This is a genomic window from Microbacterium sp. EST19A (assembly GCF_019969685.1).
Lineage (GTDB): Bacteria > Actinomycetota > Actinomycetes > Actinomycetales > Microbacteriaceae > Microbacterium.
Genome location: NZ_JAHXYZ010000003.1, coordinates 114,444 through 227,718 on the forward strand (window position 1 = coordinate 114,444; position 113,275 = coordinate 227,718).

108 protein-coding genes and 3 tRNA genes (2 of these 111 only partly in view) are annotated in these 113,275 nt (G+C 68.5%); 85 read left to right on the plus strand and 26 right to left on the minus strand.

All coding sequences use genetic code 11. From position 1 onward, the window contains the following. The 5 genes in view from LC452_RS18245 to LC452_RS18265 are tightly spaced (at most 32 nt apart) and all read left to right on the plus strand, a layout consistent with a single transcriptional unit that may run on beyond the window. Positions 1-287: the final stretch of an O-acetylhomoserine aminocarboxypropyltransferase/cysteine synthase family protein gene (locus LC452_RS18245; RefSeq protein ID WP_223627921.1), read on the plus strand. The gene continues 1,018 nt to the left of window position 1, outside the view; 287 of the gene's 1,305 nt are visible here — the last part of the coding sequence; the start codon falls outside the window, past its left edge; the stop codon is at positions 285-287. Next, a complete protein-coding gene (locus tag LC452_RS18250) occupies positions 284-865 on the plus strand; it encodes a CoA-binding protein (protein WP_223627922.1) in 582 nt (193 codons plus the stop codon). Before LC452_RS18245 ends, LC452_RS18250 begins: the two co-directional genes overlap by 4 nt. A 32-nt stretch (positions 866-897) precedes the next feature. Further along, positions 898-1,497: a dephospho-CoA kinase gene (gene coaE, locus LC452_RS18255; protein ID WP_223627924.1), complete on the plus strand. Its 600-nt coding sequence runs from the start codon at positions 898-900 to the stop codon at positions 1,495-1,497. After that, entirely contained in the window at positions 1,494-2,705 is a 1,212-nt protein-coding gene (locus LC452_RS18260; protein ID WP_223627926.1) for an MFS transporter, read from the plus strand. Before coaE ends, LC452_RS18260 begins: the two co-directional genes overlap by 4 nt. Positions 2,706-2,729: 24 nt before the next feature. Further along, positions 2,730-3,518: a GNAT family N-acetyltransferase gene (locus LC452_RS18265; protein WP_223627928.1), complete on the plus strand. Its 789-nt coding sequence runs from the start codon at positions 2,730-2,732 to the stop codon at positions 3,516-3,518. Here LC452_RS18265 and LC452_RS18270 read toward each other — a convergent pair. Then, complete coding sequence (locus LC452_RS18270) at positions 3,491-4,111, minus strand: DUF4126 domain-containing protein (RefSeq protein WP_223627930.1); 621 nt, start codon at positions 4,109-4,111, stop codon at positions 3,491-3,493. The genes LC452_RS18265 and LC452_RS18270 overlap by 28 nt on opposite strands. A 207-nt stretch (positions 4,112-4,318) precedes the next feature. On the opposite strand from LC452_RS18270, the gene LC452_RS18275 reads away from it, so the two are divergent. Genes LC452_RS18275 through LC452_RS18285 form a run of 3 tightly spaced genes read left to right on the plus strand, consistent with a single transcriptional unit; the run spans position 4,319 to position 7,213 of the window. Next, positions 4,319-4,750, plus strand: coding sequence for a hypothetical protein (locus tag LC452_RS18275; RefSeq protein WP_223627932.1), 432 nt, complete (start codon positions 4,319-4,321; stop codon positions 4,748-4,750). Positions 4,751-4,787: 37 nt separating this feature from the next. Beyond that, positions 4,788-6,860, plus strand: a complete 2,073-nt coding sequence (gene uvrB / locus LC452_RS18280; RefSeq protein WP_223627934.1) for an excinuclease ABC subunit UvrB — start codon at positions 4,788-4,790, stop codon at positions 6,858-6,860. A 14-nt stretch (positions 6,861-6,874) separates the two neighbouring features. Continuing rightward, positions 6,875-7,213 (plus strand): TfoX/Sxy family protein, encoded by a 339-nt coding sequence (locus LC452_RS18285; protein ID WP_223627935.1) that lies wholly within the window; start codon positions 6,875-6,877, stop codon positions 7,211-7,213. 20 nt (positions 7,214-7,233) lie between these two features. Here the strand turns inward: LC452_RS18285 and LC452_RS18290 are convergent, their stop codons facing one another. Next, a complete protein-coding gene (locus tag LC452_RS18290; protein ID WP_223627937.1) occupies positions 7,234-7,476 on the minus strand; it encodes a hypothetical protein in 243 nt (80 codons plus the stop codon). 29 nt (positions 7,477-7,505) lie between these two features. Between LC452_RS18290 and LC452_RS18295 the strand changes: the two genes are divergently transcribed. The 16 genes from LC452_RS18295 (at position 7,506) to LC452_RS18370 (ending at position 23,490) form a co-directional block, all read left to right on the plus strand. Continuing rightward, positions 7,506-7,964, plus strand: coding sequence for a MarR family transcriptional regulator (locus LC452_RS18295; RefSeq protein WP_263294305.1), 459 nt, complete (start codon positions 7,506-7,508; stop codon positions 7,962-7,964). 63 nt (positions 7,965-8,027) lie between these two features. Further along, entirely contained in the window at positions 8,028-8,783 is a 756-nt protein-coding gene (locus LC452_RS18300; RefSeq protein WP_223627941.1) for a DUF4129 domain-containing protein, read from the plus strand. Continuing rightward, positions 8,780-9,253 (plus strand): hypothetical protein, encoded by a 474-nt coding sequence (locus tag LC452_RS18305; protein WP_223627943.1) that lies wholly within the window; start codon positions 8,780-8,782, stop codon positions 9,251-9,253. Before LC452_RS18300 ends, LC452_RS18305 begins: the two co-directional genes overlap by 4 nt. Beyond that, positions 9,250-10,221, plus strand: a complete 972-nt coding sequence (locus LC452_RS18310; RefSeq protein WP_223627945.1) for a MoxR family ATPase — start codon at positions 9,250-9,252, stop codon at positions 10,219-10,221. The genes LC452_RS18305 and LC452_RS18310 overlap by 4 nt, the downstream gene beginning before the upstream one ends. Beyond that, positions 10,218-11,531, plus strand: a complete 1,314-nt coding sequence (locus LC452_RS18315; protein ID WP_223627947.1) for a DUF58 domain-containing protein — start codon at positions 10,218-10,220, stop codon at positions 11,529-11,531. Before LC452_RS18310 ends, LC452_RS18315 begins: the two co-directional genes overlap by 4 nt. Beyond that, a complete protein-coding gene (locus LC452_RS18320) occupies positions 11,528-12,124 on the plus strand; it encodes a hypothetical protein (RefSeq protein ID WP_223627949.1) in 597 nt (198 codons plus the stop codon). Before LC452_RS18315 ends, LC452_RS18320 begins: the two co-directional genes overlap by 4 nt. Positions 12,125-12,133: 9 nt before the next feature. Then, entirely contained in the window at positions 12,134-15,022 is a 2,889-nt protein-coding gene (gene uvrA / locus LC452_RS18325) for an excinuclease ABC subunit UvrA (protein WP_223627951.1), read from the plus strand. Further along, positions 15,022-16,926, plus strand: a complete 1,905-nt coding sequence (gene uvrC, locus LC452_RS18330; protein ID WP_223627953.1) for an excinuclease ABC subunit UvrC — start codon at positions 15,022-15,024, stop codon at positions 16,924-16,926. The genes uvrA and uvrC overlap by 1 nt, the downstream gene beginning before the upstream one ends. 34 nt (positions 16,927-16,960) lie before the next feature. Next, positions 16,961-17,830: an RNase adapter RapZ gene (gene rapZ, locus LC452_RS18335; RefSeq protein ID WP_223627955.1), complete on the plus strand. Its 870-nt coding sequence runs from the start codon at positions 16,961-16,963 to the stop codon at positions 17,828-17,830. A gap of 67 nt (positions 17,831-17,897) precedes the next feature. Continuing rightward, complete coding sequence (whiA, locus tag LC452_RS18340; RefSeq protein ID WP_223627957.1) at positions 17,898-18,875, plus strand: DNA-binding protein WhiA; 978 nt, start codon at positions 17,898-17,900, stop codon at positions 18,873-18,875. Between the two features lie 184 nt (positions 18,876-19,059). Then, positions 19,060-19,686 (plus strand): superoxide dismutase, encoded by a 627-nt coding sequence (locus LC452_RS18345; RefSeq protein ID WP_223627959.1) that lies wholly within the window; start codon positions 19,060-19,062, stop codon positions 19,684-19,686. 103 nt (positions 19,687-19,789) lie between these two features. After that, positions 19,790-20,800, plus strand: coding sequence for a type I glyceraldehyde-3-phosphate dehydrogenase (gene gap, locus LC452_RS18350; protein ID WP_223627961.1), 1,011 nt, complete (start codon positions 19,790-19,792; stop codon positions 20,798-20,800). A 10-nt stretch (positions 20,801-20,810) separates the two neighbouring features. Then, positions 20,811-22,025, plus strand: a complete 1,215-nt coding sequence (gene pgk / locus LC452_RS18355; RefSeq protein ID WP_223627963.1) for a phosphoglycerate kinase — start codon at positions 20,811-20,813, stop codon at positions 22,023-22,025. Continuing rightward, entirely contained in the window at positions 22,016-22,807 is a 792-nt protein-coding gene (gene tpiA, locus LC452_RS18360; protein WP_223627965.1) for a triose-phosphate isomerase, read from the plus strand. The genes pgk and tpiA overlap by 10 nt, the downstream gene beginning before the upstream one ends. Positions 22,808-22,888: 81 nt before the next feature. After that, positions 22,889-23,137, plus strand: coding sequence for a preprotein translocase subunit SecG (secG, locus tag LC452_RS18365; RefSeq protein WP_029261623.1), 249 nt, complete (start codon positions 22,889-22,891; stop codon positions 23,135-23,137). Continuing rightward, positions 23,137-23,490, plus strand: coding sequence for an RNA polymerase-binding protein RbpA (locus tag LC452_RS18370; RefSeq protein WP_116636738.1), 354 nt, complete (start codon positions 23,137-23,139; stop codon positions 23,488-23,490). Before secG ends, LC452_RS18370 begins: the two co-directional genes overlap by 1 nt. A 70-nt stretch (positions 23,491-23,560) precedes the next feature. Here the strand turns inward: LC452_RS18370 and LC452_RS18375 are convergent, their stop codons facing one another. Continuing rightward, entirely contained in the window at positions 23,561-24,793 is a 1,233-nt protein-coding gene (locus LC452_RS18375) for a hypothetical protein (protein WP_223627967.1), read from the minus strand. A gap of 101 nt (positions 24,794-24,894) precedes the next feature. Beyond that, positions 24,895-24,965: transfer RNA gene (locus LC452_RS18380), tRNA-Gly, on the minus strand. Between the two features lie 140 nt (positions 24,966-25,105). Between LC452_RS18380 and LC452_RS18385 the strand changes: the two genes are divergently transcribed. From LC452_RS18385 to clpX, 10 genes are all read left to right on the plus strand, one after another. Then, positions 25,106-25,179 (plus strand) — tRNA-Pro (locus LC452_RS18385). 62 nt (positions 25,180-25,241) lie between these two features. Continuing rightward, positions 25,242-26,711: a trigger factor gene (tig, locus tag LC452_RS18390; protein WP_223627969.1), complete on the plus strand. Its 1,470-nt coding sequence runs from the start codon at positions 25,242-25,244 to the stop codon at positions 26,709-26,711. A 65-nt stretch (positions 26,712-26,776) separates the two neighbouring features. Next, positions 26,777-27,277 carry a tetratricopeptide repeat protein gene (locus LC452_RS18395; RefSeq protein ID WP_223627971.1) on the plus strand — a complete coding sequence of 167 codons (501 nt, stop codon included), beginning with the start codon at positions 26,777-26,779 and terminating at the stop codon, positions 27,275-27,277. Positions 27,278-27,356: 79 nt separating this feature from the next. Then, the gene (locus tag LC452_RS18400) at positions 27,357-27,953 is read left to right on the plus strand and encodes an ATP-dependent Clp protease proteolytic subunit (RefSeq protein WP_223627973.1); all 597 of its coding nucleotides are present in this window, start codon (positions 27,357-27,359) and stop codon (positions 27,951-27,953) included. Between the two features lie 20 nt (positions 27,954-27,973). After that, positions 27,974-28,615 carry an ATP-dependent Clp protease proteolytic subunit gene (locus LC452_RS18405; RefSeq protein ID WP_223627974.1) on the plus strand — a complete coding sequence of 214 codons (642 nt, stop codon included), beginning with the start codon at positions 27,974-27,976 and terminating at the stop codon, positions 28,613-28,615. A 150-nt stretch (positions 28,616-28,765) separates the two neighbouring features. Continuing rightward, entirely contained in the window at positions 28,766-29,701 is a 936-nt protein-coding gene (locus LC452_RS18410; protein ID WP_223627976.1) for a sugar-binding transcriptional regulator, read from the plus strand. After that, positions 29,698-30,699: a deoxyribose-phosphate aldolase gene (gene deoC, locus LC452_RS18415; protein ID WP_223627978.1), complete on the plus strand. Its 1,002-nt coding sequence runs from the start codon at positions 29,698-29,700 to the stop codon at positions 30,697-30,699. Before LC452_RS18410 ends, deoC begins: the two co-directional genes overlap by 4 nt. A gap of 12 nt (positions 30,700-30,711) precedes the next feature. Further along, a complete protein-coding gene (locus LC452_RS18420) occupies positions 30,712-32,154 on the plus strand; it encodes an aldehyde dehydrogenase family protein (RefSeq protein WP_223627980.1) in 1,443 nt (480 codons plus the stop codon). Continuing rightward, the gene (locus LC452_RS18425) at positions 32,151-33,002 is read left to right on the plus strand and encodes an aldehyde dehydrogenase family protein (protein ID WP_223627982.1); all 852 of its coding nucleotides are present in this window, start codon (positions 32,151-32,153) and stop codon (positions 33,000-33,002) included. The genes LC452_RS18420 and LC452_RS18425 overlap by 4 nt, the downstream gene beginning before the upstream one ends. Before the next feature lie 157 nt (positions 33,003-33,159). Next, positions 33,160-34,428, plus strand: coding sequence for an ATP-dependent Clp protease ATP-binding subunit ClpX (gene clpX, locus LC452_RS18430; RefSeq protein WP_223627985.1), 1,269 nt, complete (start codon positions 33,160-33,162; stop codon positions 34,426-34,428). 40 nt (positions 34,429-34,468) lie between these two features. Here clpX and LC452_RS18435 read toward each other — a convergent pair whose 3' ends face one another. The 3 genes from LC452_RS18435 to LC452_RS18445 are packed head-to-tail and all read right to left on the minus strand — an operon-like array spanning position 34,469 to position 38,108. After that, positions 34,469-35,101, minus strand: a complete 633-nt coding sequence (locus LC452_RS18435) for a class I SAM-dependent methyltransferase (protein ID WP_223627987.1) — start codon at positions 35,099-35,101, stop codon at positions 34,469-34,471. A 5-nt stretch (positions 35,102-35,106) separates the two neighbouring features. After that, the gene (locus LC452_RS18440; protein WP_223627989.1) at positions 35,107-37,158 is read right to left on the minus strand and encodes a M3 family metallopeptidase; all 2,052 of its coding nucleotides are present in this window, start codon (positions 37,156-37,158) and stop codon (positions 35,107-35,109) included. 32 nt (positions 37,159-37,190) lie between these two features. Then, positions 37,191-38,108, minus strand: coding sequence for a LysR family transcriptional regulator (locus LC452_RS18445; RefSeq protein WP_223627991.1), 918 nt, complete (start codon positions 38,106-38,108; stop codon positions 37,191-37,193). An 82-nt stretch (positions 38,109-38,190) separates the two neighbouring features. On the opposite strand from LC452_RS18445, the gene tdh reads away from it, so the two are divergent. From tdh to LC452_RS18465, 4 genes are all read left to right on the plus strand, one after another. Further along, the gene (gene tdh, locus LC452_RS18450) at positions 38,191-39,234 is read left to right on the plus strand and encodes an L-threonine 3-dehydrogenase (RefSeq protein WP_223627992.1); all 1,044 of its coding nucleotides are present in this window, start codon (positions 38,191-38,193) and stop codon (positions 39,232-39,234) included. Further along, the gene (locus tag LC452_RS18455; RefSeq protein WP_223627994.1) at positions 39,234-40,412 is read left to right on the plus strand and encodes a glycine C-acetyltransferase; all 1,179 of its coding nucleotides are present in this window, start codon (positions 39,234-39,236) and stop codon (positions 40,410-40,412) included. The genes tdh and LC452_RS18455 overlap by 1 nt, the downstream gene beginning before the upstream one ends. Positions 40,413-40,497: 85 nt before the next feature. Beyond that, positions 40,498-41,109, plus strand: a complete 612-nt coding sequence (locus LC452_RS18460; RefSeq protein ID WP_223627996.1) for a transcriptional regulator — start codon at positions 40,498-40,500, stop codon at positions 41,107-41,109. Beyond that, positions 41,106-41,324, plus strand: a complete 219-nt coding sequence (locus LC452_RS18465) for a hypothetical protein (protein ID WP_223627998.1) — start codon at positions 41,106-41,108, stop codon at positions 41,322-41,324. The genes LC452_RS18460 and LC452_RS18465 overlap by 4 nt, the downstream gene beginning before the upstream one ends. Positions 41,325-41,338: 14 nt before the next feature. Here the strand turns inward: LC452_RS18465 and LC452_RS18470 are convergent, their stop codons facing one another. Together LC452_RS18470 and valS are read right to left on the minus strand one after the other, a co-directional pair. Beyond that, the gene (locus LC452_RS18470; RefSeq protein ID WP_223627999.1) at positions 41,339-41,554 is read right to left on the minus strand and encodes a hypothetical protein; all 216 of its coding nucleotides are present in this window, start codon (positions 41,552-41,554) and stop codon (positions 41,339-41,341) included. Further along, positions 41,554-44,145 carry a valine--tRNA ligase gene (gene valS / locus LC452_RS18475; RefSeq protein ID WP_223628001.1) on the minus strand — a complete coding sequence of 864 codons (2,592 nt, stop codon included), beginning with the start codon at positions 44,143-44,145 and terminating at the stop codon, positions 41,554-41,556. The genes LC452_RS18470 and valS overlap by 1 nt, the downstream gene beginning before the upstream one ends. Positions 44,146-44,315: 170 nt before the next feature. Here valS and LC452_RS18480 point away from each other — a divergent pair, with 170 nt between their 5' ends. From LC452_RS18480 to LC452_RS18495, 4 genes are read left to right on the plus strand one after another with little or no spacing between them, the layout of a single operon-like run. Next, positions 44,316-45,929: an ABC transporter substrate-binding protein gene (locus LC452_RS18480; protein ID WP_223628003.1), complete on the plus strand. Its 1,614-nt coding sequence runs from the start codon at positions 44,316-44,318 to the stop codon at positions 45,927-45,929. A 16-nt stretch (positions 45,930-45,945) separates the two neighbouring features. Next, positions 45,946-46,890: an ABC transporter permease gene (locus tag LC452_RS18485; RefSeq protein ID WP_223628005.1), complete on the plus strand. Its 945-nt coding sequence runs from the start codon at positions 45,946-45,948 to the stop codon at positions 46,888-46,890. Then, complete coding sequence (locus LC452_RS18490) at positions 46,887-47,699, plus strand: ABC transporter permease (protein ID WP_223628007.1); 813 nt, start codon at positions 46,887-46,889, stop codon at positions 47,697-47,699. The genes LC452_RS18485 and LC452_RS18490 overlap by 4 nt, the downstream gene beginning before the upstream one ends. Further along, complete coding sequence (locus tag LC452_RS18495; RefSeq protein ID WP_223628008.1) at positions 47,696-49,204, plus strand: ABC transporter ATP-binding protein; 1,509 nt, start codon at positions 47,696-47,698, stop codon at positions 49,202-49,204. Before LC452_RS18490 ends, LC452_RS18495 begins: the two co-directional genes overlap by 4 nt. Here LC452_RS18495 and LC452_RS18500 read toward each other — a convergent pair. Further along, positions 49,194-49,844, minus strand: coding sequence for a pentapeptide repeat-containing protein (locus LC452_RS18500; RefSeq protein ID WP_223628011.1), 651 nt, complete (start codon positions 49,842-49,844; stop codon positions 49,194-49,196). The two genes, LC452_RS18495 and LC452_RS18500, sit on opposite strands and share 11 nt — an antisense overlap. Before the next feature lie 251 nt (positions 49,845-50,095). On the opposite strand from LC452_RS18500, the gene LC452_RS18505 reads away from it, so the two are divergent. The 5 genes from LC452_RS18505 (at position 50,096) to ndk (ending at position 56,841) form a co-directional block, all read left to right on the plus strand. Beyond that, positions 50,096-50,935, plus strand: a complete 840-nt coding sequence (locus LC452_RS18505; RefSeq protein ID WP_223628013.1) for an endonuclease domain-containing protein — start codon at positions 50,096-50,098, stop codon at positions 50,933-50,935. Between the two features lie 330 nt (positions 50,936-51,265). After that, a complete protein-coding gene (gene ileS / locus LC452_RS18510; RefSeq protein ID WP_223628015.1) occupies positions 51,266-54,646 on the plus strand; it encodes an isoleucine--tRNA ligase in 3,381 nt (1,126 codons plus the stop codon). Then, positions 54,643-55,995, plus strand: a complete 1,353-nt coding sequence (locus tag LC452_RS18515) for a folylpolyglutamate synthase/dihydrofolate synthase family protein (protein ID WP_223628017.1) — start codon at positions 54,643-54,645, stop codon at positions 55,993-55,995. The genes ileS and LC452_RS18515 overlap by 4 nt, the downstream gene beginning before the upstream one ends. Continuing rightward, positions 55,983-56,423 (plus strand): DUF4233 domain-containing protein, encoded by a 441-nt coding sequence (locus LC452_RS18520; protein WP_223628019.1) that lies wholly within the window; start codon positions 55,983-55,985, stop codon positions 56,421-56,423. Before LC452_RS18515 ends, LC452_RS18520 begins: the two co-directional genes overlap by 13 nt. Before the next feature lies 1 nt (position 56,424). Then, positions 56,425-56,841, plus strand: coding sequence for a nucleoside-diphosphate kinase (gene ndk, locus LC452_RS18525; RefSeq protein ID WP_223628021.1), 417 nt, complete (start codon positions 56,425-56,427; stop codon positions 56,839-56,841). Positions 56,842-56,905: 64 nt separating this feature from the next. On the opposite strand, the gene LC452_RS18530 is transcribed toward ndk, so the two are convergent. Continuing rightward, entirely contained in the window at positions 56,906-57,523 is a 618-nt protein-coding gene (locus tag LC452_RS18530) for a vitamin K epoxide reductase family protein (RefSeq protein ID WP_223628023.1), read from the minus strand. 557 nt (positions 57,524-58,080) lie between these two features. Between LC452_RS18530 and LC452_RS18535 the strand changes: the two genes are divergently transcribed. Next, positions 58,081-60,471 carry an Rne/Rng family ribonuclease gene (locus LC452_RS18535; RefSeq protein WP_374197787.1) on the plus strand — a complete coding sequence of 797 codons (2,391 nt, stop codon included), beginning with the start codon at positions 58,081-58,083 and terminating at the stop codon, positions 60,469-60,471. Here LC452_RS18535 and LC452_RS18540 read toward each other — a convergent pair. After that, complete coding sequence (locus tag LC452_RS18540; RefSeq protein ID WP_223628027.1) at positions 60,433-60,702, minus strand: DUF4031 domain-containing protein; 270 nt, start codon at positions 60,700-60,702, stop codon at positions 60,433-60,435. The genes LC452_RS18535 and LC452_RS18540 overlap by 39 nt on opposite strands. Positions 60,703-60,916: 214 nt before the next feature. Here LC452_RS18540 and rplU point away from each other — a divergent pair, with 214 nt between their 5' ends. The 10 genes from rplU to LC452_RS18590 all read left to right on the plus strand — a co-directional run bounded on the left by rplU (position 60,917) and on the right by LC452_RS18590 (position 68,399). After that, complete coding sequence (gene rplU, locus LC452_RS18545) at positions 60,917-61,225, plus strand: 50S ribosomal protein L21 (protein ID WP_046012653.1); 309 nt, start codon at positions 60,917-60,919, stop codon at positions 61,223-61,225. 18 nt (positions 61,226-61,243) lie between these two features. Next, positions 61,244-61,501, plus strand: a complete 258-nt coding sequence (gene rpmA, locus LC452_RS18550; protein WP_028501603.1) for a 50S ribosomal protein L27 — start codon at positions 61,244-61,246, stop codon at positions 61,499-61,501. A 114-nt stretch (positions 61,502-61,615) separates the two neighbouring features. Further along, on the plus strand, positions 61,616-63,115 hold the full coding sequence (gene obgE, locus LC452_RS18555; protein ID WP_223628029.1) for a GTPase ObgE: 1,500 nt from the start codon (positions 61,616-61,618) through the stop codon (positions 63,113-63,115). Next, on the plus strand, positions 63,112-63,897 hold the full coding sequence (gene proB, locus LC452_RS18560; RefSeq protein WP_223628031.1) for a glutamate 5-kinase: 786 nt from the start codon (positions 63,112-63,114) through the stop codon (positions 63,895-63,897). Before obgE ends, proB begins: the two co-directional genes overlap by 4 nt. A 9-nt stretch (positions 63,898-63,906) precedes the next feature. Further along, entirely contained in the window at positions 63,907-65,160 is a 1,254-nt protein-coding gene (locus tag LC452_RS18565) for a glutamate-5-semialdehyde dehydrogenase (protein ID WP_223628033.1), read from the plus strand. A gap of 65 nt (positions 65,161-65,225) precedes the next feature. Then, on the plus strand, positions 65,226-65,450 hold the full coding sequence (locus LC452_RS18570; protein WP_136056449.1) for a hypothetical protein: 225 nt from the start codon (positions 65,226-65,228) through the stop codon (positions 65,448-65,450). 7 nt (positions 65,451-65,457) lie between these two features. Next, positions 65,458-66,063, plus strand: a complete 606-nt coding sequence (gene nadD, locus LC452_RS18575; RefSeq protein ID WP_223628035.1) for a nicotinate-nucleotide adenylyltransferase — start codon at positions 65,458-65,460, stop codon at positions 66,061-66,063. Next, on the plus strand, positions 66,060-67,322 hold the full coding sequence (locus LC452_RS18580) for a hypothetical protein (RefSeq protein ID WP_223628037.1): 1,263 nt from the start codon (positions 66,060-66,062) through the stop codon (positions 67,320-67,322). Before nadD ends, LC452_RS18580 begins: the two co-directional genes overlap by 4 nt. Then, positions 67,322-67,708, plus strand: a complete 387-nt coding sequence (gene rsfS, locus LC452_RS18585) for a ribosome silencing factor (RefSeq protein ID WP_223628039.1) — start codon at positions 67,322-67,324, stop codon at positions 67,706-67,708. The genes LC452_RS18580 and rsfS overlap by 1 nt, the downstream gene beginning before the upstream one ends. A gap of 1 nt (position 67,709) precedes the next feature. Next, positions 67,710-68,399, plus strand: a complete 690-nt coding sequence (locus LC452_RS18590; protein WP_223628041.1) for an SDR family oxidoreductase — start codon at positions 67,710-67,712, stop codon at positions 68,397-68,399. An 8-nt stretch (positions 68,400-68,407) separates the two neighbouring features. Here LC452_RS18590 and LC452_RS18595 read toward each other — a convergent pair whose 3' ends face one another. Continuing rightward, a complete protein-coding gene (locus LC452_RS18595) occupies positions 68,408-70,075 on the minus strand; it encodes an ABC transporter ATP-binding protein (protein WP_223628043.1) in 1,668 nt (555 codons plus the stop codon). 158 nt (positions 70,076-70,233) lie between these two features. Between LC452_RS18595 and LC452_RS18600 the strand changes: the two genes are divergently transcribed. From LC452_RS18600 to LC452_RS18635, 8 genes are all read left to right on the plus strand, one after another. Further along, positions 70,234-71,442 carry a dipeptidase gene (locus LC452_RS18600; RefSeq protein ID WP_223628046.1) on the plus strand — a complete coding sequence of 403 codons (1,209 nt, stop codon included), beginning with the start codon at positions 70,234-70,236 and terminating at the stop codon, positions 71,440-71,442. Continuing rightward, positions 71,442-73,061, plus strand: a complete 1,620-nt coding sequence (locus LC452_RS18605; protein ID WP_223628048.1) for an ABC transporter substrate-binding protein — start codon at positions 71,442-71,444, stop codon at positions 73,059-73,061. The genes LC452_RS18600 and LC452_RS18605 overlap by 1 nt, the downstream gene beginning before the upstream one ends. Positions 73,062-73,092: 31 nt before the next feature. Then, complete coding sequence (locus LC452_RS18610) at positions 73,093-74,055, plus strand: ABC transporter permease (RefSeq protein WP_223628049.1); 963 nt, start codon at positions 73,093-73,095, stop codon at positions 74,053-74,055. Beyond that, positions 74,052-74,951, plus strand: coding sequence for an ABC transporter permease (locus tag LC452_RS18615; RefSeq protein WP_223628051.1), 900 nt, complete (start codon positions 74,052-74,054; stop codon positions 74,949-74,951). Before LC452_RS18610 ends, LC452_RS18615 begins: the two co-directional genes overlap by 4 nt. A gap of 9 nt (positions 74,952-74,960) precedes the next feature. After that, a complete protein-coding gene (locus tag LC452_RS18620) occupies positions 74,961-76,139 on the plus strand; it encodes a Xaa-Pro peptidase family protein (protein WP_223628053.1) in 1,179 nt (392 codons plus the stop codon). Positions 76,140-76,167: 28 nt separating this feature from the next. Further along, positions 76,168-77,070 carry an alpha/beta fold hydrolase gene (locus tag LC452_RS18625; RefSeq protein ID WP_223628054.1) on the plus strand — a complete coding sequence of 301 codons (903 nt, stop codon included), beginning with the start codon at positions 76,168-76,170 and terminating at the stop codon, positions 77,068-77,070. Next, positions 77,067-78,101 (plus strand): Lrp/AsnC family transcriptional regulator, encoded by a 1,035-nt coding sequence (locus LC452_RS18630; protein ID WP_223628056.1) that lies wholly within the window; start codon positions 77,067-77,069, stop codon positions 78,099-78,101. The genes LC452_RS18625 and LC452_RS18630 overlap by 4 nt, the downstream gene beginning before the upstream one ends. 101 nt (positions 78,102-78,202) lie before the next feature. Beyond that, positions 78,203-78,487, plus strand: coding sequence for a hypothetical protein (locus LC452_RS18635; RefSeq protein WP_223628058.1), 285 nt, complete (start codon positions 78,203-78,205; stop codon positions 78,485-78,487). 77 nt (positions 78,488-78,564) lie between these two features. On the opposite strand, the gene LC452_RS18640 is transcribed toward LC452_RS18635, so the two are convergent. Next, the gene (locus LC452_RS18640) at positions 78,565-78,741 is read right to left on the minus strand and encodes a hypothetical protein (RefSeq protein WP_223628060.1); all 177 of its coding nucleotides are present in this window, start codon (positions 78,739-78,741) and stop codon (positions 78,565-78,567) included. Positions 78,742-78,873: 132 nt separating this feature from the next. Next, positions 78,874-78,949, minus strand: a tRNA-Ala gene (locus LC452_RS18645). A gap of 136 nt (positions 78,950-79,085) precedes the next feature. Between LC452_RS18645 and LC452_RS18650 the strand changes: the two genes are divergently transcribed. The 5 genes from LC452_RS18650 (at position 79,086) to LC452_RS18670 (ending at position 83,443) form a co-directional block, all read left to right on the plus strand. After that, positions 79,086-80,156 carry an NAD(P)-binding domain-containing protein gene (locus tag LC452_RS18650; protein ID WP_223628062.1) on the plus strand — a complete coding sequence of 357 codons (1,071 nt, stop codon included), beginning with the start codon at positions 79,086-79,088 and terminating at the stop codon, positions 80,154-80,156. Between the two features lie 63 nt (positions 80,157-80,219). Next, positions 80,220-81,011: a hypothetical protein gene (locus tag LC452_RS18655; protein WP_223628064.1), complete on the plus strand. Its 792-nt coding sequence runs from the start codon at positions 80,220-80,222 to the stop codon at positions 81,009-81,011. Further along, the gene (locus LC452_RS18660) at positions 81,008-81,535 is read left to right on the plus strand and encodes a hypothetical protein (RefSeq protein WP_223628066.1); all 528 of its coding nucleotides are present in this window, start codon (positions 81,008-81,010) and stop codon (positions 81,533-81,535) included. Before LC452_RS18655 ends, LC452_RS18660 begins: the two co-directional genes overlap by 4 nt. A gap of 28 nt (positions 81,536-81,563) precedes the next feature. Continuing rightward, complete coding sequence (locus tag LC452_RS18665) at positions 81,564-82,220, plus strand: SDR family oxidoreductase (protein ID WP_223628068.1); 657 nt, start codon at positions 81,564-81,566, stop codon at positions 82,218-82,220. A 38-nt stretch (positions 82,221-82,258) separates the two neighbouring features. Continuing rightward, positions 82,259-83,443: a glycoside hydrolase family 3 N-terminal domain-containing protein gene (locus LC452_RS18670; RefSeq protein ID WP_223628070.1), complete on the plus strand. Its 1,185-nt coding sequence runs from the start codon at positions 82,259-82,261 to the stop codon at positions 83,441-83,443. A gap of 20 nt (positions 83,444-83,463) precedes the next feature. Here the strand turns inward: LC452_RS18670 and LC452_RS18675 are convergent, their stop codons facing one another. The 3 genes from LC452_RS18675 to LC452_RS18685 are packed head-to-tail and all read right to left on the minus strand — an operon-like array spanning position 83,464 to position 86,030. Next, entirely contained in the window at positions 83,464-84,327 is an 864-nt protein-coding gene (locus LC452_RS18675; protein WP_223628072.1) for a 3-methyladenine DNA glycosylase, read from the minus strand. Position 84,328: 1 nt separating this feature from the next. Beyond that, complete coding sequence (locus LC452_RS18680; protein WP_223628074.1) at positions 84,329-85,354, minus strand: App1 family protein; 1,026 nt, start codon at positions 85,352-85,354, stop codon at positions 84,329-84,331. Between the two features lie 4 nt (positions 85,355-85,358). Continuing rightward, complete coding sequence (locus LC452_RS18685; RefSeq protein ID WP_223628076.1) at positions 85,359-86,030, minus strand: DedA family protein; 672 nt, start codon at positions 86,028-86,030, stop codon at positions 85,359-85,361. A 41-nt stretch (positions 86,031-86,071) separates the two neighbouring features. On the opposite strand from LC452_RS18685, the gene LC452_RS18690 reads away from it, so the two are divergent. The 3 genes from LC452_RS18690 (at position 86,072) to LC452_RS18700 (ending at position 90,714) form a co-directional block, all read left to right on the plus strand. After that, positions 86,072-87,391, plus strand: a complete 1,320-nt coding sequence (locus tag LC452_RS18690; RefSeq protein WP_223628078.1) for an anthranilate synthase component I family protein — start codon at positions 86,072-86,074, stop codon at positions 87,389-87,391. A gap of 34 nt (positions 87,392-87,425) precedes the next feature. Next, positions 87,426-90,002 carry a leucine--tRNA ligase gene (leuS, locus tag LC452_RS18695; RefSeq protein WP_223628195.1) on the plus strand — a complete coding sequence of 859 codons (2,577 nt, stop codon included), beginning with the start codon at positions 87,426-87,428 and terminating at the stop codon, positions 90,000-90,002. 112 nt (positions 90,003-90,114) lie between these two features. Continuing rightward, entirely contained in the window at positions 90,115-90,714 is a 600-nt protein-coding gene (locus tag LC452_RS18700; protein WP_223628080.1) for a ComEA family DNA-binding protein, read from the plus strand. Between the two features lie 7 nt (positions 90,715-90,721). Here LC452_RS18700 and LC452_RS18705 read toward each other — a convergent pair whose 3' ends face one another. Beyond that, entirely contained in the window at positions 90,722-91,468 is a 747-nt protein-coding gene (locus tag LC452_RS18705; protein WP_223628082.1) for a phosphotransferase family protein, read from the minus strand. A gap of 145 nt (positions 91,469-91,613) precedes the next feature. Here LC452_RS18705 and LC452_RS18710 point away from each other — a divergent pair, with 145 nt between their 5' ends. Both LC452_RS18710 and holA read left to right on the plus strand, forming a co-directional pair. Continuing rightward, complete coding sequence (locus tag LC452_RS18710; RefSeq protein ID WP_223628084.1) at positions 91,614-93,974, plus strand: ComEC/Rec2 family competence protein; 2,361 nt, start codon at positions 91,614-91,616, stop codon at positions 93,972-93,974. 37 nt (positions 93,975-94,011) lie between these two features. Continuing rightward, entirely contained in the window at positions 94,012-95,049 is a 1,038-nt protein-coding gene (holA, locus tag LC452_RS18715) for a DNA polymerase III subunit delta (protein ID WP_136056424.1), read from the plus strand. A gap of 93 nt (positions 95,050-95,142) precedes the next feature. Here holA and rpsT read toward each other — a convergent pair whose 3' ends face one another. Next, complete coding sequence (gene rpsT / locus LC452_RS18720) at positions 95,143-95,403, minus strand: 30S ribosomal protein S20 (RefSeq protein WP_223628086.1); 261 nt, start codon at positions 95,401-95,403, stop codon at positions 95,143-95,145. A 221-nt stretch (positions 95,404-95,624) separates the two neighbouring features. Between rpsT and LC452_RS18725 the strand changes: the two genes are divergently transcribed. Beyond that, entirely contained in the window at positions 95,625-96,998 is a 1,374-nt protein-coding gene (locus LC452_RS18725) for a GH1 family beta-glucosidase (protein WP_223628088.1), read from the plus strand. Then, a complete protein-coding gene (locus LC452_RS18730; protein WP_223628090.1) occupies positions 96,995-98,215 on the plus strand; it encodes an MFS transporter in 1,221 nt (406 codons plus the stop codon). Before LC452_RS18725 ends, LC452_RS18730 begins: the two co-directional genes overlap by 4 nt. On the opposite strand, the gene LC452_RS18735 is transcribed toward LC452_RS18730, so the two are convergent. From LC452_RS18735 to LC452_RS18755, 5 genes are all read right to left on the minus strand, one after another. Continuing rightward, positions 98,210-98,938, minus strand: coding sequence for an alpha/beta fold hydrolase (locus LC452_RS18735; protein WP_223628092.1), 729 nt, complete (start codon positions 98,936-98,938; stop codon positions 98,210-98,212). The genes LC452_RS18730 and LC452_RS18735 overlap by 6 nt on opposite strands. A gap of 71 nt (positions 98,939-99,009) precedes the next feature. Continuing rightward, the gene (locus LC452_RS18740) at positions 99,010-100,728 is read right to left on the minus strand and encodes an ABC transporter family substrate-binding protein (protein WP_223628094.1); all 1,719 of its coding nucleotides are present in this window, start codon (positions 100,726-100,728) and stop codon (positions 99,010-99,012) included. A 140-nt stretch (positions 100,729-100,868) separates the two neighbouring features. Next, complete coding sequence (locus LC452_RS18745) at positions 100,869-102,797, minus strand: ABC transporter ATP-binding protein (protein ID WP_223628096.1); 1,929 nt, start codon at positions 102,795-102,797, stop codon at positions 100,869-100,871. Further along, a complete protein-coding gene (locus tag LC452_RS18750) occupies positions 102,794-103,732 on the minus strand; it encodes an ABC transporter permease (RefSeq protein ID WP_223628099.1) in 939 nt (312 codons plus the stop codon). Before LC452_RS18750 ends, LC452_RS18745 begins: the two co-directional genes overlap by 4 nt. A 1-nt stretch (position 103,733) precedes the next feature. Continuing rightward, the gene (locus LC452_RS18755) at positions 103,734-104,717 is read right to left on the minus strand and encodes an ABC transporter permease (RefSeq protein ID WP_223628101.1); all 984 of its coding nucleotides are present in this window, start codon (positions 104,715-104,717) and stop codon (positions 103,734-103,736) included. A 239-nt stretch (positions 104,718-104,956) separates the two neighbouring features. On the opposite strand from LC452_RS18755, the gene lepA reads away from it, so the two are divergent. From lepA to hemW, 4 genes are all read left to right on the plus strand, one after another. Then, a complete protein-coding gene (gene lepA, locus LC452_RS18760) occupies positions 104,957-106,810 on the plus strand; it encodes a translation elongation factor 4 (protein WP_223628103.1) in 1,854 nt (617 codons plus the stop codon). Between the two features lie 2 nt (positions 106,811-106,812). Then, positions 106,813-107,298: a DUF1990 family protein gene (locus LC452_RS18765; protein WP_223628105.1), complete on the plus strand. Its 486-nt coding sequence runs from the start codon at positions 106,813-106,815 to the stop codon at positions 107,296-107,298. A gap of 178 nt (positions 107,299-107,476) precedes the next feature. Then, positions 107,477-108,130: a DUF1990 family protein gene (locus LC452_RS18770; RefSeq protein ID WP_223628107.1), complete on the plus strand. Its 654-nt coding sequence runs from the start codon at positions 107,477-107,479 to the stop codon at positions 108,128-108,130. A gap of 16 nt (positions 108,131-108,146) precedes the next feature. Further along, positions 108,147-109,382: a radical SAM family heme chaperone HemW gene (gene hemW / locus LC452_RS18775; protein ID WP_223628109.1), complete on the plus strand. Its 1,236-nt coding sequence runs from the start codon at positions 108,147-108,149 to the stop codon at positions 109,380-109,382. Positions 109,383-109,399: 17 nt separating this feature from the next. On the opposite strand, the gene LC452_RS18780 is transcribed toward hemW, so the two are convergent. Beyond that, entirely contained in the window at positions 109,400-110,818 is a 1,419-nt protein-coding gene (locus LC452_RS18780; protein ID WP_223628110.1) for a carboxylesterase/lipase family protein, read from the minus strand. A 115-nt stretch (positions 110,819-110,933) separates the two neighbouring features. On the opposite strand from LC452_RS18780, the gene hrcA reads away from it, so the two are divergent. The 3 genes in view from hrcA to LC452_RS18795 are tightly spaced (at most 37 nt apart) and all read left to right on the plus strand, a layout consistent with a single transcriptional unit that may run on beyond the window. After that, entirely contained in the window at positions 110,934-111,965 is a 1,032-nt protein-coding gene (gene hrcA / locus LC452_RS18785) for a heat-inducible transcriptional repressor HrcA (protein ID WP_223628112.1), read from the plus strand. A gap of 37 nt (positions 111,966-112,002) precedes the next feature. Beyond that, positions 112,003-113,118, plus strand: a complete 1,116-nt coding sequence (gene dnaJ, locus LC452_RS18790; RefSeq protein ID WP_223628114.1) for a molecular chaperone DnaJ — start codon at positions 112,003-112,005, stop codon at positions 113,116-113,118. A 2-nt stretch (positions 113,119-113,120) separates the two neighbouring features. Beyond that, a protein-coding gene (locus LC452_RS18795; RefSeq protein WP_223628116.1) for a 16S rRNA (uracil(1498)-N(3))-methyltransferase crosses the window boundary here: on the plus strand, positions 113,121-113,275 show its start. Its footprint extends 574 nt past the window's final position; 155 of the gene's 729 nt are visible here — the first part of the coding sequence; its start codon is at positions 113,121-113,123; its stop codon lies off the right edge, out of view.

The following is a 113,275-nucleotide window of genomic DNA, read 5'->3' on the forward strand; positions in this document are numbered from 1 at the left end:
CCGGTTCCGTGTTCGCCTTCGGTGTCGCGGCCGACGACGGACGCGCAGCGGGGGAGACGCTGATCGAGAACCTGCAGCTCGCCTCGCACCTCGCGAACATCGGCGATGCCCGCACGCTCGTCATCCATCCCGCATCGACGACGCACCGTCAGCTCACCGAGGCACAGCTCGTCGCGGCCGGCGTGCGGCCGGACCTCATCCGCATCTCGGTGGGTCTCGAAGACGCCGACGACATCATCTGGGACCTCGACCAGGCCCTCACCATCGCGACAGGAGCGAACCGATGAGCGCGACGAATCTTCCGGCGGATGCGTGCGAGATCCCCGCGGTGACGGATGCCGCTGCCTGCGCACTGCCCGGCGGCGCCCCCGTCGTCCCCGGACGCACGTGGGTCGGCCCGAACCAGCAGGAGCGCTTCGGTCTGCTCCGCCGTGCCAAGTCGGTGGCGATCGTCGGCGCGTCGAACAACCCGGCGCGTGCCTCGTTCTTCGTGGCGACGTACCTGCTCTCCAGCACGGCCTATGACGTGTACCTCGTCAATCCACGCGAGAAGGAGATCCTCGGACGGCCGGTGTACGCCTCGCTGGCCGACCTTCCCGTGGTGCCGGATGTCGTCGACGTGTTCCGCCGGCACGAAGATCTTCCCGGTGTGGCGCAGGAGGCGATCGACATCGGCGCCCAGGCGCTGTGGCTGCAGCTCGGCTCCTGGAACGAGGATGCCGCGGCTCTCGCAGAGGACGCGGGGCTGTCCGTCGTCATGGACCGGTGCATCAAGATCGAGCATGCGCGTTTCCACGGCGGCCTCCACCTCGCCGGGTTCGACACCGGTGTGATCAGCTCCCGTCGTCAGCTGCTGTCGCGGTGAGCGCCTCGGTCCGCGAACTCTAGACTGGCCGCATGCCTCTCATCGCACTCACCGGCGGCATCGCGTCGGGGAAGTCGACCATCGCCCGGCGTCTGGCGGAGCACGGCGCCATCATCGTCGATGCCGATCAGATCGTGCGTGATGTGCAGGCGCCCGGCTCGCCGGTGCTGGACAGGATCGCGGAGACCTTCGGCGCCGATGTGATCGCGCCGGACGGTGCGCTCGACCGGGCGGCGCTCGGCGCCAAGGTGTTCGGAGATGCCGAGCTCCTGAAGCAGCTGAACGCCATCGTGCACCCTGCCGTGCGGCTCGAGTCGCAGCGGCGTTTCGAGCAGGCTGTCGCCGACGATCCGCAGGCCGTGGTGGTCTACGACGTGCCGCTGCTGGTCGAGGCCAGGGTCGACGACCCCTGGGACGCGATCGTCGTGGCGCACGCCCCGGCATCCGAGCGTCTCCGTCGCCTGGTCGAGCTGCGCGGGATGGACGAGCGCGCCGCGCAGGAGCGGATCGACGCGCAGGTCTCCGATGACGAGCGGCTGGCGATCGCGGATGTCGTGATCGACACCGCGGGCGAGCTCGCCGAGACGCATCGCCAGACGGATGCGCTCTGGGAGCGGATCCGCACGCAGTGAGCTTCTCCGGCCATGCGCCAGGATCACGGGAGTACAGGCGTCTGATCATCGGCCTGTTCTTCGCCGGGATCGCGACGTTCGCGCAGCTGTATTCGGCGCAGGCCGTGCTGCCGCAGATATCGGCCGATCTGTCGGTCGCACCGGCGACCGCGGCCCTCAGCGTGTCGGCTGCGACGCTCGGCCTCGCCCTCGCCGTCATCCCGTGGTCGGTCGTCGCGGATCGCATCGGACGCGTGCCGGCGATGGCCACCGGTGTCCTCACCGCCACGGTGGTCGGTCTCGTCGCTCCGCTGAGCGGCGAGATCGCCGTGCTCCTGGCCCTGAGGTTCGCCGAAGGCGTGGCGCTGGGGGCGGTGCCGGCAGTCGCTCTCGCTTATCTCAGCGAGGAGGTCGAGGGGCGGTACGCGGCCACGGCTGCGGGGAGCTACATCGCCGGCACCACGGTCGGCGGCCTGCTCGGGCGCATAGTGTCGGGGATCGTCGGAGAGGTCGGCGGGTGGCAGTCCGGAATCCTGTCGGTCGCGGCATTCTGCGCAGCCGCCGCTGTGCTGTTCCTGTGGCTCACCCCGCGGGCGAGGGGCTTCGTGCCGGGGCGTCTGCGCGCCGATCGCGGTCCCGGCATCCTGGAGAGACTGCGGGCGCCGCTGCGATCGCCGTTGCAATGGGCGCTCTACGCACAGGGGTTCCTGCTGATGGGGGCGTTCGTCGCCGTCTACAACTATCTGGGTTTCCACCTCTCCGCGGAGCCGTTCGATCTGCCGTCATGGCTGGTGACCCTGTTGTTCCTGGCGTATCTCGCCGGCACGGTGTCGTCGCCCTGGGCGGGCGGTCTCGCTTCCCGGATCGGTCGTTTCCCGGTGCTGCTCGGATCGATCGGCGTCATGGTGCTCGGCGCCGCGCTGCTGCTGGTGCCGATCGCCGCCGTGGTGCTCGTCGGACTGCTGCTCTTCACTGCCGGATTCTTCGGGGCGCACGCCGTCGCTTCGGGCTGGACCCCGGTCGCCGCCGGGCCCGCCAGCAGGGCGCAGGCGTCGTCGCTGTACTACTTCGCCTACTACGCGGGTTCGAGCCTCTTCGGGTGGGCGCTCGGTCTCGTGTTCGGCGGTGCCAGCTGGGGGTGGTTCGTGGCGGCCGTCGTGGCGATGTGCGCCGCGGCCGCTCTCGCCGCCTGGTCGGCCCTGCGGGGGACCGCGACCGCTCAGGGCTGACACGCGTTCTGGGAGGATCGACGCATGAACCACGAGTACCTCGAGGCCTACGACCGTCAGCTGCGCACCGGCGCGGAGATCGCCAACGCCGTCAGCGTGGTGCGGCACGGCCCCCTGCACCTCGCGGTCCTGGCGGGCGGAGGCGGATTCATCACCTACGCGGACCTGGGGGAAGCGGATGCCGCCGGCATCGCCGACCTGATCGACGCGGCCGTCGACCACTTCCGCGACCTCGGCGTGGGCTCGGTGGAGTGGAAGTCGCGCGGTCATGATCGGGCCCCCGGGCTGCATGAGAGCCTCCTCGCGCGCGGATTCGTTCCGGAGGATCCGGAGTCGATCATGATCGGCGAGGCGGCCGCGCTCGCTCCGCAGGTCGAGCTCCCCGCTGATGTGGAGATCCGGCGTGCGCGGACGGACGAGGACGTGCTCGCTGCGGGCGAGATGCAGGGGCGGGTGTTCGCCGATGCCGAGTGGCGTCCCCGGGCGGAGGCGCTCATCGACCGGCTGCGGGCCGCTGAGGCGGTGGAGCTGTGGATCGCGGTCGCCGACGGCGCGGTCGTGAGTGCCGGACGGCTCGAGCCGGTCGCGGGCACGGCCTTCGCGGGACTGTGGGGCGGTGCCACGCTGCCGGAATGGAGGGGCCGCGGAATCTATCGGGCGCTCACCGCGGAGAGGGCTCGTTCCGCCCTGGCCGGCGGCTTCCGCTACCTGCAGTCGGACTCGACGGAGTTCTCGCGTCCGATCCTCGAGCGATCGGGTCTCGTGAAGGTGTCGACGACCACGCCCTACGTCTGGACGCCGGTCTCTGGCTGACGAGCCTTCTTCGCCCGACGACGCCGCACGGTCCGACGCACCACCAGGACCGCCACCACGATCAAGCCGACGAGCAGGATGCCGGCGACCACCGGCACGATGATCGCCGCGGTCGCGAGAGCGAAGGATGCGCCGTCCTCGACGGTGCTCAGCACGGGCGCGGCGAGACCGCCGGTGGAAGCGTTCGCGGCGAGGCGTGCGGTCGCCTTGACCACATGCACGACCAGCGCGATCGCGACGCCCACGGCGACCGGCACCCAGGTGTCGCCGGTGAAGAACGACCCGGGGTCATCGACGGCGATCGTCTGCGAACCAGCTCCCGCGCCGAAGGCGATGCCGCCGGCTGCGGGACGGATGATGCTCTGGATGACGTCGTTCACCGAGTCGAGCGCCGGAACCTTGTCGGCCACGATCTCGAGCACGAGGAGCGCACCGATGATCCAGAGTGCGAGGTCGCTCGAGAGCCAGGACCAGCCGGACGGAAGCTCGAACGCCGGGAGCAGGCGGTCGGCGAGTCCGAGCAGGAACAACGGCATCCACGCGTTCAGCCCCGCCGCGGCGGCGAGGCTGGAGCCGATGATGAACTCGATCACGGGCCCACTCTAGGCGTCGGAGGGCTGCTGATATTCTGAGGCCAGGCGTGGGGACGCCCAGGGGAGCGTCTGCTGGACCGTTTCGCGTCAGAGAGCAGCACATGGATGAGAACAAGCCAGGTATCTCTCGTCGCACCATCGTCAAGGGTGCGGCCTGGTCGGTCCCGGTGATCGCCATCGCGACAGCTGTGCCCCTCGCCGCCGCCAGTGGGGGGGGCGGAGAACGACACCGCGAACTATTACTGGGACGCGGAGGCAGAGGGTCAGTTCACGACTCTGGTCGCGGCGCAGGATGGTCTGCTCGCCACCTTCAGCACGCAGGTCAGCTACCGCGCCATCCCGTGGGTGGCGCCGCCGGCAGGTGCGTCCCTCGTCATCGTCGTCGTCTTCGACTCGCCGGTGACGCTCTCCGCCGCCTCGGTCATCACCGGCTGGAGTGTCACGCCGTTCCTCGGCAGCACCGCGTCCTCGTTCACGTTCGTCGCCACCCCGTCCGGTTTCGGCGGCGGCCTCACCTTCAACGTCGTCGGCTCGGTGGCGGGTCCGCTCACGTCCACCGCGACGATGACGCTCGTCAATGGGGGAACGACCACCTGGGCGCAGGAATCATCGGCCGAGACGGCCACTCTCACCGCCTGACGGCCTCGATGTCGGAGGGGCGGCATACGCTGGAGTCATGCAGACCACGCGCAGCGTTCGCCCTTTCGAGGTCATCAGCGAGTACGCGCCCGCCGGTGACCAGCCGCAGGCGATCGCCGACCTCGCCGGCCGCATCAACGCGGGCGAGACAGACGTGGTGCTGCTCGGCGCCACCGGTACCGGAAAGTCCGCGACGACGGCCTGGCTGGTCGAGCAGGTGCAGCGTCCGACGCTCGTCCTCGCGCACAACAAGACGCTCGCCGCTCAGCTGGCGAACGAGTTCCGCGAGCTCATGCCGAACAACGCCGTCGAGTACTTCGTCTCCTACTACGACTACTACCAGCCCGAGGCCTACGTTCCGCAGACCGATACCTTCATCGAGAAGGACTCCTCGATCAACGCCGAGGTCGAGCGGCTGCGGCATTCGACGACGCAGTCTCTGCTCAGCAGGCGAGACGTCATCGTGGTGTCGACCGTGTCGTGCATTTACGGCCTCGGTGCGCCGGAGGAGTATCTTCGCGCGATGGTCGCCCTGCAGGTGGGGGAGCGGTACGACCGGGATGCGCTCATCCGTCAGTTCATCGCGATGCAGTACAACCGCAACGACGTGGACTTCTCCCGTGGCAACTTCCGCGTGCGCGGCGACACGATCGAGATCATCCCGGTCTACGAGGAGCACGCGATTCGCATCGAGCTCTTCGGCGATGAGATCGAAGGCCTCTATTCTCTCCACCCGCTCACCGGCGAAGTGATCGAGAAGCTCGACTCCGTTCCGATCTTCCCCGCCTCTCACTACGTCGCGGGCACCGATGTGATCCAGCGCTCCATCGGCACCATCGAGCACGAGCTCGAGCAGCGCCTGGCCGAGTTCGAGCGACAGGGCAAGCTGCTCGAAGCCCAGCGGCTGCGGATGCGCACTTCGTTCGACCTCGAGATGATGCAGCAGCTCGGTTTCTGCTCGGGCATCGAGAACTACTCGCGCCACATGGACGGCCGGATGCCGGGCGAGCCGCCGCACACGCTGCTCGACTTCTTCCCCGACGACTTCCTTCTGGTGATCGACGAGTCCCACGTGACGGTGCCCCAGATCGGGGCGATGTACGAGGGCGACGCCTCGCGCAAGCGCACGCTCGTCGACCACGGGTTCCGCCTGCCGAGCGCGATGGACAACCGTCCGCTGCGGTGGGACGAATTCAAGAACCGTGTCGGTCAGACCGTCTACCTGTCGGCGACGCCGGGCAAGTACGAGATGGGCATCGCCGACGGCGTCGTCGAGCAGATCATCCGCCCGACCGGGCTGGTCGATCCGCACATCGTGGTGAAGCCGTCGAAGGGGCAGATCGACGACCTGCTCGAAGAGATCCGCCTGCGGGTCGAGCGTGACGAACGCGTGCTCGTCACGACGCTGACCAAGAAGATGTCCGAAGAGCTCACCGACTTCCTCGGCGAGCATGGCGTCCGCGTGCGGTACCTGCACTCCGATGTCGACACGCTGCGGCGCGTCGAGCTGTTGACCGAACTCCGTGCCGGCGTGTACGACGTGCTCGTCGGCATCAACCTGCTGCGAGAGGGTCTCGACCTTCCCGAGGTCTCGCTGGTCGCGATCCTCGACGCCGACAAGGAAGGGTTCCTGCGATCGGGAACCTCGCTGATCCAGACGATCGGTCGCGCCGCACGAAACGTCTCCGGCGAAGTGCACATGTATGCAGATAAGATCACCGATTCGATGGCCAAGGCCATCGAAGAGACCGACCGTCGCCGTGAGAAGCAGGTGGCGTACAACCTCGAGCACGGCATCGACCCGACACCTTTGCGCAAGCGCATCGCCGATATCACCGAGGTGCTCGCGCGCGAAGGCGCCGATACGGCTGACATGCTGTCCGGGCGTGGTCGTCAGTCCGGCAAGGGCAAGTCTCCGACCCCGAACCTGCGTCGCACGGGCATCGCGGCCGAAGGGGCGCAGCAACTCGAGGCGACGATCCAGGACCTGTCGAATCAGATGCTCGCTGCGGCAGGAGAGCTCAAGTTCGAGCTGGCCGGGCGTCTGCGCGATGAGGTGCAAGACCTCAAGAAAGAGCTCCGCGCGATGGAACGCGCCGGACACGCGTGAGTCGAGGCTGACCGATGGATGCCGCCGGAGAAGAGCTCGCTGATCGTGTCAGGGCATTGCTCCACGTCGGGGGCGATGTCGAGGAGAAGCGCATGTTCGGCACTCGGGCTTTTCTGCTCGACGGGCGAATCCTGGTGGGTGCGCGCAAGAACGGTGTGCTCCTCGTGCGCGTCGACGAGGAGAGCGGAGCCGCACTGCTGACCCAGCCGGGTGCCACGGTGGCCGTGATGGGCGCGAAGACAATGGGCAACAGCTGGCTCGATGTGTCACCGGGTGTGCTGGCCGACGACGATGCCCTGATGTTCTGGATCGATGCGGCACGCGAGGCGAACGAGGCATCCCGAAACGAGTGATCCCGTCGCTGCTCGCGGCCTTACGGGCAGTGCACGAGGGTCCGCGGACCGCTGCGGTCGATCTCGTGCTCGGTCATCGGGGCGCCGCACAGCGGACAGGCGCGCTCGGCGCGTTCCGCCGCGCTGGGCGGGGGAGTCTTCTCGTAGGGACCGACCGACGCCGGTCCCGCGAACCGGATGAGATTCGTGTTCACCCACGAATACAGCCCACCGGCTTCGCGGATTCGGGTGCGAAGGGGGGCGCGGTCGCGGTCGTGTGCCATGTTCGTTAGTGTACTAACTATTAGTGTCGATGTATAGTCGCGGTGTGACGGCATCCGACGAACTGCTCCGGCTGGAGAACCAGCTCTGCTTCGCGCTGGTGACCGCAGCGCGCAACGTCGTCGCGATCTACCGCCCGATCCTCGAGCCGCTCGGGCTCACCCACCCGCAGTACCTGGTGATGCTCGCGCTCTGGGAGCGCGCACCGCGCACCCTCAACGACCTCGCCGTCGACCTCGCACTCGAGCCGGCGACAGCGTCTCCACTCGTGAAGCGGCTGGAGGTCGAGGGTCTCGTCGTTCGTCAGCGCAGCAGCGAGGATGAGCGGCGGCTCGAGATCACGCTGACCGAGGCGGGGGCCGCTCTGCGGGACAGAGCAGTGGATGTACCGCGGCAGGTCATGGCGGCCGTCGGGATGGATGTGTCCGAGATCTCCGCGTTGCGCGACGGACTCGGCCCGTTCTCCGGGCGTCGTCCCGAGTTCGGCTGAGGCCACGGCGTCGTCCGTCGACAGGTTCCCGGTGCGGGGCGACGCTCGTCATAGGGTGGGGTCATGTCGCGCCCCGAGCCTCCGGTCACGGAGCAGGAGCGCGTCCGCAGCCGTTCTGTGCTGCGCCTGACGCTCGCGCTGCTCGCCGTCGCGGCCCTGTTCGTCGTCGTCATGCTCGCCGCCTCGCTGCAGGGCCTCCCGCAGTTCGGCCCGCAGCCGTTCCGCGAATCGGAGCCGGAGCGCGATCCGGTCATCCCGCCGACGCAATCGCCGGGACCGACCGCGCCGATGGACCCGCCGGAGGACTCGCTGCTCCTCGCCATCATCGCGATCATCGTGGCCGCTCTGCTGGGAGCGGTGATCCTCGTCGTCGTCTTCTTCGTGCTGCGGAAGCGCCTGCGATTCCTGATCGGGCTGTGGCACGACCGGCCGCTCGCCCGGCGCGAGGCCGCTGCGGTCGATGCGGTGTCCGCCCCCGAGGCGGGTGTCGCCGGCGAACCGGACACCGCCGTCATCCGGCGCGGCATCGCAGAGGCGCTGCGGACGATCGACGAGCGACCGGATCCCGGCGACAGCATCATCGCAGCCTGGGTGGGGCTCGAGGAGACCGCGACGGATGCCGGGGCGGGACGCGGCATCAACGAGACCCCTTCCGAGTTCACCGTGCGCATCGTGGGGCGCAAGTCCGACATCTCCGAGGACGTCTCGATGCTGCTCGGTCTGTACGAGCGCGTCCGCTTCGGAGGGCACCAGGCGGACGAGGCGGACCGAGTGGCGGCATCCGCGTGTCTCCGCGGCATCCAGCGGGGGTGGAGATGAGAGGCCGCGTGGTGCTCGCCGGCATCGGCGTGATCGTCGCTCTCGGAGTGCTCCTGCTGCTGGCGCAGTTCGGCGTACCGTTCGCCTTCGCGCTCTCCTGGTTGATCATCCTGCTGACGATCGCGGTGGCGACGCGTCAGGGCTTCCTCGACGAGACGGGGGCCTGGCCCCCGCCGGAGCGCGAGCGCGAGGTCCGGAGCTCTCAGGTGTCCCGCCTCGCCTGGTCGATCAACATCCGCACAGGTGTGGCGGGTCATGTCGTCGTACGACGCGTGCAGAACGTGCTGCGGCGCAGGCTCGCTCACCTCGGACTCGACGTCGATGACCCGCTGCAGCACGCGACGATCGACGCAGTGCTGGGCGCAGGTCTGCGGGAGTCCCTCCACCGACGCGAAGTGCAGCGTGCCGACATCGAACGCGTCCTCGACGCGATGGACCGACTTTCCCACGAACGCGAGGAGAACCCATGACCGCTGACGAGACCGCACGCATCGCCGAGGTCGGCCGCCGTGTGCGCGAGAGCGTGGGCACCGCCGTCGTCGGGATGGAGGAGTCGCTGACGATCGCACTGGCCGCCATCCTCGCCGGTGGCCACGTGCTGTTCGAAGACGTGCCGGGCCTGGGCAAGACGCTCGCAGCGCGCAGTCTCGCGGCAGCGCTCGGCCTCGACTTCCGGCGATTGCAGTGCACGCCGGACATGCTCCCCGGTGACGTCACCGGCTCCTACGTCTACGCGCCGGGCACCGGCGACTTCCAGTTCCGCCCGGGCCCGATCTTCACCGGCCTCCTGCTGGCCGACGAGGTGAACCGCACCACTCCCAAGACCCAGTCCGCGATGCTCGAGGCGATGGCGGAGGGACAGGTCACCGTCGAAGGCAACAGATTCCCGCTGCCGCGTCCGTTCCACGTCATCGCGACGTCGAACCCGATCGAGTACGAGGGCACCTATGCGCTTCCGGAGGCTCAGCTCGACCGCTTCATGGTGCGACTCGCCGTCGGGTATCCCGCCGCGGAGGACGAGGCGCGCATCATCCTCGAGCGGGTGAGAAGGCAGACGCCCGACGTGTCGGTGGAACCCGTCGTCGACGGCGACGGCCTCCTCGCCATCCAGGCGGCCGTGGAACGGATCCATGTGGACGCCGACGTCGCCCGCTACTGCGTCGAGCTGACGAGGTCGACACGAGAGGCGACGAACGTCGCGGTCGGCGCGTCTCCCCGGGGATCGCAGTCGCTGGTGCTGCTGGGCCGCGCCCTCGCCGCACTCGACGGCAGAGCGTATGTCCGGCCCGATGACATCAAGCGGATCGCCGGACCGGTGCTCGCGCACCGCCTCACCCTCACCCCGCAGGCCTGGGCGCAGGGAGTCGACCCCGCCTCGATCGTGGCCGCGGCCGTCGCCCAGACGCCGGTGCCGCCGACCGTGGCCGCGACGCGGTGAGCGATGTCGTCCGCACGTCCACGCGCACAGGTCTGACCTGGCGGCGGACTCCGGTGATCGCGACGGGACTCGCCGGGGCGGCGCTGCTGGCCGCGGTGGGGTTGGCCTTCTCCCGTCCCGACGTCATCGCGATCGGTCTGCCGCTGGCGCTGACGACGACGTGGATGCTTCTCGGACGCCCGCGGGACGCGGACATGATCGTCGAGCTGCGGGCGAGATCCGACGTCGGGGCCGAGAGCCCCGCCGTGCTGGCCGACGTCGACGTCCGCGGCGTGGCCGACTGGGTGCAGGTCGCGATCGATCAGGACGAGCGCCGAACGGGCACCGCCGACGTTCGTCCCGGTGCGTCCGTGATCACGGCGAGGACGCTGCTCCAGCATTCGGGTCCCGAGGAGCTGCTCGCGGTGATCGCCCGAGGCGTCGCGTTCGACGGAGCGTGGACTTCGGATATCGGGCCGCGCAGCACCGTCGTCTGGAATGCGGCCCCGCGCGCCCGACGACTCGAGCGTCTTCCGGTCGCGCCGCGACTCACCGGTCTCACCGGCGCGCACGCCGGGTCGCGTCCCGGTCAGGGCGGGGACTTCCGCGACATCCATCCGTTCGCCCCGGGGGACGAGCTGCGCCGGGTCGACTGGCGGGCCACGGCCCGATCGGCACGTCAGCCCGGTGACCTGCTGGTGCGTCGCACCGACAACCTCAGCGACTCCGCCGTCGTGATCGCCGTGGACACGTCGGAGGACCTGGGCGCGGTCGTCGCCAGCTGGGGAGCCGACGATCCCGATCGGTCGGGGATCACCTCGCTGGACCTCGCCCGTGAGGCCGCCCTCTCGATCGCCACCGCGGCCGTCGAGAGCGGCGATCCGGTCGCCTATCACGCGCTGGCACCGGACGGCAGGAGTGTCGCCTCCGGTGGTGGTGCGCGGCATCTCGCCCGGCTGCGCGGCGTCATCGCGGCGACGGGGCCGGGAGGGAGTGACTCCCGTTATCGCCGCACGCCCGCCGTGCCGTCCGGATCGATCGTGTTCGTGCTGTCCACGTTCTTCGACGGCGCGGCCGCCGACCTCGCGACGCGCTGGCGTGCGGCGGGGCACGCGGTGGTCGCCGTGGACGTGCTTCCCGAGCCGGACGCGAGCCGGCTCACCCGAGAGCAGCAGGTGGCGCTGCGCATGCTGCTGGCCGAGCGCTCCGACATCCTCGTCGAGCTGCGTCGCGCCGGACTGGAAGTCATCTCCTGGGCGGACGGCGACGTCGACGCGGCGATGCTCCTCGCGGTACGGCGCCAGCAGCGCGCGCGGCCGGTGCGGCGATGACCCGCCGCATCCGGTCCTTCCGCGTCCGCTGGGCGGTGCGCGGGATCGTCCTGCGGATCCTGCTCGTGGCCGTCGTCGCCTACGGGGCGGTCGTCCTCGTGCCGTTCGCGCTCTGGCAGGGCGTGGCGGTGATCGCCGCACTCATCTCGACGGTGATCCCCCGATCGATGACGGCGTGGCTGGCCGCGGCATGCCTCGTGTTCGGCGTGATCCTGGTGCCGCCGTCGCCGGATCGCACGGCGCTCGCGGTCCTGCTCGTCCCCGCGGTCCATCTCCTCGGCTCGCTCGCCCTCACGATCCCGTCGGCCTCGCGCGTCTCGTTGCCGGCGCTGCTGCCGAGCGCCTGGCGGTTCGTCGTCGTGCAGCTGCTGGCTCAGACGGCGGTCTTCGTGGCGGGACTGCTCGCCCCGGCGCCGGTCGACCGCGGCATCGCCTGGCTCGCGCCGGCCACGGCCGCGGTGCTCCTCGTGGCGCTGACCTTCGCGCTGCAGGCGGCGAGGAGGGCGGATGCCGTGCCCGTCGCGGCCTTGGAGAACGGTGTGAGATCCGCGCCTGAGAGCCTGCGCGGAGCCGATGTCCGTGGCCCCTCGTAGACTTGTCCGGTGCCCATTGTCCCCGTTGCCACCCCAGGAAAACTCAGCGTTCGCGGTGCCCGCGTCCACAATCTCAAGAACGTCGACATCGACATCCCCCGCGACTCGCTGGTCGTGTTCACCGGCCTGTCCGGGTCGGGGAAGTCCAGCCTCGCGTTCGACACGATCTTCGCCGAGGGCCAGCGTCGCTACGTCGAGTCGCTGAGCGCCTACGCGCGCCAGTTCCTCGGTCAGGTCGATCGTCCCGACGTCGACTTCATCGAGGGCCTGAGCCCTGCCGTCTCGATCGACCAGAAGTCCACGAACCGCAACCCGCGGTCGACCGTCGGCACGATCACCGAGATCTACGACTACATGCGTCTGCTCTGGGCGCGCATCGGCATCCCGCACTGCCCCGAGTGCGGTGAGAAGATCCAGCGCCAGACCGTGCAGCAGATCGCCGACCAGCTCATGGAGCTGCCCGAGCGCACGCGGTACCAGATCGTCGCCCCGATCGTCTCGCAGAAGAAGGGCGAGTTCGTCGACCTCTTCCGCGAGCTCGGCGCCAAGGGCTATTCGCGCGCCATCGTCGACGGCGACCTCATCCAGCTCGCCGAGCCGCCGACGCTCAAGAAGAGCTACAAGCACGACATCGCCGTGGTGGTCGACCGTCTCGTCGCCTCCGACGACATCCTGAGCCGCGTGACCGACTCGGTCGAGACGGCCCTGGGCCTCGCGGGCGGGGTCGTGCAGGTCAACTTCGTCGACGGCGAGGGCGACGACGCATGGCAGACCTTCTCCGAGAAGCTGGCCTGCCCGAACGGGCACGCCCTGACGCTCACCGAGATCGAGCCGCGCACGTTCTCGTTCAACGCGCCGTTCGGCGCCTGCCCGGCCTGCTCCGGGCTCGGCACGCGCATGTCGGTCGACAGCGACCTGATGCTCGGCGACACCGACCTCTCGATCCGCGAGGGTGTCATCATCCCGTGGACCACACAGGGCAAGGGACTGTTCCAGTACTACGAGCGACTGCTCGAAGGGCTCTCCCGCGATCTCGACTTCTCGCTCGACACCCCGTGGCACAAGCTCCACTCCGATGTGCAGGATGCGGTGCTCCGCGGCGAGAACTACAAGGTGACCGTCAAATGGAAGAACCGGTACGGGCGCGAGATGCGCTACGCCTCCGGCTTCGAGGGCGTCGTGCCCTACATCGAGCGTCAGTACCTGCAGGCCGAGTCCGACACCCAGCGCAGTCGGTGGGGCGAGTACCTCCGCGAGGTGCCGTGCCCCGTCTGCGACGGCAACCGCCTCAAGCCCGAGGTCCTCGCCGTGAAGGTGCACGGGCACTCGATCGCCGAGGTCTCGCATCTCAGCCTCTCCGACGCCCGCTCGTTCATGGAGACCCTGACGCTGACCGATCGTGAGGCGCAGATCGCCGCGCAGGTCCTCCGCGAGATCCGGCTCCGCCTCGATTTCCTGCTCCAGGTCGGGCTCTCGTATCTCAACCTCAGCCGTTCGGCAGGGTCCCTGTCGGGTGGTGAGGCCCAGCGCATCCGTCTCGCGACGCAGATCGGCTCCGGGCTCACCGGCGTCCTGTACGTGCTCGACGAGCCGTCGATCGGTCTCCACCAGCGCGATAACCGCCGCCTCATCAACACGCTCATCAAGCTGCGCGACCTCGGCAACACGCTGATCGTCGTGGAGCACGACGAGGAGACCATCGAGGCGGCCGACTGGGTCGTCGACATCGGTCCCGGTGCCGGCGTCAACGGTGGTGCCGTCGTGCACTCCGGACCGTACTCCGCGCTCCTGGGCGACAGCGAGTCGATGACCGGGCAGTACCTGTCCGGACGTCGCGAGATCCCGATGCCGACGAAGCGGCGCAAGATCGACAAGAAGCGCATGCTGAGCGTCGTCGGCGCGCGGGCCAACAACCTGCGAAACGTCACGGCCGACTTCCCGCTGGGCGTCCTGACCGCCGTCACCGGTGTGAGCGGTTCGGGCAAGTCGTCGCTCGTGAACGACATCCTGTACCAGGTGCTCGCCTCCAAGCTGAACGGTGCTCGCACGGTTCCGGGCAAGCACACACGTGTGACCGGGCTCGACAATCTCGACAAGGTCGTGCACGTCGACCAGGCTCCGATCGGACGCACGCCGCGCTCGAACCCCGCGACGTACACGGGTGTGTTCGACCGCATCCGCACGCTCTTCAGCGAGACGCCCGAGGCGAAGGTCCGCGGCTATCTGCCCGGTCGTTTCAGCTTCAACGTCAAGGGAGGGCGCTGCGAGGCGTGCTCCGGTGACGGCACGATCAAGATCGAGATGAACTTCCTGCCCGACGTGTACGTCGATTGCGAGGTGTGCCACGGCAAGCGGTACAACCGCGACACCCTCGCCGTGCACTACAAGGGCAAGAACATCGCCGAGGTGCTCGAGATGCCGATCGAAGAGGCCGCCGACTTCTTCGAGCCGATCCAGGCGATCCACCGCTACATGAAGACGCTCGTCGACGTGGGGCTCGGCTATGTCCGTCTCGGGCAGTCGGCGACGACTCTCTCGGGCGGTGAGGCACAGCGCGTGAAGCTCGCCACCGAGCTCCAGCGCCGCAGCAACGGCCGCAGCATCTACGTGCTCGACGAGCCGACCACCGGCCTGCACTTCGAAGACGTCCGCAAGCTCCTCGAGGTGCTGAACGGTCTCGTCGACAAGGGCAACACGGTGATCGTCATCGAGCACAACCTCGACGTGATCAAGTCGGCCGACTGGGTCATCGACCTCGGACCCGAGGGCGGCTCCGGCGGCGGTCAGATCATCGCCACCGGCACCCCCGAGCAGATCGCACGCGTCGAGGCGAGCCACACCGGCCTGTTCCTCGGCGAGATCCTGGGTGAGGGGCGCGCAGCGCGGAAGGCCAGCTGATGGCCGACGTCCTGCCGTACAAGCCGCGGACGGGGGAGATCCCCACCGACCCGGGCGTGTACCGGTTCCGTGACGCCGACGGTCGTGTGCTGTACGTCGGCAAGGCGAAGAACCTGCGTCAGCGGCTGTCGAACTACTTCGCTCCGTTGCGCACGCTGCACGAGCGCACGCGGCGCATGGTCACGACGGCGGCGTCGGTCGAATGGACCGTCGTGCCGACCGACGTGGACTCGCTGCAGCTCGAATACATGTGGATCAAGGAGTTCGATCCGCCCTTCAACGTGCGCTACAAGGACGACAAGTCCTATCCGTTCATGGCCGTGACCCTCGCCGATGAGGCGCCGCGAGTGATCGTCACCCGCAACCGCAAGATCCCCGGGGCGCGCTACTTCGGCCCGTTCCCGAAGGTCTGGGCGGTGCACGAGACGATCGATCTGATGATCAAGGCGTTCCCGATCCGCACGTGCAGCGACGCCAGCTACAAGCGCGCCATGCAGACCGGGAGGCCGTGCTTCCCCGGTCAGATCGGCAAGTGCGGCGGACCGTGCTCGATGACCGTGACGATCGAGGAGCACCGTGCCATGGTCGACGATTTCGTCGCCTTCATGGCCGGGGGAGACGAGCGGTTCACGAAAGAGCTCACCACCCGGATGCTGGCGGCGTCCGCAGCCATGGACTACGAGGCGGCCGCGAAGTACCGCGACAAGCTCAGCGCGATCGAGGCCGTGCTCGGCAAGAGCGCGCTGGTGCTCCAGCCCGACGAGGATGCCGACCTGTTCGGCATCGCCGAGGACGAGCTCGCGGCGGCCGTGCAGCATTTCGTGATCCGCGGCGGCCGAGTGCGCGGTGTGCGCGCGATGACGATCGAGAAGGAGATCGACATCACGACCGGCGAACTCGTCGACCAGGTCCTGCAGCGCGCATACGGCGACGCGCAGGACGTTCCGCGACGCATCCTGGTGCCGACCCTTCCCGACGACGCCGCTGAACTCGAGGTGTGGCTGCGCGAACGTCGGGGCAAGAAGACCGAGATCGCCGTGGCGCAGCGCGGTCAGCGCGCCGATCTCATGCGCACCGCCACCCTGAACGCCCAGCAGGCGCTCATCCGGCACAAGACGCGGCGCACGAGCGATTACGTCGCACGCACCCAGGCGCTGACCGATCTGCAGAACGCCCTCGGCATGAGCGAAGCGCCGCTGCGCATCGAGTGCTTCGACATCTCGCACCTCGGCGGCACGAACGTGGTCGCGTCCATGGTCGTGTTCGAAGACGGGCTGCCCCGCAAGGACCAGTACCGCTCGTTCAACATCCCCGAGACGACCGACGACACCGACTCCATGTACCAGGTGCTGCGCCGGCGGCTGGCCTACCTCGACCGTCCGGAAGAGCCGGAGACCATCGATCCGACGACCGACGACGTCGTGGGCGAAGACGTGGGAGAGGCGACGGTGCGACGGAAGCCGCGGTTCGCGTACCCGCCGCAGCTGCTGCTCGTCGACGGCGGTCAGCCGCAGGTCGAGGCTGCGGCCCGCGCCCTCCGCGACGCCGGACACACCGAGATCGCCGTGTGCGGCATCGCCAAGCGGCTGGAGGAGGTGTGGCTCCCCGGCGACGACTTCCCGGTGATCCTGCCGCGCACCAGCGAAGCGCTCTACCTGCTGCAGCGCCTGCGCGATGAGGCGCACCGGTTCGCGATCACCCACCAGCGCAAGAAGCGCCGCGGTGACATCACCACGGTGCTCGCCGAGGTCCCCGGACTCGGCGCCTCGCGCATCAAGGTGCTGCTCAAGCACTTCGGCTCCGTCACCGCCCTGCGCGCCGCGCAACCCGACGAGATCCTCGAGGTCCAGGGAATCGGGCCGGTGCTCGCGCAGAATATCCACACGCACCTCTCCACTCGCTAGGCTGGAAGGCACGGGGGAGAGGGAGCGCGGAGCAATGACTGGGGACAAGGGCGAGTTTCTCATCGTCACGGGGATGTCGGGCGCCGGCCGCACGACGGTGGCGAACGCCCTCGAAGATCTCGGCTGGTACGTGGTCGACAACCTGCCTCCGCAGATCCTGCGACCGCTCCTCGATCTCACCGACATGGGCGGCAATGCGCTGCCGAAGGTCGCGGCCGTGGTCGACGTCCGTGGACGCAATCTCTTCGACGACTTCCCCGGAGTGGCCCGTGCCCTCCGTTCGCGTGGATCCGTGCGCGTGCTCTTCCTCGACGCGTCCGACGACGTGCTCGTGCGGCGGTTCGAGTCCGTGCGGCGACCGCATCCGCTGCAGGGCGACGGCACGCTGCTCGACGGCATCCGCATCGAGCGCACCAGACTCGCGCCGATCCGCGAAGCCGCCGACCTGGTGATCGACACATCGACGCTGAACATCCACCAGCTGGCGACGCAGGTGTCCGACATCTTCTCCGAAGAGGGCGAGGCTCGGCACCGCGTGACGCTGCTCAGCTTCGGCTTCAAGTACGGTCTGCCCACCGACGTCGACATCGTCGCCGACATGCGGTTCCTGCCGAATCCGTTCTGGAACGAAGAGCTGCGCGGCCTCACGGGTCAAGACGAGACGGTACGCGAGTACGTCCTCTCCCGCGAGGGTGCGGCGGAGTTCCTCGAGTCCTACTCCGCAGCGCTGGTTCCCGTCCTGGAGGGGTATCAACGCGAGAACAAGAGCCACTCCACCATCGCGATCGGCTGCACGGGCGGCAAGCACCGCTCGGTCGCGATGTCGGAGGAGCTCGCGCGGAGGCTCGCGGCCATTCCCGGCGTGGCCGTGAATGTGCGTCATCGAGACCTCGGCAGAGAGTAGCGGGTCGCCCGGCCGAGTAGGCTGGACGTTTGCGTCGCGATCCGGCGCGTGAACGTGAAGGAGTGTCGTGGCACTAACCACCGACGTCAAGGCTGAGCTGGTCAGCATCCGCAACGCACCCCCGACGGTGCGCGTCTCGGAGGTGACCGCGATCCTCCGGTTCGCCGGTGGCCTGCATTCGATCGCCGGCCGGGTGGCTGTGGAAGCCGAAGTGGATGCCGAGACCCTCGCTCGCCGCGTCGCCCGAGACCTCGCGGAGATCTACGGGGTGCGCCCCGAGATCGCCCAGGTGCAGTCGAGCACCGCGAACGACGGCGCACGGTGGGCCGTCCGCGTGATCTCGCAGGGGGAGACCCTCGCTCGCCAGACCGGGCTCCTCGACCAGCGCCGGCGTCCTGTTCGCGGACTGCCGAACCGCTTGACGACCGGATCCCGCGCCGAGGTGGCCGGGCTCTGGCGTGGCGCCTTCCTCGCCGCCGGAACCCTCAGCGAGCCCGGACGATCCGCGATGCTCGAGGTCGTGTGCCCCTCGTCCGAGGCGGCGATGGCCCTCGTCGGCGCCGCACACCGTCTCGGCGTCGCCGCGAAGGCCCGCGAAGTGCGCGGCATGCCTCGCGTCGTCGTCCGCGAGGGCGAGGCGATCCGCACGATCCTCAACGAGATGGGCGCGAAGAAGACCGCCGTCACGTGGGAGGAGCTCCGTCAGCGACGTGAGGTGCGCGCCGGGGTCAACCGCCTGGTCAACTTCGACGACGCGAACCTGCGGCGTTCCGCGCAGGCGGCCGTCGCCGCGTGCGCGCGCGTCGAGCGGGCCCTCGAGATCCTCGCGGACGAGGTCCCCGATCACCTGCGCGTCGCCGGCGAACTCCGTCTCGCGCACCGCGACGCGAGCCTCGACGAGCTCGGGCACCACGCCGATCCGCCGCTGACGAAGGATGCCGTCGCCGGTCGTATCCGCCGCCTGCTGGCGATGGCCGACAAGCGCGCGCAGCAGGAGGGCATCCCCGGCACCGAGGCGGCTGTGCCGGTCGGACTCGACGTCTGACCCTGACTTTCGAAAGACCCGTCGCCGGTGCTCCCGGAGGCGGGTCTTTCGTCATATGGCGGAAGGTTCTGGTCCGGGCTCGCGTTGTCGTCAGTAGGATGAGTTACGTCCGCTCTACGCCGCACATCGGTGGCGCGGAGGATCGGCAAGCGCCGCGGCGCGGCGCGGATTGGATGAAAGCGATATGGCGATTTACACGCTCCCCGACCTTCCCTACGACTTCGCAGCCCTGGAGCCGCACATCAGTGGCAAGATCATGGAACTCCACCATGACAAGCACCACGCGACCTACGTCGCCGGCGCGAACACGGCGCTCGAGCAGCTGGCCGAGGCACGCGAGAGCGGCAACCTCGCCAACGTCAACAAGCTCGAGAAGGACCTCGCCTTCAACCTCGGCGGTCACGTCAACCACTCGATCTTCTGGACCAACCTCTCGCCCAACGGCGGCGGGCAGCCCGAGGGCGAGCTGAAGGCCGCGATCGATGAGTACTTCGGCTCGTTCGACAAGTTCCAGGCGCACTTCACCGCTGCCGCCACCGGCATCCAGGGCTCCGGCTGGGCCGTCCTCAGCTGGGACTCGATCGGCTCGCGCCTGATCATCCAGCAGCTGTTCGACCAGCAGTCGAACACGGCGCAGGGCACGATCCCGCTGTTCCAGCTCGACATGTGGGAGCACGCCTTCTACCTCGACTACCTCAACGTCAAGGCCGACTATGTCAAGGCGGCGTGGAACATCGCCAACTGGGAGAACGTCGCCCAGCGCCTCGAGGTCGCCCGCAAGCAGACGAACGGCCTGCTGGTACTGTCGTAATCAAGACGGGTGTCCCGACGGACATCTCGCCCGTCGGGACGCCGTTGTCCATGCTTCTCTAGTTGAAACCGCGCGTATGCGCACGAGAAATCAGGAGACCTTAGTGTCTGTCAAGATCGGTATCAACGGCTTCGGCCGCATCGGACGCAACTACTTCCGCGCGGCTCTCGCGCAGGGAGCAGACCTCGAGATCGTCGCGGTCAACGACCTCACCGACAACAAGACCCTGGCCCACCTGCTGAAGTACGACTCGGTCGGCGGCGTCCTCGACGCCGAGATCAGCTACGACGACGACAGCATCACGGTCAACGGCAAGCAGATCAAGGCGTTCGCCGAGCGCGACCCCGCCAACCTCCCGTGGGGTGAGCTGGGCGTCGACATCGTCATCGAGTCGACCGGCTTCTTCACCAAGGCCGAGGCTGCCAAGAAGCACATCGATGCAGGTGCGAAGAAGGTCCTCATCTCGGCTCCGGGCACCGGCGTCGACGGCACGTTCGTCATGGGCGTGAACGAGGACACGTACAACCCGGAGACGGATCACATCATCTCCAACGCGTCGTGCACGACCAACTGCCTCGCGCCGCTCGCTCAGGTCTTCAACGACGCATTCGGCATCGACCGCGGCTTCATGATGACCGCGCACGCCTACACGGCCGACCAGAACCTGCAGGACGGCCCGCACAGCGATCTCCGTCGTGCTCGTGCCGCCGCGATCAACATCACTCCGGCCTCGACCGGTGCGGCCAAGGCCATCGGCGAGGTGCTCCCGGAGCTGCAGGGCAAGCTCAGCGGCTCCTCGTACCGCGTTCCGGTTCCCACCGGCTCGATCGTCGACCTGACGCTCATCACCGACCGCCAGGACCTGACGGTCGACGAGGTCAACGCCGCGTACAAGGCAGCTGCGGCAGACGGTCGCCTGGCCGGCTTCCTGCAGTACAACGAAGACCAGATCGTGTCGAGCGACATCGTGCACAACCCGCACTCGTCGATCTTCGACTCGACCCTGACCAACGTCAGCGGCAACCTGGTGAAGGTCTCGAGCTGGTACGACAACGAGTGGGGCTACTCCAACCGTCTCGTCGACCTGACCGAGTACGTCGCCGAGCGTCTCTGAGCTCTGACACATGACTCTGCGCACCCTGGACTCACTGGGTTCGCTCGAGGGCAAGCGCGTCATCGTCCGTTGTGATCTCAACGTCCCCCTCCGGGACGGGGTCATAACGGACGATGGCCGTGTTCGCGCCTCGCTGCCGACTCTCAACGCACTGATCAACGCGGGTGCCCGCGTCGTCGTGTGCTCCCACCTCGGTCGCCCCGACGGCGCGCCCGACCCCCAGTACAGCCTCGAGCCGGTCGCTCAGCGGCTCTCCGAACTGCTCGGCGCGCCGGTCGCGTTCGCTCGCGACACCGTCGGCGAATCCGCGCAGGATGCCGTGGCTTCTCTCGAAGACGGCGGCGTCGTCGTCATCGAGAACCTCCGGTTCAACGCGGGGGAGACCGCGAAGGACGACGCCACGCGCGCCGCCTTCGCCGCAGAGCTCGCGACGCTCGGTGACGTGCTCGTGTCGGACGGCTTCGGTGTCGTGCACCGCAAGCAGGCCAGCGTGTACGAGCTCGCCGAACTGCTCCCGTCTGCGGCCGGCCTCCTGATCGAGACCGAACTCGACGTGCTCGACCGGCTGACCGAGAAGCCCGAGCGCCCGTACGCGGTGGTGCTCGGCGGTTCCAAGGTCAGCGACAAGCTCGGTGTCATCTCGCACCTGCTGCCGCGTGTCGACCGCATCCTGGTCGGCGGCGGCATGCTGTTCACGTTCCTCAAGGCGCAGGGTCACGACGTGGCCTCCAGCCTTCTGGAAGAGGACCAGCTCGAGACGGTCCGCGGTTACATCGCGGAGGCTGCGGAGCGGGGCGTGGAGTTCGTGCTCCCGACCGACGTCGTGGTCGCTGCATCGTTCAGCGCGGATGCCGCGCACGAGACCGTCTCCGCAGACGCGATCGAGTCGACGGCATTCGGCGCTTCCGGGATCGGTCTCGACATCGGTCCGGAGACGGCCGCACGCTTCGCCGAGGTCATCCGCGGGTCGAAGACCGTGTTCTGGAACGGCCCGATGGGCGTGTTCGAGTTCCCGGCGTTCGCGGCCGGAACCAAGACCGTCGCGCAGGCGCTCACCGAGGTCGACGGCCTCAGCGTCGTCGGCGGCGGCGACTCGGCAGCAGCGGTGCGTCAGCTCGGCTTCACCGACGACCAGTTCGGTCATATCTCGACCGGTGGCGGCGCAAGCCTCGAGTTCCTCGAGGGCAAGAAACTACCCGGCCTGGAGGTGCTCGGATGGGCATGACGACCCGTACCCCGCTGATCGCGGGCAACTGGAAGATGAACCTGGACCACCTGCAGGCGGTGGCGTTCGTGCAGAAGCTGCACTGGACGCTCAAGGACGCGAAGCACGAGGACGGTTCCGTCGAGGTGGCGGTCTTCCCGCCGTTCACCGACATCCGCAGCGTGCAGACGCTCATCGACGCCGACAAGATCCCGTTCGCCCTCGGCGCGCAGGACATCTCCGCGCACGATTCGGGTGCGTACACCGGTGAGGTCTCCGGTGTGTTCCTGGCGAAGCTCGACGCGAAGTACGTCATCATCGGCCACTCCGAGCGTCGTGAGTACCACGCCGAGTCCGATGAGGTCGTCGCCGCCAAGGTGCAGGCTTCGCTGAAGCACGGCCTCGTTCCCGTGATCTGCGTCGGCGAGACGGCGGAAGACCTGGAGAAGTTCGGCGCCAGCGCTGTTCCGGCCGGTCAGCTCGAGGCGGCGCTCCAGGGCGTCTCCCCGAAGGCCGACATCGTCGTCGCGTACGAGCCCGTCTGGGCCATCGGCTCCGGCCAGGCCGCGACGCCGCAGCAGGCGCAGGACGTCTGTGCCGCTCTGCGCACCGTGATCGCGAACGTCCTCGGTGACGACGCGGCCGCGCGCACCCGCATCCTCTACGGAGGTTCGGTGAAGTCGGCGAACATCGCCAGCTTCATGCGCGAGCCCGATGTGGACGGCGCTCTGGTCGGCGGCGCGAGCCTCGTCGTCGACGAGTTCGCTGCGATCATCCGCTTCGAGAAGCACGTCGGCGTGTGAGTGCGGCGGGGCTCCGGCCCCGCTGCACCGTATACTTGACCGTTACGGGGGCGCACCTGCCCCAGCGAAAGGCTCTTTCTCGTGGCAATTCTCGAGTTCGTTCTGCAGGTCGTGCTGGGTATCACCAGCGTCCTGCTGACCCTCCTCATCCTCTTGCACAAGGGTCGCGGTGGCGGCCTCTCCGACATGTTCGGCGGAGGAATGACCTCTGCGGTCGGATCCTCCGGTCTTGCGGAGCGGAACCTGAACCGCTTCACCGTCGTCCTCGCGCTGACCTGGTTCGTCGCCATCGTCGCGCTCGGACTCATCACGAAGTTCGAGGTGATCTGATGGCTACCGGTGGTAACGCCATTCGCGGAACCCGTGTCGGTTCCGGCCCCATGGGCGAGCAGGACCACGGCTACCATGCCGACCGCATCGCGGTGTCGTACTGGGACGGTCTCGGCAACGAGACGGTCCGCTACTTCGCCGCCGGTCTCCCCGAAGAGGAGATCCCCGAGACGATCGACCACCCCCAGTCGGGTCTGCCGGCCGGTCGCGACAAGGAGAACCCTCCTGCCCTCGCGAAGGCCGAGCCGTACAAGACGCACCTCGCCTACGTGAAGGAGCGCCGCACCGACGAGGAAGCCGTCCAGCTCCTCGAGGATGCGCTCACGCAGCTTCGCGAGCGACGGGGCCAGTGACCTCCTGAACTGATGTCGAAGAAGCCGCCGCGAGAGATCGCGGCGGCTTCTTCCGTTCAGAGGCGACGACTCAGCGGCATCCGGCTGCGGCGTCGATGTAGCCCTGCGGCGGGTAGCCGTAGGCCCAGACGCCGTTCGCGTCGTCGGTGTAGCCCATGCTGATGGCCCAGGCGGTCGCCCACTTCTCGATGCTGTCCTGCGTCGACGAGTCGTACATGTCCTCGCACTTGACGCTGATCGCGTGTCCGACCTCGTGGGCCACGAGCGCCTTGCTCCGGTCGGCCGGCCACTGCTCGGCGACCGAGTTCGACAGCTGGATCACCGAGCGGCCGGGATCATCCCACCACCATGTCGTGTACCCGCCCATGCTGCCGTTGTACCCGGCGCCGTTGACGACCGGGGCCCAGTCGAACTCCAGCAGCACGCCGGGGGCGAGCGCTCGAGCGAAGGCCTCGATCTCCAGACGGGCGTTCATCAGCGGTCCCGACTTCTCAGCGAACTCCTCCGCCTCGGTCGACACGACGAGCGCGGCGGCGCTCTGCAGAGTGCTGTAGGTCGTGACCGCGACGTCGTCGATGGTCGTCGTGGCGATCGCGGCGGCGGCAGCATCGCGGAGAGCGATGACGGCATCGTTGCGCGCGGAGATGTGCGCGGCCTCGAAGGCGGTCGCGGCCTCGCCGGCCGAGGCCAGGAGCGAGACGCCGCTCTCGGTGACCGTGTCCGACGCCGTCGCGACGTCGGATGCCTCGGCGAGCAGGTCGTCGGCGAGCGCCCGAGCCTCGTCGCTGCCCTTCTCGAGCTCCGCACTCGCGCCGAAGAGCTCCCAGAACCAGGTCGGCTTCTCGCCCGTGGCGGGTACGTCGGTGGCGATCAGCTCTTCGGCCTCCGACGTGGCGGTCTCGGCATCGGCGACCGCGCTCGTGAGCGCTTCCTCCGTCTCCGGTGGGGCGACGATGGCCTCGTTCTCGCTGGCGAGGATCAGCCCGGCCGAATCGACCAGGGTCTGCAGGTCGGTGTTCTCGGTGCGGAGCTGCGTCTTCTCGCTGTTCGCCGCGGCCACGGCATCCGCATGGTTCTCGGCGGCGGTGTCGTAGCCGAGGCTGGCGGAGACCTGCGTGATGGCCAATGCCGCGATCACGGCGGCTCCGCCGACCAGGCCGAGGATGAGCCCGGTGCGCTTCCGCCGCGGCGTGCGCGGGAGAGCGGCGGATGCTTCGCCGCCCGAGAAACGGGCGGACAGCTCGTGTCCGCCCAGAGGCACGGATGCCGGAGCCTCGGGTCCTGGTGGGGGGAGAGCGGTCACGTCGTCCTCATTCGGTCGGCCTCACGGTCGGTGCTGCATCATGCGCACTGCCAGAGTATGCGAGAAGGCCCCCACCATGCGGTGGGGGCCTTCTGAGGCGGAGGGGCTGACGGGAATCGAACCCGCATCATTAGTTTGGAAGACTAAGGCTTTACCACTAAGCTACAGCCCCGAATCCTGGTTCACTTCGACAGGCTCAGTGACCCAGGGATCGGCCCGGAGTCGTAACTCCGGCGTCATCGATCATACCGGACCGTGAGGGGTGCTCCTGTCCGTTAGACTCGATGGGGCTGAATCTGCGCGCGGATTCCCCGGGGCGTAGCTCAGCTTGGTAGAGCGCCCGCTTTGGGAGCGGGAGGTCGCAGGTTCAACTCCTGTCGCCCCGACACGGCATCTTCAGCCTGACAGCCGCGTTCACTCGCGGAGACAACAAGGAGAACACACCAGCATGGCGAACAGCACCGTCGAGAAGCTGACCCCGACCCGGGTCAAGCTCAGCATCACGGTCACCCCTGACGACCTCAAGCCGAGCATCGCTCACGCGTATGAGCACATCGCTCAGGACGTCCAGATCCCCGGCTTCCGCAAGGGCAAGGTCCCGGCCCCGATCATCGATCAGCGCATCGGTCGCGGCGCGGTCATCGAGCACGCCGTCAACGAGGGCCTCGACAAGTTCTTCCGCGAGGCGAGCGCCGAGCACAAGCTGCGCGTGGTCGGTCGCCCTGCGGCTGACATCACGCAGTGGCCGAACGAGAAGGACTTCTCCGGCGACCTGCTCGTCGACGTCGAGGTCGACGTGCGTCCCGACATCGAGATCCCCTCGTACGAGGGCATCACGGTGACGGTCGACGCCGTCGAGGCCGATGAGGCCGCACTCGACGCCGAACTCGAGAACATGCGCGCGCGCTTCGGCACGCTCGTCCCGGTCGACCGTCCGGCCGCGAAGGGCGACTTCGTCGACCTCGACCTCGTCGCCACGATCGACGGCGCCGAGATCGACCGCGCCGAGGGCGTCTCCTACGAGATCGGCTCCGGCGAGCTGCTCGAGGGCATCGACGACGCGATCGAGTCGCTCACGGCGGGGGAGGACACCACGTTCCGCTCCGCTCTCGTCGGCGGCGACCACGCCGGTTCCGAGGCCGAGGTCTCCGTGACGGTCAAGGCCGTCAAGGAGCGCGAGCTCCCCGAGGCCGACGACGACTTCGCGCAGATCGCGAGCGAGTTCGACACGATCGCCGAGCTCCGCGCGAGCCTCGCCGAGCGCGTCGCGCAGCAGGGCGTCTTCACGCAGGGCTCCGCCGCACGCGACAAGCTCGTCGAGACGCTGCTCGAGCAGATCGACATCCCCGTGCCGCCGCAGCTCATCGAGGACGAGGTGCACAACCACCTCGAGGGCGAGAACCGCCTCGAGGACGACGTGCACCGCGCCGAGGTCACCGAGGCGAGCGAGAAGCAGTTCCGCACGCAGGTGCTGCTCGACACGATCGCCGAGCAGGCCGACGTGCAGGTCTCGCAGGAGGAGCTGAGCCAGTACCTCATCCAGTCCGCGTCGCAGTACGGCATGGCGCCGCAGGAGTTCGTCGAGGCGCTGCAGTCGTCGAACCAGCTGCCGGCACTCGTCGGCGAGGTCGCCCGCAACAAGGCGCTCGCGATCGCGCTCGGCAAGGTGAAGGTCGTCGACACCAACGGCAAGACCGTGGACCTCTCCGACTTCATCGTCACCGACGACGAGGCCGAGGCGGCAGACGAGGCTTCGGCCGAGGAGAAGCCCGCCAAGAAGCCGGCCGCGAAGAAGCCCGCTGCCAAGAAGGCTCCGGCCAAGAAGGCCGACGACGCGGAGGCGGCTGAGAAGCCGGCCGCGAAGAAGCCCGCCGCCAAGAAGGCTCCGGCCAAGAAGGCGGCCGACAAGGCCGAGTGATCGGACACGATCCAGTGAAGAGGGCGGATGCTGCGGCATCCGCCCTCTTTCGCATCGAGGGAGAGATGAGCATGAAGAGCTGGGACGAGCGGATCGACGACGCGTGGGCGGATGCCGCCGGCGACGAGGTGGGCGACGACACGATCGCGCGCATCGACGCCCTCGCGGCCGAGCGCGGAGCGGACGACGCCCGGGCCGAGTTCGAGCGGGCGGGTGCCCGGGATTCGGCGGGACGACCGGCCGAGGCCGTGGTCCTGTATCGGCGGGCACTGTCTCTCGGTCTGGACGACGAGCATCGTCCGCAGTGCGTGATCCAGCTGGCGAGCTCGCTGCGGAACCTCGGCGAGTACGACGAGGCGCTCGACGTGATCCGTGCCGAGGCGGAGCTCTCCGCGGACGGCCCGTACCGCGACGCGGTCGCGACCGTGCACGCCCTCATCCTCGCCAGCGCCGGTCGACCCGCGCAGGGACTCTCGGTGGCTCTTCTCGCCCTCGTGCCGCACCTCCCGCGCTACCACCGGTCGATGACCGCCTACGCGCTCGAGATCGCCGACTCCGACACCTGATATGCCGACGGCGAACACGGCCTGGGCGCCGCGTCTGCGCCGGTAGATTCGAAGCACGAACACGGAAACAGGAGCTGAAATGGCTGCAGAACCCCTTGTCGCGACGAGCGTCTTCGACAGGCTGCTGAAGGATCGCATCATCTGGCTTGGTTCAGAGGTGCGTGACCAGAACGCCAACGAGATCTGCGCGAAGATCCTTCTTCTCGCCGCGGAAGACTCAGAGAAAGACATCTACCTCTACATCAACTCGCCCGGTGGCTCGATCACCGCGGGCATGGCGATCTACGACACCATGCAGTTCGTGCCGAACGACATCGTCACCGTCGGCATCGGCATGGCCGCGTCGATGGGCCAGCTGCTGCTCACGAGCGGCACGAAGGGCAAGCGTTACATCACCCCGAACGCCCGCGTCCTCCTGCACCAGCCCCACGGCGGGTTCGGCGGCACGTCGAGCGACATCCAGACGCAGGCGCAGCTCATCCTCTCGATGAAGAAGCGCCTCGCCGAGATCACGGCGGGTCAGACCGGCAAGTCGGTCGAGACGATCAACGCCGACGGTGACCGCGACCGCTGGTTCACCGCCGAGGAGGCCCTCGAGTACGGCTTCGTCGACCACATCCGCGAGCATGCCAGCGATGTGACCGGCGGCGGCGGCACCGCGGACGACGCAGAGTAATCCGGATTCGAGAGGACATCATGTACACCCCCACTTTCCAATCCGCAGGAACCCTGCCGTCCAGCCGCTACGTGCTCCCGCAGTTCGAGGAGCGCACCGCTTACGGCTTCAAGCGCCAGGACCCGTACAACAAGCTCTTCGAAGACCGTGTGATCTTCCTGGGCGTGCAGGTCGACGACGCTTCCGCCGACGACGTGATGGCGCAGCTGCTCGTCCTGGAGAGCCAGGACGCCGAGCGCGACATCACGATGTACATCAACTCGCCCGGTGGCTCGTTCACCGCCATGACGGCGATCTACGACACGATGCAGTACGTCGCGCCGCAGATCCAGACCGTCGTGCTCGGCCAGGCGGCATCCGCCGCGTCGGTGCTGCTCGCAGCCGGCGCGCCCGGCAAGCGCCTCGCGCTTCCGAACGCCCGCGTGCTGATCCACCAGCCGGCGATGGGGGAGGCCGGCCAGGGCCAGGCTTCTGACATCGAGATCCAGGCTGCGGAGATCCTCCGTATGCGCACCTGGCTCGAGGAGACCATGGCCAAGCACACCGGTCAGCCGGTGGAGAAGGTCAATCGCGACATCGATCGCGACAACATCCTCTCTGCCGAGCAGGCGCTCGAATACGGCATCGTCGATCAGGTGCTCACCACGCGCAAGCGCGTCTGAGCACGTCGAACCGAAGGGCGCCCGTCATCGCGACGGGCGCCCTTTTCCGTTCCTGCGGATGCGCAACCGGCGTCGGCGTGACTGCGCATATGAGCAACGGGATGCGCGAACGCTGATCTCGACGTACTCTGGAGGAGGAAGGAGGATGCCGTGGAAGACGATCTGCTCATGGTCCGCGTCGCCGAGCTGTACTACGACGAGGACAAGACACAGGATGAGATCGGCGGACTCCTCAAGATCTCGCGCTGGAAGGTCGGCCGTCTGCTGACCCAGGCCCGCGAACGCGGCATCGTCCGCATCGAGATCGTGCACCCGCGCGCTCGGCGCCTGGGACTCGAGCGCCTGCTCGTCGACCGGTTCGACCTGGCCGATGCCGTCGTCGTGCCCGCGCCCGACGGCGATGACGGCACCCTCGAACGTGTCGCTCAGGCGGCCGCAGACTTTCTCGCCGCTCTTCGGCCCGCGCCGCGCACGCTCGGCGTGAGCTGGGGGCGCACGTTGCGGGCGGTCGCGGAGGCGCTCCCCGACGGCTGGGCGAACGGAGTCACCGTCGTGCAGCTCAATGGCGGCGTCAGCCTCAACCGTCGGTCCGGCGGTGCGGCCGGACTCGCCGTGACGATCGCGCAACGGGCCTCCGGCCATGTGTCGCTGCTGCCGAGCCCGGCGATCCTCGAGCGCGTCGAGACGAAGCAGGCCATCGAGGCCGACCGCACGGTCGCAGCGATCCTCGAAGAGGCCGCGGAAGCGCAGGCCTTCCTCTTCACCGCAGGGCCCTGCGACGCGACATCCGCGCACGTCGAGAACGGATACCTCAGTGCTGAGGACGTGGAAGAGCTCGCGCGGCGCGGCGCCGTCGGCGACGTCCTCGGGCGCTACGTCGACGCCGAGGGCAACATCGTCGACTCGCAGCTCGACGCGCGCACGGTCGGCGTCTCGCTCGACACGCTGCGCGGAGCCAAGCGGGCGATCTTCGTCACGGCGGGCCCTGCCAAGCACGACATCGCACGCACAGTCGTGACCAGCGGCCTCTGCGGCGTTCTGGTGACCGATGAGACCACAGCACGAGCATTGTTGGAGGAACAGTGACGACCAAAGAACTCAGCCGCAGGACGGCGGTGGACGTTCTCGGCGGTGAGCCGGACGACGCCACGCTCCGGCGCTTCCTGCACGGCCTTCCGGGCGTCGACGCGGTGGGGCTCGAGCAGCGTGCTGCCGGGCTCGGCACGCGATCGATCAAGACCACCTCGAAGGCGTGGGCGCTCGACACGATCATCAAGCTGATCGACCTCACCACGCTCGAGGGTGCAGACACCCCGGGCAAGGTGCGCTCGCTCGTCGCGAAGGCGAAGAACCCGGATGCCGCCGACCCGTCGACGCCACGCGTCGCTGCGGTCTGCGTGTACGGCGACATGGTGCCGGATGCGGTGGCCGCTCTCGGCGCCCTGCACGGCGACCCCGACGACGGCCTGATCTCGGTCGCCGCCGTCGCGACCGCGTTCCCGAGCGGACGCTCGTCGCTCGCGATCAAGCTCGCGGACACCGCCGAGGCGGTCGCCGCCGGTGCGGACGAGATCGACATGGTGATCGATCGCGGAGCCTTCCTGTCCGGGCGCTACGGTCTGGTGTTCGACCAGATCGCCCAGGTCAAGGAAGCCTGCCGTCGTGAGGACGGATCGTACGCCTCGCTCAAGGTGATCCTCGAGACCGGCGAGCTCAACACCTACGACAACATCAAGCGGGCGTCCTGGCTCGGCATCCTCGCCGGCGGCGACTTCATCAAGACCTCGACCGGCAAGGTGCAGCCCGCTGCGACCCTGCCGACCACGCTGCTGATGCTCGAGACGGTCCGCGACTGGTACCGGGGCACGGGCGAGAAGATCGGCGTGAAGCCGGCAGGCGGCATCCGCGCCTCGAAGGATGCCGTCAAATATCTCGTCACCGTCGCCGAGACGGTCGGAGAGGAATGGCTGCAGCCGCACCTGTTCCGCTTCGGCGCGTCGAGCCTGCTCAACGATGTGCTCCTGCAGCGCCAGAAGCTCAGCACCGGCCACTACTCCGGCCCCGACTACGTCACTATCGACTGACTGGAATCGAACATGTCATTCCTGGAATACGCTCCCGCACCGGAGTCGAAGGCGATCCTGAACCTGAAGGACAGCTACGGGCTGTTCATCGACGGCGAGTTCGTCGACGGCTCCGGCACGAGCTTCAACACCATCTCGCCCGCCGACGAGTCGCTCATCGCCGAGATCGCCACCGCGAGCGATGACGATGTCGACCGCGCCGTCGCCGCCGCCCGCCGTGCCTATGAGAAGACGTGGTCGAAGATGAGCGGCCGCGATCGGGGCAAGTACCTGTTCCGCATCGCCCGCCTCGTGCAGGAACGCGCCCGCGAGCTCGCGGTCGCCGAGAGCCTCGACAACGGCAAGCCGATCAAGGAGAGCCGCGACGTCGACGTTCCGCTCGTCGCCTCCTGGTTCTTCTACTACGCGGGCTGGGCCGACAAGCTGGACTACGCCGGACTCGGCGCCGACCCGCGTGCACTCGGAGTCGCCGCGCAGGTGATCCCGTGGAACTTCCCGCTGCTGATGCTCGCATGGAAGCTCGCGCCCGCACTGGCCGCCGGCAACACGGTCGTGCTGAAGCCTGCCGAGACCACGCCGCTGACGGCGCTGATCTTCGCGGAGATCCTTCAGCAGGCCGACCTTCCGGCTGGTGTCGTGAACATCGTGACGGGTGCCGGCGCGACCGGCGCGACGCTCGTGCGTCACCCCGACGTCGACAAGGTCGCCTTCACCGGGTCGACCGGCGTCGGCCGCGACATCGCCAAGGCGGTCGCCGGTACGAAGAAGAAGCTCACGCTCGAGCTGGGCGGCAAGGCGGCGAACATCGTCTTCGACGACGCACCCATCGACCAGGCCGTCGAGGGCATCGTCAACGGCATCTTCTTCAACCAGGGTCACGTCTGCTGCGCAGGCAGCCGTCTGCTGGTGCAGGAGTCGATCCACGACGAGGTCATCGATCGCCTCAAGAACCGCCTGTCGACGCTCCGCCTCGGTGACCCTCTCGACAAGAACACCGACATCGGTGCGATCAACTCGGCGGCGCAGCTCGCCCGCATCCGTGAGCTCAGCGACATCGGCGAGGCCGAGGGCGCCGAGCGGTGGACCGCGGACTGCGTGATTCCGGAGAAGGGATTCTGGTTCGCGCCGACGATCTTCACCGGGGTCGAGGCGTCGCACCGCATCGCCCGCGACGAGGTCTTCGGCCCGGTGCTGTCGGTGCTGACGTTCCGCACTCCGGCCGAGGCGATCGCCAAGGCGAACAACACGCCCTACGGTCTCTCCGCCGGCATCTGGTCGGACAAGGGATCCCGCATCCTCGCCGTCGCCGACCGCCTCCGCGCCGGAGTGATCTGGGCGAACACGTTCAACCGTTTCGATCCGTCGAGCCCGTTCGGCGGCTACAAGGAGTCCGGGTACGGCCGCGAAGGCGGACGTCAGGGGCTCACCGCCTACCTCAAGGGAGCCGCAGCATGAGCAAGCGATTGACCGTGCCGAAGACGTACAAGCTCGCCATCGGCGGCGCGTTCCCGCGGAGCGAGTCGGGCCGCACCTACGAGGTGTTCTCGCCCAAGGGCGCGTTCCTCGCCAACGCCGCGAAGGGCTCCCGCAAGGACGCCCGAGACGCCGTCGTCGCCGCACGAGCCGCCGTGAAGGGCTGGTCGGGCGCGACCGCCTACAACCGCGGCCAGGTGCTGTACCGCGTGGCCGAGGTGCTCGAGGGCCGTCGTGCGCAGTTCATCGACGAGATCGTGGCACAGGAGGGCGGCTCTTCCTCCGCGGCCGCCGCACAGGTCGACGCCGCGATCGACCTCTGGGTCTGGTACGCCGGCTGGTGCGACAAGTACGCGCAGGTCGCGGGCAACGCCAACCCCGTCTCCGGGCCGTACTTCAACATCTCGGTGCCGGAGCCGACGGGCGTCGTCGCGATCGTCGCGCCGCAGGACTCCGCGCTCCTCGGGCTCGTCTCGGTGGTCGCCCCGGCGCTGGTCGCAGGGAACACCGTCGTCGTGATCGCGAGCGAACAGCATCCGCTCTCCGCCATCAGCCTCGCCGAGGTGCTGGCGACGAGCGACGTACCCGGGGGAGTCGTCAATGTGCTCACCGGGTCGCCGGCCGAGGTCGCGCCGTGGCTCGCATCGCACCAGGACGTGAACGCGCTCGACCTCGCGGGTGCGGGCGACCTGGACTGGGTCGACATGCAGATCGCCGCCGCGGAGACGCTGAAGCGCGTGATCGCACCCGGAGAGGTCGTCGCCTCGCCCGAGCGCATCGGCGCCTTCACCGAGGTCAAGACCGTCTGGCACACGAAGAGCATGGTCTGATCCACGATCGACCGAGGCCGGGCCCGCAGGCGACTGCGGGCCCGGCCTTTCATCGCGGGAGGCCGTATCGGATCCGGTACGCGCCAATGCGGCCCTGTGTCGCACGCAGAGGTTAGGCTCGAAGGACGATCTCTGGATCCCCCATAGGAGGACGCGCATGGCCCGTATCGGTGAAAGCGCTGACCTGTTCAAGTGCTCGTTCTGCGGAAAGAGCCAGAAGCAGGTGCAGCAGCTCATCGCTGGCCCCGGTGTGTACATCTGCGACGAATGCGTCGAGCTGTGCAACGAGATCATCGAGGAGCGCATGGCGGAGTCCTCCGCCGAGGGCGTCGCCGAGTTCGATCTGCCGAAGCCGCGTGAGATCTTCTCGTTCCTCGAGGAGTACGTCGTCGGGCAGGAGCCCGCGAAGCGCGCCCTCGCGGTCGCGGTCTACAACCACTACAAGCGCGTGCGCGCCCACGGCACCCTGCAGACGGCAGAGCAGAAGGCCGAAGAGGTCGAGATCGCGAAGAGCAACATCCTCCTGATCGGACCGACCGGCTGCGGCAAGACCTACCTCGCGCAGACGCTCGCGAAGCGCCTCAACGTGCCGTTCGCGGTCGCCGACGCCACGGCACTCACCGAGGCCGGCTACGTCGGTGAAGACGTCGAGAACATCCTCCTCAAGCTCATCCAGGCAGCCGACTACGACGTGAAGCGCGCCGAGCAGGGCATCATCTACATCGACGAGGTCGACAAGATCGCCCGCAAGGCCGAGAACCCGTCCATCACGCGTGACGTGTCGGGCGAGGGCGTGCAGCAGGCGCTGCTCAAGATCATCGAGGGCACGGTCGCCTCGGTCCCGCCGCAGGGCGGCCGCAAGCACCCGCACCAGGAGTTCCTGCAGATCGACACGACGAACGTCCTGTTCATCGTCGCCGGTGCATTCGCCGGTCTCGAAGACATCGTCTCGGCGCGCGTGGGCAAGCACGGCATCGGGTTCGGTGCCCCGCTCCACGACAAGACCAAGGACCTCGACCTCTTCAGCGAGGTGCTGCCGGAAGACCTGCACAAGTTCGGGCTCATCCCGGAGTTCATCGGCCGTCTGCCCGTCGTCACGAACGTCTCGCCGCTGGATCAGGACGCGCTGATGGAGATCCTCACCGGTCCCCGCAACGCCCTCGTGAAGCAGTACCAGCGCATGTTCGAGCTCGACGGCGTCCAGCTCGAGTTCGACGAAGAGGCACTGCGGTCGATCGCCGACCTCGCCGTCGATCGCAAGACCGGTGCTCGCGGCCTCCGCGCCATCCTGGAAGACGTGCTCGGACCGATCATGTTCGAGATCCCCTCCGCCGAAGACGTCGCCAAGGTCATCGTGACGCGCGCCGCCGTCGACGAAGGCGCACCGCCCACCATCGTGATGGAGCGCAAGCGCAAGAGTGCGTGAGTCGACCCGTTGCCGGCGTCACATACGCTGAGCTACAGCGTCACGCCGACGCAGCATCCATGACGAGTTCGGCGATCAGCAGCTCATCGGTCCCGTCGCTCCAGTCCCGGTGGCGACGCAGCGTGAAGCCGTGGCGGCCGAAGGTCTCGGCGAGGCGCGTCTCGCTCGAGTAGGGCTCGTGGTCGCGGTCGTACGGCCTGTCCGTCGTGGTGAGCTCAGGAGCGCCGTGCCCCGACGTGTCGATCTTGCGGAACGTCGCGGTCACGAGACGTCCGCCGGGTCGGAGGACGCGACGCCATTCCGCTGCAGCGTCGGCCACCGAGGGGATGATGTGCAGCGCTGTCACGCACGTGATCACGTCGACGGACGCCGAGGGGATCGGCAGATTCGACGCGTCCGCCTGGATCAACGCCGCCTGCCGAAGGTGCGACCGGGCCACATCGAGCATGCCGGGGGAGATGTCGACACCGATGAGCTCGAGATCGGCGGCCCGCGCGGCGATCTCGCGGAGCACCAGGCCAGTCCCCGTCGCGACGTCCAGCACGACGTCCACTTCTGACAGGTCGACGTATGCCGCGGTGGCGGCTGCGACGGAGCGGTGCATCGTGCTCTCGTCGTATCGGGCCGCGCGCGTGTCGAATGCGTCGCTGATCAGGCGCAGCCTGTCATCCATCGGCGTCAGGCCTCGAGACCGCGGCGCTTCAGCAGCGGCGCGATGTCCGCGTCACGTCCCCGGAAGTCGCGGTAGGCCTCGAGCGGATCCTTCGAGCCGCCGACGCCGAGGAGCCGATCACGGAAGCGATCGCCGTTCTCGCGCGTGAGTCCGCCGTTCTCGCGGAACCAGTCCACCGTGTCGGCGTCGAGCACCTCGCTCCAGATGTACGAGTAGTACCCGGCGCTGTAGCCGCCCGAGAAGACGTGCGCGAAGTACGCCGACGAGTATCGCGTGGGGACAGCCGGGTCGTCGAGGCCGATGTCGGCCAGAGCCGCTGCCTCGAAGGCGGGCACGTCGTCGATCTCCGCGTCGGTGGCGACTCCGTGCCAGGCCTGATCCAGCCAGGCGGCGGCCAGATACTCGCTCGTGGCATGCCCCTGGTTGAACGTCTCCGTCGCGCGCAGGCGCTCCACGATCGCAGGGTCCAGCGGCTCCCCGGTCTCGAAGTGCCGCGCGTAGTTGTCGAGGACCTCGGGCCAGAGGATCCACATCTCGTTCACCTGGCTCGGGAACTCGACGAAGTCGCGGAACACGTTGGTCCCGGCGAAGTGCGGATAGGTGACCTCGGCGAACAGTCCGTGCAGCGCGTGGCCGAACTCGTGGAACAGCGTCGTCACCTCATCGAGGGTCAGCAGCGTGGGCTCGCCGTCGCCAGGGAGCGGCACGTTCAGGTTGTTCACGACGACCGGGGCTGTGCCGCGCAGGCGCGACTGGCTGACGATCGGATTCATCCACGCGCCGCCGCGCTTCGAGTCGCGGGTGTAGAGGTCGAGGATGTACAGGCCGAGTCGGCTGCCGTCGGCATTGCTGACCTCGAACACGCGCGCACCGGGGTGGTAGGCGACGAGGTCTGCCCGCTCGGTGAACGTCACTCCGTAGAGGCGGGTGGCGGCGAAGAAGACGCCGTCCTGCAGCACGCGCTCCGCCTCGAACCACGGGCGGAGGGCCCCGGAATCGATGTCGTAGCGGGCGGCGCGGACCTTCTCGGTGTAGTACGCCCAGTCGTGCGCCTCGACCGCGAACGGCGCTTTCTCGGTCTCGTCGACGATCGCCTGGAGTGACTCCCGCTCTGCCGTGGCGTTACGTGCCGCGGGAGCAGCGAGCTGGCGCAGCATCCGCTCGACGGCCTCCGGGCTTCCGGCCGTCTCGTCGGCGGTGACGTAGGCGGCATGCGACGCGTAGCCGAGCAGTCCGGCGCGCTCCGCGCGGAGACGGACGATCTCGACCAGCACGGGGCGGTTGTCGTTCGCATTGTCTCTCGAGGCACGCGTCCGGGATGCCGTCAGGATGCGGCGCCGCGACTCGCGGTCGCGCAGCTGCGCCAGGTACGGGTGCCCGGTGAAGAGCGGCAGGGCGATGAGGAGCTTGCCGTCGAGCCCGCGATCCTCTGCCGCGCGGGCAGCAGCGGAGAGCTCTCCCGCGCTCAGGCCCTCGAGCTCCGCAGGCGAGTCGAACACGACGGCGAGGTCGTTCGTGTCGTTCAGGAGGTTGCGCTCGAACGTGTTGCTCAGGGTGGAGAGCTGCTGATTCAGGAGCGTCAGACGGGCCTTGGCCTCGTCGTCGAGTGCCGCGCCGGCGTGGGTCATCTCGCGGTGGTGGCGTTCGACCAGGTAGCGCTGCTCGGCGTCGAGCTCGAGATGATCGAGCTGGTCGTGCACCTGCTGCACCCGCCAGTACAGGGCGCTGTCCAACGCGATGGCATCCTGATGCGCGGCCATCAGGGGAGCGAGATGCTCATCGACCGCCTGTATCGCGGGAGTCGCGTCTGCGGAGCTGACCGTGTAGAACGCATGCGACACCCGATCGAGGAGCTCGCCCGAGCGCTCGAGGGCCTCGATGGTGTTCTCGAAGGTGGGCATGGAGCGCACCATGGTGATCCGGGAGACCTCGTGCAGGTGCTCCTCGAATGCCGCGCGGAACGCGGGCAGATAGTGCTCGGGACGGATCGCGCCGTAGTCCGGAAGCCCGTAGGGCAGCGAGGACGGCTGGAGGAGCGGGTTCGAGGCGTCGGTCATCCTCCGAGCCTAGCCATCGCGGGCCCTCGTGATCAGGACGCGGATTCGCTCAGGCGCGTCATGACCCGCTGCAGCGCGTCGACGGTCAGGCGCACCGATCGGCGCCGCAGGTTCTCGGGCCGGGCGAGCAGGTCGATCATCCGGTGGGTGCTCACGCCGCGCAGCGGAACGCGGACGATGTCGCGATCGTCGACACTGCGCGACGTGAACCGCGGCAGCATCCCGAGCACGCCGCCCGCCGCGACGACGGCGGACACGGCGCCGTAGTCGTTGATGCGGTGGTGCACCTCGATGGGGCGCTTCGCGACGGCCGATACGGCGCGGAGCACGTCGTCGGGGGAGTATCCGACGCGACTGGTCACCCACCTTTCGCCGGCGACGTCCTGCGGAGTGAGGCTCGTGCGGGACGCGAGTGGGTGGGATGCCGGAACCGCGACGTCGAGCGGCTCGCGGACGAGCGTCAGGCTGCGCACGCCCTGTGCGGGCCACGGATCCGAATGCTCCATCCGGTGCGCCAGCACCAGGTCGTGTCGAGACGTGAGTCCGGGGAACTCGCTCTGCGCGACATCCTCGTCGGTCAGCTGGACGGTCGGGGCTTCGGGCGACGTGGAGAGCTCTCGGAGCAGGGGACCGAACAGGGCCTGACCGACGCTGTGGAATCCGCTGACGCTCACGACACCGGTCGCCGTGGTCTCGAAGTCGTCGAGGGCGTTCCGGGCCGCCGCCATCGCGTCGATCGCCTCGGCGCCGGCCGCCGCCAGCACCTCTCCGGCGGGAGTGAGGACGAGCGTCCTGCCTTCTCTGCGCGTGAGCGGAGTGCTCACGCCGCGCTGCAGCGTGGACAGATGCTGCGACACGGCCGACGGAGTGACCCGCAGGGCTTCCGCCACCGCCGTGACGCTCCCGAGTGCACGCAGCTCGCGCAGGATCTGCAACTGGTGGAGTTCCATCCCATAAGTTTAGTGAGCCCTACAACGACCGTGCAGAAAGCGGCCATTGCTCTTCACGGTCCGATGCGGTGTGATCAGAAACATGAAGGCACTGTTCAAGGGCGCACGCGGTGCAGGTCTGGAGCTCGTCGAACGGCCCGATCCCGTCGCCGGCGCAGACGAGGTGATCATCCGGGTGCTCCGCACCGGGATCTGCGGCACCGACCTGCACATCCTCCGCTGGGACGAGTGGGCGGCGTCCGCGATCGACGCCCCGCTCATCCCCGGGCACGAGTTCTACGGCGAGGTCGTCGAGGTCGGACCGCTCGTGCACGACATCGCCGTCGGAGACCGCGTCTCCGGCGAGGGGCACATCGTGTGCGGCACGTGCCGCAACTGCCGCGCGGGCCGCCGCCAGATGTGCATCCGCACGATCGGCCTCGGTCTGCAGCGCGACGGCGCCTTCGCGGAGTACCTGTCCCTCCCTGCCACGAACGTCTGGGTGCACCACGCCGAGGTGAGCCCGGAGCTCGGCGCCATCTTCGATCCGCTCGGCAACGCCGTGCACACCGCCCTCGCGTTCCCGCTCGTCGGAGAGGACGTGCTCGTCACCGGATGCGGCCCGATCGGTCTGATGGCGATCGCCGTCGCCCGGCACGCCGGGGCGCGCTTCATCACCGCCACCGACGTCAGCGCCCCGCGCCTGGAGATGGCCCGCCACATGGGCGCCGACGAGGTCGTCGACGTCTCGGTCCGTGATATCCGCGACGCGCAGCGCGTGCTCGGGCTCCGCGAGGGCTTCGACATCGGCTTCGAGATGAGCGGATCGGCATCCGCTCTTCCGGCGATGATCGACAACATGAACCACGGCGGTCGTATCGCGATGCTGGGGCTGCCGAGCTCCGGCTTCGAGGTCGACTGGGGCAAGATCGTGACGCACATGCTCACGATCAAGGGCATCTACGGTCGCGAGATGTTCGAGACCTGGAACGCGATGGGGGCGATGCTGCAGACCAGCGCACCCCTGCGCGACGCGATCGCTCGCGTGATCGCCGACGTGATCCCGGCACGCGACTGGGAGCGGGGCTTCGCCGCGGCGGAGTCGGCGGGCACGGGCAAGATCATCCTCGATTGGACGGAGCTGTGATGTACGGGACTTTCCAGAAGCACGTGGAAGCGGAGCTGGCGGGCATCGAGGAGGCCGGGCTCACCAAGCATGAGCGCGGCATCCGCGGACCGCAGAGCGCCGAGATCACCGCGGACGGCGCAGAGGTGCTGAATTTCTGCGCGAACAACTACCTGGGCCTCGCCGACGACCCGCGGATCCTCGATGCGGCAACGTCCGCTCTGCAGGAGTGGGGCTACGGCCTCGCCAGCGTGCGCTTCATCTGCGGCACGCAGGAGCAGCACCTGGAGCTGGAGCGACGCCTCTCCGGTTTCCTCGGCACGGAGGCGGCGATCCTGTACTCGTCCTGCTTCGACGCGAACGGGGGCGTCTTCGAGACGCTGTTCGGAGCCGAGGACGCCATCATCTCCGATGAGCTGAACCATGCGTCGATCATCGACGGCATCCGACTGTCGAAGGCGCGGCGGCTCCGCTACCGCAATCGCGACATGGCCGACCTCGAAGAGCAGCTGCGTTCGGCGGCGGATGCCCGGTTCCGCGTCGTCGTCACCGACGGAGTGTTCTCGATGGACGGCTACATCGCCCCGCTCGCCGAGATCTGCGACCTGGCCGACCGCTACGACGCGCTCGTCTTCGTCGATGACTCGCACGCGGTGGGCTTCGTCGGCGACAACGGCCGTGGCACGCCGGAGTTCTGCGGCGTCGCCGACCGCGTCGACATCTACACCGGCACCTTCGGCAAGGCGCTCGGCGGTGCGTCCGGGGGATACGTGGCTTCGCACGCCGATATCGTCGCCCTCCTGCGCCAGCGGTCGCGCCCGTACCTGTTCTCCAACACCCTCGCTCCGGCGATCGTCGCCGGCACGCTGACGGCTCTCGACCTGGTGGAGGGATCCGCTGATCTGCGCGCTCAGCTGCGGGAGAACGCCGCGCTCTTCCGCGAGCGGATGACGGCGGAGGGCTTCGACCTGCTGCCGGGGGAGCACCCGATCGTTCCGGTGATGTTCGGCGATGCCGCGAAGACCGCGAAGATCGCGAAGGAGATGCAGGCGCAGGGGATCTACGTGACCGCGTTCAGCTTCCCCGTCGTCCCGCGCGGGCTCGCCCGCATCCGCGTGCAGTTGTCCGCGGCGCACACGGCGGAGCAGATCGAGCGCTGCGTCGCGGCATTCGTCGCCGCGCGGGCATCGGTGGGCTGAGCTCCCGGCTGGCCTCCCGCAGTGCAGAGAAACCGTTGCAAAGGAATGCTTGCAAAGACTTCTTTGCAAGAGTATCTTTGCATGCATGACGGAGAACACGCAGATCAGGACCCTCGACTCGGGGGCGCTCAAGGCGCTCGCGCACCCTTTGCGGGTGCGGATCTTCGATCTGCTCGCATCGCAGGGGCCGCAGACCGCCAGCTCGCTCGCCGCGCTGGTCGGTGAGACGTCGGGTTCGACGAGCTACCACCTGCGCGCCCTCGCCGCGCACGACCTCATCCGCGAGGTCGAGGGCCGCGGCACCGCGCGGGAGCGGTGGTGGGAGCGGCCCAAGGGGCGGATCGACATGCCGGGCCCGGACGACACCATGTCGCCCGCGAGCCGCGCCGCCGCGCAGATCGTCACGTCGGAGTTCTTCCGTCTGCGTCACGAGACGCTGATGGCCTACCTCAACCGCCCCCAGTCCCAGGAGCCGGAGGAGTGGCGCGACGTCGGCATGACCGCGACGACGCACCTCGACATGACAGCCGCGCAGGTGATGGAGCTCCGTGAAGAGGTCGAAGCATTCCTCGAGAGCGCCATCGCCCGCTTCCGCGGACAGACCGGCCCTGACGTGCGCCGCGTGTCTCTCCGCACCGACATCTTCGATCTGCCGAAGATCGGCACTCGCCAGACCAGCCCTGAGGAGGGATCATGACCACCGCAACGCTCCGACTCGCAACTCCCACGCCCTTCGAGCGGATGCTCCGGCAGGCCGCGCTCGGGATCGCCCGACACGTCGATCGTCGTGTCGCGGCCCGGGCTGAGCGCCGGGAGATCGCCCTCGACATGCTCCGCGAGCAGCAGGCTCGGAAGCAGGACCCTCGGGCCCTCGATCACACCCTGGCGCAGATGGGTCTCCCGCGGCGCTGAGCTGCCTCGGGAGCTCAGTCCTCGAACGGTCGGGCGACCACCTCGCCGGATGCCTTCTGGATGACCTCCCAACCCGCATCGAGCTCCGCGAGCGCCCGGCCCTCGAGCCAGGTCAGAGTCCAGTGGCCCGTGAGCCCCTTCCCCTCCACCTCGGCGATCGCGGGTCGCAGTGCCGCCGGAACGGAGGCGGGCGGCTCGGAGCCGGTCGCCCAGCGCGTGCCCAGCTGCATCAGGCTTCCTCGACCGGGGCGAGCTCGATCGCGGTGACCGCGAACTCCTCGGCCTCGGTGAACTCGAGCTCGGCGATCCGGCCGACGGCCCGAAGGTCGTCGGCAGCAGCACGAAGAGCGTCGAGCTTCGCGGCGGGGGCCGCGATCACGGCACGCGAGACCGGAGTCTTCTGCGAGGCCTTCGCCTCGGTCTTCGCCCGGCGGATGCCGATGAGGGCCTCGCTGGCTGCGGAGAGCACGGCGGGGTCGCCCTCGAATCCGAGAGGCTCGGGCCAGGCCGCCGTGTGCACGGAGCCCTCTTCGAACCAGGACCAGACCTCTTCCGTGGCGAAGGAGATCACCGGGGCGAGCAGTCGCAGCAGTGTCGACAGCGCGAGACGCAGCGACAGGGCGGCGGATGCCTGACCCACATCGGTCTGGTCGTAGGCGCGCTCCTTGACGAGTTCCAGGTAGTCGTCGCAGAAGGTCCAGAAGAACCCCTCGGTGAGCTCGAGCGCGCGGGCGGCGTCGTACCGGTCGAACGCCTTCGTGGCCTCGACCACCACGCCGTCGAGGGCGGCGAGCATCGACGCATCCAGGGCGTGCGTGACCTGTGCACCCTCGGGTACCGGGAACGACAGCACGAACTTCGCGGCGTTGAGCACCTTGATCGCCAGGCGACGACCGATCTTCACCTGCGTCGGGTTCTGCGGGTCGAACGCCGCGTCCATGCCCAGACGGCTCGATGCCGCCCAGTAGCGCACGGCATCCGATCCGTGGTTGTCCAGCACATCGGCCGGCGTGACGACATTGCCCTTCGACTTCGACATCTTCTTGCGGTCGGGGTCGACGATGAATCCGGAGATGGCGGCGTTGCGCCACGGTGTGCGGGCATCCTCGAGAGTCGAACGCAGCATCGTGGAGAACAGCCAGGTGCGGATGATGTCCTGACCCTGCGGGCGCAGGTCGAACGGCGCGGTGAGCTGCCACAGCTCTTCGTCGCGCTGCCACCCGCCGGCCAGCTGCGGGGTGAGCGACGAGGTCGCCCACGTGTCGAGGATGTCGGCCTCGGCGTCGAATCCGCCGGCCACGCCGCGCTGGTCCTCGGAGTAACCCGCGGGCACGTCGGTGGTCGGATCGATCGGGAGGGACGCCGCGTCGGGAGCCAGCACGCGGTCGTAGTCGCGTTCGCCGTTCTCGTCGAGGCCGTACCAGAGCGGGATCGGCACGCCGAAGAAGCGCTGGCGCGACACGAGCCAGTCGCCCGTCAGGCCGCCGACCCAGTTCTCGTAGCGCACGCGCATGAAGTCGGGGTGCCAGGCGAGCTCGTTGCCGTGCGCGATGAGCTGGTCGCGCAGCTCGCCGTCGCGCGCGCCGTTGCGGATGTACCACTGGCGCGTCGACACGATCTCGAGCGGACGGTCGCCCTTCTCGAAGAACTTCACCGCGTGGTTGAACGGCTTGCCGACCGCGGTCATGTCGCCGGTCTCCTGCAGCTTCTCGACGAGCGCCTTGCGCGCGCTGAAGACCGTCTTGCCGCCGATGTTCTCGGCGTACCAGGCGGTGGCGTCCGCATCGGCGACGGATGCCGGCGCCTCGGGCAGGAAGCGGCCGTCGAGGCCGATCGTGGTCATGTTCGGCAGGGAGTCGCCCGCCGTGGTGCGGAGCTCCCGCCACCAGATGATGTCGGTCACGTCGCCGAAGGTGCAGACCATCGCCGCACCCGTTCCCTTGTCGGGCTGAGCGAGGTGGTGGCCGTGGATCTCGATCTCGGCCCCGAAGAAGGGCGTGCGCACCTTCGTCCCGATGAGGTGCTTGTGCGGCCCCTCCGGGTGCGTCACGATCGCGATGCATGCGGGGAGAAGCTCCGGACGCGTGGTGTCGACCGCGATCGAGCCGGATCCGTCCGCGAAGGGGAACTCGATCGTGTGATACGCCGCCTGCTGGTCGCGGTCCTCGAGCTCGGCCTGCGCGATCGCCGAGCGGAAGTCGACGTCCCAGAGGGTGGGGGCCAGGGCCTGGTAGGCCTCGCCGCGCTCGATGTTGCGCAGGAACGCCAGCTGGCTCTGGCGGATCGTGTCGTCGGAGATCGTCCGGTAGGTCTGGGTCCAGTCGACGCTGAGGCCGAGCTGGCGGAACAGCGCCTCGAACTGCTTCTCGTCCTCGATGGTGAGGCGCTCGCACAGCTCGATGAAGTTGCGGCGGCTGATCGGCAGCTGGTCGGCGGCGCGGCTCGACTTGTTGTCGCCGCCCTCGAACGGCGGCGTGAAGTCCGACGTGTAGGGGAGCGAGGGGTCGCAGCGCACGCCGTAGTAGTTCTGCACGCGACGCTCGGTCGGAAGGCCGTTGTCGTCCCAGCCCATGGGGTAGAACACCGTCTTGCCGCGCATGCGCTCGTAGCGCGCCTTGACGTCGGTGTGGGTGTACGAGAACACGTGGCCGATGTGCAGGCTTCCGGATGCCGTGGGCGGCGGGGTGTCGATCGAGTAGACGCCCTCGCGTCCGGCCTGTGCCGCGCGGAGGCGGTCGAACAGGTACGTGCCCTGCGCAGCCCACGCGGCGTCCCACTTCGCTTCGAGACCTTCGAGTGCGGGCTTGTCGGGAATAGACATGACGGTCTCCTTGCGCGATGTATGCGGCACTGTGTGAGCGTGCCTGAGTGTGGGTTGTGCAGAACAGTCTACCGAGCACCGATGACCGTGGATGTCGGAGCAGATCGACCCGGTCCAACAATCGGCCATAGACTTGAGGCATCCCGACCCGTTCGTCCTGAGGAATCGTCATGCCCGCATATCCCGCGCGCCGTGTTCTGCCCTTCGCCGCACTCGCTGCCGCCACCGCTCTCGTGCTCAGCGCCTGCGCCGGGCCCGCCGGGCAGAGCGACAGCGGCGGCGAGCTCGTCTGGTCCATCGAAGGTGCGAACCTGTCGGCCGGGCACATGGACCCGCAGATCAGCCAGCTCGACGTCTCGGGGATGGTGCAGCGCGCCGTGCTCGACTCCCTGGTCTTCCAGGAGGACGACGGATCGTTCTCGCCGTGGCTCGCGACGAAGTGGGACGTGTCGCCCGACAGCACCGAGTACACCTTCACCCTGCGCGACGACGTGACCTTCACCGACGGTGAGCCGTTCGACGCGGCCGCGGTCAAGGCGAACTTCGACCGCATCGTCGACCCGGAGACCGCGTCCGCTCAGGCGGCGAGCATGCTGGGGGCGGACTTCTACGCCGGCACCGAGGTCGTCGACGACCACACCGTGAAGGTCAGCTTCACCCAGCCGTACGCGCCGTTCCTGCAGGCGGCCAGCACGCCGCTGCTCGGCTTCTACTCGCCCGCGGTGCTGGAGGAGTCCGGCGACCAGCTGAAGGCGGGTGGCCCCGGCATCACCGTCGGCACCGGACCGTTCGAGCTGACCGAGTACACGCCCGACCAGGAGATCGTCTACACGCGCAACGACGACTACGCCTGGGGTCCGCACGGCGAGAAGGCCCCGAAGTTCGAGACGCTGCGGGTGGAGATCCAGCCCGAGGCATCCGTGCGGGCCGGCGTCGTCGAGAGCGGCGAGGCCGACATCGCCAGCAACATCCCGCCGAACCTCGCGAAGGACCTCGGCGACGGCATCACGGTCGACTCGGTCGAGTACCCCGGTCTGCCGTACTCGCTGTACCTCAACGAGAAGTACGGGGTGTTCGCCGACGAGAAGGTGCGGCAGGCGTTCGCCCGCGGCATCGACATCGACCCGGCGGTGAAGGAGATCTTCTTCGATCAGTTCCCGCGTGCGTGGAGCATCCTGGGATCGACCACTCCGGGATACGACGCGACGCTCGAGGACAGCTGGCCCTTCGACGCCGAGGCGGCCAACGCGCTCCTCGACGAGGCCGGATGGACCGAGCGGAACGCCGACGGCATCCGCACCAAGGACGGTCAGCCGCTCTCGGTGCGCTGGATCGCCTACACGCCCGTGCCGGACGACCGCGCGGCGCTGGCCAACGCCATCCAGTCGGACCTGAAGGAGATCGGGTTCGATGTGAAGCGCGAGGTCCTCGAGCCCGGTGCATACAACGAGCAGTACGGGCCGAAGACCTTCGACCTCACCGACTGGGGCTTCTCGGGCGTCGATCCCGACCTGCTGCGCAGCCACCTGCACACCGACGGGTTCCAGAACGCGTCGCAGGTATCCGATCCCGAGATCGACTCGCTCCTCGAACAGGCCGTGGGCACCAGCGATCAGGACGCCCGGAACGCGATCTACACGCAGCTGCAGGAGTGGAACGCCGAGTACACCGCGATCGTGCCGCTCTACAGCCCGTCCGCGATCACCGCCGTCGGTGAGCGCGTGAAGGGACTCGACTACGACCTGTACGGCCGGCCGCTGTTCTACGATGTGAGCGTCGGCTGATCGAAGGGCACGTGCTGTGAAGGCTGCGCTGCTCCGTGTCGCCGGCCTCGCGGCATCCGTCGTCATCGTCCTCTGGGGTGCGGCGACGGTCGCGTTCCTCGCGTTCCGCGTGATCCCTGGCGACCCCGTGTCGGTGATGCTCGGGCCTCAGGCGCAGGTGAGCGAGGCGGTCAAGGACGGCATCCGGAGCGAGCTCGGTCTCGACCGGCCGCCGTTCGAGCAGTACCTGACGTACATCGGCCAACTGGCGCGCGGGGATCTCGGGGAGTCGTACCAGCTGCGGATGCCGGTGAGCGAGGTCATCGGCCGGCAGCTCGGCGCGACCCTGCAGCTCTCGGTGCTCGCACTGCTGCTCGCCGTCGTGCTCGCTCTCGCCGTGGCGCTGTTCGTCCGCGGCCATGCGGGTCGCGCCGTGGCGGCGGGCATCGAGCTCGTCGTGCTGTCGTCGCCGGTGTTCTGGATCGGACTGATCCTGCTCAGCGTGTTCGCGTTCGGGCTGGGGTGGTTCCCGGTGTCGGGGGCACGGAACCCCGCCACGATCGTGCTCCCGGCGATCACGCTGGCGCTGCCGGTCGCCGCGCTCCTCAGCCAGGTGCTCCGCGACGGGCTCGTGCAGGCGGAGCGGATGCCGTTCGCCGAGACCGTCCGTGCGCGCGGCGCCGGTCCCACCTGGTTCACGCTGCGGCATGGCCTGCGGCACGGCGCCGCCAACGCGGTCACCCTCGCCGCCTACCTGACCGGCTCGGTGCTCGGCGGGGCGGTGCTCGTCGAGACCGTGTTCGCGCGCCCCGGACTCGGCCGTGTCACGCTCGCCGCGATCAGCGACCGCGACCTGCCCGTCATCACGGGGATCATCCTGCTGAGCGCCGTGGTGTTCGTCGCCGTGAACCTCGTGGTCGAGCTGCTGCATCCGCTGATCGATCCTCGGGTGACGACCTCTCGTCCCGGCGGTGTCCGGTGAGGCTCGCGCAGCGGGTGCTGCTGTGGGTCGCGGTCGGCGTCCTGGCGGTGATCGTGTTCGCCGCCCTCTGGCCAGGAGTGCCGGCGACCCATGATCCGCTGCAGACCGATGTGCGATCGGCTCTCCTGCCACCGGGTGTGGAGCACCTCTTCGGCACGGACCAGAGCGGGCGCGACGTCTACTCGCGTGTCGTGTACGGGGCGGGCCGCTCGCTCGGCATCGGACTGCTCGCCACCGGTATCGCCCTAGTCGGCGGTCTGGTGCTCGGATCGCTCGCCGGTATCGCCCCGCGCGGCGTCGATGCGGTGATGATGCGGATCAACGACGTGCTGATGGCGTTCCCGGAGTTCCTCGTGGCTCTCGTCGTCGTCGCGGTGCTCGGTCCCGGACCGGTGAACATCGCGATCGCCGTGACGCTCGCCGCCGGTCCCGTGTACATCCGGCTCGCCCGGGTGCAGACGCGCACGCTGAGAGTCGCGGAGCACGTCGAGGCTGCGCGCATCCTCGGAGTGGCGCCGGCCCGGGCGTTCGTGCGGCATGTCGCCCCGGGGGTGCTGGGTTCGCTGAGCGTGCTCGCGACGATCGGCATCGGGTCGAGCATCCTCGCCGCGGCGGGACTGAGCTTCCTCGGTCTCGGGCCGTCCGAGCCGACTCCCGAGTGGGGGCTGATGCTCGCCGGCGGTCGCAATGTCCTCGGTCAGGCCTGGTGGATCTCGGTCTTCCCCGGTATCGCGATCACGCTCACGGTGGTCTCGGCGACCGTCGTCGGGCGGATCCTGCGCGCACGCGGAGAAGGGCGGACATCATGACCGCGGCGCTCGAGGTGCGGGGACTGCGGATCGGGTTCGATGGAGCGACGGTCGTCGACGGCGTCTCCCTGTCGGTGGCCCCGGGGGAGTGCGTCGCGATCGTGGGCGAATCCGGTGCCGGGAAGTCGCTCACCGCCCGTGCGCTCCTCGGGCTGACGCCGGCTGACGCCGACGTCACCGTCCAGAGTCTCGTGATCGACGGGACGGATGCCGCGGCCTTCGGCGAACGGGAGTGGCGGTCGCTGCGCGGTGCGCGCATCGCGCTCGTCTCGCAGGACGCCCTGGTGTCGCTCGACCCGCTTCACCGGATCGGTGCGGAGATCGCCGAGCCTCTGCGGCTGCACGGCATCGTCCGCGGTCGTGCGGCGCTCGCGGCGCGCGTGCGAGAGCTGCTGACGCGGGTGTGGATGCCGGATGGGGAACGACGTGTCCGGCAGTATCCGCACGAGCTGTCGGGCGGTCTGCGGCAGCGCGCGCTGATCGCCTCCGCCATCGCCGCGGATCCCGGCATCCTGGTGGCGGATGAGCCGACGACGGCCCTCGACGCGACGGTGCAGGCGCGGATCCTCGGGCTGCTGCGAGAGATCACCGACTCGGGCACCGCGGTCCTGTTCATCAGCCACGACTTCGCCGCCGTCCGCCGGCTCGCCGACCGGGTGCTGGTGATGCGTCACGGAGAGGTCGTCGAGACCGGGCCGGTCGCCGACGTCCTGGAGAACCCGCAGCACGAGTACACGCGGCAGCTGATCGCGGCGACCATGCACGAACCGCGCCTGTCGTCGTCGGTCGTTACGGCGCCGGTGCTCACCGTCGTCGAGGCGTCGAAGAGCTTCGGTGAGACCCCTGCTGTCGCCGACGCCTCCTTCTCCGTCGCCGAGGGCCGAACACTCGGGATCGTGGGGGAGTCGGGGTCGGGGAAGACGACCCTGGCGCGGATGATCGTCGGAGTCGAGCGGCCCGACGCCGGTGCCCTGCGCTGGATCGGCGACAGGAGGGTGCAGCTGGTGCACCAGAACCCGCTCGGAGCGTTCGATCCGCGCTGGACTGTCGGCCGATCCCTGCGGGAGGCCCTGGAGGCGGGTGGAGTGCCGCGTGCCCAGCGGGCGGCACGGGTCGCGGCGCTGCTCGCCGAAGTCGACCTCGATCCCGTCCTTGCGGCCCGGCGTCCGGCCGCGCTGTCCGGAGGCCAGCGTCAACGGGCGGCGATCGCCCGCGCGCTCGCCGCCGATCCCCAGGTGCTCGTCCTGGACGAGCCCGTCTCCGCGCTCGACCCCTCGGTGCGCGAACGGATCCTCCGCCTGCTGACCCGCCTGCAGCAGGAGCGGGGACTCACGATGATCCTGGTGTCGCACGACCTCGACGTGGTCGGGGCGGTCGCCGACGACATCCTGGTGATGCAGGACGGACGCATCGTCGAGCAGGGTGCGACCGGCGAGGTGTTCTCGGCGCCGCAGCATCCGTTCACGAGGGAACTGCTCGACGCGAGCGGTTCCGTCACTCCTTGATCTGGATCCCCAGACCTGCGGCGATGACCGGTGCGAGCTGCTGCACCTGGAAACCCGTCAGCGTCGTGCCGCGCAGGCTGTTCGCGTCGAGGTAGGACAGCGCGTCGAGCCCGCGGAGATCGACGTCGGTCGCACGCATGCCCCGGGGATCGACCTCGTCGCTGGAGGTCGCGGCGAAGCGCACGCGGGTGAGCTCGGCCTGCGGGATGTCGATGGTGCGGATGCGGCAGTCGGCGACCTCGACGTCGGTCGCGCGTGCTCCGCCGAGATTCAGGTAGTCGATGCGCAGATCGCGGAGCTCGAGCTCGTCGATGCGGGCGCCGCTGAGGTCGAGCGTCCCGATCCGCCCGCCGATGATCCGCATCCGCCGGATCCCGGCATCCCGCATCTTCAGCGACGCGATGCGCACACCCGTCAGGGCCACGTCGAGGATCGTCGCTCCGGTCAGGTCGACGGCATCGGCATCCGCTCGCACGGTGCACTGCTCGAGTGAGGCGTACGCGAGGTCGGCGTCCCCGGCGAGCTCGAGACTCGTGGCGAGGAGATCGGCGCTGCGACGGGGCTCCGCCGGCTCGAGGCGGTCGGGCAGATCAGGGGGAGAGACGCGAGGGGGAGCGGGGGATTCGGTCGTGCGGGCCATGAGTCGAGAGTATGCGGAGTGGCCGACAGGGGGGTGTGCGTCTGCGAAGGAGATGTGCGCCAGCCAAGGACGCATCTGCGGCAAATAGCCTCGCGACGCGTCCCTCCCCTGCCGAGGCGCGCACCGGAATCGCGCTCATGGGCGTGCACCCTTGCTGCACGAGGGGGTAGTGCCTTCATCTTGTCCACATCGGTGGGTGATCGTGCGGTCGTCGACTCGATCTCGGATGCCGAGGGTGCAGGCTCGTGCGGATGACACGCGTTGAGGAGCTGATCACGGCGGTCGCGGGACGGGGAGGTGTCGTCCGGTCCACGGTCGTCGCAGAACTCGGGTTCGGGAGACGGACGGTGGAAGCGGGCGTCGCCAGCGGCGCCATCACGAGACCGAGACGCGGATGGCTGGCGGCGAAGGACGCCGACAGAGTGCTGGTGGCGGCCGCGCGACTCGGCGTCGTGCTCACGTGCCGCACGCAGGCGAGTCGACTCGGGCTGTGGGTGCACGACCACCGGGGCCGGCCGCATTTCGCGATACCGCCGCACAGCGCGCGGAGGCTTCCGTTCGAAGCGAAGCTCCATCGGGGTCGTTGCCCTGTGCCGCGTCATCCCGATGCACTCGTCGATCCGATCGAGAATGTCCTGGCGCACATCGCGCAGTGCGAGCCGTTCGAGCAGGCGCTCGCGACCTGGGAATCCGCGCTCAACAAGAAACTGGTGACGGTCGAATCGCTGCGGGGACTCCGTTGGAAGACCGAAGCGCGACGGGTGCTGCAGCGTGCGATTCCCTTCGCCGACGCCGGACTCGAGACGTACATGCGCGAGCGGCTCCGGTGGTTGAAGCTCCGCATCCGGGTCCAGATCTGGATCGGAGGCCATCGAGTCGACACGTTGATCGGCGATCGTCTGGTGGTGCAGATCGACGGTTCTCACCACGTGGGGTCTCAGCGATCGGAGGACATCAGGCACGATGCTCAGCTGATGCTGATGGGATACCGGGTGATCCGTGTGTCCTATCACCAGGTCGTGTTCGATTGGGCTTCGGTGCAGGATCTGATCATGCGCGCGGTCGCCCAGGGGCACCACCTCGCTCGGTGATGAGCGCCCCACGAGGGGAAGTGCGCCTCGCGAGGACGGATCGGCCGTGATCGTCCTTCCCAGGTGCACATCCCCTTCCGAAATGGACGGCCGCTGACTCCGGCCTGGAGCGCGCGTACAATGGAGGGACGAGCATCGATCCGGCATCACCGGGGAGCTCTCGGAAGAACAGCCCTCTTGTGAGAGAGAGCCCAGTAGAACCGAGCGGGGCAGGCCCGTCACAGCCGCAGTGAGAGTGGCCCGCCGTGAGGCGCGCACGCGAGGTGGTACCGCGGTCCGCGAGGGTCGTCCTCGCAGGAGCATCCGCCACGACGATCACTGCGAGACACGATGACCTACCCCCGTTCCTCCTTCGGACCCGCCGCCGACCAGGCCGCCTCTGTCGCGCCGAGCCCTCGCTTCCCGCAGATCGAGGAGGAGGTGCTCGACTTCTGGGACAAGGACGACACCTTCCGCGCCTCGATCGAGCAGCGCGAAGGATCGCCCGAGTGGGTGTTCTACGACGGCCCCCCGTTCGCCAACGGTCTGCCGCACTACGGTCACCTGCTCACCGGGTACGCCAAGGACGTGTTCCCGCGCTTCCAGACGATGACCGGCCATAAGGTCGACCGGGTCTTCGGCTGGGACACGCACGGTCTCCCCGCCGAGCTCGAGGCGATGAAGCAGCTCGGCATCACCGAGAAGGCCGAGATCGAGGCCATGGGCATCGACGTCTTCAACGCGAAGGCGAAGAGCTCGGTGCTGACCTACACGCACGAGTGGCAGGACTACGTCACGCGCCAGGCCCGCTGGGTCGACTTCGACCGCGGTTACAAGACGCTCGACCTCGGCTACATGGAGAGCGTGCTCTGGGCGTTCAAGACCCTGTACGACAAGGGCCTCGCCTACGAGGGCTACCGGGTGCTGCCGTACTGCTGGCGCGACGAGACGCCGCTGTCGGCGCACGAGCTGCGCATGGACGACGACGTCTACCAGATGCGCCAGGATCCATCGGTCACCGTCACATTCCCGCTGACCGGCGCGAAGGCCGAGTCGCTGGGCCTGACCGGCGTGCGCGCCCTCGCCTGGACGACCACGCCGTGGACCCTCCCGACGAACCTCGCGCTCGCCGTGGGGCCGGACATCGATTACGTGGTGCTGCCCGCGGGTCCCGCCGGCGCGGCCGACGTGCACCAGACGCCCGGAACGACGGATGCCGCCGTCGAGGCGTCCGCCCACCGCTACCTGCTCGCCCGCGAACTGCTCGGCGGGTACGCGAAGGACCTGGGCTACGAGGGTGCCCAGGACGCGCTCGCCGCGGTCGACGCGACTCTCCGCGGCTCGGAGCTGCAGGACGTCACCTACGACCGCCTCTTCGACTACTACGCCGACGAGGAGACCTACGGCACGGAGAACGCCTGGCGCATCCTCGTCGACGACTACGTCACGGTGAGCGACGGCACCGGCATCGTCCACCAGGCTCCGGCCTACGGTGAGGACGACCAGCGGGTGGCGGGTGCGGCGGGCATCCCCACGATCATCTCGCTCGACGACGGCGGCCGCTTCCTCCCGAACGTGCCGGATGTCGCCGGAGAGCTCTGGATGGAGGCGAACACCCCGCTCGTGCGCATCATCCGCGACAACGGGCGACTCGTGCGCCTGCAGAGCTACGAGCACTCCTACCCGCACTGCTGGCGCTGCCGGAACCCCCTGATCTACAAGGCGGTGTCGAGCTGGTTCATCCGCGTCACCGACATCAAGGACGACATGCTCGCGAACAACGAGCAGATCACCTGGGTACCCGAGAACGTGAAGTACGGCCAGTTCGGCAAGTGGCTCGAAGGCGCGCGCGACTGGTCCATCAGCCGCAACCGCTACTGGGGCTCGCCGATCCCGATCTGGAAGAGCGACGACCCGGAGTACCCGCGCGTCGACGCCTACGGCTCGCTGGAGGATCTCGAGCGCGACTTCGGCACGCTTCCGCGCAACCCCGAGGGCGAGATCGACCTGCACCGCCCGTACATCGACGACCTGACCCGCCCGAACCCGGACGACCCCACGGGCAAGAGCACGATGCGCCGCATCGAGGACGTCTTCGACGTGTGGTTCGACTCGGGCTCGATGCCCTACGCGCAGGTGCACTATCCGTTCGAGAACCAGGAGTGGTTCGACTCCCATGCGCCGGCGGACTTCATCGTCGAGTACATCGGACAGACCCGCGGCTGGTTCTACGTCATGCACGTGCTGTCGACCGCGCTGTTCGACCGCCCGGCGTTCACCGGTGTGAGCTGCCACGGCATCGTGCTCGGCAGCGACGGCTACAAGATGTCGAAGTCGCTGCGCAACTACCCGGACGTGAGCGAGGTGCTCGACCGCGACGGCTCCGACGCGATGCGGTGGTTCCTGATGTCGAGCTCCGTGCTCCGCGGCGGCAACCTCGCCGTGACCGAGGAGGGCATCCGGGCCGGTGTGCGCGAGTTCCTGCTGCCGCTGTGGAGCTCGTGGTACTTCTTCGCGACGTACGCGAACGCTTCGGGGCCCGACGGGTACGAGGCGTCGTGGCGCACGGATTCCACTGACGTGCTCGACCGCTACATCCTGGCGCGCCTCGGCGACCTCGTGCGCGAGGCGCGTGCCGATCTGGAGGGGCTCGACTCGACGACGGCATCCGCTCGTCTGCGTGATTTCGTCGAGGTGCTGACGAACTGGTACATCCGCCGCTCGCGCGACCGCTTCTGGGTCGGCGTGACCGCCGACCCGAAGAGCCGTGAGGCCTTCGACACGCTCTACACGGTGCTGGAGACGCTCACGCGCGTCGCGGCCCCGCTCGTGCCGCTGGTCAGCGAGCGCGTCTGGCAGGGGCTCACGGGAGGCCGCAGCGTGCACCTGCAGGACTGGCCGGATGCCGACGCGTTCCCGGCCGCCGACGACATCCGCGACGCGATGGATGCCGTCCGCGAGCTCTCCAGCGTGGGCAACGCGCTCCGCAAGAAGGAGAAGCTGCGCGTGCGCCTGCCGCTGGCGCGTCTGACGGTGGTGTCGCCGCAGGCGGATTCGCTCGGGCAGTTCGAGGACATCCTCCGCGAGGAGCTCAACGTCAAAGCGGTCGAGCTGGTGCCGCTCGCCGAGAGCACGGCTGCCGACTACGGCATCACCCACCGGCTCAGCGTGAACGCCCGCGCGGCCGGTCCACGTCTGGGTAAGAACGTCCAGACCGTGATCAAGGCTGCCAAGGCCGGCGACTGGACGCAGGTCGACGGCGTCGTGACGGCCGGGGGCATCGCGCTGGAGCCCTCCGAGTACGAGCTGGCGCTCGAGACCGCCGGGCGGCCGGAGGGCGAGGCGCTCGCGCTCGTGCCGAGTGGCGGGTTCATGCTGCTCGACACCCGCACCACGCGCGAGCTGGAGGCAGAGGGCCTCGCCCGGGACGTGATCCGCGCTGTGCAGGAGACCCGCAAGAACGCCGGATTCGACGTGAGCGACCGCATCGCCCTTCGCCTGTGGTTCACGTCGGGAGACGACCTGTCGGCTGTGCGGAGCGCTTTCGACGTCGCCGACATCGCCGGCGAGACCCTCGCGCTCGCCTACGAGCTCGGAGCCAAGGACGAGGTCCTGCTCGGAGACGGCGACGTGCCGTCGACGCCTGAGCACTCCGCCACCATCACCGAGGGCACCTACGCGAACCGCGGCGACTTCACGATCGCCGTCTCCAGGATCGGGGCATCCGCATGAGCGATCGGGAACGGGCCGATGCCGTCTACGAGGCACTGCTGAGCCGTGCGGGGGAGCGCTGGGTGCAGCCGCGCAAGGAGCGCACCGCGCGCATCCTGGCGTTCCTCGACGACCCGCAGCGCACCTACCGGGTCGTGCACATCACGGGCACGAACGGCAAGACCTCGACCGCCCGCATGATCGAGAGCCTTCTCCGGGCGCACGAGCTGCGCACCGGACTCTTCACGAGTCCGCATCTGGAGCGCTTCACCGAGCGGATCATGATCGACGGCGAGCCGATCGCCGATGAGGCGGTCGCCGACGCCTGGGACGAGATCGAGCCCTTCGTCGACATCGTCGACGCTGAGCTCGAAGCCGCCGGAGACGCACCGCTGACGTTCTTCGAGCTGCTGACCGTGCTGGCCTTCGTGGCCGCTGCGGATGCGCCGATCGACGTGCTCGTGCTCGAAGTGGGCATGGGCGGCGAGTGGGACTCGACGAACACGGCCGACGGCGACGTCGCCGTCTTCGCTCCGATCGACATCGATCACGCGGACCGGCTCGGCAGCACGATCGCCGAGATCGCCGAGGTCAAGGCCGGGATCATCAAGGAGGGTGCGGCGGTCGTGTCGGCCCAGCAGCCGCCCGAGGCCGCCGAGGTGCTGCGACGGGTCGCCGCCGAGCGCAACGCGACGATCGCCTTCGAGGGCGAGGAGTTCGGCCTCACCGACCAGAAGCTCGCCGTCGGCGGTCAGCTGCTCACGATCCGCGGGCTCGCGGGGGAATACGTCGAGGAATACCTGCCGCTGTACGGGGCCCACCAGGGGCACAACGCGGCCCTCGCGGTCGCGGCCGTCGAATCGCTCATCGGCGGCGGCTCCCAGCCCATCGCCGGCGAGGTCATCACCGACGGTCTGCAGGGCGCGACCTCGCCCGGCCGCCTGCAGCTGCTCGGCATCGCCCCGACCGTCGTGGTCGACGCCGCGCACAATCCGCACGGTGCGAAGGCACTCGTGCAGGCGCTCGACGACAGCTTCGATTTCGACGAGTGGGGCGTCGTGCTCGGCATCCTCTCCGACAAGGACGCCGCGGGCATCATCGCGCAGCTCGCCCCGGCGGCGGCGCACGTCTTCGCCACGGCACCGGACTCGGATCGCGCCAGCGATGCCGACACCATCGCCGACCTCGTCGAGCAGACGGGTCACCGTGCCACGGTGCACGACTCGCTGGCCGACGCGGCCGACGCGGCGCGGGAGTGGGCGGCATCCTCCGATCGCCGTGCGGTCGTGATCGCCGGATCGGTCGTGCTCGCCGGTGAGGCGATCGCCCTCGCGGAGGAAGAGGACTGGAAGTCGGGGTGGCGCGCGTGAGTGCGGATGCCGCTCCCGCTCGCCGTCCGCGCCCGCCGCGCACGCTGGTGCAGAAGCTCGCCCCGATCGTGCTCGGGTTCGAGGCGATCGTCGTGTTCCTCATCGGATTGACGATCTTCGGGCTCAAGGCGCTTCCCGCCGGAATCGAGCCGTGGTGGGGGATCGTCGCAGGAGGCGTCGTCGGACTCGCCTGCATCGCCCTCGCCGGCATGATCACCCGGCCGTGGGCGATCACCGCGGGCTGGGTGATCCAGGTCGTCATCGCCCTGGCGGCGTTCCTCGTCCCCGCCGTTCTCATCGCCGTCCTGATTTTCGGCGGCATGTGGGCGTATGCGACGATCATGGGGGCCCGCCTGGACGCACGACGTCCCGCCGAGCCCTCGACCGAGACTCAGACCACGCAGATCTCAGATACAGAGAGTGAATGACATGGCCACCGAAGAAACACTCGTCCTCGTCAAGCCGGACGGCGTCGCCCGCGGCCTCACCGGCGCGATCCTCGCCCGCATCGAGGCGAAGGGCTACGCGCTCGTCGACATCCGCCTCGCGGAGCCCGATCGCGACGTGCTCGCCGCGCACTACGCCGAGCACGAGGGAAAGCCGTTCTACGAGCCGCTTCTCGAGTTCATGCTCTCCGGCCCGTCGGTCGCCATCCGCCTCGCGGGCAACCGCGTGATCGAGGGCTTCCGCTCGCTCGCCGGCACGACCGACCCGACCACCGCCGCCCCGGGCACGATCCGCGGCGACTTCGGTCGCGACTGGGGCCTCAAGGTGCAGCAGAACCTCGTGCACGGCTCGGACAGCCCCGAGTCGGCTGCGCGCGAGCTCGGCATCTGGTTCGACTGAGACCACACGCGAAAGCCCGTCCTCCTTCGCGGAGGACGGGCTTTCGTCGTTTCAGGGCCCTGGTTCAGAAGATCATGCCGATGACCTCGCCGAGGAGGTCGAGGCCGCGCAGCTGAACGAGCAGGATGACGAACGCGTAGGCCAGGATCGTCGCGAGCGGCACCCAGACCATGAGGCGGTTGGCGCGCTCCTTGACCTTCTCGTTGCCGGTGAAGGTGCCGTTCCGGAAGAGATGGAGCGTCGTCGCGAAGAACGTGGGGATCGTGACCGACCAGGTCAGCATGCACCAGGGGCACAGCACGCCGAGGTTGGAAGCGTAGAGGCTCTGACCGATGAGCCAGCAGACGAAGATGAAGGCGAGAAGCACGCCGGCGCCGAACGTCGCCCAGAACCACCGGGGGAAACGGGCGCCCGCCAGCAGAGCGACCCCGACGAAGATCGGCGCCATCCAGCCGGCGATGCCGAGAATGGGGTTGGGGAAGCCGAACAGCTCGCCCTGCCACGAGTCGAGGTTCTTGCCGCATTGGATCATCACGCTGACGTTGCAGCTGAGATCTGCTCCGGGGTTGCCGGCCTGGATGATCTTGTCGAGCGTCAATTGGAAGGCGGCGAACCAGCCGATGACGCCGGCGATGATCAGCCAGACGGCGTAGACGACGGGGCGGGTGCGCTGCTCGCTCATATGTGGAGTATCTCAGTGACTGCTATGGATGTGGCGAGAACAGGCCGGTGAAAACGCGGGCTCGACGGCGTGATGCCGTATTCGGGGCGACTTGGTGCGATAATGGCCTGTGATGCGATGAACGGCGCCGCCGCGACACGTATCGACGCAGACTTCGGGGCCCCATGCCCCACGCGATCAGAGCCATGAGCCGGTCGCACGCCGATTGAGTTCGCGGCACCCGCGGGTGTCGCACGAGATTTCGCGGAGCACCAGTGCACCGCGCAGGGAGTAAGCCAGAGATGGCCGATGAGAACAATGACAACAACGCCCCTACCCTCGACATCCCGGCTGACGCCGCGGAGCCGCTGACGGAGTCCGACGCTCCCGACGCCGATGCGACGCCGGAGGAAGCTGCCGATGAGGTCGCGTCCGACGACGCGCCGGTCGAGGAATCCACGCCGTCCGACGACGTGGTGATCGAGTCCGACGAGGCCGTCGTGGCTGTCGCCGAGGCGGAGATCGCTGCGGAGGCGACGGATGGCGCAGCAGCCGGCACCGACGTCGTCGAGGAGGCGATGGCAGCAGCCGAGACGCTGAACGCCGACGAGACGGTCGACGGAGATGCCGCGTCCCGCGCGGACAGCACGGATGCCGATACCGAGTCTGATGCCGATGCCGAGGTCGTGGCCGAGGCCATCGTCGCGGCCAGCGTCGAGATCGAGCCGGATGCGTCCTCCGCAGAAGACTCCGAGGCCGCTGTCGACGAGAAGCCCGCCGACGAGAAGCCCGCCGACGAGAAGCCCGCCGACGAGAAGCCCGCCGCCGACGCACCGGTCACCGCCGTGTCGCTGGGCCTGCTGCCCGAGGTGTTCGTCTCGCAGGTCTCCACGCAGCTGCACTTCTACGCTCCCGAGGTCGTTCCGCTTCCGGCGCGCCCCGAGCGCAACGAGCGCATCTTCGACCGCATCGCCGAGCGCGACCAGGACGAGCCGGCATCCGCACGCCGCGGTCGCCGCCGCCGTGGCGGCTCCGACGGAGACGACCAGCGTGACCAGCGCGATCAGCGCGATGAGCCCCGTCAGCGTCAGCGCGTCGTGGAGTACATCACCGAGCCGAAGGCCATCAAGGGCTCCACGCGTCTCGAGGCGAAGAAGCAGCGTCGTCGTGACGGTCGCGACGCGGGTCGCCGCCGTCCGGTCGTGACCGAGGCGGAGTTCCTCGCGCGCCGCGAGTCGGTCGACCGCAAGATGGTCGTCCGCGCCAAGAACGGCCGCACGCAGATCGGCGTCCTCGAGGACGGCGTCCTCGTCGAGCACTACGTCGCCCGCAACCAGGACGCGTCGCTCATCGGCAACGTGTACCTCGGTCGAGTGCAGAACGTGCTGCCCAGCATGGAGGCGGCGTTCGTCGACATCGGACGCGGCCGCAACGCCGTGCTGTACTCCGGCGAGGTCGACTGGGACGGCGTCGAGACGGGCAACCAGCCCCGTCGCATCGAGCTCGCCCTCAAGCCGGGCGACCGCGTGCTCGTGCAGGTCACGAAGGACCCGATCGGCCACAAGGGCGCGCGCCTGACCAGTCAGATCTCGCTCCCCGGCCGCTACCTCGTGTACGTGCCCGGCGGATCGATGAACGGCATCAGCCGCAAGCTGCCCGACAACGAGCGCGCCCGCCTCAAGCGCATCCTCAAGGAGGTGCTGCCGGAGTCGTCCGGCGTGATCGTCCGCACCGCGGCCGAAGGCGCCACCGAGGACCAGCTGACGCGCGACGTGCAGCGCCTCACCGCCCAGTGGGAGCACATCCAGAAGCAGGTCGAGAACCAGCAGGCACCCGCGCTGCTGCACGCCGAGCCGGACCTGCTCGTCAAGATCGTCCGTGACGTCTTCAACGAGGACTTCACGAAGATGCTCATCCAGGGCGAGGAGTCGCAGGGCACGATCCGCGCGTACCTCGAGAGCGTCGCTCCCGACCTGCTCGAGCGCGTCGAGGCCTACGAGGACGAGACCGATCCGTTCGATGCGTTCCGCATCACCGAGCAGATCGAGAAGGCGCTGGACCGCAAGGTCTGGCTGCCCTCCGGCGGTTCGCTCGTGATCGACCGCACCGAGGCCATGACGGTCGTCGACGTCAACACCGGCAAGTTCGTCGGCTCGGGGGGAAACCTCGAGGAGACGGTCACCAAGAACAACCTCGAGGCCGCGGAGGAGATCGTCCGCCAGCTGCGTCTGCGCGACATCGGCGGCATCATCGTCGTCGACTTCATCGACATGGTGCTCGAGTCGAACCGCGACCTCGTGCTGCGCCGCCTCATCGAGTGCCTCAGCCGTGACAGGACGAAGCACCAGGTCGCCGAGGTCACCTCGCTCGGCCTCGTGCAGATGACCCGCAAGAAGCTCGGCCTCGGTCTGCTGGAGACCTTCAGCGAGAACTGCGAGGTGTGCGCCGGCCGCGGCGTCATCGTGCACCACGACCCGGTCGTCAAGCACCGCTCCAACGGCAATGACCGCAGCAACGGGAACGGCAACGGCAACGGGCAGAACCAGAGCAACCGCCGTCAGCGCGGCGGCAACGGGCAGAGCCAGAGCGCCCCGCCCGCGCCCAACGTCACGCACAGCATCCCCGAGGGCGCGAAGTCCGCTCTCGCGCAGATCGCCGCATCCACCCTCGCGCCGAGCCTCGAGCCGGTCGAGGTCGCCGCGGACGCGGGTTCTGCCGAGGCTGTGCAGACGGCTGCCCCGGAGCGCGCGAAGAAGCCTCGCAAGAAGCGCGGCTCCGACCGCAAGGGGCCGAAGTCGCCGGCCGAAGCGCTGCTCGACTCGGTGCTCGACGCTCTGCCGGAGCCGAAGGCACCCGGTCAGGGGCGCGGACGTCGTCGTGTGACCACCGCCGCGCTCACGGGCACCCCGGTGTCGGTGAACAACGACGCGTCAGCGGCGCCGGTCGCGACCGCGGACCCGGAGTCCTGACGCGATCAGGCGACGCACCAGCTCTTTGCCCTCGACGTGCTGAGCGCCCCCGGCGATGAGCCGGGGGACGAGGTCGGCGGGCACGTCGTAGTGATCGAGATCGAAGGCGCGCGCGGGGACGTCGTGCGCCTTCGCGAAGGCATGCAGCTCATCGAGATCGGCATCGCTGACCAGGTGAGCCCAGAGGCGTCCGTGCGCGGGCCAGAGCGGATCGTCGATGAGTACGGTCATCCCGTCAGCCTATGGCGCGGACACGCCACTCGGCTCGCTTTGCGACACCGTCCCGCATCCGGTAAAGTAGTCCCTTGGTGCGTATGCCGTCCCGTCCTCGTCGGTCGGAGCGGAGAGCCTTGCTTTCGCACTCGTCGTCCTGCGGCGCATGCAAGCAACAGTCTTCCCGTGAGATTCTCGGAGCCCACGTGCTCCCCAACGAAACAGGTATGAAGTGGTTTACGCAGTAGTGCGCGCCGGTGGGCGGCAGGAGAAGGTCGAGGTCGGCACGATCGTTCAGCTCGACCGTGTCAAGGCTGCCCAGGGCGAGAAGATCGAGCTCGCCGCTGTGCTGCTCGTCGACGGCGCTACGGTGACCACCGACGCTGACAAGCTGGCGAAGGTCAAGGTGACCGCCGAGGTCATCGGCAACCTGCGCGGCCCGAAGATCATCATCCAGAAGTACAAGAACAAGACCGGTTACAAGAAGCGCCAGGGCCACCGCCAGGAGCTCACCCGCGTCAAGATCACCGGCATCAAGTAAGCCCGAGGGGACTAGGACATGGCACATAAAAAGGGCGCAAGCTCAACCCGTAACGGTCGTGACTCCAACGCTCAGCGCCTCGGCGTGAAGCGCTTCGGCGGTCAGCAGGTCCTCGCCGGCGAGATCATCGTCCGCCAGCGCGGCACGCACTTCCACCCCGGCGTGAACGTCGGCCGTGGTGGCGACGACACGCTGTTCGCCCTGGCCGCCGGTGCGGTGCAGTTCGGCGCGAAGGGCGGCCGCAAGGTCGTCAACATCGTCGCCGCTGCTGAGTGATCACAGCGCGAGAGTAATCATCCGGACGGGGCGGGCTTCGGCTCGCCCCGTCCGTGTATCTGCCCGCCGAACGTTCGGCAGGGCTCGAAGAATCAAACTGGAGGAGACCCGGACATGGTCACGTTCGTCGACACCGTGACACTGCACCTGCGTGCAGGCAAGGGCGGCAACGGCTGTGTCTCGGTGCACCGCGAGAAGTTCAAGCCCCTCGGGGGCCCGGACGGCGGCAACGGCGGTGACGGTGGAGACATCGTGCTCGTCGCCGACTCGCAGACCGGCACCCTCCTGTCGTACCACCACTCGCCGCACCGCAGCTCCGGCAACGGCGGCCCCGGAATGGGCGACCACCGCTCGGGCTTCCTCGGCGAGACGCTGGAGCTCCCCGTCCCCGTGGGCACCGTCGTGAAGAACACGGCCGGCGACGTCCTGATCGACATGATCGAGCCGGGGGAGCGCTTCGTCGTCGCCGCTGGTGGTCAGGGCGGTCTCGGCAACGCCGCGCTCGCGACGACGAAGCGCAAGGCGCCCGGTTTCGCGCTGCTCGGCACGCCCGGCCACGAGGGCGATGTCGTCCTCGAGCTGAAGACCGTCGCCGACATCGCGCTGGTGGGCTACCCATCCGCCGGCAAGTCGAGCCTGATCGGCGCGATCTCGTCCGCCCGGCCGAAGATCGCCGACTACCCGTTCACCACGCTTCACCCGAACCTCGGTGTCGTGCAGTCGGAGAACTTCCGCTACACGGTCGCCGACGTGCCCGGCCTCATCGAGGGCGCGAGCGAGGGACGAGGCCTCGGCCTGGAGTTCCTGCGCCACGTCGAGCGCTGCTCCGCGCTGCTGCACGTGCTCGACTGCGCCACGCTCGAGCCGGGCCGCGACCCGATCTCGGACCTCGACGTCATCCTCGCCGAGCTCGCCGCCTACCAGGTGCCCGAGGGCCAGACGCCGCTGCTCGAGCGTCCGCAGATCGTCGCCCTGAACAAGATCGATGTGCCCGAGGCGCGCGACCTCGCTGAGATGGTCCGCCCCGACCTCGAGGCCCGCGGTTTCCGCGTCTTCGAGATCTCCACGGTCTCGCATGAAGGACTCCGCCCGCTCACCCTGGCCCTCGGCGAACTCGTCGAGAAGCACCGGGCGGAAGCGGTCGTCGCGGCTCCGAAGGAGCGGGTCGTCATCCGTCCGCGCGGGTCGAAGAAGGACTTCTCGATCCGTGTCGAGGGCGGCACCTACGGCAACATCTACCGCGTCCTCGGCGAGAAGCCGGTGCGCTGGGTTCAGCAGACCGACTTCCAGAACGAGGAGGCCGTCGGGTACCTGGCCGACCGTCTGGACAAGCTGGGTGTCGAGGACGAGCTGTTCCGCGTCGGCGCCGTGCAGGGATCGACCGTCGTGATCGGCGAGGGCGACAGCATCGTGTTCGACTGGGAGCCGACGATGCAGTCCGCCGCCGAACTGATGGCCGCGCCGCGAGGAACCGACCCGCGTCTCGCGCCGAACGACCGTCGCACGACGACGGAACGTCGCGCCACGTATTACGAGCGCATGGATGCCAAGGCCGCTGCTCGTGCGGAGGTGGAGGCTCAGCGCCTCGCGGCTTACCGCGAGGAAGGCGAGTGACCGCTCGCACCCGTGCCGACCTCGCGACGGCGTCCCGCATCGTCGTGAAGGTGGGATCCTCGTCGGTCAGCGGCGAGTCCTCCTGGCGCATCCCGGTGCTGGTCGAGGCCCTCGCCGCGGCCCACGCGCGCGGTGCGGAGGTCGTCCTGGTGTCGTCGGGTGCGATCGCCACCGGCATCCCCTTCCTGCGGCTGGACGCCCGCCCCACCGACCTCGCCACCCAGCAGGCAGCGGCCGCGGTCGGCCAGAACATCCTCGTCTACCGGTACCAGGAGTCGCTCCGCCCGTTCGACATCGTCGCCGGGCAGGTGCTGCTCACCACCGGCGACCTGGAGAACCCCACGTCGCGTTCCAACGCTCGTCGTGCCATGGAACGGCTGCTCGGCCTGCGCATCCTCCCCATCGTCAATGAGAACGACACGGTGGCGACGCAGGAGATCCGGTTCGGCGACAACGACCGTCTCGGCGCACTCGTCGCGCAGCTGATCGAGGCCGACGCGCTCATCCTGCTCAGCGACATCGAATCTCTGTACACGAAGCCGCCGTCCGATCCCGGAGCAGAGCCGATCGACACCGTCGCGCCCGACGCCGACCTCAGTGGACTCGAGTTCGGGGCGACGGTCGTGAACAGCGTAGGAACCGGGGGAGCGGCGACCAAGGTCTCGGCCGCGCGCCTGGCCGCGGCATCCGGCATCGGCGTCCTCGTGACGAGCGCCGATCTCGTCGACAAGGCCCTGTCGGGCGCCGACATCGGAACCTGGTTCGAACCCGCGATCTCCTAAACTGGGCGGATGACCGACCAGACCCCGCAGGTGCGCCTGGAGCGCGCCAAAGAGGCGTCTCGCGCCACCGCCGCTCTGACCAGCGACGACAAGGAACGCGCTCTCGAGGCGATCGCCGTCGCCGTCGAGCAGAACGCAGCCCGCATCATCGAGGCGAACGCCCGCGACATCGCCCGCGGGCGTGACGGAGGGATCGGCGAGTCGCTGATCGACCGGCTGCGGCTCGATGAGAAGCGCGTGGCCGCGCTGGCATCCGCCGTGCGTCAGGTGGCGGCCCTGCCCGACCCGGTCGGCCGCGTCGTCGGCGGACACCGGATGCCGAACGGCGTGGCCCTGGAGCAGGTGCGGGTGCCGTTCGGTGTGGTCGGCGCCATCTACGAGGCGCGCCCCAACGTCACGGTCGACATCGCCGCCCTGGCGCTGCGGTCGGGCAATGCTGTCGTCCTGCGCGGCGGAAGCGCCGCACGGGACTCCAACACGGTTCTCGTCGAGATCATGCGGGACGCGCTGGAAGGCGCGGGGGTCACCGGCGAGGCCATCCAGACCGTCGACGACTTCGGCCGCGACGGCGCGAAGGCGCTCATGCACGGCCGCGGTTTCATCGACGTGCTCGTGCCGCGCGGAAGCGCCGGCCTGATCGAGACCGTCGTCACCGAGTCGACCGTGCCGGTGATCGAGACCGGAGCCGGCAACGTCCACATCCTGCTCGACGAGACCGCACCCGATGACTGGGCGCGCGACATCGTCGTCAACGCGAAGGTGCAGCGTCCGAGCGTCTGCAACGCCGTCGAGACCGTGCTCGTGCACCGCCAGGCGGCGCCTCGGCTCATCCCGCTGGTGGCCAGCGCGCTGCAGAGCGAGGGCGTCGCGATCCACGGCGACGACATGGTCGCCGGCCTGGTCTCGAACGTCATCCCCGCCACCGAGGAGGACTGGAAGACCGAGTACCTGAGTCTCGACATCGCCATGAAGGTCGTCGATTCGCTCGACGAGGCTCTCGCGCACATCCGCACCTACAGCACCGGGCACACGGAGTCGATCATCACGACCGATTCGCGCAATGCGGAGCGCTTCCTCGCCGAGGTCGATTCGGCCGTGGTCATGGTGAACGCCTCGACCCGCTTCACCGACGGAGGTGAGTTCGGTTTCGGCGCGGAGGTCGGCATCTCGACGCAGAAGCTGCACGCCCGCGGTCCGATGGGGCTCGCCGAGCTGACCAGCACGAAGTGGCTCGCGCGTGGATCGGGTCAGACCCGCGGCTGAGGGCTAGACTGGGGGACGCTGTCCCGCTCAGGAACCCGAAGAGCACGCCACGAAACGGAGTCACGATGAACCTCGTCGCACAGATCGCGATGGCCGCCGCCGAAACGGAGCACCACGGCAACGTCCAGCTCGAGACGCTGATCTTCGGAGTCATCGCCATCATCGTCTTCGCGTTCCTCGCCCTGGTGACGCTGTCGTACAAGAACGTCGCCAACCGGCACTCGGCCAAGGCCGAGGCATGGGCGGCGAAGCACGGCAAGGACGGACACGAGGCAGGACACGGCCACTAGGCCCTTCATGAACACTGCTGCGACCACGCGCACCCCGCGCATCGGCGTGATGGGCGGTACGTTCGACCCCATCCATCACGGTCACCTGGTCGCCGCGAGCGAGGTCGCCCACTCCTTCGATCTTGACGAGGTGGTGTTCGTCCCCACCGGTCACCCGTGGCAGAAGTCGGATGTCACGCCCAGCGAGCACCGCTATCTGATGACGGTCATCGCCACGGCATCCAACCCGCAGTTCACGGTCAGCAGGGTCGACATCAATCGTGAGGGACCGACCTACACGATCGACACTCTCCGCGATCTGAAGCGCGATCGACCGGACGCGGAGCTCTTCTTCATCACCGGAGCGGATGCCGTAGCGCAAATTCTCAGTTGGAGGGACCATGATGAGTTGTGGGAATTGGCTCACTTCGTCGCGGTCTCCCGCCCAGGACATGTTCTGAGCACGGCCGGCCTCCCGAGCGACAACGTGAGTCAGCTGGAGGTGCCGGCACTGTCGATCTCATCGACGGTCTGCCGTGAACGCGTTCGCGACGATCAGCCGGTCTGGTATCTGGTCCCCGACGGAGTCGTTCAGTACATCGCGAAGCATCATCTGTATCGGAGCAAGGCATGAGTACATCGGATCAGCCAGATCACGGTCCGCTGACGCGCAAGCAGCTGCGGGAGATCCGCCTGACGGGTTCCACTCCCGTCATCACCCCCGAAGAGGCCGCCGCCGCGGCCGAGGCTGCCCCGCCGGCACCGCCCCTTCCTCGCCCGGCCACGCCGATCGAGATCCCGCCCGCTCCCGTCGTCGATGACGTCGCCGCCGACGCCGACACTGCCGACGCGGGTGCCCCGCTGACCCGCCGTCAGGTGCGCGAGCAGGAGCGGATCAAGACCGCGTCGGTCTCCGTGGTCGACGAGGACGCCCCCGAAGCCGAGCAGCCGGTCGAAGCCGCCGAGATCCAGGCCCCGGTCGCTGAGACTCCCGCGGAGGCTACGGTCGTCGAAGAGCCGGTCGTCGCAGAGCCGGTCGTCGAAGCTCCTGCCCAGGTTGCGCCCGAGCAGTCGTCCGCGCTCGTCTCCGGCGACCCGGACTTCGCCACTCCCGCATCCACCGCCCCTGACGACACCGCGGGTGACGACGATGACGTCGACGACGAGATCGTCGTCGAACCCGTCCGTGCAGCGGAGGCCGCCGACAGCGTGGGCGTCGTCCCGCTCGAGGTCACCGACGAGCCCGCGGAGACGACGGATGACGTCGCCGCCGTGTTCGGATTGTCCGACGAGAGCAACGACCTTGCGGTCACCGATGACGACGATGATGACGACGTCCTCGCGGATGTCGCAGACGCGGATGACGACGACGTCGTGGCGGATCCGCGACCGACGGTCAACTCCGCGTTCGGGGAGGGTCTGCTGACCGATTCTCCGGAACCGCATGCCCCGTTCCGCCCGTCCTTCGACGAGTTGCTCACGGTCGGCGACTCCACGGGCTCGCAGCACTCCGCACCCAACGCTCTGATCTTCACCCCTTCTCCGGGTGAGGGGTCGCTCTCAGGCCCCGTCGCCTCCACGGGCGAGATCCTCGTGACCGGTTCCTACGAGCTGCCCCGCGGGCTCGGCTCGCAGGGTCACGCGCACGGCACCACCGACGGCAAGGATGTCGACGCCGTCCTCATCGACGGCGAGCTCGCTCCGGCATCCTCGCCCACCCCGATCGCCGCGAGCGCGGCGGTCAGCACCATCAAGCCCGCCGGCGAGATCATCCGCCCGCCGGCACCCGAAAAGGGCAACCGACTCCTGCTCATCCTGGCCATCGTCGCCGGAGGTCTCGCCCTCGCGGTGGGCACTGCCGTCATCGTCGCCTTCTCAACGAATGTGTTCTGATGCAATCACCTGAAACTGCCGAAGAGATGCTGCGTCTCGCAGCACAAGCCGCCGTCGACAAGGGTGGTGAGGACCTCGTCGCGCTCAACGTGTCGGAGCCTCTGCCGCTCGTCGACATCTTCCTGCTCGTCACCGGTAACAGCGAGCGCAACGTCGCCGCGATCGCCGACGAGATCGAGGATCGACTGATCGAATCCGGTCACAAGCGCGTGCGTCGCGAGGGCCGAGCGGAAGCCCGCTGGGTGCTGCTCGACTTCGGTGACCTGATCGTGCACGTGTTCCACCAGGAGGAGCGGGTCTACTACGGCCTCGAGCGCCTCTGGAAGGACTGCCCGGTCGTTCCGATCGAGGTCGCCGAGCCCGAGCCCGCTGCAGATCGTTCCTGACGTGCCGGTGCACCTGATCACCGGTGCAGGCTCCGGTATCGGCGACGTCGTCGCCCGCCGCCTGCTCGACCGCGGGGATCAGGTCATCGCGGTGGCTCGCGACGCCGGGCGCGCCCGTGAGATCGCGGCGCAGCTCCCTGGTGCGTCGACACTCGTCGCCGATCTCTCCCAGCCCGGTCGCATCTCCTGGGCGCTCTCGAAGCAGAACCTTCCGGAGCGCATCGATTCGCTGCTCCACATCGCGGGTATCGTCGATCTCGGGGCCGTCGCGGATCTCGCGCCGACGCTGTGGGAGCAGCAGCTGGCCGTGAACCTCATCGCGCCCGCCGAGCTCACGCGGCTCCTGCTTCCGGTGCTGCGCGTGTCGCGGGGCCAGGTCGTGTTCGTGAACTCCGGTGCGGGTCTGCGGGCGCATGCCGGCTGGGCGGCCTACGCCGCCTCCAAGCACGGGCTCAAGGCGTTGGCCGATTCCCTGCGGGCGGAAGAGGCCGAGCACGGCGTGCGCGTGACCTCGATCTACCCGGGCCGAACGGCCACCCCGATGCAGGAGCGCGTGCACCAGCAGGAGGGCAGCGAGTACCACCCGGAGCGGTTCATCAGCGCGGATGCTGTCGCGACGACGATCCTCACGGCGCTCGACCTCCCGCGCGACGCGGAGATCACCGACCTGACGGTCCGTCCCGGAGCCTGAGCGCTGCCTCAGGCTGTCAGGCGGGTCCTCCGCGCCAGCATGCCGCGTTCGGCGCGCGTCTGCGGCGGGATCGCTGACAGCAGCGACTGCGTGTAGGGGTGGGTCGGGTTCCGGTAGACCTCTTCCGTCGCGCCGATCTCGACCATGTCGCCGAGGTACATCACCGCGACGCGGTCGGCGATGTGGCGTACGAGCGAGAGGTCGTGAGCGATGAAGACGATCGACATGCCCAGCCGTTCGCGCAGATCGCAGAGCAGGTCGATGATCTGCGCCCGGATCGACACGTCCAGCGCCGAAACCGGTTCGTCGCACACCAGCACATCGGGGTCGAGGGCGAGCGCGCGGGCGATCCCGATGCGCTGACGCTGGCCGCCGGAGAACTGATGCGGGAAGCGCGACGCCATCTCGGGGGTGAGTCCGACGAGCTCGAGCAGCTCGGCGACGCGCTCGCGACGACTGGCGGCGGTCCCGGTCCGGGTGGCGGCCAGCGGTTCCGCGATGAGCTGCTGGACCGTCATCCGCGGGTTGAGCGACATGTACGGGTCCTGGAACACCATCTGCACGCCGCGGCGGAGGATCCTTCGGTCGCGCAGCCGTCCTCGCGTGACGTCCTCGTCGCGGTAGCGCAGGGTGCCGGCATCGGGGGAGTCGAGCCCCACGAGCATCCGTGCCAGCGTCGACTTGCCGCTGCCGGATTCGCCGACGATCGCGAGGATCTCCCCGCTGTGCAGCTGGATGTCCACGCCGGCGACGGCCGCGACGCGGTGTGCACGGCGCCCGCTTCCGGAGCGGAAGGTGCGCTCCAGGCCGCGTCCGTCGAGGATCGGCGTCGAGCCGTCGGTGTCCGCCGCGGCGGACACATCCCGCGGCACCGCGTTCAGCAGCTGCAGGGTGTACGGATGCTGGGGCGCGGTGAGGACGTCATCCGCCCGGCCGGCTTCGACGATCCGCCCGGTGCGCATGACCGCGACGTGGTCGGCGACCTCCATCACGACGCCGAGGTCGTGGGTGATGAGCAGGATGCCGATGCCCAGGCGATCGCGCAGCGAGAGCAGCAGATCGAGGATCTGCGCCTGCACGGTCACGTCGAGCGCGGTCGTCGGCTCGTCGGCGATGATGAGATCCGGTTCGAGGGCGATCGCCATCGCGATCAGGATGCGCTGGCGCTGGCCGCCGGAGAACTGGTGGGCGTAGTCGTGCACCCGCTTCTCGGGGGTGGGGATGCCGACGAGCGTCAGCAGCTCGACGGCGCGGGCCAGTGCCGCGCGACGGCTGACGGGCCGGTGGGCGCGGATGAGGTCGACGATCTGATCACCGATGCTGAGCACGGGATTCAGGGCGGAGAGGGCGTCCTGCATGACCAGGCTGACCTTGACGCCGCGCAGTCGGCGGTGCTGCTCGGGAGAGAGGGAGAGGAGATCGGTCGTGCCCAGCGTCATGCTCGTCGCCTCGACGTCGCCGTTGTCGATCAGGCCCATGATGGCGCGAGCCGTCATCGACTTCCCCGACCCGGATTCGCCGAGGAGGGCGAACACCTCGCCCCGGCGCACGGTGATGTCGATCCCGTCGACGACGCGATTCGGTCGTCCGTCTGTCGAGAGCGTGACGGTGAGCCCGCGAACGTCGAGGACGACGCCGTTCTCCGGCGGTGACGTGTTCTCCATGCTTGCCATCATGCCAGGAGAATACCTCTGAATTGTTTCGAACAGGAAACATCTCAGCCGAAATTGTTCAGCAAGGTTGACATGTGCGCCGAAATCAACGAGATTCGAGGAAATCTCCCACTCGTCGATCGGGAGAGGCATCCGCATCACCGAACCGAAGGAGCGCATTCGTGCTCGAAGAAGCAGACCGGTACACCGGCTACACCGCGTACGACTACCTGGAAGCAGGCAAGGACTACCGCGAATTCCGCTACGCGAAGCAGATCGGTCGGGTCCCCGCCTACGAGGGTCTCGACCTCACCGACGCCCAGAAGGAGCGCACCGAGCGCCTGCTGCGCGAGGAGACCGTGATCTCCCTGCACGAGCACGTGCAGGTGTTCCCCGAGGACATGGGCGAGCTCCGCGACCACATCCGCCAGGGTCGGGAACCCACCGGCTACCAGGGTCTGGCGCGCTCCGGCCTGACCGCGGTGTTCGACAACGGCATGGACGGCACCTGCTGCATCTCCAGCGATGCCGGCTGGAAGTACCAGGACGTGCTGTTCGACCTCGGCGTGCGCATGGCCGACCTGGCGCACCAGGACTTCGTGATCAAGGCCGAGTCGATCAAGGACATCCGGCACGCCGCCGAGACCGGTCGCGTGGCGCACATCTTCGCGCTCGAGGCCTCGACCATGATCGAGAACGAGGTCGACCGCCTCGATGTCCTGTACGGGTTCGGCGTGCGCCAGATGGGCATCGCCTACTCGGAGGCGAACATGCTGGGCGGCGGGCTCAAGGAGCGCGGCGACGGTGGACTGACGTACTTCGGCGAGCGCGCGGTCGAGCGCATGAACAAGCTCGGCATCGCGATCGACATCTCGCACTCGGGCGACCAGACGTGCCTCGACGTGATCGCGCATTCGAAGAAGCCGGTGTTCATCACGCACGCCGGTGCGCGCGGGCTGTGGCCGACGAACCGCATGAAGACCGACGAGACGATCATCCAGTGCGCGAAGCGCGGCGGCGTGATCGGCATCGAGGCCGCTCCGCACACGACCATCTCGCCCCAGCATCCGAAGCACTCGCTGGAATCCGTGATGGATCACTTCCAGTACTGTGTCGACCTGGTGGGGCTGGAGCACGTCAGCTTCGGTCCTGACACCCTGTTCGGCGACCACGTCGGACTGCACGACGCCTTCTCGTCGAACCTCTCGCTCGGTCAGGCGCACGCCAACGTCGAGTATGAGAAGCAGCCGTACGTCGACGGCATCGAGAACCCGGCCGAGGCCTTCTACAACATCATCGGCTGGCTTGTGAAGCACGACTACTCCGACGACGAGATCCGCGCCGTCGTCGGTGGGAACACCATGCGCGTACTCGAGGAGGTTTGGGTCTGATGAAGCACAGCAAGTACCTCGCGCTCGGCGCGGCCGCGGCTCTCGCCGTCGGTCTCGTCGCCTGCGCCCCCACGGCCCCGGAGCCGGGGGAGACGTCCGGAAGCACCGGGCCGAGCGATGAGACGCTCAGCATCGGCACGACGACCGACGTCGTGAACTTCAACCCGGTGCTCGGTAACAGCCGTACCGACTCGTGGATCACGAACCTGATGTATCCGCACCTGCTGAGCATCAGCGAGGACGGCACCAAGGAGGCCCACGTGGCCACCGACTGGGGCTACGTGGACGACACGACCGGGTTCTACGAGATCCGCGACGACCTCACCTGGAGCGACGGCGAGCCGCTGACCGCGGAGGATGTCGCCTGGACGCTGAACGCGGTCAAGCGCGACCAGGCGCCGGGCACGTTCTTCGGGCAGCTCGGCAACCTCGACACGGCGACGGCCGTCTCGGACACCCGCGTCGAGCTCACGCTCACGCAGCCGGACTCGTCGATCATCGACGAGATCGGGTTCTGGGGCGTCGTCGTGCCGCAGCACGTCTTCGAGCCGAAGGGCTCGATCGCGGAGTTCGCGAACGACGGCAGCGATGGCGGCTGGGTCGGTATGGGCCCGTTCGTGCTGGATGACTTCCAGGTCGGCCAGCACTACACGCTGAAGCGCGTCGAGGACTACCCGCTCGTCGAGGGCGGCGTTCCCGGTCCTGCCGAGGTCGTGTACCGGGTGTACCCCGACGTGAACACCGAGATCCTCGCCCTGCAGAGCGGCGAGATCGACGTGATCGCGAACGCCCTCCCGCCGGCACAGGTCGAGCAGCTCAGCAACACCGACGGGTTGCAGGTCATCGAGGCCGCGGGTCTCGGCTACGCGCACCTCGTGTACAACATGGAGAAGCCGGACCTCGCGAAGACCGAGGTGCGTCAGGCTCTCGCCCACGCGGTCGACTACGACGCGATCCGGACCGTGGTGCTGCAGGATCAGGCCGTGTCCACCGGCTCCAGCGCGCTGATGCCGGTTCTCGCGAAGTACTACGACGACTCGATCAAGGAGTACGAGTTCGATCCAGAGAAGTCGCGCTCCCTGATGGAGGATGCCGGATACACGGCCGACGCCAGCGGCAACTTCCCGGTGTCGTTCCGCCTGATCTACTCGCTGCAGGACAGCGTCACCAGCCAGTGGGCGCAGCTCGTCAAGGACAGTGCGGCCGAGGCCGGCATCGCGATCGAACTGCAGGGCACCGAGCGGAACACGTACCTCGCGATGACCAGCGCGGGCGACTACGACATCTACGCGGGCAACTTCGCCATCATGGACGACCCGGTGACGAACTTCGCCCTGTCGTACCTGCCGGGGGGAGCGATCAACTACACCCACGTGGACGACGCCGACCTGAACGCTCTGATCGAAGAGGGCATGGTCACCTTCGATGAGGACGAGAAGATCTCGATCATGCGCGACGCCAACAAGATCGTGCACGAGCAGGTCTACGACAACATCATGTACACGCAGAACCTGTTCTTCGCCGCGAGCGACGAATGGGACGGATTCATCTCGAAGCCGAGCGAACTGCTGTCGATCGTGAACCCGCTCTCGCTCGCGAGCGCGCACCCGGTCGAATAACACCACTGAAATCTCGAGGAAGGTCGCCCGGGTGTCCCGAGCATCGTTCATTCTCCGTCGCGCAGGTCGAGGTCTGCTCACGATCTGGTTCGCCGTGACCGTGACGTTCCTGCTCCTGCGGCTGCTTCCCGGTGACCCGGCCCTGGCGCTGGCGAGTCCGAACATGACGGAGGCCATCCGGGCGACCATCCTCGAGCAGTACGGGCTGGACCAGCCCCTGATCGTGCAGTACGGGCTGTACATGTGGCAGCTGATCCAGGGGAACCTGGGGATCTCGTTCACCCAATCGATCCCGGTGCTCGACGTCCTCCTGCAGCGGCTGCCGTGGACGCTGCTGCTGACCATGACCGCCCTCGTACTGACGATCGTCATCGGCATCCCGCTCGGAGTGGCGGCCGCCTCGCACAAGGGCCGCTTCATCGACCGGGCGGTGCAGATCGTCGGCGTCACGGGGCAGTCCCTGTTCGTTCCGAGCGTTGCGATCCTGCTGCTGTTCGTCTTCGGGCTGAATCTCGGCTGGTTCCCCATCGGCGGTGCGTACACGAACAACACCTACGGCATCGAGTGGTACCTGAGCGTGGCGCAGCACCTCGTGCTCCCCGCCGTGTCGCTCATGCTGATCCAGGTCGGGTCGTATGTGCTGACGATGCGCTCGACCCTCATCGAGACGCTCGGCGAGGACTACATCCTGCTGGCGAAGGCCAACGGGCTCCGCGGGCGCCGCATCCTCTGGAAGCACGCCCTGCGCAACGCGCTGCTGCCCACGACCACCCTGATCGGCCTGCAGCTCGGCTTCCTCGTCGGCGGGGCCGTGCTGACCGAGACGGTGTTCGCCTACCCGGGCATCGGACGCGGCATCTACGAGGCCGTGACGCAGCTCGACTTCCCGGTGCTGCAGGGCGCGTTCCTCATGCTCGCGGCCACCGTCGTGGTCGCCAACACGCTCACCGACATCATCTACGGCTACCTGGACCCGAGAGTGAAGACCTCATGACCGCGCCGCTTCCTTCCTCCGTCCCCCTGGTGCCCAGCGAGCCCGCCGCCGTGGGCAGCGAACGTGCCAGCGCCCATACCTGGCGCGCCTTCCGCCGCGATCCTCTCGGCATGATCTCGCTCGGACTCCTGATCCTGCTCGTGATCATCGCTCTCGCGGCACCCCTGATCGCGCCGTACCCGGCGAGCTACGGGCCCGATGTGCTGCGTCCGCCCAGTGGCGACCACTGGTTCGGGACCGACGCCCTCGGTCGCGACGTGTTCGCCGAGGTCATCTGGGGCACGCAGCAGAGCGTGCTCGTCGCGGTGGCGGCCTCGGTGATCGCGATCGTGTTCGGCACGATCATCGCGGTGATCGGCGCCTACTTCCGCAAGCTCGACAGCATCATCAGCGTGATCGTCGACATGACGCTCTCGCTGCCGGTGCTGCCCCTGATGATCCTGATCGCGGCCCTCGTCGGTCCGAGCACATCGACGATCATCTTCGTCGTCGCGGCGTTCTCGTGGCCCGAGGTGACCCGTCTCGTGCGGTCGCAGGCGCTGACGGTCGTCGGTCTGCCTTACGTCGACGCCTCGCGGCTCATGACGACGTCGCCGCTGTGGATCATCTCGCGGCACGTGCTGCCGGCGGTCACCCCCGTGGTCGTCGTCTCCGTCGTGGTGACGGCGTCGCGGGCCGTGCTCTCCGCCGCAGGACTCGCCTTCCTCGGACTGGGAGACCCGACGAGCTGGTCCTGGGGCCGCGTGCTCTACGAGGCGCAGCAGGCCGGGGCGATGGTGAGCGCCTGGTGGCTGACGCTCTTCCCGTCGATCGCGATCCTGATCCTCGTGCTCTCAGCGACCCTCCTCTCGATCGCCTACAACGACGCGCGCAACCCGCGCCATCTCGCCCGCTAGGAAGCCGATATGACCGAGTTCGACCAGCGTCTCGACCCCGCGTTCTTCGACCGCGTGCAGGCCCGCGTGCGGGAGCGCATGGCGGAGGAGGGCTTCGACGCCTTCCTCACCGATCACCCCGAGGACATCGCGTATCTCACCGGGTTCTTCCACCATCCCTCGGAGCGTCCGGTGGCGATCTGGCTCGAAGCAGGCGGACGCGTCGTGATGCTGCTGCCGGAGCTCGAACGGGAGTACGCGCAGTCGCAGTCGTCGCGGGCCGAGCTGGTCGCCTTCTTCGAGTACCCGGGCGTCGTGGCGCCGTTCGAGGTGCTCGCCGCGGCGGTGTCACCCCGCGGTCGTGTGGGGTTCGCCTCGACGATGCCGTATCAGCGCCTCACCGCGGCGCGGTCGGCGATGAGCGGCGCCGAGCTCGTCGACTCGGACCTGCTCACCCGCGCGCGGTACGTCAAGTTCCCCGAGGAAGTGGTTCTGCACCGCGAGGCGGCGCGCATCACCGATCGGATGCTGGAGGCCGGTGTGCAGCTCGTCAGCGAGGCGGTGGCCGCGGGCGGAGACCTTCCGACCGAGACCGAGCTCGAGCGTCACGTGACGACCGCCGGTACCTCGCTGATGTATGCCGAGCACCGCAACGTCGTCGTCGCGTCGCTGCTCGCGGGTGGACTGGTGTACTCCGGCGCGAACTCCGCCTTTCCGCACGGCCTGCCCTCGGTGAACCGGCTCAAGGCGGGGGACACCTTCATGCTCTCGCTCGGCTGCGCGGTGGGTGGGCGGTTCATCGAGGGGGAGCGCACCTTCGTGCTCGGCGAGCCGACGGCCGATCAGCGGCGCTATCACGACACGATCCATGCGGCGCAGCGGGTCGGCCGCGAGACGATCCGGGCCGGCCTCGAATGCCGTGAAGCCAACCGCCTCTGCCTCGACATGATCCGCGAGGCAGGGCTCGGCGAGTTCATCCGCCACCGCCAGGGGCACGGCATCGGACTCGGCATGCACGAGGCACCCTGGCTGGAGGACGGCGATGCGACGCTGCTCGAGGCGGGGATGGTCGTGTCGAACGAGCCGGGGATCTACGTGCCCGGCCATGCGGGCTACCGCATCAGCGACAGCATGCTCGTGACCGAGGACGGCGCCGAGCCGCTGACCACCTTCCCGCGCGGTCTCGACGACTGCACCATCGCGCTCTGACGCATCCGATCTCGAGAAAGAGGACGACATGACATCCACCCCGCCGGTATCCCCGGAGTTCGCCGCCGCGACGAGCGACCACCAATGGGTCGAGATCAACGGCAACCACCTGGCGGTCGAGGTGCTCGGGCCGGAAGGCGCTCCGGTCATCATCACCCACCACGGGGCGCCCGGTCTCGGGTCCCGTGCCGAGCCGCGCGCGAGCTTCGGACGCCTCGCAGACGAGTACCGCGTCGTGGTGTTCGATGCCCGCGGCAGCGGACAGAGCGAGGGTGAGGGAACCTACAGCCATGAGCAGTGGGCCGCCGACATCGATGGCCTGCGCGAGTGGATCGGGGCGGAGAAGATCGTGATGGCCGGCGGATCATACGGCGGCTTCATGACGATGGAGTACGCGCTGCGCTACCCGGACCGTGTCGCCGCGATCGTGCTGCGCGACACATCGGCGGACAACTCCAACGCGCACCTGGCGCGGGAGAACGCGCTGGCATCCGATCGCGTCACCATCGACATGGAGAAGTTCGACCGCATCGACGTGGGCCAGGTCCGCGACGACGAAGACCTGAAGGACTGCTGGCGGGAGATCCTGCCGCTGTACGACTTCGTCTACGACCCCGAGGCGACGGAGCGCAAGGTGCAGGCCACTCCGTACCGCTACCGCGCCCACAACTACGCGTTCTCGGTGAACCTGCCGAACTACGACCTGAAGCCGCGCCTGCACGAGATCACGGTTCCGACACTCATCACCGTGGGCCGGACGGACTGGATCACGCCAGTATCGTGTAGCCAGGTGATCGCCGATCTCATTCCGGACTCGGAGATGGTGGTGTTCGAGAAGTCGGGTCACTCCCCGCAGATCGAGGAGGCAGAGGCGTGGACCGAGACCGTGCGCACGTTCCTGCACCGGGTGTACCCGCCGCTGACGCGATGAGCAGCAGCCATATCGGCCGCGAGTTCAGCGATCTCGACCGTCGGATCGTCGTCGCCCTGCAGCAGGACGGTCGCGCGAGCTGGACGTCGATCGCCGATTTCGCCGGCGCGTCGGTCTCCACCGTCACCCGACGTGGTCAGCAGCTGCTCGCCGAAGGTGTGGTGCAGGTGGGGATCGTGCCGACGCTGGGCAGCGAGGGGCACGTGGAGACCTTCTTCGTGCGGATCAACTGCACCCCCGGGGCCCAGCTGACCGTCGCGCAGGAGCTCATCGGTTCGCCCTACGTCCGTTTCGTGACCCTCGTGACCGGCAAGTTCGACGTCTTCGCGGAGGTCGTGATCCCCGGCGACTCCGCCACGTACGCGCACGTGCTCACCGATCTCCAGGGGATCCCCGGCGTCGAGAGATGGCGCAGCGACCTCGTCGTGCACACCTATAAGGTCAGCTTCGACTGGGGCCGTCAGCTGTACGACGCGCACGCCGAGGCGACGAGCGACCCGAAGTCGTACATGCCGGCACCGAACACGTGCGATCCCTCGCACTTCGACGCCGCCGACCGCGCGATCGTCGAGGAGCTGCGGCACAACGGGCGTGCATCGTTCCTGTCGATCGGCGCGAAGCTCGACATGAACGAGAGCAGCGTCCGTCGGCGGTATGAGCGGATGCGCAACGGCGGCTGTCTCACCACCGTCACGATGGTGCCGGCATCCGCTCTGGGAATGAGTGCGGAGACGCTGCTCATCCTGCGGGTCGAGCCGTCACGGATCGCCTCCGTCGCGCAGACGCTGTCGCAGCATGTGTCGGTCCGCTTCCTCGCCGCAGCCCTCGAGGAGAACTCGCTGTACTGCGAGATCATCCTCCCGAGCACGGAGACCCTGCACGATTTCCTCACCGGCACGATCGCGCACCTGAAGGGCGTCCGCGGCTGGAGCGCGTCGATGGAACTCGTGTTCATGAAGCGCGGCTTCATCGAGACGCCGTGGTGGCGCGCCCAGGTGGCGTCGGCAGGGGCGATCGACACCGACGCGTGATACCGCGGGCCCAGCATTGCTCGACCCTGTCAAGGGTGTTGTCTCGCTGAGCGCGGGAGCGCACACTCTCTTGTAGAGAGAGTCCTTGGAGGGCCCAGCCGATGTCAGACGTGCCAGATCCGCGCTATGTGTTGAATCGCCTCACATCATCGGAATGGGTCATCAACGACCTGCGCTACCCGCCGAACGACACGCGCCACCTCGTGGCCTGCGTGTACGAGGTGGCGGAGACCGAGGTCGAGGTGAACTGGTTGCGCGAACTCCCGCTCGCCAGTCGGTACGCGTCGGCGTTCGAGGTGCTCGAGGACATCGACCGGCTGCATCGCTCGCTCCGTTCGACGGGGTCGATCGCCGTCGCGCCGGCACCGCCTCTCCTCACGACCTAGAGAGATCCATGGGCAACGGCGCCCATGACAGAAGCGCACCCTCACGGATCACGCGGGGGTGCGCTTCGTCGTCCCGCTCAGTGCTCGTCGTCGACGTCGGCCTCGGCGGCGACGCGGTCGGCTTCGGCACTGTCGACGAGCGCGTCGTCGATGTCGGTGTCGGGCACGTGCTCGCCGTCGACGACTTTCGTCGGGACGCCGTCGGGTTCGCCGTCGTCCGGGAACGGGACGACAGGAGGAATCGGGTTGGACATGGTGGCATCCTTTCGCTCAGTGGATCTGGATGCCGTCACGATAAGGCGCTGCCGGATGCGCGAGTGAGCGGGTTGACCGTGGTCGAACAGAGCGCTAGGACGGAAAAAGCCCCCGGTGACCCGGGGGCTTCTTGGTGGACCTGAGGGGATTCGAACCCCTGACCCCCTGCATGCCATGCAGGTGCGCTACCAGCTGCGCCACAGGCCCAGACGCTGCTCCGTGAACCTTGGGGCAACTCGAAAAGAGTACTACACGAATCCGGGCGAGCACCAATCGGGACTCTGCTCCCGGGCGCGTCGTCGGGCCGCGGAACAACGGCGTGCGCGGCGATGTTGGATTCAGCGTGAACATCCTCGAGAGCCTCGTGATCGGTGCAGGGCAGGCCGGTCTCTCGTCGTCGTTCCACCTGGCCAGGCTCGGGATCTCGCACGTCGTGCTGGACTCCGGCGACCGCCCCGGTGGGGCCTGGCAGCACCGCTGGGATGCCCTGACGATGCGCGACGTGCACGGCGTCGCCGAGCTGCCGGGCGACACCGCTCCGCCTCGCGATGGGGAGCGGGCGAACGTCGCGGTGCCCGCGTACTTCGAGGCCTACGAGCAGAAGCATGCGCTGCCGGTGATCCGCCCGGTGAAGGTCGACCGCGTCGACGACGACCATGGGCTGCTCGTCGTCCGCGCCGGAGAGCAGGAGTGGACGACGCGCACGCTGGTCAACGCGACCGGCACCTGGACGCATCCGTTCCTGCCGCATGTGCCGGGTATGGAGACGTTCGTCGGCGAGCAGCTGCATACGGTGGATTACCCGGGGCCCACGCACTTCATCGGCAAGCGCGTCCTCGTCGTCGGAGGAGGAGCATCCGCCGTGCAGTTCCTCGGCGCCCTCGCGCCGATCACCGACACCCTCTGGGTCACGCGGCGCGAACCGGTCTGGCGCACCGACGACTTCTCGCCGGAGGCGGGTGCCGCGGCCGTCGCGCTCGTCGAGCAGCGGGTCGCGGCAGGCCTCCCTCCGCAGAGCGTCGTCAGCGTCACGGGCCTCATGCTGCGGCCGCAGGAGCGCGAGGCGGAACAGCTCGGCGCCTACTCCGACCGGCGCCCGATGTTCGAGCGCATCGAACCCGACGGGGTCCGCTGGGCGGACGGCTCATTCGAGCGTGTCGATGTCATCCTCTGGGCGACCGGCTTCCGACCGGCCATCGCGCACCTCGCGCCGCTTCATCTGCGCAGTGCTGCCGGCGGTATCCAGCTCGATCGCAACGGCCGCGGGACGACCGCCGTCGCCGATCCGCGCGTGCAGCTGGTCGGCTACGGCCCCTCCGCCAGCACGATCGGTGCGAACCGTGCGGGGCGCTCGGCAGCGACGGGCGTGCAGCGGATGCTCCGCCGTGCGGAGGCCCCCGTCAGCACCGTGTGAAAACCCTCGAAGAGCGGGAACCTGTGTTCGATAGGGCGTGCACCCCGTCGCTACGCTGAGGGCATGCTTCGCATCGTGTTCGCGGTCGTCTGGCTGCTGCTCTCGGTCTGGCTCGTCATCTGGGTGGGCGAGGGGCTCTTTGGCGTGAACCAGCGCCAGTCGATCCTGCCGTTCTCCGGCGAGGACACGCTCGGCGGGCCGATCTTCATCGGCGTCGCCTGGGGCCTGCTGCTGACCTTCGGCGGGATGTTCCTCGGGCTCGGGCGACGCAGGAAGCCCCGGGGCGAGGTGCAGATCGGCGTCGGCACCATCGTCGAGATCTCGCGCACCGGGCTCACGGTGAACGACGTGCCGCAGTACGACCTGTTCATCCGCGTCACACCGACGACCGGAGACGAATTCATCGGGCAGCTGCGGATGCTGGTGGATGCGAGCGACTTCTCCGCCCTCCAGATCGGTCAGCCGCTCGCCGTGCGATACAGCGCGACCGATCAGGACACGGTCGAACTGGCCGACCCCCATGACCCCGCGGTCCGCGATGCCCTCCTGCAGTGGCGCATCGATCGCGGTCTCGTCGACCCGAGCCAGGTGCGGGCACGCACGACCGGCACGCAGGTCCCGGCATCCGTGCTCGAGGTCCGACCCACCGGTCGCCGCAGAGAGGGGCAGAGCGAGCTCGCCCTGCGGGTGCTCATGGCTCCGGAGGGTGCCGCCACCTGGGAGGCCGACACGACCGTCTTCGTGTATCCCCAGGCGATCTCGCACCTGCAGGTCGGTGCGCCCATCTGGGCGTTCTACCGGCGGGAGGATCCGCAGACGGTCGCGGTCACGATCGAGAAGGAGGCCGGACGATGAACCCCATGGACACCCTCATCTGGCTGCTGAACTTCCCTGCGGCGCATGGCTACGCGATGGTCTTCATCGCCGGATTCTCGATCCTCGGCCTCTTCGCGATGTCGGTGCGCGGCGCCGCGCCGGGCGGAGCGCTCCGCGCCATCCGCGAACGGGAGGGGCTGCTGCGTCCGGAGGAGCGTCCGCGCGGCCAGGTCAGCGGTCGCATCCTGCGGATCGTCTTCCGCATCCTCGCGTTCGTCATGCTGGGGTCGCTGGTGATCGGGATCCTCGGTCTGACGGGGGTGCCGGTGACGCGCGCCTACATCTACGACAACGGCCGTCCGACGACGGCGACGATGGACGGCGACTGGGTGACGTTCACGACCGCCGAGGGAGTCGAGTACACGCTCGAGAGCAACTTCTTCAGCCCGGCCGTGTACCCGGATCGCGACGCGTACATTCCGACCGGTGAGCCGGTGGTCGTGCGCTACCTCGCTTCGCATCCGCAGGCGTTCGTGATCGACAGCTCGCAGACACCGCGCTGACGTCGGCGACGGCGCGTAGGGTGAGGACATGTCGCGCATCATCGTGTTCGGCGGCCACGGCCGCATCGCCCTGCTCCTCGCCCCGCTGCTCGCCGAGAGGGGCGACGAGATCACCGGGGTCATCCGCAACCCCGACCACACCGCAGAAGTGGAGGCCGGCGGCGCTCGTGCGCTCGTGGCCGACATCGAGACGCTCGACGTCGAGGCCCTCGCCGAGATCATCCGCGGCCATGATGCGGTGGTCTGGTCCGCCGGTGCCGGCGGGGGAGACCCGCAGCGCACCTACGCGGTCGATCGCGATGCGGCCGAGCGCACGATGGATGCCGCCGAACGCGCCGGCGTGCGCCGTTACGTGATGGTCTCCTGGATTGGGTCGACGGCCGATCACGGCGTTCCGGAGGACGACTCCTTCTTCGCCTACGCCGATGCCAAGTGGTCGGCCGACGAGCACCTGCGCGGCACCGGGCTCGAGGGCACGATCCTCGCGCCGGGGACGCTCACCCTCGACGAGCCCAGCGGGAAGATCCAGCTCGACCCCGACGGTCGTGGTGAGGTGTCGCGTGCCGACGTCGCGGCCGTGATCGCCGCGTCGCTCGCGGAGCCCTGCACGATCGGGCGCACCCTCCGCTTCGGCAACGGCAGTGATCAGGGTGCGCTTCCCATCGCCGAGGCGCTCGCCTGCTGAGGGGTCTGCCGAGCCGAGGCGGCAGGAAGGAATCCGGAATGCGTCGAATCCGTGTTCGGGCGGCCAGCGCTCTCGCCGTGGTCGCGATCGCGACGCTGTGGGCGGGCCCCGCGGCATCCGCTGTGTCGCTGCCGAGCACGACGCCCGCCGCATCCGCCGTGCAGCCCGGCACGAACGACCGTGCCGCCGAGCTCGTCGCGCAGATGACGGTGGCGCAGCAGGCGGCGAGCATCGTGATGGGACACGTGGCGGGGACGGATGCGGCCGCCCTCCGGTCCTACATGGAGTCCGGACTCGGCGGATTCATCCTCATGGGGGCCAACATCCCGGCGACCGAGGCCGAGCTGCAGGCCGTCACCTCCGCGCTCACCGTCGATCCCGCGCTTCCACCCCTGATCGCCGTCGACCAGGAGGGCGGCATCGTCTCGCGCCTGAACGGTGACGACTTCGCGGCGTCGACCTCGCTCAAGGAGCGGTCGGTCGACGACGCATCGGCCGCCTTCGCCGCTCGGGCGTCACTGGTCGCCCGCGCCGGGATCTCGGTCAACTTCGGAACCGTCGCCGACTTCACCGCGGACTCGCGCTCCTTCATCTACGGACGCGCGCTCGGCACCGATCCGACGAGCGCGGCGGAACGGGTGACCGCGGCGACCGCGGCGCAGGAGCAGTTCCTCGGCTCCACGCTCAAGCACTTCCCGGGGCACGGGGCCGCCCCCGGTGATTCGCACAGCGCGATCCCGAGCACCGGGATGGGCCTGGAGGAGTGGCGCGCGACCGAGGCCGTCCCGTTCGCGGCCGGGATCGACGCCGGAGCCTCCCTGCTGATGTTCGGTCACCTGTCGTACACGGCCGTCGATCCGGCCCCTGCCTCGCTGTCTGCGGCATGGCACCAGATCGCACGCGACGAGCTGGGCTTCCAGGGAGTCGCGGTGACGGATGACCTCGGCATGCTGCTGTCATCCGGCGACCCGGCGTATGCCGATCCCGTGGCGAACGGAGTCGCGGCGGTGGCCGCGGGCAATGACCTCGTGCTGATGATCGCCGGGTCCGACGCCGGGACGGCTGGGCAGATGGCTGCGGGCATCGCTGCCGCGGTCGATGCCGGCACCCTTCCGTCCGAGCGCCTGACGGAGGCTGCGACGCGCGTGATGGCCCTGCGGCTGGAATCCTCGGCGGCGACCGCGCAGTGGGCCGTCTGCCCGGACTGCGAACCGGCGGGCTGAGACTCAGGCGGGCTCGAGGGTCAGGCGGCTGCGCGCGCGCCGTCGCCGAGCCATGCGGACAGCAGGGCCGAGCGCAATGCTGTTCCCCGCTCCGCGAAGCCGCGCTGCCGCCGGACGTACTCGCTCTTGCCGTCGGCGGTCTCGATCGGCACGGGAACGACGTCCCAGGCGGAGAGATCGTACGGCGCCGCCTGCATGTCGAGCAGGCGGATGTCGCGCGCGAGCTCGAACGTGTCGAGCAGCAGCTCACCGGGCACGAGAGGCCCGAGCTTCATCGCCCACTTGTACAGATCCATGCCCGCGTGCAGGCAGCCCGGTTGCTCGAACAGCGGCTGCTCCTCGCGCGACAGGGGCGTACGGTTCCGTGGCACGGCCTCCGGTGTGAAGAAGCGGAAGGCGTCGAAGTGCGTGCAGCGCAGGTCGTGCCCCTCGACGACCGCGTCGGTGCCGGCCTGCCCGAGCCGCAGCGGGACCGGATGCCGGTGCTCGTCGGCGCGGTACACCATCGCCCACTCGTGCAGCCCGAAGCAGCCGAACTGCCCGGGGCGCGATGCCGTGCGGCGCAGCATCCGCTCGATGAGGCCGGCAAGCTCGGATTTCTCTCGGCGGAAGGCCGCGGCGTCAGGAACCACGGCGTCGTCGGACGAACCGGGGGAGTACCAGCGCCACGAGGCGCGGTCCGCGGCATCGGCGAGTTCGACGCCCGCTCCCGGATGCCAGCGCCGCAGCTGCGCGGGCTTGTAGGCGTAGTAGGTGAAGAGGAAATCCCAGACCGGATGCTTCTCGCCCCGCGCCGACCGGGCGCGATGCTCGGACGTGAGGGCGTCGGCCCGCTGCTGGTGCGCCGTCTCGCGCTCCATCCACTCCTCGCGTGCGAGAGACATGTCAGTTCAGGATGCCGGCCTCGCCGAGCTGGTCGCGGAGCCCCGCGCCGTCTTCGGCACTGACCCAGGGAGCCGAGTCGGCGGCGTGCGGCTCGGACTCCGCGCGACCACCGGCCAGCACGGCTTCGGCGGGGAGCAGGCGGCGGATCGCGACGCCGGCGACGGATTCGGGGTGCTCCTCCATGAACTGCGTGTAGATCGACTCGTCGTGCTGACCGTCATCGCCGATCAGCAGCCACGTCACGTGCGGGAATTCCGTCGCGAGACGGCGCAGGTTGGTGAGCTTGTGCTCGCGTCCGCTGCGGAACCAGCGGTCGTGCGTGGGGCCCCAGTCGGTGAGGAGCATCGAGCCCGCCGGGAACAGATGACGGCTGAGGAAGCGCCAGAGCGTCGGTGCGACGTTCCACGCGCCCGTCGACAGGTACACCATCGGGGCGCCCGGATGCTGCCGCAACAGCTGATCGAGGAGCACCGCCATGCCCGGAACGGGGAGGCGGGCGTGCTCGTCGAGGACGAAGGAGTTCCAGAAGGCGATGAACGGCCGGGGGAGTGCGGTGACCATCACGGTGTCATCGACATCCGACACCACGCCGAACGTCGTGTCCTTCGCGACGATGAAGGCGCGCGCCTCGACAGGTTCCTGGCCCTCGACGGAGATCGTGAACGTCTGCCATCCCGGTTCGAGATCGACGTGGATGACCGTGTCGACCACGCCGCCGCGGTCGGCGACCACCTGATGGGTCGAGTCCCCGAAGTGCACGGTCACGGCGGCGAAGCTCACCGGGATGCCGACGAAGCTGCGCCATCCGCGCACACTCGCGGGCTCGCCGTCGCGCGTCTTGCGCAGCGGTGGGACGATCAGCACCCTGCCGACGACGCGCACCCAGCCGGGACCGCCGTATCCGGGGAACGGGAGGATCGTCGCGATTCGCCCGCGGCGTCGCGCACGCCCCTCACGCCAGACGTGGATGCGGTGCTCGAGACGCGCGAACCAGTGGATCCGGGGCGCCGGGGGTGCGGAAGCCATTGGCTCAGTCTTTCACGTCGGCGTCCGTGTCCGCGTCTTCCGCCTCCAGGTGACGCGATTCCAGACGATGCAGCAGCTTCTTGCCGACGAAGACCACGACGAGGAAGAGGGCGATGATGCCCACGAAGATGTACCCGGCGTAGTGGACCTTGTCGGCGAGCTCATCGAAGCTCCCGGCAGCGAGCGACGTGATGCTCACGTACGCCGTGGCCCACAGCAGGCAGGCGGGCGCCGTCCACGCGAGGAAGCGGCGGTAGGAGAAGTGGCTCATCCCGACCGTGAGCGGCACGAGCGAGTGGAGCACAGGGAGAAAGCGCGACAGGAAGATGGCGATCCCGCCGCGGCGGGCGAGATAGCGCTCGGCCCGCACCCAGTTCGCCTCGCCGACGCGACGCCCCACCCAGGATGCCCGGATGTACGGACCGATCCAGCGTCCGAGCACGAACCCGATGCTCTCGCCGATCAGGGCGCCGACCAGGACGGCGACGATCATGGCCACGGCCTGCGCCGGACTGGTGATGCCGATGGACGCGACGAGAACGACGGTGTCACCCGGAACGACGAGGCCGATCAGGACGCTCGTCTCGAGCAGGACGGCGAGACCCGCGATGAGCGTGCGGGCGATCGGGTCGATCGACCGCATGAAGTCGATCAGCCACGGTACGAAGTCCTCCACTCCTTGAGGATACGGGAGCACCCCGGTCCTAGGCTGGAAAGGTGCGCGAACGCCTGAGTCCCCGAGAGCTGCCTCGCTGGGTGGAGCCGGCGAGCGTGTTCAGGATGCTGCAAGCGGAGGCCGCGGACGTCTTCTGGCTCGATGCCGGGGCGGCGGCGACAGAGGGGTGGAGCTTCGTCGGCGTCGGGCAGCCTGCCGAGCTCGGCGAGGACGTGCGTCTGGACGTCTCTCCCGGCGACGGCGCACTGCCGCCGTTTCAGGGAGGTTGGATCGGGTGGCGCGACTACGAGACCGGAGCAGCGGCGGCCGGCGCTCCGGTGTCGGACGACGCCGATCCCGCCGCGCCCTCGTGGCTGTGGGCGACCCGTGTCGTCGCGTTCGACCACGCGGCCGGGCGGACGTGGACGCTCAGTGCGGATGACGACGCCGAGCACTGGGCGGACGCCGTGGCCACGGCATCCGCTTCTCCGTCGACCCAATCTGCGGACCGGGCCGACGGCGGAGATCGGATCGCCGAAGCGCGGCACGAGCCCGCCGAGTACGCGACGCTCATCGAACGCTGCCGGGAGCTGATCCGCGCCGGCATCGCCTACCAGCTGTGCCTCACGACGCGATTCACCGTTCCGGGCGCGCACGACGCCGTCGCCGTCTACGAGCGCCTCCGGGCAGCCACGCCCGCGCATCACGGCGGCTTCGTCCGCATCGGAGGGCGAGCACTGCTGAGCGCGAGTCCCGAGCAGTTCCTGCACGCCGGGGGAGGTGTCATCCGCTCACGCCCGATCAAGGGCACGCGGCCGCGGAGTGCGGATCCCCAGACGGATGCGGCTCTCGCCGAGGAGCTCGCGGTGAACCTCAAGGAGCGCGCCGAGAACGTGATGATCGTCGATCTGATGCGCAACGACCTGTCGCGGGTGTGCGTTCCCGGATCGATCCGCGTCGACGGGCTGTGGGTCGTGGAGAGCTATCCGGCCGTGCACCAGCTCGTCAGCACCGTCAGCGGCACGGCAGCGGAGGGCACGACCGTCGGCGCTCTGCTCGAGGCGACGTTCCCCGCGGGGAGCATGACCGGTGCGCCGAAGCTGTCCGCCATGACGCAGCTGCACCGGCTCGAGGGTGGCCCGCGCGGCGTCTACGCGGGATGCTTCGGGTACGTCGGGGTCGACGGCGCGGTGGATCTGGCGATGGTCATCCGCAGCATCATGATCGATGAAGACGCCGCCGTGGTCGGCGCTGGCGGCGGGATCACGTGGGGATCGGTCGCTGCTGACGAGGTCGCCGAGGTGGCCACCAAAGCCCGCGCACCGCTCGCGGCGCTCGGAGCGGAAATGCCCGCGCTCTGGCGTTCCGATATCCTGAACTGATCCCGTTTTTCCCTGCAGATTGGTCGTGCGTTCGTTGTCTGAGAACCTGTCCTTCGGTCCCGCCGACGAGGGGACCCCGTCGGCGCACGCCATTCAGAGCAAGTGGCAGAAGTACTGGGCGGAGAACGAGACCTTCCTCACGGGCGGCGATGACGACAAGCGCCCGCGGCGCTACGTCCTGGCGATGTTCCCGTACCCCTCCGGCGATCTGCACATGGGGCACGCCGAGAACTACCTCTATTCCGACATCGTGGCCCGTTTCTGGCGCCACCGCGGGCACAACGTGCTGAACCCGATCGGGTGGGACTCGTTCGGCCTTCCCGCCGAGAACGCCGCGATCCGCCAGGGCGCCGACCCTCGCGAGTGGACCTACACGAACATCGCCCAGCAGAAGGCGGCGTTCCAGTCGTACGGAGTCTCGTTCGACTGGTCGCGCGTGCTGCACACCTCCGACCCGGAGTACTACCGCTGGAACCAGTGGCTGTTCCTGAAGCTGCACGAGCGGGGCCTGGCCTACCGCAAGAAGAGCGCCGTGAACTGGTGCCCGAACGACCAGACCGTGCTCGCGAACGAGCAGGTCATCGACGGCCGCTGCGAACGCTGCGGCTACGAGGTCGTCAAGAAGAAGCTGACCCAGTGGTACTTCAAGATCACCGACTACGCCGACCGGCTGCTCGACGACCTGAACCAGCTCGAGGGGTTCTGGCCGCACAAGGTGCTGCAGATGCAGCGCAACTGGATCGGCCGCTCGGTCGGCGCCGATGTCGACTTCCGCATCGAGGGCCGCGATGAGCCGGTGACCGTGTTCTCGACGCGCCCCGACACGCTGCACGGTGCGACGTTCTTCGTCGTGGCACCGGACTCCGACCTGGCCTCCGAGCTCGTCGCCGGTGCCCCCGCGGAGGTGCAGGAGCGCTTCCGCACCTACCTGGAGCAGGTGCAGAAGGAGACCGACATCGATCGGCAGTCCACGGACCGCCCGAAGACCGGTGTGTTCCTGGAGCGCTACGCGATCAACCCCGTCAACGGCGAGAAGCTGCCCGTCTGGGCGGCGGACTACGTGCTGGCCGACTACGGCCACGGCGCGGTCATGGCCGTGCCCGCGCACGACCAGCGCGACCTGGACTTCGCCCGCGCCTTCGACCTGCCGGTCAAGGTCGTCGTCGACACCACCGCTCCTGTCACGGGTGCCATGCCCGTCATCGAGGTCGACGAAGAGGGCGTGCCGATCGACACCGGTGCCGCCCTCGACGAGCAGAACCCGTCGTCCACCGGTATCGCCCTGACCGGCGAAGGCCGGATGATCAACTCGGGGCCGCTGAACGGCCTGTCCAAGCGCAACGCGATCGCCCGTGCGATCGAGCAGCTGGAGTCGTCCGGTACCGGCCGGGCCGCGAAGAACTACCGGCTGCGCGACTGGCTGATCTCCCGACAGCGTTTCTGGGGCACGCCGATCCCGATGCTGCACGCGGAGGATGGCCGGATCATCCCGGTACCCGAGGAGCAGCTGCCCGTGAAGCTGCCGAGCATCGAGGGCCTCGACCTGAAGCCGAAGGGCTCGTCGCCGCTCGGCGCGGCCGAGAGCTGGGTGCAGACCGTCGATCCCGAGACCGGCGATCCGGTGCTGCGCGACCCCGACACGATGGACACCTTCGTCGACAGCTCGTGGTACTTCCTGCGCTTCCTGTCGCCGAACAGCGACACCGTCGCGTTCGACCCGGCCCAGGCCGCACGCTGGGCTCCGGTCGACTCGTACATCGGCGGTGTCGAGCACGCGATCCTGCACCTGCTCTACGCGCGCTTCATCACCAAGGTGCTGTTCGACATGGGGCTGATCGACTTCACCGAGCCGTTCTCCAACCTGATCAACCAGGGCATGGTCCTGCTCGACGGCGCGAAGATGTCGAAGAGCAAAGGCAACCTGGTGCTCTTCGAGGAGGAGCTCGACGCCTACGGCGCCGACGCTCTGCGCGTGGGCCTGGCGTTCGCCGGGCCCGTGGAGGACGACAAGGACTGGGCCGACGTCTCGACGACCGGCGCCCAGAAGTTCCTGGCCCGCGCTCTCCGCATCGCCGGTGAGGTGGACAGCCCGGTCGACGTGGTGTTCGCCACCGGCAACGCGGGTCTGCGACGCGCGACCCACAAGCTGCTCGCCGAGGCTCCGGCCCTGGTCGAGCAGACCAAGTTCAACGTGCTGGTCGCTCGCCTGATGGAGCTCGTCAACATCACGCGCAAGACCATCGACGGTGCGGGCGGTGCCACCGACCCCGCCGTGCGCGAGGCGGCCGAGACGATCGCCGTGATGCTCGACCTCATCGCCCCGCACACCGCGGAGGAGATGTGGGAGATCCTCGGCCACGAGCCGTCGGTCGGCCTGGTGACCTGGCGTTCTGCCGATCCGGCGCTGCTCGTGGAAGACACGATCACCGCCGTCGTGCAGGTGGGCGGCAAGGTGCGCGCCCAGCTCGAGGTGTCGGCGCGCATCGGCGAGGCCGAGCTCGAGGCGCTCGCGCGGGGTGACGAGCGCGTGATCCGATCGATCGGCGACCGCGAGATCGTCAAGGTCGTCGTGCGCGCACCGAAGATCGTCAGCTTCGTCGTCAAGGGATGAGTCGTCACGCGCTGAGGCAGAGACTCCTCCACCGGGGGCGATCCTGACGGGTTGTCCCCGAGTGGTGGCTTCGGGGCCCGCCGGAGTGCGCCGCGACGCCTAACGTTGCGGAATGCCTGCAGAGCCTCCTCCTCCCGCGCCGCCGCGACGTCGGCTGCGGCTGAGCATCGGCGCCGGGGTGGTGCTGGCCCTCGTGGTGCTGTCGGCGGCGGTCGGGCTCGGCATCATGCGAGGCCAGGCGGAACCCACGTCGTCGGTGCCCCTGACCGGCGACAGCCGCGCGTCGGAGGCGTCGGGCGACCTCTACGTGCACGTCCTCGGCGCGGTGGAGCGTCCCGGGCTGTACGTGCTCGATCTCGATGCGCGCCTCGTCGATGCCGTCGCGGCCGCGGGGGGAACGACCGATGACGCCGATCTGGCGGCGGTGAACCTGGCGCGCATCCTCGCCGACGGCGAGCAGATCGTCGTGCCGACGCTGGGCGCGGCATCCGACGCGACGGGAGCGGCGCCGCCGGGAGATGATCGGGTCGATCTCAACTCGGCTGACCAGGCCGCCCTCGAGACACTGCCGCGCATCGGACCGGCGCTGGCCGAGCGGATCATCGCGTGGCGGGAGGAGAACGGTCGCTTCGCGTCGGTCGACGACCTGCTCGCCGTGCCCGGGATCGGCGAGAAGCTGCTCGCCGGCATTCGCGACGGTGTTCGGGTGTGAAGACGACCTAGACCCTCGGCATGCGAGACCTGAGCACATCGAACTCGGCTCCGGGGGTGTTCGGATCGAAGCCGTGCTCGAGCAGCCATCGTGACGCGACCAGGCTGCGCAGCGACCACCAGGCCCGGATCACGTCCGGGTCCGCATCGGCGCCGTAGCCCGCGAGCAGATCCTCCAGGCGCTCCTCGTGGCCGAGGGTCAGGATGGCGAGATCGAACATGGCGTCGCCGGATGCCGCCTCGGACCAGTCGATGATGCCCGTGACGTCATCGCCGTCGGTGAAGACGTGGGTGATCTGCAGGTCGCCGTGGATGAACACGGGCTTCCAGGGCCGCAGCGCGCCCTCCGCGAGCTCGCGATTGTGCCGGATGATCTCGGCGGGGAGCGCGCCGTCGGCCAGCAGCCAGGCGCATTCGGTTTCGAGCTCTGCCACCCTGTCCTCCACGGAAGGCCCGGACCACGGCGGCAACGGCGCATCGTGCAGCCTCCGCACGGCAGCACCTGTCGCGGCCCACGCCGCCGACGATGCTTCGGACGGTTCTCCCAGCACACCGAGGGCCTTGCCGGGGAGGGCGGCGAGGGCGAGTACGGGTGCTCTCATCCAGAGGATCTCCGGGGTCGGCACCGGCGCCAGTGCCATGGCTCCGACCTCCACCTCGTGATGGGACGGATCGCTGTCGACCTTGAGGAACACGTCGCCGACGCGCAAGGTCGTGCGCTGGTTGTGGGCGACGACGATCTCCACCGCATCCATAGCGCCGAAACTAGCAGCATCGACGTCGTCGCACGGGTGGGCATCTGTTCTGCACGGATGCCGCGCCGAACGCGATCTCCACGGTCGCCGCACGGCGGGGCATTCGCGGCGTGGTGGTGTCGTCTGTCGCTCGTAGCGTGACGGGATGCCGCAGCGAGAGTCGCCTTCCGAGGATCCCGGAGCCGGAGGGAGACGCCGCGATCTCCGGCTCCTGCCGATGGCGGGGGGAGTGTGGGCAGCCGCGCTGATCTGCGTGTTCGTCCCGGGTTGGTCCTGGTGGATGGTGATCGCCTGCGTGACCGCGGCCGTGCTCGCGGTCGTCGTGGCGCATCGACAGGGTGCTCGGATACGCCGAGCAGGAGCGGGCGGTCTGAGCGTGCTGCTGTTCGCGGCGATGGCGGCCGCGGCGTTGACGGCCGCGCTGGCATCGCCTGCACGAGACGAGGCGGCGGGATGGTCGGGGCGCGTGGCGGAGGTCTCGGCGACCGTGACGTCGTCCGCGTCGATCGGGCAGGACGGAAAGCTCTGGTTCGACGCGCAGACGATGAGCGTCGGCATCCGTGGTGATCCGGTCGCGGTGTCTGTGCCCGTGCGCATCGGTGTCGAACCGGGGGAGGGTTTCGATCTCGGTGCGGATGTACGCGTCGTCGGTCAGGTGCAGGCGACGGATGCGGGGGAGCGCGCGGCGCTGATCGTCTTCTCGACGGAGGCGGAGGTGGTGCGTCGCGCCGCGGGAGTGTTCGACATCGCGGCAGGCGCTCGGCAGGCGTTCATCGATCGGTCGACGCGCCTGCCGGAGCCTGGCGCAGGCCTGCTCCCCGGCCTCGCGGTGGGAGATACGCGTGCCGTGACGCAGACGCTGAACGACGACATGCGCACGACCGGGCTCAGTCATCTGACGGCGGTCTCCGGCGCCAACTGCGCGATCGTCGTCGGAGCCGTGTTCTGGCTGACAGCTCTCTGCGGAGGAGGGCGGATGCTGCGCGTCATACTGGCCGCGATCGCACTGTCGGGGTTCGTGGTGCTCGTCACGCCGGAGCCGAGCGTGATCCGGGCGTCGGTGATGGCGGGCGTGGCGATGCTCACGGTGCTGCTGGGGCGACCGAGCGCGGGAGCCGGGATGCTGGCACTGTGCGCGGTGATCATCCTCCTGGCCGACCCGTGGCTGGCTGCGACGCCGGGGTTCGCTCTCTCGGTGGTGGCATCCGGAGCGCTGATCCTGCTCGCACCGCCGCTGAGCAGAGGTCTGACGCGGTGGATGCCGGCTCCCGTCGCGCTCGCGATCGCCGTGCCGCTGGCCGCGCAGCTCGCGTGTGGTCCGATCATCGCCCTGTTCGCCGAGCAGCAGTCTCTGATCGGGGTCGCCGCCAATCTGATCGCCGCACCGGCGGCTCCCGTCGCCACCGTGATCGGGCTGCTGGGGTGTCTGGCCGCGCCGCTGCCGCCGCTCGCCGATGTCCTGACGGCCTCCGCCTGGCTCCCGGCGGCATGGATCGCGACGACGGCCGCGACGGCCGCCGAGCTTCCGGTGGCGGAGCTCATCCTTCCGGCGGGGATCGGAAGCGCCCTGCTGGTACTCCTCGTGAGCGGATCGGTCGCTCTGATCCTGCTCCGACTGCGGACGTCGTCGGGTGACGCTCCGATTCGGTGGCTGTCGCCGGTGCGGCGGGTGGCCTCCGCCGTCGTGATCGTGGTCGTCTCGCTGGGCGGCGCACAGGTGCTCCTGACGGGCCCGCTCGCCACCGCGACGTCGCCCGACGGCTGGGCCATCGCCGCGTGCGACGTCGGCCAGGGCGATGCGGTGCTGGTGCGCTCGGTTGGCGAAGTGGCCCTGATCGACACCGGACCGGATCCGGAGCTCCTGGACGCCTGTCTGCGGTCGCTCGGCGTCGAGCACATCGACCTGCTCGTCCTCTCCCACTTCGACCTCGACCATGTGGGCGGCGCGGCAGCCGTGATCGGTCGGGTCGACACGGTGCTGCATGGTCCACCCGCCGAGCCGCCCGACGAGCGTCTTCTGCAGGAGCTGGTCGCGGGCGGCGCGCGCCTCAGCTCGGCGGAGGCCGGTGATCGTGGCGTGCTGGGCTCCACCGACTGGAGGGTGCTCTGGCCGCTCAGAAGCTCCTCCGCCTTTCCCGCGGGCAACGACGCGAGCGTGGTGATGGACTTCGCCGGCGGTGAGGTGCCGCGCTCGCTGTTCCTCGGCGACCTCTCCGCCGAACCGCAGCGGATGCTCCTGCGCAGTGTCCGGCTCGGCACGTACTCGGTGGTCAAGGTCGCCCATCACGGCAGCGCGGACCAGGATCCGGGCCTGTACGACAGTGTCGACCCGACGATCGCGATCTTCAGCGCGGGCGTCGACAACGACTACGGACATCCACGGCAGGACACGCTCGACCTGCTGACGGCCACCGGCGCGCATGTCCTGCGTACCGACACCCAGGGGCGCATCCTGGTCGGCATCCGTGAGGAAGAGCTGCAGGTCTGGACGGAGAGGTCACCGTGACCGGCTCGGCGTCGGACGTCCCCGGTAGTCTTGATCCATGGCAGCCTCGCGTCCCCCTTCCCGTGGCGGCGCGAAGGCCGGGAAGATCCCTCAGGTGTCGTGGCGCGAGCCGCATCCGGCCCCGCTCGTGCTGGTATCCGGTCCCGAAGAGATCTGTGCTGAGCGCGCGATCGCCGGGGTGCGCGACTACCTCCGCGCGGAAGATCCCTCTCTCGAGGTCAGCGACGTACGAGCCGACGACTACGAGCCGGGCACGCTGCTCTCGCTCACGTCGCCGTCGCTGTTCGGCGAGCCCCGACTGGTGCGCGTGTCCGGTGTCGAGAAGTGCACCGATGCCTTCATCCAGGAGGCGGTGTCGTACCTCGACCATCCGCAGGAGGGCGCGACCGTCGTGCTGCGGCACACCGGCGCGAGTGTCCGCGGAAAGAAGCTCCTCGACGCACTCCGTGCCGGCACCGGAGGCGGCATCGAGATCGCCGTCCCCGCGATCAAGCGCGACAGCGACCGTGTCGATTTCGCCGCGGGCGAGTTCCGCTCGGCGAAGAAGCGCATCGCGCCGCCGGCGCTCCGAGCCCTGGTCTCGGCCTTCGCCGATGACCTCACCGAACTCGCGGCCGCATGCCAGCAGCTGATCGGCGACGTCGAGGGCGACATCACCGAAGACGTGGTCACCCGGTACTACGGCGGGCGCGTCGAGGTCTCTGCCTTCGTGGTCGCCGACACCGCGATCGCGGGCCGCTACGGCGAGGCGCTGATCGCGCTCCGCCACGCCCTCTCCTCCGGCGCCGACCCGGTGCCGATGGTCGCCGCGTTCGCGATGAAGCTGCGCACCATGGCGCGCGTGGCGGGCAACCGCGAGCCCAGCAGGCAGCTGGCACAGCGTCTCGGCATGAAGGACTGGCAGGTCGACCGTGCCCGCCGCGACCTCGCCGGCTGGAACGAGCGGTCTCTCGGCATGGCGATCCAGGCGACCGCCCGCGCCGACGCCGAGGTCAAGGGTGCAGCACGCGACCCGATCTTCGCTCTCGAGCGCATGATCACCGTGATCGCCACCCGTGAGCCTTTCGGAGCGTAGAGCCGAAAGCCGCAGGAACCGACAGCCGCGCGTTCGGACAACGAAAAAGCCCGCCTCATCGAGGCGGGCTGATTCAGAAGCTGATGCTGTCGCTCAGAGAGCGCCGACCTGCTTGGCGAGAGCCGACTTGCGGTTCGATGCCTGGTTCTTGTGCAGAACGCCCTTGCTGACGGCCTTGTCGAGCTTGACGGCGGCCTTCTTCAGCGTGGCCTCGGCAGCGGCCTTGTCACCGGCGGCGACAGCGGTCTTGGTCGAGCGGATGAGCGTCTTGAGCTCGCTCTTGACGGCCTTGTTGCGCTCGTTCGCCTTCGCGTTGGTCTTGTTGCGCTTGATCTGCGACTTGATGTTTGCCACGTGTGGAACCTTCTGTACAGGAGTGATGGGAGATGCCGGCAGCAGAAGAGGGCTGCTGCACAGCGGTCGTGAGGGAAGAACCCACACGCAAGCCAAGAGTCGAGTCTATCAGCAGACGACACGATCGCGCGAAACGACCCGGAGTGACGGCACTGAGTCGCGGATCTGCTGGCACTGGGTGCAGAATCAACCCTAACCGGACACCGACGTCGAGGAGCCACATGACCGCCGTTCCCACTCGCTCGACTCTGCCCGCAGGATTCCGCTGGTCTGCGGCGACCTCCGCGTTCCAGATCGAAGGCTCTCGTGACGCGGACGGACGCGGTCGATCCATCTGGGATGACTTCCTCGAAGCACCCGGAGCGATCGTCGACGGCTCCACGGCTGACCCGGCGTGCGACAGCTATCGGCATCCGGAAGTCGACGTCGCCCTCGCCGCCGGCCTCGGCCTCGATCGCTACCGCTTCTCCCTCCCTTGGGCGCGCGTGCAGCCGGAGGGCAGGGGAGTGGGCAACTCCGCCGCACTCGACCACTACTCGCGTCTCGTCGACCTCCTTCTGGATGCCGGCGTGGTCCCGTTCCCGACGCTCTACCACTGGGAGATGCCCAGCATCGTGGAGGCGGACGGCGGCTGGCTGAGCCGTGATACGGCTGAACGCTTCGCTGACTACGTGGGCGTCGTGGCCGACCGTCTGGGTGACCGGGTCGCGCACTGGTACACCCTGAACGAGCCCGCGATGACGACCCTGCAGGGCTACGCGGTCGGGGCACTCGCTCCAGGCAGACAGCTCCTCTTCGACGCGCTGCCGACAGTGCACCACCAGCTCCTCGCGCACGCGCGGGCTTCGCAGGTGCTCCGCGATCGCGGTGCCGCCCAGGTCGGTCTCGTGAACAACCACACCTGGGTGCTGCCGCGGCACGACACCGCGGAGGATCGGCAGGCCGCAGCGGTGTACGACACGCTCCACAACCGCGTGTTTACCGAGCCGCTCCTCGCCGGTGCCTATCCCGACCTGGAGGCGTTCGGGCTCCCGCCGATGCCGGTGCAGGACGGCGACCTCGCCGCGATCGCCGCATCCATCGACTTCTACGGCATCAACTTCTACAACCCGACCACCGTCACCGCGGCGGATGCCGCGAGCCCGATCCCGTTCGACATCGTGCCGACGCCCGGCGCGCCCGTGACAGGGTTCGGGCCGGAATGGCCGATCATGCCGTCAGCCCTCCACGACCTCCTGATCGACCTGCACGCGCGGCATCCGAACCTCCCCCCGGTCATCATCGGCGAGAACGGCGCCTCGTTTCCCGAACCGGACCATGCGGGTCGCATCGACGACACCGACCGGATCGGCTACCTCGCGGGCCACATCGCCGCGGTCGGAGAAGCCATCGACGCCGGTGTTCCCGTGGAGGAGTACACGGTCTGGTCGCTGCTGGACAACTGGGAGTGGGCCGACGGCTACACCCAGCGCTTCGGCCTCGTGCACGTCGACTTCGAGACGGGGCGGCGCACGCCGAAGGCCTCGTACGACTGGTATCGCGATCTCATCGCGGCCACCCGACCAGCTGTCGTCACGAAGGGGAGTACGCGATGAACACTGCCACCAGGGCCGGTGCCCGATGGATGTCGCTGTTCACGCTGGCGTGGCTCGCCATCTGGACCGTGCAGCTCACCCCGGTGCAGCTGCTCCTGCCGTTGCAACTCGACACCCCCGAGGACGACTGGATCCGCGGAGTCGTGTCGTCGGGGCTCGTGCTCGGCATCGGCGGGCTCGCCGGCATCGTCGCAGGACCCGCGGCCGGCGCCCTCTCGGACCGTGCGGCCTCCGGGCGGCACCGGCGGCGTCCCTGGGCGCTCGGGGGAGTCTGGCTCACGGTCGTCTGCCTCGTGCTCACCGGGTTCGCGAGCGGGCCCTGGGCGGTCGGAGCCGGGTGGGTGGGTGTCTCGATCGGCGTCGCGGTCTCGTCTGCCGCGTTCACCGCGCTGATCGCCGATCAGCTGCCGACGACGCAACGCGGCGCTGCCGCGGCGGCCGTCGGCTCGAGCCAAGCCGTGGGTATCGTCCTCGGCGTCGGGCTCGTCGTTCTGCTCGGTCTCGGCATCCTCGCCGGCTACCTCCTCCTCGCCGGCATCATCGCCGTGATCGGCACCGGCGCCGCACTTCTCCTGCCGGACCCGCCCGGAACGGCAGCGATGCGCCCGAAGGGAGAGGGACGCAAGATCCTCGCCTCCCTGCGCGATCGCGACTTCGCCTGGATGCTGTCCGGTCGTCTGGTCACGAACATCGGCAACGCCCTCGGGACGGCGCTGTTCCTCTTCTTCCTGCTGCACGGCCTCGGACAGGAGAGTGCCGTCGCGCAGGACAACCTGCTGCTGCTCATCATCGTCTACACGGTGTTCGTGGTGATCGCGGCCGTGTTGACGGGCATCGTGTCGGATCGCACCGGGAACCGGCGCACGCTCACCGTCGCCGCGACCGTGGTGCAGGCGGCATCCGGAGTGGCGATCGCGCTGGTGCCGACCTTCGAGATGACGATGGTGGCCGCTGCTCTCATGGGTCTCGGGTACGGCGCCTTCTCGACCGTGGGGCTCGCGTTCGCGGCCGATCTGCTCCCCGATGAACAGGATCACGCGCGCGACCTCGGCATCGTCAACGTCACCGCGGCGCTGGGACAGCTGATCGGTCCGGTGCTGGGCGCGGGACTGGTCGCACTCGTCGGCGGCTTCTGGCTCGTGTTCGTCGCCGCCGCCGTGCTCTCGCTCGTCGGAGGTGTGCTCACCGCCTGTGCGCGACAGCCCGCGCGATCATGACCGGTCGGCAGACTCGATCGTCGCGATTGCGAGCTGCAGCACGGCATTGAACACCCGAGGACGCATCGCTGTCACGAGATGCGTCGTCCGAGGCACCACGATGAGCTCAGCGTGGGGCGCGAGGCGCTGGAAGAGCCGCTCGTTCACCCGCAGTTGGTCGTACTGGCCGTTCACGAACCGCAGCGGGATCGTGATCCGTTCCACGGCCGTGGCGACATCGAGGGTTGCGAGGCTCTGCAGCGCGGCATCCTGCGTGTCGAGCGCGTAGCCGCCCGCGGCGAAGTCCGAGCGTGTCTCGGCGGGGATGGTGGCCGCCAGCATGCGACGGGTGATCCACATCCCGCGATCCGGCAGCGAGTCGACAGCGCGGAACAGCAGTCGGTAGGCCGAGAGCCCGGCGCCACGGGGGAGTGAGGTGCAGGCGGCCGCGACCAGTCCGGCGACGGGCGGCGTCTGGGCTCCTCCCGCGTACGTGAGTGAGAGCAGTCCGCCCATCGAATGACCGACGAGCAGGACGGGCCCCGTCTCCGCGGCCGCGCGCACGGCGGCATCGATCGTATGGAGCGCTTCATGAAGGGTGAAGTCCTCCTGCATGCGCGCGCCGTGGCCGGGAAGGTCGACGGCGGTGTATGAGTAACCGTGCGCGTCGAGATACGCCAGCTGCGAGCGCCACATCGTCGCAGACGTGCGGATGCCGTGCACGAAGACGATCTGGACGCTCACGCGTTCAGCATAAGGAAAGCGGGGCCGGTGGATGAACCACCGACCCCGCTTCGACACGATGTGTCAGGGAATTACTTCTCCCAGCCGACGTTCTCGACCGGGGTGACTCCGAAGAGGTCGAGGCCGACGTAGGGCTCCGGCGTGAGGTTCGCCAGGCCCTTCTTGACCACGTAGATCGACGGACCGTTGTAGAGCGGGATGACGCCCCAGGTCTCCTCGATGATCTTCGGCTCGAGCTCCATCGACGCCGCGGTCCAGGACTCGGCAGTCGTCTGCGACTCGACGTCGTCGGCGATCTGCTTGTCGATCTCGGCCGTGCCGGTCGCCGACAGGTTCAGACCGCTGTCCGAGCAGTAGAGCTGGCAGAAGTACGCGGGACCGAACGGGTCGGAGTCGGTGAAGCGCAGGGAGAAGATGTCCCAGTTCTTCGACGTGAAGTCGTTCGAGAAGTCAGCCGAGGCGCGAACCTCGATCTTGACGTCGATGCCGATCTCCTTCTGCTGCGCCTGGATCGACTTCGCGAGGGCCTCGGTCGTGGGGTCCTCTCCGAAGATCGGGTAGACGATCGAGAGCTTCTCGCCGTCCTTCTCACGGATGCCGTCTTCGCCCTCGGTCCAGCCGGCCTCGTCGAGAAGCTTCTTGGCCTCGTCGGGGTCGTACTTCAGACCGGCGGTCTTGAACGAGTCCTTGTAGCCGTCCTGGAAGCCGTACAGGTTCAGCGAACCGGACGGTTCCTCTTCGTAGCCGAGGCCGTTCCAGGCGATCTGCTTCTGCTGGTCGATGTTCACGCCGAGGAAGAACGCCTTGCGGACGTTCAGGTCGGAGAACTGCGGCTTGTCGGCGTCGACGATCAGAACCGTCTTGGCCGTCTGCTGCGCCCGGCGCACCACGGTGTCCTCGACATCCTGGACCTGCTTGAGGCGATCGTTGGTGTTGGCGCCGACCATGTCGATCTCGCCGTTCTTGAAGGCGTTGAGCGATGCGTCAGGCTCCATGCCGGTGAACGTCACCTTGTCGAGCAGCGGAGCGTTGCCCCACCACTCGGGGTTCGGCTTGAACGAGACGAACTGCGAATTGACGTCGAACTCGTCGACGGTGTACGGCCCCGCACCCCACTCCGGGTGCATGTTGCCGATGAAGCCCTCGTTGAAGACGGTCGGGTCGGCGATGGCGGGGTTCAATACACCACCGGTGAGGAACGGAGTCGACGGCCAGGCGTACTCGCCGTCGAACGTGACCACAGCGGTCTTCGCGGAGTCGCCCTGCTCGACGGAGGCGATCTGCTTGTATCCGTCGGTCGAGTTCGGGTTGAAGCCCTCTTCGGACGACTTGTTCGCCTTCCAGGTCGCGTCGATGGCAGTCCAGTCCATGTCCGTGCCGTCGTTGAAGTGTGCTTCCTTGGTGAACGTGAAGGTCAGGGTGGTGTTGCCACCCTCCTCGCCGATCTCGTAGGCGTCGAGGTACGCGTCGTTCTTCGTGACCTCACCCTCCGGGGAGACGAGCAGGATCTGCGGCATGTACCACGACCACAGGCGCGAGGTGTCGGCGCTGGCGTCGCTGTTGAACGCGTTCAGCTGCTCAGGAACCTCGTTGATCGGGAAGTTGACCTCGCCGCCCTCCTGGAGGTTCTCGCGAGGCTGCGGGTTGTAGTCCGCCACCTTGGTCTCGACCGCTTCGCCGCCGCCGTTGTCCCCGCCGCCGGTGTTCCCGGAGCCGCTCGCGCAACCCGCGAGGGCGAGTGCGAGGGCGCCGCTGATCGCGAGGGCCCCCAACAACTTCTTGTTCTTCATGGTGCTCCTTCCGCCTTTCGGCGATTCATAAAGGGAAGAATAGTTCGCGTTCCGCGGAACCACAGCGGCCGACAGTGAATACCGCCTAACCGTTATCGGACGGTGACCCGTGATCCGTGGCATCCGGTTCCATCAGGCGCTCAGGCCAGTACGGGGCGCGTGCTCATGGTCTCGGCATCGAAGACGACGCGCTGACGCGTGCGCTCGATGTCGGGGTCCGGCACCGGAATGGCCGACAGAAGCGCCTTCGTGTACGGGTGCTGCGGGTTCTCGAACACGTCGTCGACGTCGCCGTGCTCGACGAAGTCGCCGAGGTACATCACGGCCACTCGATCGGCGATGTGACGGACCACGGACAGGTCATGTGCAACGAACAGATACGACAGGCCCAGCTTCGCCTTGAGCTCGTCGAGCAGGTTGATCACGCCCGCCTGGATCGAGACGTCCAGCGCGGACACGGGCTCGTCCAGCACGACGATCTTGGGGTTGGTCGACAGTGCACGGGCGATGCCGATGCGCTGTCGCTGCCCGCCCGAGAACGCCTGGGGGAAGCGGTCGCTGTGCGCCGGGTTGAGACCCACGAGATCCATCAGCTCATCGACCCGACGGTGTGCCTCGTCCTTCGGCGTGCCGATGGCGAACAACGGCTCCGAGATGATGTCGGCGACCGTCATACGCGGGTCGAGGGCCCCCATGGGGTCCTGGAACACGATCTGGATGTCGCGGCGCAGCGCGCGCTCGACCTTGTGGCTGCGGATGTCGTTGACGCTGGTTCCGGCGATGATGATGTCGCCGTCGGTCTGCTTGACCATGTCCATGATCTGCAGCAGTGTCGTCGTCTTGCCGCTGCCGGACTCGCCGACGATGGCCATCGTCTCGCCCTCGCGGACGTCGAAGCTGATCCCTTTGATCGCGTGCACCTCGCCGACCTTGCGCTTGAGGAAAGCGCCCTTGAGGAGGGGGAACGTCTTGGTGAGGTTCCGGACCTCGAGGGTGATCGGGCGCTCCTCGCGCGGAATCTTGGCGAGCGGGCTCTCAGGCACGGGGCGCACGGGGAAGACGGGGAGGCCGCCGAGCAGGCCGCCGTCCTCGATCTCCTGCGCGCGGATGCAGGCTGCGCGGTGGAGGTCACCGGAACCGGTCGCCACCGGCAGCAGCTCGGGCTCGCTGGTGCGGCAGGCGTCCATCACGATGGGGCACCGGTCGGCGAACGGGCAGGCGTCCGGCAGGTTGATCAGCAGCGGCGGATTGCCCCTGATCGGGATCAGCGGCTCCTTCTCCGCCTTGTCGACGCGGGGGATCGCGCCGAGCAGCCCGATCGAGTACGGCATCCGGGTCTTGTGGAAGAGCTCGTGCACGGGGGCCTGTTCGACGGGCTTCCCGGCGTACATCACCATGACGTCGTCGGCCGTGCGGGCGACGACACCCATGTCATGGGTGATCATGATGACCGCCGCGCCGGTCTCCTGCTGCGCCTTCTCGATCAGATCGAGGATCTGCGCCTGGATCGTCACGTCGAGTGCTGTCGTGGGCTCGTCGCAGATGATGAGCTTCGGGTCGTTCGCCATCGCGATCGCGATCACGACGCGCTGGCGCATTCCGCCGGAGAACTCGTGCGGGAACGACTTCATCCGCCGCTCGGGTTCGGTGATCCCGACGAGCTTGAGCAGCTCGACCGAGCGGTTCCAGGCGTCCTTCTTCGAGAGGCTCCGGTGCACCGTGAGGGCCTCGATGAGCTGGTCGCCGACGGTGAAAACGGGAGTCAGCGAGGTCAGCGGGTCCTGGAACACCATCGACATGCCGTTGCCGCGGATCACGGAGAGCTGCTTGTCGGTCATGCCGAGCAGCTCTTTGCCCTCGTACATGATCGAGCCGGTGACCTTGGCGTTCTCGTCGAGAAGCCCCATGATCGCGAGCGAGGTGACCGACTTGCCGGAGCCCGACTCGCCGACGATGCCGAGCGTCTTCCCGGCCTCCAGATCGAACGAGACGCCGCGGACGGCATCGACGCGCCCCGCCTCGGAGGCGAAGCTGACGGCCAGATCGCGGACGGAGAGTACGTTGCTCATGCTCGGCCTCCAGCCGCAGAGGTGGGATCGAGTGCATCACGCAGGCCGTCGGCGACGAGCGCCATCGACACGGTCAGGAGCGTGAGTGCTGCTGCCGGGAAGTAGAACAGCCAGGGCGCGGTCGTGAGCGAGCTCGATCCGGCGCCGATGAGGGCACCGAGCGAGACATCGGGGATCTTCACGCCGAAGCCGAGGAACGACAGGCCGGTCTCGGTGACGACGGCGCCGACGACGCCGAGGGTGAAGTTGATCACGAGGAGCGAGCCGATGTTCGGCAGCAGGTGCCGCAGCACGATCGTGAAGCCGCGAACGCCCATGTAGCGGGCGGCGCTGATGTACTCGCGCTCGCGCAGGGAGAGCGCGAGGGTCCAGATCACACGAGCCGGGAAGTACCAGCCGATCACGAAGATCATGATGAGCGCGATGATGCGCCAGTCGCCACCGGACTTGTTCGAGATCATCGCCAGGATGAGGAACGACGGGATCACCATCATGAAGTGGATGATGAGCAGCGTGATCCGCTCCGTCCAGCCACCGAAGTACGCAGCCGCGGTTCCGACGAGAGCCGAGACGATCGTCACACCGATCGAGACGGTCAGTGCGATCATCAGCGAGCGCTGGAGACCGACGGCCACCTGCGCGAAGAGGTCGTTGCCGGCGTTGTTCGTGCCGAACCAGTGCTCCGACGACGGACCGAGGCTGAGCGCGAGGAAGTCGAGCTCGACGTGGTCGTATCGCGCGACGAGCGGACCGATGATGGCGAAGAGCACGAGGAGCACGAAGATCACCAGCCCGGCGACGGCTCCCTTGTTGCGGGCGTAGCGACGCGAGTAGAGCGTCCACTTGGACAGGCGGCGGGTGGCGACGCGCGTCGTCTCGGGGCCGGGAGCGTCCGGCGACGCTTCGACGGTCGGGTCGATCATTTCCGAGGTCATGTCAGCTCACTCTCACTCGCGGATCGAGCACCACGACGGCGATGTCGGCGAGGATGGCGCCGATGGCCGTGAGCAGAGCGCCGAACGCGGCGACCGCGACGGTGCCGTGGATGTCGTTCTTCGTGATGGTGTCGATGAAGTACTTGCCCATGCCGTTCCAGGCGAAGATCGTCTCCGTCAGCACCGCGCCGGTGAAGATGGCGGGAATCGTGAAGGCGACCTGCGTCGCGACCGGGATGAGCGACGTGCGCAGCGCGTGCTTGCGGATCGCCTGCTGCTTCGTCAGGCCCTTGGCGCGGGCGGTGCGCACGTAGTCGGCGCCGATGTTGTCGAGGAGCAGCGACCGCTGCAGGAAGTGGATGCCGGCGTAGCCGACGAGTACCAGGGATATCGTCGGCAATGTCAGGTGTTGCAAGACGTCTATGAGGACGGGGAAGAACCCTTCGACCCCCCGGCTGGCGTTGCCCGTCACGTAGAAGATGCGGACGCCGGTGGCGTTGTTCAAGCCGATCGCCAGGAGCACGATAGCGAAGGCCGCGACCACGATGGGGATGTTCAGCGTGATGATGCTGGTCGCCTGGCCGATGCGGTCGGCGAGCTTGTACTGACGGGAGGCGGTGTACACGCCGAGCGCGATGCCGAGAACGGTCGTGATGATGGTCGCACCCAGGACGAGCTCGGCGCTGACCCACATCCGGTACGCGACCTGCTCGTTGACCGACCCGCCGGTGGGGCTGACTCCCCAGTCCCAGCGGAGGAGGATGCCGGTGAGCCAGGTCCACCACCGCTCGATGAGCGGGACGGTGTCGCTCAGATTGCGGGGAGCGAGCACGTTGACGATCTGGTCTTCGGTGAGCGGTGGGCGTCGACCGACGTAGTTGCTGCGTGGATCGAGGAACCCCCACGCCAGGAAGTACGTGATGTTGGTCGCGACCACGATCATGAGCAGCCAGCCGAGTGCACGGCGCACGAGATACTTGATCAAGGTGATGATTCTTTCTCTTTTTCAGACGCGCTCGGGATCTGCCGACGCAACGCTGAGCCGGGTAGTCATTCAACCACCATCTACCCTTTAGCGCGATGTGACGACGCCATGCGTGTGTGACGGAGTCCTATCGCTCGCGGGATCCGGTGTCACGGATTGCTCCCGGGCAACCTGGGCAGAATATCAGCACATCGCGCGAATCGGGCATTAGCGTCCCCTCACCGTAGAATCGACGGGACATGTCACCACGCGCTCTCACACCTCTTCAGCCTGCCGCGACGCCGCCTGCGCAGATCCGCAATTTCTGCATCATCGCCCACATCGATCACGGCAAGTCGACGCTCGCCGATCGCATGCTCCAGATCACCGGAGTGGTGTCCGATCGCGACATGCGCGCCCAGTACCTGGACCGCATGGACATCGAGCGCGAGCGCGGCATCACGATCAAGAGCCAGGCGGTGCGGATGCCGTGGCAGATCGAGGGCGAGACCTTCGCGCTGAACATGATCGACACCCCCGGACACGTGGACTTCACGTATGAGGTGTCCCGCTCGCTCGCGGCGTGCGAAGGTGCGATCCTGCTCGTCGACGCGGCCCAGGGCATCGAGGCGCAGACGCTGGCGAACCTCTACCTCGCGCTCGAGAACGACCTGCACATCATCCCGGTGCTCAACAAGATCGACCTCCCGGCCGCCGATCCTGAGAAGTACGCGAAGGAACTGGCATCCCTCATCGGCGGAAAGCCGGAAGACGTCCTGCGTGTGTCGGGCAAGACCGGCGTCGGCGTCGAGGAGCTGCTCGACCGTCTGGTGAAGGAGATCCCCGCTCCGGTCGGCGATGCGGATGCTCCGGCGCGAGCCATGATCTTCGACTCGGTCTACGACGCCTACCGCGGTGTCGTCACCTACGTGCGCATGATCGACGGCAGCTTCTCGCCGCGCGAGCGCATCCAGATGATGTCGACGGGCGCGAACCACGAAGCGCTCGAGGTCGGCGTCTCCAGCCCGGAGCCCACCCCCTCGAAGGGGCTCGGCGTCGGCGAGGTCGGCTACCTCATCACCGGTGTGAAGGACGTGCGGCTGTCGAAGGTCGGCGACACGGTCACGACCGCGCGCAGGCCCTCGGACAAGCCGCTCCCGGGTTACACCGACCCGAAGCCCATGGTCTTCTCCGGCATCTATCCGATCGACGGCAGCGACTACGCCGAGCTGCGTGAAGCGCTCGACAAGCTCAAGCTCTCCGACGCGTCCCTCGCCTACGAGCCGGAGACGTCGGTCGCGCTCGGATTCGGCTTCCGCTGCGGCTTCCTCGGACTGCTCCACCTCGAGATCATCACCGAGCGCCTCGAGCGCGAGTTCGGCCTCGACCTCATCACCACCGCGCCGAGCGTGATCTACGAGGTGCTCACCTCCGACACCGGCGAGACCGTGACGGTCACCAACCCGAGCGAGTACCCGGACGGGCGCATCGGCTCGGTGTCGGAGCCGATGGTGAAGGCGGCGATCCTGCTGCCGAAGGACTACGTCGGAACCGTCATGGAGCTCTGCCAGGGGCGTCGAGGAACGCTGCTCGGCATGGAGTACTTCTCGGAGGAGCGCGTCGAGCTGCGCTACAACATGCCGCTCGGCGAGATCGTCTTCGACTTCTTCGACCAGCTGAAGTCGAAGACGCAGGGCTATGCGTCTCTCGACTACGAGCCCTCCGGCCAGCAGGAGGCCGACCTCGTGAAGGTCGACATCCTCCTCCAGGGCGAGAAGGTCGACGCGTTCAGCTCGATTGTGCACCGCGACAAGGCGTACGCGTACGGCACCATGATGGCCGAGCGTCTGCGCAAGCTCATCCCGCGCCAGCAGTTCGAGGTTCCGATCCAGGCCGCCATCGGCGCCCGCATCATCGCCCGCGAGACCATCCGCGCGATCCGCAAGGACGTGCTCGCCAAGTGCTACGGCGGTGACATCACCCGCAAGCGCAAGCTCCTCGAGAAGCAGAAGGAGGGCAAGAAGCGCATGAAGATGGTCGGTCGCGTCGAGGTCCCTCAGGAGGCGTTCATCGCGGCGCTCTCCGGCGACGTCGAGGGCAAGGCCAAGAAGTAGCCATGCCGCTCCCGGCATACGAGCGAGGGCTCACGCGCCGGCCGCTCGCTGCGGTGCCCACCGGGATGCGCGGTTCCGAGCACTCCACGGTCGTGCGTCCGGAGTCTGTCGCGACCGTGTCCGCCCTGGTCCGTTCGTGGGAGTTCAAGCGGCGCGCCGGCTTCGACGTGCCGGAGGGCGAGCCGTCGGTCGATCGAGAGGGCGTACTGGCGAAGCGCCTCTTCGGCATCCGCTTCGTCGAGCCGATCCGCGTCGTCTGGGCAGACGACAGCGGATTCGGGTACGAGACCAGGCCGGGCCATCCGATCTACGGCGAGGAGTCGTTCCAGATCGATGAGCAGGGCGTGTTCACGGCGCGATCGGTCTCTCGGCCGTCGTCGTTGTTCTGGGTGCTGATGTCGCCGGCGCTGCGTTTCCTGCAGCGTCGCACCCACGCGCAGTACGTCCGCATCGTCCAGGACGCGGCCGCACAGCCCCCGCGCTCCTGACACGCCCCGCCCACTCGCGCGAACTTCGCAGGACGACACCAACTTCGCAGGGAATCCGCCGAAACCTGCGAGATCCCTGTCGTTCTGCGAGATTCCTCGTAGCCGAACGGTGCGGAGATGTGACCGACCGCGGCGCGTGGGGGTGATCACCCAGGCAACCCGAAGTAGGCTGGAACTCATGCGGCGCGGGACTTTCCGAGACGACACGGTGGACTATGCGGCCGTGGGTGCGACCCACGCGCCCGATCTGATGCAGTATCCGCCGGAACGCAGCTTTCCGGCCGAGGACTCCTGGCGGATCGGCAGCGGGGCCGAGCGTTTCCAGACGGCCGGTGAGGCATTGCTCTCCTGGACCGCGCAGCGTGCGGCCGGCCTCTCGGTCGACGACCTCCGTCCCGCACCCGGGCCCGCCTACGCCGGCGTGAGCTTCGACGCCGAAGGCAACCCGATCGCCCCCAGCAAGCGCGATGTCGAGCCCCGGTACGACGCCGAGGGCACGCCCTTTGTCGGAGCAGGGATGACTCTGCACCTGAAGGGGCGCATCGGCGGCATGCGCGCCGACTCCGAACTCCGCGTGATCTCGGTCACGGAAGAGACCCGGCGCATCGGATTCGTCCTCGGCACCGTCGGCGGCTCGGTCGTCAGCGGAGAGGAATCGTTCGACGTCGAGTGGCGCGAGGACAACGACGAGGTGTGGTTCACCGTGCGTGCCTTCGACGCCCCGAATTCTCTGCTCTATCGCACTGTTCCGGCGTTGGTGAAGCGACGCCGACGCGAGCTGTTCGCCCGCTACCTCCGCGCGATCTCCCCGCTCTACGCGACGCCCGTCTGATGCCGAGACACCACTGATGGCGGGGCCTCTCCCGCTCGGCGATCCCGCGCCCTCCGACGGCAGACTGCCCGACGATCTCCCGATCGACTCGGCCGTGCCGTTCTCCGCCTACCTGCACGTGCCGTTCTGCCGCGTCCGCTGCGGATACTGCGACTTCAACACCTATACGTCGAGCGAACTCCGCGGCGCGAAGCAGGAGGACTACGCCTCCACGCTGATCGGCGAGATCGAGATCGCCCGCCGAGTGCTCGGCGAGGCCGGCGCGCTGCGTCCGATGGACACGGTCTTCTTCGGCGGAGGAACGCCGACCCTCCTTCCGGCGGGCGATCTGGCCCGGATGCTGGACGCCGCGGCATCCGCCTTCGGGTTGGTCGACGGCGCCGAGGTGACCGTCGAGGCCAATCCCGACACGGTGACACCCGCGGTCGCACGCACCCTGGCGGCATCCGGCGTCACGCGGCTCTCCATCGGGATGCAGTCCGCGGTGCCGCACGTGCTCGCCACGCTCGACCGCACGCACGACCCGGAGAATGTGCGCACGGCCGTCGCCGCGGCGAAAGACGCGGGACTCGCGGTGAGCGTCGACCTCATCTACGGTGCGCCCGGGGAGTCTCTCGCGGACTGGGAGTCTTCGCTCGATGCCGCGCTCGCCCTCGAGTCCGACCACATCTCGGCGTATGCGCTGATCATCGAGGACGGCACGAAGCTCGCCCGCCAGATCCGGCGCGGCGAGGTCCCGACGCCGGACGACGACCTGCAGGCCGACATGTACGAGCTCGCCGATGCACGGCTCGCCGCTGCCGGCTTCGAGTGGTACGAGGTGAGCAACTGGTCTCGGGCGGCCGCGGGGCAGACCGCAGAGGACAACAGGTCGCGCCACAACCTCGCCTACTGGCGCGGGAACGACTGGTGGGGCTTCGGGCCCGGAGCGCACAGCCACGTCGCTGGCCTCCGCTGGTGGAACGTCAAGCACCCGGCCGCCTACGCGCAGCGGCTCGCGGCATCCGAGTCCCCGGCCGCCGGGACGGAGCGACCGGACGAGGAGTCCCGATTGCTCGAGCGCATCCTGCTGCTCAGTCGCATCCGCGAGGGCATCTCGCTCGAGGAGGTGCCTCCAGCGAATCGCCCCAGGGTCGCCGGGCTCATCGCCGACGGGCTGGTCGATCCGATCGCGGCAGTCAAGGGGCGCATCCAGCTGACACTGCGCGGACGGCTCCTGGCCGACGCGGTGGTGCGGGAACTCACCGACTGACGCAGCCGGGCCGCCGCTCAGCCGGGGAGCAGATCCAGCCCGGCGGTGCGCCGCTGCGGGACGGTCTCGCTCGTCGTGTCGAACAGGCGCGTGCGCCGCTCGGTTCCGTACGCGGGCCATCCGGGATCGCCGGTCGTGACGAACGCGATCCAGGCTGCGTGCATCTCCGCGGCGAGCGCGTGCGGAGCCTCGGTGCCGGCCAGGCGCTGCGTCTCGGGGTCGTCGAGGCTGTCGAAGACGAACCCCAGCTCGAGGGCGTGCGCCGCGCGGAGATCGCGCACCGGGCTCGCCCACGCGAACTCGTACACGTACGTCGGGGCGGTCCGCGCCCGGGCGACGCGGGTCAGCGGAGCCCGCAGCAGGACGTCGGTCGCGAGCTGCCCGAACACCTCGCCGGTCGACGCGGTGGGGAACTCCGCGCGGTAAGACCGGACCGCCGCCCGGGGGATCCGCAGCGCGAGCCGGGCGGCGAGCAGCTTCATCTCGCTGATGGCGTCGAGGGCGGCGGGTGGGAACCAGAGTCGATACTCGTCGGTGTTGCTGCCGATCAGCAACGGCGTGTCGATCTCGGGCAGCACCTCGTGCGGGGACCGCGGCAGGCTCTCCGCATCGATCGCGAACTGGAACCCGGGCGCGCCGCCGAGCGGCGAGGATCCCGCCGCATGCTGTCGTCGGGCCTCGAGCAGGGCGTCGGGGGATACCGCCGCGAAAGAATCGCGGTCGGGTCGGACGTCGAGCCGCTTCGCGAGCTGCACCGAGATGCGGCCGGCCTTCCGGGCCGGCTGCGCGTGGAGCGGTCCGGACTCGATGATGGCGCGGGCGATGAGTGGGCGGGACCAGTCCTGTGCCAGGAGCCCGGCGACGATCGCGCCGCCCGCCGATTCGCCCATCACCGTGATCTGACCCGGGTCGCCGCCGAAGGCCGCGATCTCGCGATGGACCCAGGCGAGAGCGGCAGCAGCATCCTGCAGTCCGAGATTGCGTGGTGCGCCGTCGAGCACCGAGAACCCCTCCGACCCCAGGCGGTAGTTGATGGAGACGAAGACGATGCCGGCGCGCGCGAAGGCCGTGCCGTCATACAAGGGGAGAGCCGCCGTCCCGCGTTCGAGTGCTCCGCCGTGGATCCACAGCAACACGGGAGACCCGACGGCATCTTCGGGCGTCCAGATGTTGGCGGTGAGGATGTCGTCGCCGTCTATGCGGACGGAGCCGAGCAGTTCGCCGATCGCCCCGGGGTATGGCAGCTGCGGCGCCGTCGGACCGAACGCGGTCGCCTCGCGCACGCCGTCCCATGCGGTCACGGGCTGCGGGGCGCGGAAGCGGTTCTCGCTGAAGGGAGCTGACGCGTAGGGGAGTCCGAGGAATCGACGGATGCCGTCTTCGAGCGTTCCGCGGACGGAGCCGGTGGAGAGGGTCGCGATCGGCTGCGTCGTCATGAGCGCCATCCTAGAGGGGGCGTCTTCGGGGTTTACCCGGCTGCGCGGGGTAGGATTGGCACTCGGAACATCAGAGTGCCAGCGAGTGTCCGAGTGTCAGCGGAAGGGGAAGGCGATGGTCTCAGAGCGAGGACTCCAGGTTCTCCGCGCGATCGTGCAGGACTACGTCGAGACCCATGAGCCGGTCGGCAGCCGCTCGATCGTCGACCGCTACTCCTTCGGCGTCTCCGCCGCGACCATCCGCAACGACATGGCGCTGCTCGAGGACGAGGAGCTGATCACGGCTCCGCACACCTCGTCCGGGCGCGTCCCGACCGATAAGGGCTACCGCGTCTTCGTCGATCACCTCGCGCAGCTGCGGCCGCTCAGCGTCGCCCAGCGCACGGCCATCGAGTCGTTCCTGACGGCGCCCACCGACCTCGACGATCTGATGGTCCGCACCGTCCGCGTGCTCACGCAGCTGACGGGACAGGTCGCGCTCGCCCAGTACCCGTCATTCGCCCGTGCGCACATCACCCACCTCGAGCTCGTGGCCCTCGCCCCGAATCGCGTGCTGATCGTGCTCGTCACCGACGCGGGCGGCGTGTCGCAGCGACTGACGCCGCTGCCGGTCGACGTGGATGAAGCCGACACCGCCCTGCTCCGCGCACGGCTGTCGGCGCTCATCACCGGGCAGGCGGTGAGCGACGCCGCAGAGCGTCTCCAGAACCTGGTCGCCGGCGATGAGCAGCCGAGGGACGCGGCGCTGCGGACGATCGCCGCGGTCGTGATCGAAGAGCTCGGGGAGTTCCGTCAGGAGCGCCTCGTGATGGCGGGGGCTGCGACGCTCGCCCGTCGCGAGCAGGACTTCCGCGGCAGCATCCACCCGATCCTCGAGGCGATCGAGGAGCAGATGACCCTGCTGCGGCTGATGGGTGAGATGGTGACCGACGAACACGGCCTCGGCGCGAGCATCGGCACCGAGAACGAGCCGTTCGGCCTCGGCGAGGCATCGATCGTCGCCAGCAACTACGCCGCTCCCAGCGGCACGGCGAGAGTCGGCGTGATGGGGCCGACGCGCATGGACTATCCGAGCAATCTCGCGGCAGCGCGGGCAGTCGCCCGCTACCTGTCGCGGATGCTCGACGAGGACGAGGCCGGTCGCTGAGGCGACGGTCACGAGAGACACACGCAGAAAGGCGATTGTGGCGGACCACTATGAGGTTCTCGGGGTGTCCCGAGACGCTTCCACCGATGAGATCAAGAAGGCGTATCGCCGCCTGGCGCGGCAGCTGCACCCGGACGTGAACCCGGGCGACGACGCCGCAGAGAAGTTCAAGCTCGTCACGCATGCGTACGACGTGCTCAGCGACGACGACTCCCGACGCCGCTACGACATGGGCGGGGGTGACGGGGCCGCCGGCAACTTCCAGGGCTTCGGCGGCTTCGGCGACATCTTCGAGACGTTCTTCGGCGCCGCACAGGGCGGCGGCCGCGGCGGTCGCCCGAGATCCCGACGAGAGCGTGGCCAGGACGCACTCGTCCGTGTGACCCTCGACCTCGGCGACGTCGTCTTCGGTGCGCATCGCGACATCGAGGTCGACACAGCGATCCTGTGCGAGACCTGCCAGGGCTCGTGCTGCCAGGAGGGCACCTCGCCCGTCACCTGCGACATTTGCGGCGGGTCGGGTCACGTGCAGCGCCAGGTGCGCAGCCTGCTCGGCAACGTCGTCACGTCGCAGCCGTGCGGCACCTGCGAGGGCTACGGCACCACGATCCCGTTCCCGTGCGGAACGTGCGGCGGCCAGGGTCGCGTGCGCTCGCGCCGCACGGTGTCGCTCGACATCCCGGCGGGCGTGGAGACCGGACTGCGGCTGCAGCTTCCGGGTTCCGGCGAGGTCGGCAAGGCGGGTGGCCCCAACGGCGATCTGTACGTCGAGGTGACCGTGAACGCGCACCAGGCCTTCAGCCGTGAGGGCGACGACCTGCTCGCCACCCTCGAGGTCTCGATGACCGACGCGATCCTCGGTACGGAGACGGCGATCCAGGGTCTCGACGGCGAGGTCGATCTGGAGATCCGCCCCGGCGTGCAGTCGGGCGATGTGCTGACGATCAAGGGCCGCGGCATCACGCCGCTGCGCGGTTCGCAGCGCGGTGACCTGCGGGTCGGCGTGCAGGTCGTGACGCCCACCAAGCTCGATTCCGCGCAGCGTGCGCTGATCGAAGACTTCGCGAAGAAGGCGAAGGCCCCGGGCCCGCAGCTCGCGCAGTTCCAGCAGGGACTCTTCTCCAAGCTCCGCGACCGCTTCCGCGCGCACTGATCGTGGCGCTGCACTTCCTCGTCGAGTCGTCGACGGATGCCGGTGTCGGAGACGTCGTGACGCTGACCGGCGCCGAGGCGAAGCATGCCGCCGTCGTGCGTCGTCTCCGTGTCGGCGAGGCCGTCACGGTCGGCGACGGCGCGGGGGTGTGGCTCTC

What these genes read in the sequence shown, in the direction of transcription:
- LC452_RS18250 (WP_223627922.1), top strand. Translation starts at nt 284, where the DNA reads ATGAGCGCGACGAATCTTCCGGCGGATGCGTGCGAGATCCCCGCGGTG.
- coaE (WP_223627924.1), top strand. Translation starts at nt 898, where the DNA reads ATGCCTCTCATCGCACTCACCGGCGGCATCGCGTCGGGGAAGTCGACC.
- LC452_RS18265 (WP_223627928.1), top strand. Translation starts at nt 2,730, where the DNA reads ATGAACCACGAGTACCTCGAGGCCTACGACCGTCAGCTGCGCACCGGC.
- uvrB (WP_223627934.1), top strand. Translation starts at nt 4,788, where the DNA reads ATGCAGACCACGCGCAGCGTTCGCCCTTTCGAGGTCATCAGCGAGTAC.
- LC452_RS18285 (WP_223627935.1), top strand. Translation starts at nt 6,875, where the DNA reads ATGGATGCCGCCGGAGAAGAGCTCGCTGATCGTGTCAGGGCATTGCTC.
- LC452_RS18290 (WP_223627937.1), bottom strand. Translation starts at nt 7,476, where the DNA reads ATGGCACACGACCGCGACCGCGCCCCCCTTCGCACCCGAATCCGCGAA.
- LC452_RS18295 (WP_263294305.1), top strand. Translation starts at nt 7,506, where the DNA reads ATGTATAGTCGCGGTGTGACGGCATCCGACGAACTGCTCCGGCTGGAG.
- LC452_RS18300 (WP_223627941.1), top strand. Translation starts at nt 8,028, where the DNA reads ATGTCGCGCCCCGAGCCTCCGGTCACGGAGCAGGAGCGCGTCCGCAGC.
- LC452_RS18305 (WP_223627943.1), top strand. Translation starts at nt 8,780, where the DNA reads ATGAGAGGCCGCGTGGTGCTCGCCGGCATCGGCGTGATCGTCGCTCTC.
- LC452_RS18310 (WP_223627945.1), top strand. Translation starts at nt 9,250, where the DNA reads ATGACCGCTGACGAGACCGCACGCATCGCCGAGGTCGGCCGCCGTGTG.
- LC452_RS18320 (WP_223627949.1), top strand. Translation starts at nt 11,528, where the DNA reads ATGACCCGCCGCATCCGGTCCTTCCGCGTCCGCTGGGCGGTGCGCGGG.
- uvrC (WP_223627953.1), top strand. Translation starts at nt 15,022, where the DNA reads ATGGCCGACGTCCTGCCGTACAAGCCGCGGACGGGGGAGATCCCCACC.
- rapZ (WP_223627955.1), top strand. Translation starts at nt 16,961, where the DNA reads ATGACTGGGGACAAGGGCGAGTTTCTCATCGTCACGGGGATGTCGGGC.
- LC452_RS18345 (WP_223627959.1), top strand. Translation starts at nt 19,060, where the DNA reads ATGGCGATTTACACGCTCCCCGACCTTCCCTACGACTTCGCAGCCCTG.
- pgk (WP_223627963.1), top strand. Translation starts at nt 20,811, where the DNA reads ATGACTCTGCGCACCCTGGACTCACTGGGTTCGCTCGAGGGCAAGCGC.
- tpiA (WP_223627965.1), top strand. Translation starts at nt 22,016, where the DNA reads ATGGGCATGACGACCCGTACCCCGCTGATCGCGGGCAACTGGAAGATG.
- LC452_RS18370 (WP_116636738.1), top strand. Translation starts at nt 23,137, where the DNA reads ATGGCTACCGGTGGTAACGCCATTCGCGGAACCCGTGTCGGTTCCGGC.
- tig (WP_223627969.1), top strand. Translation starts at nt 25,242, where the DNA reads ATGGCGAACAGCACCGTCGAGAAGCTGACCCCGACCCGGGTCAAGCTC.
- LC452_RS18395 (WP_223627971.1), top strand. Translation starts at nt 26,777, where the DNA reads ATGAGCATGAAGAGCTGGGACGAGCGGATCGACGACGCGTGGGCGGAT.
- LC452_RS18400 (WP_223627973.1), top strand. Translation starts at nt 27,357, where the DNA reads ATGGCTGCAGAACCCCTTGTCGCGACGAGCGTCTTCGACAGGCTGCTG.
- LC452_RS18405 (WP_223627974.1), top strand. Translation starts at nt 27,974, where the DNA reads ATGTACACCCCCACTTTCCAATCCGCAGGAACCCTGCCGTCCAGCCGC.
- LC452_RS18420 (WP_223627980.1), top strand. Translation starts at nt 30,712, where the DNA reads ATGTCATTCCTGGAATACGCTCCCGCACCGGAGTCGAAGGCGATCCTG.
- LC452_RS18425 (WP_223627982.1), top strand. Translation starts at nt 32,151, where the DNA reads ATGAGCAAGCGATTGACCGTGCCGAAGACGTACAAGCTCGCCATCGGC.
- clpX (WP_223627985.1), top strand. Translation starts at nt 33,160, where the DNA reads ATGGCCCGTATCGGTGAAAGCGCTGACCTGTTCAAGTGCTCGTTCTGC.
- LC452_RS18435 (WP_223627987.1), bottom strand. Translation starts at nt 35,101, where the DNA reads ATGGATGACAGGCTGCGCCTGATCAGCGACGCATTCGACACGCGCGCG.
- LC452_RS18440 (WP_223627989.1), bottom strand. Translation starts at nt 37,158, where the DNA reads ATGACCGACGCCTCGAACCCGCTCCTCCAGCCGTCCTCGCTGCCCTAC.
- LC452_RS18445 (WP_223627991.1), bottom strand. Translation starts at nt 38,108, where the DNA reads ATGGAACTCCACCAGTTGCAGATCCTGCGCGAGCTGCGTGCACTCGGG.
- tdh (WP_223627992.1), top strand. Translation starts at nt 38,191, where the DNA reads ATGAAGGCACTGTTCAAGGGCGCACGCGGTGCAGGTCTGGAGCTCGTC.
- LC452_RS18455 (WP_223627994.1), top strand. Translation starts at nt 39,234, where the DNA reads ATGTACGGGACTTTCCAGAAGCACGTGGAAGCGGAGCTGGCGGGCATC.
- LC452_RS18460 (WP_223627996.1), top strand. Translation starts at nt 40,498, where the DNA reads ATGACGGAGAACACGCAGATCAGGACCCTCGACTCGGGGGCGCTCAAG.
- LC452_RS18465 (WP_223627998.1), top strand. Translation starts at nt 41,106, where the DNA reads ATGACCACCGCAACGCTCCGACTCGCAACTCCCACGCCCTTCGAGCGG.
- LC452_RS18470 (WP_223627999.1), bottom strand. Translation starts at nt 41,554, where the DNA reads ATGCAGCTGGGCACGCGCTGGGCGACCGGCTCCGAGCCGCCCGCCTCC.
- valS (WP_223628001.1), bottom strand. Translation starts at nt 44,145, where the DNA reads ATGTCTATTCCCGACAAGCCCGCACTCGAAGGTCTCGAAGCGAAGTGG.
- LC452_RS18480 (WP_223628003.1), top strand. Translation starts at nt 44,316, where the DNA reads ATGCCCGCATATCCCGCGCGCCGTGTTCTGCCCTTCGCCGCACTCGCT.
- LC452_RS18495 (WP_223628008.1), top strand. Translation starts at nt 47,696, where the DNA reads ATGACCGCGGCGCTCGAGGTGCGGGGACTGCGGATCGGGTTCGATGGA.
- LC452_RS18500 (WP_223628011.1), bottom strand. Translation starts at nt 49,844, where the DNA reads ATGGCCCGCACGACCGAATCCCCCGCTCCCCCTCGCGTCTCTCCCCCT.
- LC452_RS18505 (WP_223628013.1), top strand. Translation starts at nt 50,096, where the DNA reads ATGACACGCGTTGAGGAGCTGATCACGGCGGTCGCGGGACGGGGAGGT.
- ileS (WP_223628015.1), top strand. Translation starts at nt 51,266, where the DNA reads ATGACCTACCCCCGTTCCTCCTTCGGACCCGCCGCCGACCAGGCCGCC.
- LC452_RS18515 (WP_223628017.1), top strand. Translation starts at nt 54,643, where the DNA reads ATGAGCGATCGGGAACGGGCCGATGCCGTCTACGAGGCACTGCTGAGC.
- ndk (WP_223628021.1), top strand. Translation starts at nt 56,425, where the DNA reads ATGGCCACCGAAGAAACACTCGTCCTCGTCAAGCCGGACGGCGTCGCC.
- LC452_RS18530 (WP_223628023.1), bottom strand. Translation starts at nt 57,523, where the DNA reads ATGAGCGAGCAGCGCACCCGCCCCGTCGTCTACGCCGTCTGGCTGATC.
- LC452_RS18535 (WP_374197787.1), top strand. Translation starts at nt 58,081, where the DNA reads ATGGCAGCAGCCGAGACGCTGAACGCCGACGAGACGGTCGACGGAGAT.
- LC452_RS18540 (WP_223628027.1), bottom strand. Translation starts at nt 60,702, where the DNA reads ATGACCGTACTCATCGACGATCCGCTCTGGCCCGCGCACGGACGCCTC.
- rpmA (WP_028501603.1), top strand. Translation starts at nt 61,244, where the DNA reads ATGGCACATAAAAAGGGCGCAAGCTCAACCCGTAACGGTCGTGACTCC.
- obgE (WP_223628029.1), top strand. Translation starts at nt 61,616, where the DNA reads ATGGTCACGTTCGTCGACACCGTGACACTGCACCTGCGTGCAGGCAAG.
- LC452_RS18565 (WP_223628033.1), top strand. Translation starts at nt 63,907, where the DNA reads ATGACCGACCAGACCCCGCAGGTGCGCCTGGAGCGCGCCAAAGAGGCG.
- LC452_RS18570 (WP_136056449.1), top strand. Translation starts at nt 65,226, where the DNA reads ATGAACCTCGTCGCACAGATCGCGATGGCCGCCGCCGAAACGGAGCAC.
- nadD (WP_223628035.1), top strand. Translation starts at nt 65,458, where the DNA reads ATGAACACTGCTGCGACCACGCGCACCCCGCGCATCGGCGTGATGGGC.
- LC452_RS18580 (WP_223628037.1), top strand. Translation starts at nt 66,060, where the DNA reads ATGAGTACATCGGATCAGCCAGATCACGGTCCGCTGACGCGCAAGCAG.
- rsfS (WP_223628039.1), top strand. Translation starts at nt 67,322, where the DNA reads ATGCAATCACCTGAAACTGCCGAAGAGATGCTGCGTCTCGCAGCACAA.
- LC452_RS18595 (WP_223628043.1), bottom strand. Translation starts at nt 70,075, where the DNA reads ATGATGGCAAGCATGGAGAACACGTCACCGCCGGAGAACGGCGTCGTC.
- LC452_RS18605 (WP_223628048.1), top strand. Translation starts at nt 71,442, where the DNA reads ATGAAGCACAGCAAGTACCTCGCGCTCGGCGCGGCCGCGGCTCTCGCC.
- LC452_RS18615 (WP_223628051.1), top strand. Translation starts at nt 74,052, where the DNA reads ATGACCGCGCCGCTTCCTTCCTCCGTCCCCCTGGTGCCCAGCGAGCCC.
- LC452_RS18620 (WP_223628053.1), top strand. Translation starts at nt 74,961, where the DNA reads ATGACCGAGTTCGACCAGCGTCTCGACCCCGCGTTCTTCGACCGCGTG.
- LC452_RS18625 (WP_223628054.1), top strand. Translation starts at nt 76,168, where the DNA reads ATGACATCCACCCCGCCGGTATCCCCGGAGTTCGCCGCCGCGACGAGC.
- LC452_RS18630 (WP_223628056.1), top strand. Translation starts at nt 77,067, where the DNA reads ATGAGCAGCAGCCATATCGGCCGCGAGTTCAGCGATCTCGACCGTCGG.
- LC452_RS18635 (WP_223628058.1), top strand. Translation starts at nt 78,203, where the DNA reads ATGTCAGACGTGCCAGATCCGCGCTATGTGTTGAATCGCCTCACATCA.
- LC452_RS18640 (WP_223628060.1), bottom strand. Translation starts at nt 78,741, where the DNA reads ATGTCCAACCCGATTCCTCCTGTCGTCCCGTTCCCGGACGACGGCGAA.
- LC452_RS18655 (WP_223628064.1), top strand. Translation starts at nt 80,220, where the DNA reads ATGCTTCGCATCGTGTTCGCGGTCGTCTGGCTGCTGCTCTCGGTCTGG.
- LC452_RS18660 (WP_223628066.1), top strand. Translation starts at nt 81,008, where the DNA reads ATGAACCCCATGGACACCCTCATCTGGCTGCTGAACTTCCCTGCGGCG.
- LC452_RS18665 (WP_223628068.1), top strand. Translation starts at nt 81,564, where the DNA reads ATGTCGCGCATCATCGTGTTCGGCGGCCACGGCCGCATCGCCCTGCTC.
- LC452_RS18670 (WP_223628070.1), top strand. Translation starts at nt 82,259, where the DNA reads ATGCGTCGAATCCGTGTTCGGGCGGCCAGCGCTCTCGCCGTGGTCGCG.
- LC452_RS18675 (WP_223628072.1), bottom strand. Translation starts at nt 84,327, where the DNA reads ATGTCTCTCGCACGCGAGGAGTGGATGGAGCGCGAGACGGCGCACCAG.
- LC452_RS18680 (WP_223628074.1), bottom strand. Translation starts at nt 85,354, where the DNA reads ATGGCTTCCGCACCCCCGGCGCCCCGGATCCACTGGTTCGCGCGTCTC.
- LC452_RS18700 (WP_223628080.1), top strand. Translation starts at nt 90,115, where the DNA reads ATGCCTGCAGAGCCTCCTCCTCCCGCGCCGCCGCGACGTCGGCTGCGG.
- LC452_RS18705 (WP_223628082.1), bottom strand. Translation starts at nt 91,468, where the DNA reads ATGGATGCGGTGGAGATCGTCGTCGCCCACAACCAGCGCACGACCTTG.
- LC452_RS18710 (WP_223628084.1), top strand. Translation starts at nt 91,614, where the DNA reads ATGCCGCAGCGAGAGTCGCCTTCCGAGGATCCCGGAGCCGGAGGGAGA.
- holA (WP_136056424.1), top strand. Translation starts at nt 94,012, where the DNA reads ATGGCAGCCTCGCGTCCCCCTTCCCGTGGCGGCGCGAAGGCCGGGAAG.
- LC452_RS18725 (WP_223628088.1), top strand. Translation starts at nt 95,625, where the DNA reads ATGACCGCCGTTCCCACTCGCTCGACTCTGCCCGCAGGATTCCGCTGG.
- LC452_RS18730 (WP_223628090.1), top strand. Translation starts at nt 96,995, where the DNA reads ATGAACACTGCCACCAGGGCCGGTGCCCGATGGATGTCGCTGTTCACG.
- LC452_RS18740 (WP_223628094.1), bottom strand. Translation starts at nt 100,728, where the DNA reads ATGAAGAACAAGAAGTTGTTGGGGGCCCTCGCGATCAGCGGCGCCCTC.
- LC452_RS18745 (WP_223628096.1), bottom strand. Translation starts at nt 102,797, where the DNA reads ATGAGCAACGTACTCTCCGTCCGCGATCTGGCCGTCAGCTTCGCCTCC.
- LC452_RS18750 (WP_223628099.1), bottom strand. Translation starts at nt 103,732, where the DNA reads ATGACCTCGGAAATGATCGACCCGACCGTCGAAGCGTCGCCGGACGCT.
- lepA (WP_223628103.1), top strand. Translation starts at nt 104,957, where the DNA reads ATGTCACCACGCGCTCTCACACCTCTTCAGCCTGCCGCGACGCCGCCT.
- LC452_RS18765 (WP_223628105.1), top strand. Translation starts at nt 106,813, where the DNA reads ATGCCGCTCCCGGCATACGAGCGAGGGCTCACGCGCCGGCCGCTCGCT.
- LC452_RS18770 (WP_223628107.1), top strand. Translation starts at nt 107,477, where the DNA reads ATGCGGCGCGGGACTTTCCGAGACGACACGGTGGACTATGCGGCCGTG.
- hemW (WP_223628109.1), top strand. Translation starts at nt 108,147, where the DNA reads ATGGCGGGGCCTCTCCCGCTCGGCGATCCCGCGCCCTCCGACGGCAGA.
- LC452_RS18780 (WP_223628110.1), bottom strand. Translation starts at nt 110,818, where the DNA reads ATGACGACGCAGCCGATCGCGACCCTCTCCACCGGCTCCGTCCGCGGA.
- hrcA (WP_223628112.1), top strand. Translation starts at nt 110,934, where the DNA reads ATGGTCTCAGAGCGAGGACTCCAGGTTCTCCGCGCGATCGTGCAGGAC.